Origin of the sequence: Legionella santicrucis, from assembly GCF_001468135.1 — a bacterium.
Taxonomy (GTDB): Bacteria; Pseudomonadota; Gammaproteobacteria; order Legionellales; family Legionellaceae; genus Legionella; species Legionella santicrucis.
This window is the reverse complement of the sequence record NZ_LNYU01000091.1, coordinates 225850-341192: the sequence shown is the minus strand read 5'-3', so window position 1 is coordinate 341192 and position 115343 is coordinate 225850. Positions and strand designations below refer to the sequence as shown.

Here is a 115343-nt window from a genome sequence, read left to right as displayed (position 1 = left end):
AGTAGCGCATACACCAATAATACCTATGCCTGCTACAAATAGCATTCCGGCTAATCCACCAGGAATTTTAAAGGGTCGATGATGCTCAGGTTCTGACAGACGTAATTTAATTGCAGCTATAAACATAATAAAATACATTAGCATGTACAATTGAGCCGCCAATGCTGTTAATAGCCAATAAGATCCATTCACACTAGGCATAAACAAAAATAATCCTGAGAGCACAGTAACAATGGTGGCTTGAGTATATAACATAACTGCGGGAGCTCCCTTTGCATTAGTACGTTGGAAATAATCAGGTAAGTTTCCATCCTCGGCAGCAACTAATAATCCTTTCGTAGGTGCAATAATCCAGTTGCTTACTCCCCCAAGTCCTCCTAAAACTAACATGACTGCCACTACGGGCATCATCCAAGACATATGATAACTTGAAAAAAATGCTTCAAATGCCTGCATAATTCCTGCTACTAAGTTAATGTCTTTTCCAGGTAAAACAATTGCAATAGCTAAAGAGCCAAGAATTAAGGTACTCAAAATAATTCCTACTGAATAAATTAAAACTTTGGGAAAAGCATGTTGCGGATTTTTTACATCATTCGCATGAACCGTAGCGATTTCTATACCGCAGAAGGACATAATAATTGCGGTAAGAGATACCCACATGGATTTATCTTCTAAGTGTGGCACAATACTTGGAATATCAAATTGAATCTGTAACGGATTGCCTTGAGTCATCCAAACTAAGCCTAGACCAATAATTAATGACATAGGCAATAATAAACCAGCAAGAGAACATAAATTACTAAACATGGCAGAAGATTTCATACCTCGTAGATTTAGTATCGTAGTACCCCAAAATGAACTGACAATGACAGCCCATAGAAAATAAGGATTACTCGTCAATGCTGGATTAATTAAATAGCCAATAGTTCCTGCAACAAAAGATAGGATTGTTGGATACCAAATGACATTTTCTATCCATTGTAACCAAATGGCTAAAAAGCCCATTTTTTTTCCAAATGCTTGTTTGACCCAAATATAAATTCCTCCCTGTTTTGCCCATCCTGAGGCTAATTCAGCTGAAACTAAGGCAGTAGGAATTAGAAAAAATAATGCGCCTAGAAAAAAATAAAAGATTAATTGACTACCAAATAAGGCTGTTGCAGGTAAATTACGTATGCTATCTACAGATCCAACTGTAATCATAGTCAAACTGAAAATTGTTAGTGAATGTTTTTTCTCAATCATCGCAGTCCTTCAGTGCAGTTTTTTGGGGCTTGCAGAAGCTTTATTATATAAAAAATAAGCTTAAGGAACCCTTAATAATAGGGCAACAAATAAACAAAATGTTCCTAAATTTTAATTATTATGAAACCTACATATCGAGTGTCTTGTAAAATAGCATGATTTAGTCAGAAAATCTCTGCATTTTTTCTTAACGTTATGCTAATCAATAGGGCTGCATAAAAACAGTATTTGCTAGTTTCATACCATCGCCTCTCTATGCTATAGTGAATGTTTTTTTGGGCCGTACATTATGTTTGAAACCTTAACTGAACGTTTAACCCGTACCTTTAAAAATTTACGAGGGTTAGGTCGATTAACTGAAGAGAATGTACAACACGCTTTGCGTGAAGTCAGACTTTCACTGCTTGAAGCAGATGTTGCCTTACCCGTTATTAAAGAATTTATAGAGCAAGTAAAACAAAATGCTTTAGGGCAAGAAGTTTTAACTCATTTAAATCCTGATCAAGCTTTTGTTAAAATTGTACATGACGAATTAGTGCATGTCATGGGTGATGAGCGTGCCGAGCTCAACTTTAAGACCCAACCTCCAGCTATATTTTTAATGGCAGGATTACAAGGCTCAGGTAAAACGACAAGCACTGCAAAACTAGCGCGCTATTTAAAAGAATCAGAAAATAAAAAGGTAATGGTTGTTAGTGTCGACGTTTATCGACCTGCCGCAATTCAGCAGCTTAAGGTATTGGCAGAACAAATAGGCGTTACCTTCTTCCCCGCAGAAGTTAATGAACAGCCATTAACGATTGCTCGTAAAGCTTTGGAGGCTGCCAAAAAACAATATATGGATGTATTGCTCATTGATACTGCAGGCCGTTTGCATATTGATACTGATATGATGGCCGAAATCAAAGAATTACATCAAGCAGTAAACCCAATTGAAACTCTATTTGTTGTAGACAGCATGACTGGACAAGATGCTGCGAATACTGCAAAAGCATTTCATGAGGCACTTCCATTAACAGGGGTTATCTTAACTAAAACAGATGGGGATGCTCGAGGTGGTGCCGCTCTTTCTGTAAAACAAATTACTGGGCGCCCCATTAAATTTATTGGTAGTGGTGAAAAAGTAGATGCACTAGAGCCATTTCATCCCGAGCGCGTTGCTTCAAGAATTCTTGGTATGGGTGATATTCTTACCTTAATTGAAGAAGTTGAGCGTAAAGCAGACAAGCAAGCCAGTGAAAAACTTGCTAAAAAATTAAAAAAAGGGAAGAGCTTTGATTTGGAAGATTTTAAGCAACAACTACTGCAAATGAATAATATGGGTGGTATTGCTGGAATGATGAGTAAGTTACCTGGTGTGAGTCAAATGATGCCTCAGCAAGCAATGAAGCAAGTTAGTGAAAAAGCTATGGCACAAACTATTGCTATTATTAATTCGATGACTCCAAAAGAACGGCGTATTCCTAAAATTATTGTCGGTTCTCGTAAAAAGAGAATTGCACAAGGCTCAGGAACACAGATACAGGATGTAAATAAGTTATTAAAGCAATTTGAGCAAATGCAAAAAATGATGAAAAAGTTTACTAAACCTGGTGGAATGCAAAAAATGATGCGTGGAATTGGTGGTATACCTGGATTAAAAGGAATATTACCAGACGATTTTAAATAATTCGCAAGAATTACTTCACATGACGAATTAATTTTCGTACAATACACGGCATTTTTATGCTTAGTGCGATTACTAAGTATGTGTAACCACTCTAAAATAGAGGAAAACAATGGTCGTTATACGTTTATCTAGAGGTGGCGCTAAAAAGCGTCCTTTTTATCACATGGTCGTTACTGACAGTCGCAAACGTCGCGATGGCAGTTATATTGAGCGTATTGGTTATTTTAACCCTATCGCACGTGGACAGGAGATTCGCTTGCATATTGATGCAGAAAAATTAAGCCACTGGCAAAAAGTAGGGGCAAAATTATCTGATCGAGTCAGCGCTTTGGTCAAAGAATTTAATAAAAAAGGCGAAGCTGCTTAACTAACGTGGATAATCAGAATAACTGGATAATAATTGCCAGATTTGGGCGGCCTCATGGTGTTAAAGGTTTTGTTACGGTGCACTCTTTTACGGAGCCCCGTGATAATGTTCTGAAGTATACGAATTGGCATGCCTTTATTAATAATAAATGGCAACCTATTAAATTATTATGTGCTGAAGTACAAAATAAATCTATTATTGTCCAAATAGAAGGTTATCATGAGCGTGAATTAGTAGCTCATCTTACTAATATAGAAATTGCAGTACACCAAGATCAGCTGGCAAAATTGAAGCCTGGTGAATATTACTGGCATCAACTTATAGGTATGAATGTGATTAACCAACAAGGCGAGTCTTTTGGAACGGTCACTGAAATAATCCCTACAGGTGCTAATGATGTGCTGGTTGTAGAAGGTAATAAAAGACATTTAATCCCTTACTTACCTGGCCAATTTGTATTAGATATTGATCCCAACCAGCAATTAATTACTGTTAATTGGGATATGGATTTTTAAGTGGTGCTTCATCTTGGAGTTATTAGCCTAATACCCGAGATACTTAATGCTTTGAATTATGGCATATCGGGTAGAGCAATAGAGCAAGGGTTAGTAAAAATTGATTTCTGGAATCCAAGAGATTGGTCTTCCAGACCTTATAGGCAAGTAGATGATAAACCTTATGGCGGTGGCCCTGGGATGGTTATGATGTATGAACCCTTGAGGGGTGCCATTTTGCAGGCGCGAAGCCAAATGCCAAGTCATTGTAAGACGATTTATCTAAGTCCTCAAGGCAAGGTAATTCGCCAAAATGACTTAAATCAAGTGGCAAGTGAGAAGCAACCCCTGCTTTTTATTGCGGGACGATATGAAGGAATTGATGAGCGTATTCTTCAACAGTATGTAGATGAAGAATGGTCTTTAGGAGATTTTGTTTTAAGTGGTGGAGAGTTAGCAGCCACGGTATTTGTCGATGCAATTATTCGCTTAATACCAGGCAGTCTTGGGCATCTTGGTTCAGCAGAACAAGATTCATTTATGAATGGTTTACTGGATTGCCCCCATTACACTCGACCGGCAAAGGTTGATGGATTAGATGTTCCGCCTGTTTTATTAGGTGGTAACCACAGGGATATTGAACTGTGGCGAAGAAAACAATCTCTAGGTAAAACTTGGCTTAAGCGGCCGGATTTACTTGAAAAAATACAGTTAAGTGAAGCAGACAAGCAATTGCTTGTTGAGTTTAAGTTTGAGCACGGTGAATCCTAGGAGATGAACCAATTTGAGGAGTAGTCCATGACTAATATTATTGACCAATTGAATGCTGAGCAAATGCAAGGTAAGAAAATCCCTGAGTTTAATCCAGGTGATACTGTTTTGGTTCAAGTGAAAGTAATTGAAGGTAACCGTGAACGCTTACAAGCTTTTGAAGGTGTTGTCATTGCTAAGCGTAACCGTGGTTTGAATTCTGCTTTTACTGTTCGTAAAATTTCTCATGGTGTGGGTGTTGAGCGTGTGTTTCAAACCTATAGCCCAATTGTTGATAGCATTACTGTAAAAAGACGTGGTGATGTACGTCGTGCTAAGCTTTATTACCTACGTAACTTGGCTGGACGTGCTGCGCGTATTAAAGAAAAATTAACTGGCAAAAAAGAAGGCTAGGGACTTTATTTCTTTAACTTAAAATCTTGTCAAAACTTAATGATGCTCCCCACATTGTGGGGAGCATCATTTATGTTACAGATAAAAAATTTCATGATTTTCTAAGTTCTTTCATCAATGGCAACAACATCACCATCTGTTGTTTTTGTACTGCTTGGATCCAGCGTGTAAAGCAATCGGTGAACTTTAGTATTCAGCTTTCTCATGATATATCGTATCATCAATGGGAATGCCATTCTCATAAGTTAGAAACTGCCTCAACTACTCGAGCTTAAGTAAACCATGTCTCTGATTGAGCCCCAGCCTTTACATCCAGAAATTGTTGCACTAATAGTCAAAAAATAATTTCAATCAACGGATAGCGCTTAGTTCTGGGCCACCACATGCAGTCATCAGGTTGGATAAAATATAAGCCATATGCTATCTTTTTAATTAAGATGTGCTTTTAAATGTTGGTTTGTATTTTAAGTGGGGTGCGCTATGGCTCAAGAAAAGCAAGAAGGTTATAAATTTGAGAATCCTAAATTATTTTTCACCCTTCCGTTCTCAATTGTTACGTCAGCGTTTTTGGGGACGAAAACACCGGAGGACTTTCACTGTCCACATAGGAAAGCATTACATGAGGAATGTTCAAAGGTGCAGGGGTTCGATAGTTATACGGTTCCACCAGTAAATATCACGTTGCATCATGAAAAAACACCTTTGACCAAAGAGTCATTTCAGGCTTTAAAAGATGATATGCACCATACGAAATCGTGGAAGCCAACATTTTCAGATGAGGAACGCGTTCAATTTTATAGGGAACAATCGCAACATCAGACAAAAATTAGTAAAAGCTTTTTTGATGCTGGGGAACATGAAGGAGCATTCATGCATTCTGGGTTGTCAAAGTTCTTTTCATTTAAAGCGGAGGCATATGATTTTGGGCGCCGAATGGGTCAGCAAATTGATCGTGAGATGTCAGGTAAAGAACCGCCGATAATATCTTTAAGCGGTTTATCATAGGTAATTATATAAATATAGGGGGGATGTATGATGCCTAAGGACACAATAATGGGACGTCAAGGTTCTAGTTCAGGTGTGTACACAAAGGATTGTGCGCTTCTTTCTTTAACGCCTAATGAAAAATTATTTCCGTACTTAGTCGACATTACTGAAGATATGCTTGATTTACCGAAGGAGGAAACGAAAAGACTACTTGATCGTTCTCTTCTTGAAAGCCATACTGTGCCAGTTTGTATTCCTCTTCTTACTAACCCTGATGATTTATTTTTGTTTATTAAAAATAATAGCAAGATGTTGTTTGATTTAATGTTAACTGCTTGGCCATTTAAAAACGCGCAATGGGGTTTTACTGATAAAAATAGTGAATTAATTGAAAAGCTTGTTGATATTAAATATTTCCCAATAGTGTATAAAGCGATTACGAAACCGGTTAAAAATACGTTGGATTTGTCAGTAACGTTCGCTGGCCCGACTAAGGCTTTGGTTGATTATATTATAGAAAGCTTGGCCTCAAAAAAAATGACTCGAAGTGAAGAGGAATTAAGAACTTTGCAGTTTACCCTAGCGACTGGAATCGCTATTGTCACAAATAAATTGGAAAAATCAGCCAATCAGAGTACTGAGGAATATCTTTTGGCAATAAATGATTCAAAAAACTACCTAGCTGCTCTTAAAGACAAGAAAGTAGAAACTCTTTTTAATTTTTATTTTAAGAGCAAAGATGAATATCCTCCAAACAGTAGTGATGAGTTTTTGCATGTTTGGTTTGATACAAAGACCTATTCAGGGATGTACGTGTTTCCTGAACCAGCAATCGCAAAAAAATATGCTTAAAGTTACAGTGTTTATGGGAGCGATTGGAAGAGTATATACAGATTCACCTTAATGTGAACATTAATAACAGTACAATACTTTATTTATTAAAAGTACTGGATTCATGAACAAGAAACTGACGGTTAAAATTAGCATTTTGTATAAGCGATTGTTAGATTATGTGAAACCCGTCAGGCTAATATCTTGATAAAAATACAAGTTTGTGTTGCCGCAACAAGTTATCCAAATAACGCGTAAGGAGCTACACCCGCGAGTCCTTTTATGGTATTTGTTGCGTCAATCTATCCTACTTAAAACTACCTTAACAAATGTCTGGCTTCAAAGGATAAAACTGCTATGGCAGTATACAAAAATAGTTTAAAAATCCACCTCCCTAAGTTTTAATAAACAACTAAGGGGATGAACCTTTAATGCCGTTAACTTAAGAAAAAGATAAGGTTTCGAGGAACTCTCAGCTTCGAAAGAGCGTCACCCTCCGCGAAAGCGGAGGGTCTAAAACTTGCCAAACAGTAAGCACTTTGTTTCTAGAACAATTGTGCTTTTATACCAAGACTTTTGATTGAACCCCCCTGCTTTCGCGGAGGGTGACGATGTGCCTAGAGGTAAAGATTGGCCCTTAAGTTGACGCCATCAAGTGAATCTTTACAATTTTTTGCTAGAAGTATAAGACAGCATTTTATCGATCTCAACCTATTCCAAGTTTAAATGATGTGTCTTCATCAAGAGAGTAGTGTTTTCTGAGGTATTCCATCGCTTCTGGAATAAGTTCCTCACATGGTTTTACTCGTTCCCCGCCATTAAGGTTTGCATCAAAGAAGCGACATTTTGATGCACTTTGCTTTCCAAGATATACTTGATGATATTTATCTTTTTGATTTAATTCAAATGTCATTAACATATGGTCTTTATCTTCTAAAGTTTTACTGACTTTTTCTGGGGTTAAACTTTTAAGAGAATGGTGTTCGTCTCGATGCTCGACCTTATTTTTATGAAAAGCATGATGCTCATCTTCACCTTGATTTTGGCCTCTAAAATCAATCTCTTGATTTTCTTCAATTATGGATTTCTTTAAAAATTGCTTACCATCTTGTAATTCTTGAGTTGGATCTTGTTTATTTAGTAGTAAATCTAAATAGTGATTTGTCATTGGTTGACACATCCCAACAGCTTCCCCTTTATCGTTAATGGCCTCCCCACTTTCCATTAACATATCAAATTGATTCGTAAATGGCTTGATACCTTGCAGTCTTTTAAATAATTTTTCTAGCATGTAAAACTCCATATTAAAGCGAGTGAACAAAATAATGTTGCACATAATTAATACTTAAACAGACAACACTCATTATACAGAGCTGTACAATAATAAGTCAAATTTATTTCCATTAGCACTAAAATTGCCCTTTAATGATTTTATATTAGCCTCCTTCTGAAACTATCTATAGATGCTCAATGACACAGCAGTCAAAAAAATATGCATGAGAGTGTGTTAACGTTCCCATGCATGTTATTTGATACCTTAGAAAATAGTACAGTTCATGCTATTTTGATTTTGGATTTCTTGTAAATCAATTGTTGGTAATTTTTCTTCTAGTTCTTCAGGCTGTATTAAAGAAACCAGTTTTAAATACTTGGTAGAAATTTTACCGTTATTATCTATAAGATCACTTTTTACGTTCAATTCAACTTCAGCTTTAATAATTAAAGGAGTATGCCAAACGGGATCTCTACCTTCAATACCATCCATAGAAGAACCATAGGTAAAGCTTAAATCTGAATGTCGTTTGGAAATTGTTAATGCATACTGTTGCGCCTCTTTTTCAGAGCCAAATATCTTAACCTTTTCACTTCCTTTAGGCAGTGCATTGATAACATCGTTTGTTGGATCCTCATTATAAAGATATTCAACGCTGCGTATGATGCCTCCTTTAATATTCTGCATTTCTACAATTCTGTTACTCACAACGTAAACGGGAGTTTTACCTAATCCAGCTTCCTCTAATATCTTTATTTTGATAAATTTAGGGGGTTGAGCGTGTTTGCTAATAACCCTTTTAATCGCCATTAATGCAGTTAAAGTTGCATTGTTTCTTGCAAAAATATCTTCTTTAGCTCTCATGTTAATCTCCTGTGGTTTTGCTAAAAAAAGTTTTTAAACCAAAGAAGAACGGGGATCGTCTATTTCCTTGGTTTATATAAAACCAAAAAATCACGATATACCCGTTTAATGAAAGCGATTAAACTAAACACCCGCAAGTGATGTCAGTCCTCTGACTTACTCAGAGAAGATATCATCATTATTCATCATAAAATGAGGTTTTATAATATCATAATGATAAAATAAAGTACACATTGGTTTTAATTTATCATTTATGTTGGGAGTTTACGACAAAAGTTCTCAAATGAATTTATTATTTCTTTAGGGTTTTCAAACCACGGATAGTGTCCTGCGTTAGCAATTTCCTTTATGAGTATATTATTTCTCTGATAGAGATTATTATTTTTAAAGAGTGATATAGGTGTAATATGATCATGAGATCCTGTGACAATTAGGGTTGGAATTTTCTGAGGTACCCAGGTGGCTTTGTACTTTGTAGAATCAAAAAGTTCCGACGATTGAACGTGGGCTGTATTGTTAATAGGTAGTTTTTCGAATAGAGTTTTTCCTTCATATAATGATTTTTCATTTATAAAGCAATACTTAGCACAAGCCACTAAGAGTTGCCTTAAACTTTCATCATCTGGATTTGCGGCATATTTCTCTTCCGCTTTACTAATGATTTCATCTGTATGATTTTTGCAATATTCAACAAATCTTTCTTGCCATGATGAGTCGGGCGCAGAACCTATCAATACAAGGCCATCTAAAATATGTTCAAGATCGGGTAGCGTCTGAACATACATTGCAGGAGTAGAGTGTGCTACTAGTATTACTTTTTTAAATGCTGTGGTAGCTTGAATAATTGAATGATGTAATTTTGAAATGGATTTATCTTTTAAAATATTTGAACCGTCATTGGGCAAATCTAAATGCCAAATAGTACCAGGGATCTTATCTTTCAGTAATTCAGTTAAACCTGCAATTGCCTCTGATCCAAGACCTGGGCCACCAGGAAGGAATAACCAATTTATGGTCTCTCCTCCGCTTTGATAAGATAATCTACCACCGTCCAATGTCCATAAGTACTGTTTCATAAAACTAGTTACCTTCATATAAATAATATTTCGAACTTAGGTTAGAAATTGTTGACTATTCCGCTCCTCTACGTCGTACATCATGCAAATGACTCAACATCTTGCAAAGCTGGATGTTGTGTATTAATCGTGACACATAAGCAGTGGAAACTAATTGTCAGCAGACACTAAACCGAATAGTTTTATCTTACTAAAAATAAGGAATTAATCACAATAAATAGTACGCTATGTAAGAAAAAACAGGTGAAATTAAACTTGGGGAGTTTCTGATTGTCCCGAAATCAACTCACCGATGGATTTCTTATGCAAAACCAAATTAAAAAACCCAATTCCTATTCCTGTTACCCAACGCCAAGTATTGTCTAATGTCGATGGTGGAGAAAGAACATCTAAACGCTCTTCTTCCCATTTACCAGGGTGAAGTTCACGGAGTGCATTCACATATTTGGTAGTTTCATCGGCAACTGAGGGAGTAAATTCAAGTTGCTCGTAGATATAGGTAAGAAAACGTTTTGCCAAACTTAATCGAGCAGTATAAAGCTCATCCTTTTCTCTTTTGAACCGCTCTAAGTGTAAAATATAATCTTCAAGAAGATATCTAAGTCGAGTAATTGCATGAATTTTATGAAAAACACTATTTACTTCATGTTTATCGCTATTCTCTACCCACTGAAAAAACTCGATCTGTACTCCAACTAAACTGCTTCTGTAAAGCGACGGAGCCAGTTGTTTACCAATTTGTTCTATTTGTTGATTGATTTCTCCACAAGTTACCTTGGGAGAGTGAGGTTGCAGACTCAACTTATGTTTATGAAAAACCATGCATAAAAATACAGCGACCATAATCGTTTTGAATGCATAATCTAATTTTCCTTGTAACGGCTTTAATTCTAAATCATATACCGCCTGTAAGAGTGCTAATTTCCTAGCATCTTCTTCTGAATAACCATTACTTAACCATTCAAAAATCAAAGCATTTGTTGTATCGTCCGCATCTAAAATACATTCATCATGGGTATACTTTTTTGTAATAAAATCAACCCACTCTAAAAAAAGAAGATACTTTCCCTCGCGAAGCGCTTTAAGATATTCGGAACTGGATGAGAGCATGAGTGTCCTTGACTACTTTTTTTCAATCATATCCTATAATTAAAAAACATAAACATGGAAATGGTGCACACTATGAAAAGGAAATGGTATGTGATTGTTGTTTTATCTCTTTTGCCCCTTCACTTGGCCTTAGCAGCAAATTGCGATTTGACACATTTTCGTTGGGAGTGTGATTTGCCTATTCATGTTAAACCTAAACCTGAAGCCTCCTCACTTGTATATTGTGGCAACTCTTACGGATATATAACAAAACAAGAATATGACATACTTGCACGTTATCAGCGTGCTAATGTGAATATGGTTTTAGATATTAATGGTGAATATATAGACAGCCCTTGTATCGGTGCACAAAGGTAGTAAAATAGAACAAAAAATTAATGAGAGTTTCGCATAAGAGCATGTGGTTTTACTCCTGGTCGTTCGAGATGGAGACTGGATCTAAATAGATTCTTTAGCCTAAACTCATGCTAAATTAAGAACTATTTTTTATTTGAGGGCCTAGGCATCTTAATCATATAGCCAAGCTCCCTTGATTTTTTCGCAGGGCATAAATTTTAAAGTACGACGAATATATGATCATTGAACTGGATGGTATCTCCATTGAAGTAACACGAAAAAAAATTAAAAACATGCACTTACGTATTTATCCCCCCGATGGTTTGGTTAAAGTAAGCGTACCTTTTAAATTTAGTGATCAATTAATCCGACAAACGCTGCAAACGAAAGGAACATGGATTCATACACAACGTGAACGGATTCGTAGCCGTTCAATCATTGAAAGTGATGAGTTAGAAACAGGGGTTACTGTACCTTTTCAAGGAAAACAATATTTATTCGTTATTCAGGAGCACCACGGTCCGGTACAAATTAAAATAAATGATGAACTGATGTACTGCTATATTCAACCCAATAGTTCTCATGAACAAAAACAAAAGCTTCTTGATAATTGGTATCGATATCGAATGCAACTCTTATTGCCCGACTTAATTCAGCAGTGGGAGAGTATCGTTGGTGTAAAAGTGTCTCAGTGGGGAATAAAAAAAATGAAAACGCGCTGGGGTTCATGCAATACTAAAGCAGCGCGCATATGGTTAAATCTTAATCTTATAAAAAAACCTCAAATTTGTATGGAATATGTGCTTGTACATGAGTTAGTACATCTGCTTGAGCCCAGTCATAATAAACGTTTTTATCAATTGATGAGCAAATTTATGCCAGAATGGCGCCAATATGAGTTTCTACTTGAAGGACGTGCACTTTGAGCAATTCTGAATTACTTATCCATAATCTTTGTACCCAAGGATTCCATATTATCGAAGATTTTCTTGAGCCTAATCAATGCCAATTAATTCAAGCAAAAGCTCAAGAAATGTATGGACAAGGATTATTTCGCGGAGCAAAAATTGGTCTTAATTTGGAATCTCATAAAAATAAGACTATTCGTGCTGATGAAATTTTTTGGCTGGATGAGCATGAAGAAAATTCAGCAATACAAAATTATTTAAAACGAATCCAGCAATTAGCACAACTTCTGAATCAAGAGCTCTTTTTAGGATTATACGAATTTGAAACCCATCTTGCTGCATATCAGCCTGGTTCTTATTATAAAAAACATGTTGACCAGTTTGCCACAAAAAAAAATCGAAAAATTTCCTGTGTGTATTATTTAAATAAAGACTGGTATGCTGAATTAGGTGGTGAATTAAAGCTTTACAATCAAGAGCAACAACTCATTCAAGTCATTTTACCTCAAGAAAATCGTTTCATATGTTTTAATAGTGAGTTACCCCATGAAGTATGTCTCACTCATCAACCTCGATATAGTATTGCTGGATGGTTGAAAACTCGTTCTGAGCTCATTTGTTAAGAATTCTCTTTGATCTTTTTAAGATAAAAATAAATCAATTTTGAATTTAATCAATGGGATTAAATACGAGATGCTGATACCTGGAAACAAAGTGATATATTTTATCAAGTCTGTGCTAAAATGATGCTTTTTTTAAATTTAATTATCTTAGTGTAGCTAGGATTAGGAGAACAGTTGTGAAAGCTCGTCAAGGAAAACATGATTTTTTTAATACAGTTATTAAAAATCCAGCAGAGTCTGGAATTGAGAAAAAAATCCAATTAATAAGTGATTCTATAAATGACACTCAGAGTGAAATTAATATAATCCAAGAGAATATAAATCAATCAGAACTTGGACTAAAATTGTTACAGTTGTTTGAGCAAATACAAGTTGATGAACAAGCTTTAAAATTAGCAATAGAAGAAAAGAAAGAGGGATTGCAAGCATTAGCACAAGAATCACTTAATACACATAAGAAAGAATACAAAATTCTTGAGGAGAAATGGGGTAAGATTGACAAAAAATTTAATGAATCCAAAGAGTTATTAGAAGAGTTAAATCAACAATTAAAAGAGTTGTTGCAATCCTCTGTGAGCATAAAACCATTCTAACAAGCAATAAATAAATCAGGTATCTTCTTCTTAAACAAATTGGAAAACGTGTGACTGTTGGGGTAAAGAGTAATGGATAGTTTAAATCCTTATGACTTTAGAGTTGCAATTGAAATTATAGAATAATTTCTAAAAATTAAGCTGTTCACGTAATATATTTTTTGTAATTTACAGAGAAATTTGATACAAATTTATTGAATTTTAATCGCAATCGATATTAAATGGACTTGTATGCCTCCAAGGAGAGGGAGAATTAGAATGGCAATTAGTAACGAATTTTTTAGAATATTTGGTCATTTTGTTACAAATTACAAACAAAATGGTACTCCAGCATTTTACAATTGGGCTAAAGAACATAATCACAGCATAATTAGCCATTTCTTGGAAGAAATTCTTTCTATAGTAACTTTAAATCAAGATACGCTTCATGATGCAAGTATTATTGAGAACTTGAGTATCACCATCCTTCTTTCTGCTAAAAGCAATCCCTATTTACTGAATTGTTGGATAAATTTTCTTGATGAATATAATATTGCTGCAAAACAATATGCTCCAATAGGTACTATAGAAATGAATATTGGTCCTTCTGGAGCTCCCTCTGAAAATTTGATCCGCAATCTCAAAGATGCTTTACTTGCTCAGCAAACAGCCTTTGTTTCAACTCAAAAAATACATCAAGCTGAAATAGAACAACTAAAAAAACAAATTTCAGATCTACAGCAATCAAATAATCAATTGATGTTACAAAACGATCAATTAAAGATTCTAATTGGTGATCGTAAGACAGTAGAAGAAATGCATGCACAAATAATAACCGCCCAAAAGCAATTATTATCTGTCTCTCAGTTACTGAGTACACTCTATGAGACCACAAAACAAAAGCCAGGAATTGAAATCATTACTCCCTTAACAACTCCTTCGATTACGTTGAACGCCCAAACTCCAGAAATAGAACGATTACCTCAAGCCCCTTCGCCTAAACCTATCGAAAAAGATCGGGTCATAAAAAATGAAATTAGCGTCATCATACCTGATAAAATAGAAGTGTCCGCTCAAAAAAATCAATCTCAACCAAGAATTCCCCCAGCGCCCCAAACTCCTCTTCCTCCTGAAAAACCATCAACACCTACAAAAGAGACCAAAACAGAGACAAAACAAAATTTGGCCAATCAATCATTTTTTACACCGGTAAGCAATAATGAACTCCTCAATGGGATAAATGGAGCACTGGAAAAAATGAAAAAGAGGAAAGAAGCACAAGCATCACAAATGAATGAAGAAGAAAAAAAAAAATTATCCATCCAGTGATAGTGGGCCGCCTGAATTAGTAGCTCTCTTTAAAAAATTACGAGAAATTAGAAGCGCAGTAGAAAATGATGATTCATCACCAGAGAATTCAGCCATAGAGCCAGATTGGTGACAACTCGCTTTCGAATAAATACGATTATTGTGTATAATGATATTTTTATTTTCACTTAGCCCTTATGCACGCTATAGAGATTCAACAGTTATCCAAAACTTATGCTAATGGTGTTCAAGCGTTGAAAGGCATTGATTTAACCATTAATACAGGTGATTTTTTTGCTTTGTTGGGAGCCAATGGTGCGGGAAAATCAACAACTATAGGTTTGATAACTACCTTACTCAAAAAAACATCTGGTAGTATCTTTATTTATGGTTATGACCTAGAGAAAGAGCCTGAAAAAGCCAAATCCTGTTTAGGACTTGTACCCCAGGAAATCAATCTTAATATTTTTGAAACCTGTGAACAAATTTTATTAAACCAGGCAGGTTATTATGGAATTTCCCGAAAAAATGCGCGCCCTCAAGTTGAATCATTATTGCAACAACTTGGTCTTTGGGATAAACGGTTTTCTATAGCACGCCATTTGTCTGGTGGCATGAAACGTCGACTTATGATCGCCAGGGCTTTAGTGCATCAACCTAAGGTATTGATCCTCGATGAGCCTACAGCTGGCGTAGATATAGAAATTAGGCACAGTATGTGGGAGTTTTTAACTCGCACTAATGAGGAAGGAACAACAATTATTCTTACGACCCATTACCTTGAAGAAGCAGAACAATTGTGTAAGAACATTGCCATTATCGATAAAGGAGAAATCATAAAAAATACCTCGATGAAGGCTTTATTACAAACATTGCGGCATCAAACTTTTATTTTTAATACAGAAGATCGCATTACTACTTTGCCTGATTTACATCCTTTCAAACCATCACTCATTGATAGTACTACTATAGAATTAAGAGTTGATAATCACTTAAGTTTAAATGATGCATTTGCTCTTTTCACCAAGCAAGGAATAAAGATTCATAGTATGCGCAATAAAACTAATCGCTTGGAAGAGCTTTTTTTGGATCTCATAAAAAATGGCCATTGAAAAACAACTTATTGCACTTTACACTTTGGTTAGACGCGAACTTGTTCGTATGTTTCGTATTGCATCACAAGTTTTTTTACCTCCGGTAATTACAACCACACTTTATTTTCTTATTTTCGGCAGTTTAATAGGGCCTCGTATTGGTAATATTGATGGAGTGAGCTATCCAATGTTTATTGCTCCAGGACTAATTATGATGTCAGTAATTGTTAATTCCTATGGTAATGTATCCTCTTCATTATATAGTGTTCGTTTTCAAAGAAGTATTGATGAAATGCTTGTCAGTCCTATGCATCATGGTCTTTTACTTCTAGGATATGTCTTAGGAGGAGTATTTAGAGGATTAATTGTTGCCTTTTTAGTCTTTCTTGTTGCTAGTTTTTTCTTAACCATTGAATTAAGCCATTTACCTATGACTCTGTTAGTGGTTTTATTGGTTTCTGCAATATTTGCACTGGCAGGTTTCACTAATGCTATGGTTGCCCGTAATTTTGATGACATTATGCTGATTCCAACGTTTGTTTTGACGCCACTTACCTACTTGGGGGGAGTATTTTATAGCATTACTATGTTGCCAGAACCTTGGCAAAAAATATCCTGGTTTAATCCTATCTTATACATGGTTAATGCACTGAGAAATGCAATGATAGGCCAAAGTGAAGTAAGTATTTCTTTGGCTATAGGTATTATTTTTCTTATGTTAGTTTCACTCACAATTCTCAACATGATTTTGTTAAAGAAAGGAATAGGATTACGCGAATAATCTCATTGTACTATGACTTGAGTAAATGCTCATACTTAGGTTGGAAATCTAATAAAGGATATTGATAAGTATACATAAAAATTGGGGGTGTCGGTTGAAACTCTGGAAGTTTCATCATCCACCCATGAATCAAGGTAAAAAGAAGTTGTCGGCTGTATTTGTAATCTTGTTCTGTCTCAGGTATTTCTATTGCCAAATACTTCTTCTTATTATTCCCGAACGTTTTTTGCCGTATTGCTAGTTCTTGCTTCACTAAGCCGTGATCAAATTGCCCTATAATGTCAAAAATGGGCATATTTATTTTAGGTTTTTTATTTATAGGTTGCTGTATAGGGTAGGCTGAAAGTAGAATCAATCCTTCGATTTTTAGAGCTTGCGGTTTGTCGAAATAATCTAAAGTTTGCTGTAATTGTTCTCCATAATGCAACACTATAATTTTCATGAACTTTTGCTGCCTCAACGTCATAATGACCTCAGGGAGTTGTTTCATCCAAGGTATGGAATTGCTTTTATCATCCTGAAGTAAAGTTGCCATCCATCCATTTTCTGCTAATCGGTGAGCTAAATAATCCAATAAAGCAGGGGATTGAGTGTGGCTTCCGCCATTAATAAGAAGCACGGCGCCAATCTGTTTTTTTTGAGAAAACCAACAAGGCACCTGAAAAGGCTTACCATCAATATTAATCTCAAGCATATTTGTAAAAGCAGCCGAGACCATACAACACCATAGCAACATTATCCTTATTAAGTAATTCATATCATCCTAACAGATTGCTATTGGAATAAATGTATGTGTAGCCCAGATTAGATGCAGTCGAAATCCGGGAATTTTATGCCACACCTCACGGATTATGGTTATGCCTAATCCGGTAGCTTAAATTTAATTTGAAAATATTATACCCTGTTGATCCAACATCAATCTTGCCTTTTCCGCTAGAATTTGATGTGCCAATCCAGTGGGATGTACCAAATCAAAAAATAAATAACCGGTACAAGCATCTTCTTTCATTTGCGGTTTAGCGGCGGCAGCCATTTTTAAGACTGACGTTTTAGTGATATTTTCATCAAATTGAACACAAGTATTCGTGATATTAGTAAAGCCATAGTCTTGTGGGTGGTTTATGACTTCTTCAAAAGCTTGATGCAGATCATAATAGAGCCATTCTACCTCTGGATACTCCCGCTTAAAACTATCAATTGACTGGCTTAATAAATTATTGTGCTGTTTCGCAAAGTAGGTCATCTCGTTTATAGTGTCAAATTCAATCGCAGCAGGAGTGCGACCCAAATCTGGCAAATTCACTACCAAGATATGCTTTGCACCTTTTTTCACTAAACGATGTAAACTATTTACAATGCCGAGATTAACGTCCACTAGTGTTTTTTCAACTTCAGAAGGCAACCCAAGATAATTATTGGCGCCTATCCATACCACAAAAAGGCTGTCTTCACTGGCTTTATCATTATGCGCCAATAAATAATTATTAATTTCTCTTCTTAAAGTAAATAATACATCTTCTGATCCTTCCTCCTCAGAAACACCAGCACCTCCGAAAGCATAATCTAATAAATGAGCGCCAGGATTTTCAGGAAAATAAGAAGCAATCACATGTTCAATCCAGACAGGACCATTAGTAAAGCGACCCTCATAATAGGGGGGGGATTGCGGAATTTGCCTTTTCATAAATTCATACAAATTACCATTATCAGATAAACTATCTCCAAATATAACGATATTATGAAGAGGTGTTGCCGAAATAATCCCAGAAAATAAAAAAGCACTTATAGTTGCTAACAGTCTCATGAATACCCTTAATCTTAATCCTAAAAAAGCAGTAGTCTTTAATAACTATGACTGACTCCTGCACTGATTTTGAAGAGTTTATTTGATTGTTTTAAAAACAAAAACACGGGCATTATAGTATGAAAAATCATTGATAAGCAATTTTTTTACTTCAACACTTAATATAATATTTTTAATTATTTATCATTAAGTTACATTAAATTGCTTCTTATGTGGATCGCTAAAGAAGATAAAATTATGCTTATTTGATGGACAAACTCAATAAAAATGAAGTTATTTTGATGTTAGATGATGTATCGAGCGACAATTAGAAAAACATTACTTCTAGTGAATGCAGTTGAACCTTCACACCTCTCTAAAAACACCGTTTAATTCTACGTCCCTGACGTTCTGCAGCTTGTACACAGAATTCGGGAGCACTGCATAAAACACTAGAGATACTTCATCTTGCAACATCGCTTTTGGTAAAACCGCCACTTTCATAGGAAGTGGCGTGAGTCTACTAAATCAAGCATTGCTAATTAAAGTTAATTTTAACTGACGTCCACAAACCCATGCTTTGGTTAAACCACTCATGATTTCTTTAGGCATACCTTTGGGTAAGCGTACAATAGAATGATCATCAAGGATTTTAAGACCAGTAATATGTTTACTTTGTAAACCTGCTTCATTAGCAATAGCACCAACAATATTCCCTGGTTTTACTCCGTGAACTTTACCCACATCAAGACGGAACAAATCTTGTCCTATGTCGCCAGATTTTTTACGGTTTTCTTTGGAATTTTTCTTATCCGAAGCAAAACTTTTTCTTTCGTCGAAACGAGAAAATGGACGTTCGAATTTACCATTGCGTTCGGAACGGCTTTCTTTTATTACACGTGACTCTTTAGGTAAGGCTTGTTCTTTTTGCCATGGCATATCTTTATGCAATAATAAGGCAAGTGCAGCAGCAACATCGACTGCGGAAGCATTATTTTCTTTGATGTATTCTTCAATAATTCGTTTATATGAAATTAAGTGTTCATGTTCTAAGCGCGCAGTAATATTCGCCATGAAACGTTGTTGACGTGTCACATGGATCATATGGTCTGTGGGTACAGCTACTTTAGTAATACGCTGACGGGTATGTCGCTCGATACTTGTAATGAGTCGACCTTCCTTAGGTGTTACAAAGAGTACAGCAACCCCAGAGCGCCCAGCTCTTCCTGTCCTTCCAATACGATGAACATAAGTTTCATTATCATGGGGTAAGTCATAATTAATCACGTGAGTGACGCGGTCTACATCTAAACCACGTGCAGCAACATCTGTAGCAACTAAGATATCAATTGCTCCTTGTTTAAATTGAGCAATAATTCGTTCACGTAACGCTTGCGTAATGTCACCATGTATGGCCATAGCGCGCAGTCCTTGTTGCTGCAATATTTCGGCTACTTCTTCGGTACTACTTTTAGTTCGTACAAATACAATAACGCCTTGATACTCCTCTACAGCCAATATCCGTAATAATGTATCAGGCTTTTGATGTCCTGATGCAAATAAGAAGCGTTGTTCAATACTTTTGACAGTGGCAGTTTCTGCTCGTATTTCAATCGATACTGGATTATGTAAATAAGTATTAGCAATTTGTCGTATACGATAAGGCATAGTTGCAGAAAATAAACCTATTTGTTTTTTTTCGGGTAATTTAGACATGATGGTTTCAATATCTTCAATAAATCCCATACGCAACATTTCATCTGCTTCATCAAGAATAAAAGTACGTAAATTATCTAAAAGCAAAGTTCCTTTATCGAGATGATCTAAAATACGTCCTGGAGTCCCAACTACTATTTGAGCTCCGGCTCGTAATTGCTTCAATTGACGACCATATTCTTGGCCACCACATAAAACTGCAACTGTGATGCTGCGTTGATTAGCACTTAATAATTCGAACTGCTCTGCAACTTGAATCGCTAATTCACGTGTAGGTGCTAAAATTAAAGCTTGAGTGCCATGCACAGACGAGGATAAATTTTGCAAAATTGGTAATGCAAATGCAGCAGTTTTACCTGTTCCTGTTTGCGCTAGAGCAATCGCATCCCGCCCTTCTAACAGTAAAGGAATGGTTTGTGCTTGAATTGGTGAAGGAGTAGTAAACTTCATATCCTCTAATGCGCTATTTAAGGCATCAGAAAAATTAAAGGCAGCGAAGCTGGTGATTTCTTGAGACATAAAAATCCTGATTGAGTAAAACGTAGCCTAAAAAGGCAAGGTGATATAAAATTTGAACATTATAATAACAAAATAAACAGGAAAAAGCACTATATTTTTAGCTAATGACGTTATCTGGGCAACAATGTAGCGACATTTAGAGAAAGATTTTTTATGAAATTCTCAGATTTTTGTTATCCAGAGTTAAAACATTCACTTCAAACAAGAGGTGTTTACAATTCGTCCGGACAGTGCCAGCAGAAGAATTGTAAACACCTAGATTTTCATAATAATGTTGTTTTATAGTTACTAAGATTGCCCTAATGCTGCAGAGACATGGGCCATTTCATTTTTAGCTGCAGTGTTTTTCTGACATGGATAGTTTTTGCTTGCCCCTAGCCATGCTACCTGTGATACGGTCATCGAGTCTTTATCACTTTGTTGACTTGACATTTCTTTATAAGTTTGCTGCAGTAGTTGACACAGTGTGGTTGCATTAAGCTGCACGTTTGTAGGGAGACAAAAAATAGGATTACCTTGGTTTTTAGCAATTTCATTTGCTTGAAGCATTGTTTCTGCAATGCTTTCACAGGTTATGGTCAGAACATGTCGTGCTGAACGAGCCCAAGCTTGAGCTTTTGGATCCGCTTTAATTTCCATCTGTGGAATATTATCGGCTACATTCATGTAATTTTTTATGGTATCTGCATGGAGGCAGTGACAAAGAAATATAAGACTGATGAGTAATATACGCATAATAAATCCTTAAATTTAAATGCCATGGGGTTTAATTAATCCTAGTTTAAAAGCAATTAATAAAAATATAAATAAACTAATAGAAATACTTATTCTAATGGTCAATGCTCTGACTGTGCGTTTAGAGTTTCCAGAATCACGAATGAGGAAAATAAGTCCACTTGCTAATGAACCAGCGATAATAATCATGGCCAAGATGATGATAATTTTAGTGATCATTTGTTATACTCCTGAAAATTGCCGTCAGATTATGGCCAACATTTAAACAATTGATGAACCATGCCTAGTTTAACCTGTTTTAAATTTCGTTTCACCCCAAGCTGGCTGATGCTTATTCTCGCCATTTTATTTTTTTCGTTGTTTGTTCGTCTTGGCTTTTGGCAAATTCAACGTGCAGATGAAAAAAGAAAAATGATTGTGGCACAAAAAACACAAGAACTGCAAAAACCTCTTTTTTGGACTAAAAGTCAAAAACAACCCTTACAATACGAGCGTATTATACTTAAAGGGAATTATTTGCCGCAGATATTTTTATTAGATAATCAACATTATCAACACCAATTTGGTTATAATGTATTGTCGCCTTTAGAACTTCCAGATGGTTCAATCATTATGATTGATAGAGGCTGGGTTCCTGGGGAATTAAGCCGCCAAGTTTTTCCTAACATTATAATTCCTAATGAATTTGTGACATTACAGGGCTCTGTATATTTTCCAAGTAAAAATCAATGGATTTTAGGACCTTCTTTAGAAAAGAAGGGAAATAAAGTGGTTATCCTTGAACGTTTGGATACACAATTGATAAGCCAAGTTTTGCAAAAAGCGGTCTCTCCGTTTATTATTCGCCTCGACAAACAAGATGCAAATGGATTTGTGCGTGAATGGGCGACTGTATCTATGCCTCCACAGCGGCATTTAGCCTATGCTTTGCAGTGGTTTGTTATGGCGTTGGTTGTCCTGATTATATTTGTAGCATTAAATCTGAAGAAAAAAAATGAAAAAACAAATTTCTAAGTATTATGTTTTATTATTGCTCGTTCTCATATTTGCAACTCCCGGAATAGCCGCTTTGATGTTTTATAAACATCCTTCCTGGCTAGGCACTGCAAAAATTAATAAAGGAACTTTACTGAGTCCGCCTGTAGCATTGAATTCTTTCAAAGACACAGCAAAGTGGAGTATCATTTTTTGGAATCCAAGTGTTTGTGATAAAACATGCATGCAACAACTAGAGGTTTTAGCTAAGATACGTTTGGCTTTGGGGCGTAAATTATATCAGGTTGATCAGTGGTTGATTCTTAGTAATAAATCCCCTGTCTTGTCTCAGGAACAACAATCTTTGTTAAGAGAAATAGATTTTAAGGTGACGAAATTACCCGCAGCCGAAATTCATGCCAAAGGAGCATTATTTTCCAAGGCAAAGATTTTTTTAGCAGATCCCAATAATTATTTGATTCTCAGTTATTCACCACAGGCTAATCCTGATGATGTATATAAGGATTTAAAGTTGTTGCTCAATACAACGGAAAATAAAGGTGATAAATCTAATGCAAAATAAACTATTACGCTACGTAGTAACCTGCGCCGTACTTTTATCTTTATGTGTAGTAATGTTAGGTGCTTATACCCGACTCACGGATGCAGGTTTAGGTTGCCCAGATTGGCCAGGTTGCTACGGACAGATGGTTCTTTCCAGTGCTAAGGAAAAATTGCAGGCTGCGCAAACCCAATACCCACAAATTCCTATTGAGACTAGAAAAGCATGGACTGAAATGGCTCATCGTTATGTTGCGGGTACATTAGCGTTATTGATTTTTTTTATTGGTTTTTATGTTTTACGTAAACGTTCTAAAGGTAGTCATTTACCTTGGCACTTGCCTGTTGCTTTATTAATTTTAGTTATTTTTCAAGCTGTTTTGGGCATGTGGACTGTAACTTTAAAACTCTTACCCGTTGTAGTTATGGGGCATCTTTTGGGGGGGATGTTAATCGTTGCTTGCTTATGTAGATTTCGCCTTCAAATCAGCACATTAAGTGGTCAAGATTTACCGCAATGGCGTCCTTGGATACGTTTAGGAGTCATCATCGTTTTGATACAAATTGCTTTAGGTGGTTGGGTTAGTGCTAATTATGCAGGAATTTCATGTATTGGTTTTCCAACATGTAATGGGGCTTGGTGGCCTGATTTGCATTTTGCACAGGGATTTAATTTATTTTCTCCAGTAGGGGCGAATTATCAAGGTGGATTACTTGAACATGATGTGCGAGCGACCATCCAATTTATTCACCGCTTAGGTGCAATGATAACTGCTGTTTATGTGATGATACTTTCCTTTTTTATTCTATTGAAAAGTCGCTTTGATTATCTTAAAACAGCAGCTGTAGTCATGTTTTTATTGGTATTAATCCAGTTTACTTTAGGAATTCTCAATGTGATTTATTTACTTCCAATTACGGTAGCCGTAGCTCATAATGGAATTGCGGCTTTATTGTTAGCAGTGGTATTTAGCACATTGCACTTTACACGTAAGGGGCAAAATGATGCGTGTTGATCATACAGTGCAACCTACATCGGTAGTTTGGCGTAATTATATTGAGCTATGTAAGCCTAGAGTTGTATTATTGATGCTCTTGACCGTAGTGGTTGGTATGTATCTTGCCACACCAGGATGGGTAAATTTATTTCTGTTGAGCGCTTCTTTGCTAGGCATCGGGCTATGTGCGGGCAGTGCTGCGGCAATTAATCATCTTGTTGATAAACGAATCGATGCCATTATGGCCAGAACAAAAAAAAGGCCTGTAGCAAGTGGCCAGGTTTCAGTGCGTCAGGCTGTATGGTTTGCTTTAATTATGGGGACAATTGGGTTAACTGTTTTAGTGGTTTTTGTAAATGGATTAACTGCATTACTCACTTTTATTACTTTGATTGGATATGCTGGTATTTATACGGGCTATTTAAAGCGGGCAACGCCACAAAACATAGTGATAGGTGGATTAGCTGGTGCCGCTCCGCCATTATTAGGTTGGACTTCCGTGACAAATCAATTGGATCCACAAGCGTTGTTATTGGTGTTAATTATCTTTATTTGGACACCGCCTCATTTCTGGGCTTTAGCAATTTATCGTTATGAAGAGTATCAACATGCGCAAATTCCTATGCTGCCTGTAACTCATGGTATCCAATTTACTAAATTGAATATTTATTTATATACCATTTTATTAGTGGTAGTGAGCGTGTTACCTTTTGTTATTGGGATGAGTGGCTTATTTTATCTGATAGGTGCTTTAGTCCTTGGTGCGCGTTTTTTATTCTGGGCGTACCAATTATATCATACGGATAAGCCAGTTATTGCGATGCAAACATTTAGATTTTCAATAGTTTATTTGATGTTGCTGTTTGTCTTTTTATTGATTGATCATTACTTATAAGAAATGTGTATGAAATAAGTTTTATTATAGGATGTTGAATTTTTATTAGCGACTTATTTCATTTTATGTTCCTTTAAGGGGGAAAAATGAGTTTAAAAATTAAGGGTGTTACTTTTACTGTAGTTATTTTGTTGGCTCTTGCAGGGTTATTTTCGGGTATATTTGTAGGACAACATATTCATTTTAAAAAGAAAATTGATATTAGTAAATTCAATGGTACTTATCTTGAGCACCCCAGACCAGTCAATAAATTCAGTCTGACAGGAATTGATAACAATACTTTTGACAATAATAGCTTACAAGGTAAATGGACTTTAATATTTTTTGGTTTCACTAATTGTGGCTATGTTTGCCCAACAACTATGGCTGAGTTAGCTAAGATGTATCGTATCCTTGATGAAAAAGGCGTCAAGAATTTACCAAGGGTAGTTATGATATCGATTGATCCAGAACGTGATAATCAACAGAAATTAGGCAATTACGTGACCTCTTTTCATCCTAATTTTTATGGTGCACGAGGTGATGAAGAATCGATTAAATCGATGACTCGAGAAATGGGTATTGCTTATACAAAAGTGATTGAAGCGAACAATGATTCTAAAAATTATGATATGCAGCATAGCGGGGCATTGATGCTATTTAACCCTCAAGGCGAACTTAATGCATTTTTTACCACACCACATCATGCTGATCTTTTAGCAAGAGATTATCAATTATTGGTATCTTAATTAAGAATTTTTAAATGTAAATTTTTAATTAAATTCCGATGTGATTTTAGATTTTTTAGACTAGGCTTTATTTATATGAATCTTTTATAAAACAAGGTTTTTGACTTATTAAGAACTTTTAAAATAAAAAGAATAAGAAATAGTTAAGGAATGCGTGTTTCATGAAAATTGCGATATTGGCTACGAACCCACATTTGTATTCTCACAAGCGTCTTAAAGCTGAGGGTGAAGCTGCTGGCCATGAGATAAAATTTATAAACCCGTTATATTGTTATATGAACGTTGCTGCTTCCTGTCCGAAAGTTCATTACAGAGGTGGGGAACCTTTACCTCATTTTGATGCTGTAATTCCAAGAATTGGTGCCTCCAATACTTATTATGGTACGGCAGTGTTGCGCCATATGGAAACCATGGGCATGTATACTTTAAATGAGTCAATTGCCATTTCACGTTCTCGAGATAAACTTCGTTCACTCCAATTATTGGCTCGTAAGGGAATTCCTATGCCACTAACTAGCTTTGCGCAGTCTCCTGATGATACCGAAGATTTAGTTCGAATGGTTGGCGGAGCACCTTTAGTAATCAAATTGTTAGAGGGAACTCAAGGGAAAGGAGTAATTTTAGCGGACAGCCATCAATCCGCAGTGAGTATTATTAATGCTTTTAAAGAAATGCGTGCCAATATTTTAGTGCAAGAATTTATTGAAGAGTCGCGTGGAGTTGATATTCGTTGTTTTGTTGTTGGCGAGAAGGTTGTTGCGGCTGTAAAGCGACAAGCAAAGGAGGGTGAGTTTCGAGCAAATGTGCATCAAGGAGGTACTGCGGTTAAAGTAAAATTATCCCCACAAGAAAGAACTATTGCTATTAGCGCTGCAAAAACTATGGGATTAAAGGTGGCGGGTGTTGATTTAATTCGTTCTAATCATGGTCCTTTAGTTTTAGAAATTAATTCATCACCAGGTCTTGAAGGTGTCGAAAAGGCTACGGGAATTAATATTGCTGGGAAAATTATTGAGTATGTCAAAAAACACGCAAAACCAATCAGTGCAAACGATCGATTCCATGGTTAAGTAAAATCACAAGCGTAATCTTATCTAACTTGAGCTAGTTCATCATGAAATGTATTGATTAAACTGGCTCAATCACCATTATTCCTATGATTTGCATTAATAATAAAATTCTGTTCAATTTGTATTATCAAATTATTTGATATCCAATATAAATACAATCAATTTGATTTTAGATCTCATTGTATGTAAATTCTACATACTGATTCTTAAAGAATCCAATAAATCATTCAAACAATAAGCAAGCTTATTGCTGATACGCTGGGGTCTAATATGAAAGATGAGACAATAATAAAGGATGAAGCAAGAAATTATTTAGTGGAACTATATGCAATATTCAAAAATTCACCTCTAAGAACAGAGAACTTTCAGCAACAGTTTAAAGCAGTTACTGCTCTGAGGGATGAATACAAACTCACACAAGATCCTAAGTTTATTGAAGCAGGATACCCTATAGCTAAAGAATTTCAATTAGCGCTAATTGACTTAATGATCGACGACTGTAGCATGATGGTGGAAGGTGAAGAGAAAGACAAGCAAGCTGTAAAGAATATGAAAGTTAAGGAAAACTCGTTTTTAAAAAATATCTTTGATAAAGTTGAAGAATCAGTAGCTATTTTTTCCAAAAGTATTAATAACTCCTCTTCAGAATCAAGTTTTAAAGAAAATGTTATGACATTTAATGCAGAACTTGCAAAAGAAAGAAAAATACTTGAAGAAAAGGAACCTAACCAAGCAATTGAATTAGCTAAATTTAAGAATTATATTGATAGGTATAAAGAAATATTAGAAAAAAAACTGGGTAATTTTCCTATTCCAAAAGCACCAATTTCTGTTCCAGATCCTTCTCAACTTGTAAAAGTTCCAACATCTACTCCAAGTAAACACAAAAGAAAAATAGTACCAAAAATAGAAGTGATAGATGGGGAATCAATATACTCTGAGCTAAAAACACAAGCCGAGAATTTAGCTCTTGAAATCGATACCTATCATAGCAAAATTAAGGACAAATTAGTTGCGTATAATGCAAGCATCACTGATTTAGAGAAGCAATTCAAAGAAGATCCTCTGATGATAAAAGAGCAAATTATTTTGCCTATAGGTATGGAGCAAGCTGAACTACTCAATTTAGTAAATTTAAGGAAAGAAACGATTGAAGAAACAGCATTTCTACTAAATGCCAGATCTCAGCCAAAAAATGCGCCTCATGATAAGGAGGCTAAGAGGAAATATGATGAACGTTGTAGTGAACTTGAAGAAAAATACGTCAGAGAATATAAATCGCTGACTAACGCTAAGTTGTATGAACTATTAATAGTACAACGAACAAAATATCTCTCCCAGCTAAAAAATCTGGATCATAAAATTGAAATAGTTCCACTTAAATTGAAGTTAGCTGATTTGTCGGAGCAATGTGTTGTTCAGGTAGAGGCAATTAACATTCTGAGTGACCTGTTTAAAGATAAAATGAATGCTCTGGTAAATGATGAACCTCAGATAAAGGAATTGTTGAGCCAATATGATTCGTTATTAAAACAAAAAGATGTGATTTTTGGTGAAATGGAGCAAATGAAAGCAAAATTAAATCATCAAGATGCTCTTTTTGAGTCCAAAGATACTTCAGAAATACTTCGAATTAGTCAGTGGATTGAACGTACTCAAGAAGTAAATGCTTTAGATCAAATAATCAAGACATTAACTTCATTGTTTACTAATGAATTTGCGCCTGCTATGGAAAAAGCAAAAAAAGATAGAGAGGCGTATTCTTCTTTAGCAGTGCTTTCGATCAAAGAAAAGATTAATCTACTTAAGACTTTGGAAGAGAAATGCCAAGAGCCAGTATTGAATAAATATGTGGTCATTGATAAGGACAGGATAACCACATCATTAATCAATGCTGATAAGGTAATCGAGAAATTACCAAAATTAACTCGGGAAGAGATGGAAACAAATGTATTAAATATTTTGCAAGAACTTGACGAACTTATAACACCATTAACTAAGCAAATAGACAAGATAGACTTTCTTCGGGCAGAGGTAAGTAATTTGCGATCCCAACTAGCCACATTAGCGGAACAACGTCAAGTTCCAAATGATCCTCTTGTCGAAATATACAATAATAACTGCGATGATCTTGATAAGATTAATAATTTAGTAATTGATCAAGAGCGGAACTATAATATTGATAATTTAAAATCGATTTCTCAATGTATTTTCAAAGTTAAAAATGAGCAAGAACGTTTACGGCAGAATTATATTCGAAGAAGTAGGACAGCTGAGATCCAATATCTTAATTATTTAATAGAGGCAGTGCGAAGTATTCAATCGAATGATAAGCAACCCGAATGGCCCACATTGTTGGTTAATGAATTAAATGACACTAAATCGCGTTATTTAACATCTAAAATTGATCTAAATGAGTTTAAAGATGAATCTGCAAAGGCATTATCAACTCATATTACTGAAAAAAATATAACAGCGTTGACAAGCAATAATGAAAATAAAACCTCAGTTGGGAATTTCTTTCGCGCCGCGGTAGAATTCATTATTGCAATTTGGCACTCGATAACACAACAAGAAAAACCTCTTTATAGACCGAAGTTTTTTGCTTCAAATGGAGAGAAAGAATTCGCATGCAAGATACAAGGTACTTATCAACTTTTAATGAATCTGCAACAGGAGCAAGAAGAACAGTTCTCAATTCAACCGCAACACTTAATTAGCGCTCAAGCATAGTGTTCATTCTATATAGGGAGATGAGTTAGTGGCATAACACGCCAGTGGCCTCCTCCCTCATTTGTAGATTAATGAGAAGATTCATCACTTCTGCCTACTAACCAATCAGCACTTACCTCAAATTCTTGGGCTAGTGCATTGAGTAAGTCCTCATCAGGATTGGTTGCTCCATTAAGTAAAGCTTCTGCTTTAAATTTAGGAATTTTCACTAATTTTGACAATACCTCAATTCGCTCTGTACTTGATTCTGGTACACCAATATTATCTAGCTCTTTATTCAGTCTTTCTGAAAATCTCTTATTAAGCATCAGATTCTCCTAATAATAATTTAGGGTTTAGGTAAATTTAATTGTTTACATCTCTGCATCATTTACGCCTAACCATGAGATAGCAATCGGAAGTAAGTAATTACCTTAATATTTCATATAGCATAAAAATCAATTTTTGCAATAGAGTCTGTTGACAATTAGTTTTCATATGTCTGTGCATGGAGATGTACGCATCCATTGTTGCAAGAATTTAATTACATTCACTACTTTTGTATCTCGCCTACAAAGAAAAAACGTAAAAGAGCAGGCTAACTTGTCAACAAAACCTAGTGCTTTAACGATTCAGTTCTTAAAAATTAACAATATAACTATAAGCTTTTTTAGGGATAATCAGGATTTAAGTTGATCTGTACTATCTTTCAATTTAGTATTTAACCCTCAAAATATGATCGAGGGTAGGATAAAACATGATCGAAGAAGTCGCTGCGAAGTATCCTTGTGATTTAATTCTTTTGGGTGCCTTAGGAGACTTGTCTTGCCGGAAATTGATCCCTGCATTATATCAACTTGAAAGTGCCAACTTACTCCATCCTAATACTCGCATCATTAGCTGTGCTCGTGAAACATTAACACTCACAGAATATCTTGGGTTCGTAAAGACAAAGACTCAAACTTTTATGGGTAAAAATCTAGATGAAAAGGTTTGGTCGCGTTTTGTTGAAAAAATGGTTTACTGCCAACTTGATTTAACACGTCTTGAAGATTATGCAAGATTAGTTGATCTTGTTCTTCCTGAAGAGCGAATAACAATTTCCTATTTGGCGATTCCCCCCTCTTTGTATGCCCAAGCATGCCAAGGACTTTCAAGTATTGGTTTAACCAGACAACCGTCGCGTATTGTCTTGGAAAAACCAATTGGCCATAATTTACCGTCATCCATTGCAATTAATAATGAAGTTGCTCATTTCTTTGCTGAAAACCAAATTTATCGAATTGATCATTATTTGGGTAAAGAAACAGTATTAAATCTTTTGGTACTTCGCTTTGCTAATGCTATTTTTTCTTCAAATTGGGATAACCAGTCTATTGATAAAGTAGAAATTACTGTTGCAGAAGAAGTAGGAGTGGAGGGGCGTTGGGGGTACTATGATAAATCAGGCCAAGTAAGAGATATGCTGCAAAATCATTTATTACAAATACTTTCTCTTTTGGCAATGGAACCTCCAATGAGCTTATCAGCAGAATGTATTCGTAGTGAAAAACTCAAAGTATTAAAATCATTACGTTCTATTAGTGATCTTCAAGTACATGAACATACGATACGTGCCCAATATGTAGGAAATGTGATTAATGGTCAGAATATATTGGGTTATTTGGATGAAGAAGGAGCATATCGAGGCTCCACTACAGAAACATTTGTCGCAATTAAAGCCTATATCGATAATTGGCGCTGGTCTGGGGTTCCTTTTTATTTGCTGACAGGTAAACGATTATCCAAAAAACAAAGTGAGGTAGTTATTTACTTTAAGCCACAACCCTACAATGTTTTTAAACAATTAAAACAAAATTTATCTCCTAATCAGCTTATTATACGGTTGCAACCCGATGAAGGTGTAGAGTTGCGCATGATGAATAAAATTCCAGGTTTGAGTGATTGCATGCAATTGCGCGACAGTAAGTTGAATTTAAATTTTAACCATTTGTCTAACTCTCAAAGAATTGCAGATGCTTATGAGCGATTATTACTTGAGGTTATGTTGGGTAATCAATACTTATTTGTTAGCCGCGAAGAAGTAGAGCAAGCTTGGAAATGGATCGACGATATTAAACTAGCTTGGGAAAAACAAGATACGCCACTTTATACTTATCCTTCTGGAACGTGGGGCCCCTTGGAAGTAATTCGTTTATACAACGGCAAAGCACATGTGTGGGGTGAGCAAAATGCAGTTACATAGTTTTAGTGAGGCACATTTATTAACCGAAGATTTGGCGGAACAATTAAAGTATATTCTTTGTAATGCGATTGCCAAACGCGGTCATGCCTATATGGTGGTTTCGGGAGGAAAAACACCTATTGATTTATTCAAAACTCTAGCAAAAATTGATCTTCCTTGGAGTAAAGTAACTCTAACTTTAGCTGATGAGCGTTGTGTTCCACCAGATAACGCGGATCGAAATGAACGCTTGGTTCGACATTATTTGTTGCAACATGAAGCAGCGACAGCCCATTTTTTAAGCTTGTATCATGAAGGATATTCTGTAGAAGAAACAGCAAATATGATTGCCTCTTTACCTACTTTTGATGCAGTAGTTTTAGGTATGGGTGAAGATGGACATACAGCGTCCTTGTTTCCTTGTGCTCACGAGCTTTCTTTGGGACTAGATGATAATGCTGCTGCAGTATTGCAAATTACTCCTAAAAATGCGTCACATCAACGAGTGAGTTTATCGAAACGAAGATTATTAAATAGTCGCGTGATTTTTTTTCATTTAGTTGGCCATAAAAAACTGGCAGTATTGCATCAAGCAATGGCGCAACATGATCCTACAGTTATGCCTGTTAGTGCTTTTTTAAATAATCTTGATGCGAATGTTCAGGTGATGTATGCACCTTAAGGAAAGAGAATGCATCCTGTTGTAGCTGAAGTTACAGAGCGTATTCGCAAACGAAGTTTGCGCAGTAGGGCTTCTTATTTAAACAGTATGGAGCAAGCACGAAGTAAAGGACCTCAACGTGGTTTACTTCATTGTGGAAATTTAGCACATGGTTTTGCGGCTTGTCCGAAACAGGAGAAGACAAACCTAAGTGGCATGACTAAAGCGAATATCGCCATTGTTTCTGCATATAACGATATGCTTTCTGCTCATCAGCCTTATCTCATTTACCCCTCTTTAATTAAAGAGGCTGTTTCTGCTGCGGGGGGTGTAGCTCAATTTGCAGCAGGTGTGCCAGCAATGTGCGATGGAATTACTCAAGGTCAGCCAGGAATGGAGTTGAGTTTATTAAGTCGTGACGTGATTGCTATGTCTGCATCAATTGGTTTATCCCATAATATGTTTGATGGCGGTTTAATGTTAGGGATCTGCGATAAAATTGTCCCTGGTTTATTAATGGCCGCTTTAAGTTTTGGACATTTACCTTTTATTTTTATTCCAGCGGGCCCTATGTCTTCAGGAATATCAAATCAGAAAAAAGCACATATTCGACAGTTATATGCTGAAGGAAAAGTTGATAAAAGTGCTTTACTTGAAGTTGAGGCTGCTTCCTATCATTCTCCAGGTACTTGTACTTTTTATGGCACGGCTAATTCCAACCAATTAATTATAGAGGTTATGGGATTGCAACTTCCAGGATCATCATTTATCCACCCAGGCACATTGTTACGTGACGCATTAACTAAATTTGCAGCACAACAGGTTTTGTCTTTAACTGATTTAAGCAAACATTATATGCCTATAGGCCAGATGATGGATGTAAAAAATATTGTTAATGGCATTGTAGCTTTGCTGGCTTCCGGTGGTTCCACAAATCACACCATGCATCTCATAGCCATTGCTTCTATGGCGGGTTATTTAGTGAATTGGGATGATTTTGCTGAGTTATCCGCGGTGATTCCTTTGATTGCCAAGATTTATCCCAATGGTTATGCTGATATCAATCATTTTCAGCAGGCTGGTGGTATGGCGTATTTTATCCATACTCTTTTAGAGGCCCAGCTATTACATGAAGATGTTCATACGGTTATAGGCTACGGTCTACAACAATATACCAAACAACCTTTATTGGATAATGAACAATTGGTATGGGTGCCAGGTCCTTCAATTTCAAAGGATGAACAAATACTCACTTCCGCAAAAATTCCTTTTAAGACCCACGGGGGATTGCAAGTATTAAGTGGAAATATAGGTCGTGCAATTATTAAAACTTCAGGCCTTGCTGTTGAGCGAACTAGGATTAAAGCCCCAGCAGTAGTTTGTTCGAGCCAGGAAGAATTTAATCAACTTTTCGAAAAAGGAGCATTAGAACAAGATTGTATTGTTGTGGTACGTTACCAAGGGCCGAAGGCATGTGGTATGCCGGAGTTACATCAGTTAACACCCAAACTTGGGGTACTAATGGATAAAGGATATCAAGTTGCATTGGTGACTGATGGACGTATGTCAGGCGCATCCGGTAAAGTTCCTGCAGCAATTCATGTTACTCCTGAGGCTATAGACAATGAAGTTCTTTCCCGGATTGAAACTGGGGATATCATTGTGATTGATGCAGAAGAAGGTATATTGCAATTATTGATTACTGAAGAAGAGCTGAGGCGAAGAAATAAAGTGCTACACAATGATTATGGACTTTATCAGGGTAGTGGTCGTGAACTATTTGCTAGTTTAAGATCCCAATTTTCAGGAGCTGAGCAAGGAGCTTGTAGTTTGTTTCGAGGGAAAGAGTCTTGTTATGAGTTTTGAGTCTTTACAGTCATATGCTATTGTTGCGGATATAGGTGGAACTTTTGCACGTTTTGCTTGTGTCCATTTAGAAAACTTAACTATAGAAAACGTTGAAATTTATACATGCGCTACGTTTAACAGCCTAGAATCCGTATTATTAACTTATCAAGAGCAATATAAGTTACAAGAGATAAAGCAGGTAGTTATTGCTATTGCTTGTCCGGTATTTGACGATATGATCTGTATGACTAATACCCCATGGCGGTTCTCTATTAATGCATTAAAACAAAAATTGAACCTAAATGAGCTTAGAGTTTTAAATGATTTTAATGCTATAGCAATGAGTTTACCTGTTTTATCTGATCAGCAAGTTTTTCAAATAGGAAGAGGGGATGCGGACAAAGACGGAGTAAAAGTAGTTGTAGGGGCAGGGACAGGATTAGGGGTGGCTTATTTAATATCTAACGAGCAAGGTTACTCTGCCCATGCTGGTGAAGGGGGGCATGTCAGTTGGGGGGCAAAAACGGATCAAGAATGGTTTATTTATCGTTATCTAAAGAAACGATATGCTCATATATCTTATGAGCGCTTATTATCTGGCCATGGCTTGGAAAATTTATATCAAGCATTAGCTGCTTTAAATCAAAAAAAGGATGCCCCCATCCCCGCAGCGCAAATTATTACTATGGCTTTAGCAAATCAATGTGCTATTGCCCAGGCTGCAGTAACACAATTTTTGGCAATTTTAGGTTCTTATGCAGGAGATTTAGCTCTAACATTTGCGGCGTTTGGCGGCATTTATATAGCGGGTGGTATCGTGCCACGTTTTATTTCACTGCTTCATCATAGTGACTTTAGAGCTCGTTTTGAAGAAAAAGGTCGCTTTAGCGAATTTAATACACAAATTCCGACCTTTATTATTACTGCTGAACAACCAGGAATATTGGGAGCTGCGGTTTATTTAAAACAATCGTTGACTAGAAGTAGAGAAGCAGAATACGGAATGACATAAATCTGGGTTTCGCTTCATTTTGACTACAGTGGACTACAAGGAGAAGTTCATGACATTTCCTAATTGGATGGTACAACCGGAAGCCGTATTTTGTACCTCACCTGTAATTCCAGTTCTTGTTATTAAAGAACTAGACCATGCAGTACCTTTGGCGACAGCATTATTTGCAGGGGGTATTCACATACTTGAAATAACATTAAGAACATCAGTAGCTTTAGATGCTGTAAAATTACTTACAAAAACCTTTCCGGAGGCTTTAATTGGTGTAGGTACCATAATGACGCCAGAACAATTAAATCAGGCAACGGATATAGGAGCGAAATTTGCATTAAGTCCGGGAAAAACCCAAGCTTTATTAGAGGCTGGTTGTGATTCCCATATACCTTTAATTCCAGGTATATCTAGTGTTTCTGAATTAATGGAAGGATTAACTTTAGGATACACGCATTTTAAATTTTTCCCTGCAGTTCCTGCCGGAGGAATCAATATGCTGCGGGCAATTCATGGACCTTTTCCTCAAGCAAAGTTTTGCCCAACAGGAGGTATTAACGAAACAAATTTTGCTGATTATTTGATGCTTCCTAACGTTTCTTGTGTAGGAGGCTCTTGGATTGTCCCTGAAGAAGCAATTAAAAAGGAAAATTGGTCACTTATTACTGACTTATGTTTTTCTGTACGTCAGAGTATAAGAGGATGGGATTAAGGATTAGGGTTCAAGGAGTTAAGTATGACATGGGTTGTTGCAGTTATTGGTTCAGTTGCTGGTTTTTTATTTGGATATGATGAGGGAATTATTGCTGGCTCTTTAGAGTTAGTCAAAAATCATTTTGACCTGTCTGCAGGACATATAGGTGTGATGGCATCTGCACTACCTTTTGGCGCTTTATTAGGATCTATGTTGATTGGTGCAATTACGGCATCAAAAGGAGTCAAATATTTTGGGCGTCGGACTTTATTGTCTCTTTCGGGAGTTTTATTCTTTTTGGGTGCATTAGGAGCAGGATTTGCTGATTCTATCACAGTACTTATTTTTTCTCGTTTAATTCTTGGTTTGGCAATAGGGGTCGCATCAGTGATGGCCCCTTTGTATCTCGCAGAAACAGCGACTTATGAAACAAGAGGAGCTGTAGTTGCTATTTATCAATTAGCGATGACTGTAGGAATTGTATGCTCCTATTCAGTGAATTATTTGTTCCTTGAAAATCATGATTGGCGTGCGATGTTTGCTTCAAGCGCATTCCCAGCTTTGGTTTTGAGTCTAGGCATTTTACTGATGCCAGAATCACCGAGATGGCTGTGTAGCGTAGGTCGACGTGATGCTGCGTCCAAAGCTTTAAAGAAGTTACGTAAAAGCCACTCTATTGAACATGAGTTAATTGATATTGAAGCAACTTTAGCGAATGAACCCAAAAAGGGAAGCTGGTTGTTATTATTTAGAAATCCATTATTGCCCGTATTATTGCTGGGAACGACTTTGTTTTGTTTACAACAATTGAGTGGGATTAATGTAATTATTTATTTTGCTCCCGAAATTTTTAAAAATTTGGGTTTAAATAGTACTACAGGTCAAATACTAGCGACTATCGGGATTGGTATGGTCAACTTGTTGGTGACAGTTATTGCGATACTTAGTGTGGATAAAATAGGTCGTCGTAAACTGTTGTTATTTGGTTTTTCCGGAATGTTCATTAGTCTATTGGCCTTGTGTGTGTTCTCATTAAATCAAGTTGTATGGCTTCCATATCTGGCCGTTGCGTGTTTAATTCTTTATATTTTTTCTTTTGCAGTAAGTGTAGGACCAATACCCCATATTGCTATGGCTGAAATTTTTCCTTTACATGTGCGTGGCGCTGGAATGGGTTTGTCTGCTATGAGTAACTGGGCTTTTAATACAGTGGTTATTTTTAGTTTCCCACTTTTAGAAAAGATGATGGGCATTGAGTATACTTTTGCCCTATATGCGGTGATTTGTCTTTTAGGATTAATCTATTCTTATTTTTACATGCCAGAGACAAAAAATATCAGTTTAGAGCAGATTGAAAATTATATAGTATCAGGTAAGCCATTACGTCAATTGGGACGAGAAGTAGCTGTTGATGAAATTGGCAAAACAAGATCGACTTATATTCCTTCGACCTAGACGAAGAAAAGCTGATTTTTATTCTTTTGTAGCCTGGATTACGGCTTTGTCTAATCCGGGTTTGCTAAAAAATCAAATCAGTGTAGCAACTGTCTTGAAATAAAATTCAAAACGGTTGCTACGCTTGCTGTGATGTGCAAATTAGCTCATATCCTCGTTGTTTTAAAAATGAACTGCCTTTTAATGAAAATTTATCTTGCATTTAAGGACAGTATCTATGAGTACTATTCTTTTGTAGCCCGGATTAGGTAAAGTTGTAATTTGGGGTGTGGCTAAAATACAGACTACAAGTTTATCCATACAACACCAACCCTTACGAGAGATGATGAATTTGCTCCATATAGACTGTGTTTCCAGCTAGAACATTTGGAGAACGATGAATACATAGGGAATGCATCCACAGATGCTTTAACTTAAATCTCCACCTTGCTGTACGTGGTGGAGAGATAGGTTGAGGAGTTTATTGAATTAAACTCCAAGTTTATTGATTAATTTATCTCTATAATCGAGAGCGTGTAAAACAGCTACATAACTCCAGGTAAGTGATGATGCTCCTTGTTGAACCCCGGTATTTAAGTTAATTTGTTCACTTAACTCCATATCTGGTGCATATTTTTTTATGAGTTTTAAGTAATTATCACCTGCTTGAATGTATTCTATTATTTGAGATTGATTTTCTTCTATCATCGATAAGTTATTAGCGAGGGTATAATAATATTCAGCCATTGTTGCCGTTAAAATAAACCAGGGATTCCCTACACTGTTTGTTTGATATCCGTCATAAGTATCTCCAGGATAACGGCCAAATAAAATAGCACTGGGATGATTATTGTTAATGGGAAACATTAAATTGAATTGTTCATGTAAGGCTTGAACTGTATTTTGAACATAGAGGCTGTTAGGTGAGAAGGCCCCATTTTTTTGTGGGTTAAATAAAACGCCAAGAATTACCGCAGAGTCAAGTTCTAATGTTTTTTGAGGGCCTGGATGAGGTAAAAGCGTTGCTTGAATGATTTGATGATTCTTATTTAAGTGTTGACTAAGACGAGAATTTATTTGTTGTGCTTGGTATTCATAATAGACTGCAGCACCATTATCATTGAGGTGTCGAGCAAGAGTTGCTCCTTCAAGAAGCGCTTTTTGTTGTGCCATCGCCGTAAAAAAATGATTTCCATAGACTTCTTCCCAAAGATCATAATTGGGATCTGACCAATGATGTGCTATGTATTCTAAATCCATTTTAATCGCACCCATGGTATGGGGATCCATAGTGTTATTATATAAACGGGTTTTAACATATTCTGCTTCATGATTGTCTAGTAACTGTTGCGCAAAATGAATCAATACTGAGGCTCTTAAAGCGGGACCATCATTTTGAGGTCTTCCCCATTGTTCATTAAAAGGGTAACCATTAATATAAAATTTAGGCTCTCCTAATATATCGTATCCAGGATTTGGATTATTTTGATGTTGAAGTATTTGCGTCCAATCTACATAATGAAATAAACGCTCTTTATACCCGTATGCATGAGTTGACTCGTACCATGTTTCAATTAAATTCATGGCAATTGCAGAATCTCTTACCCAATCGTAATAATAATTAGGATTTTGTTTTGAAGGTGAGGCAACTATTGCACCGTTAGACTGAATGTTAGAGAAAAAATGTTGCTTTAACTTTTGTACTTCTTCTAGACTAAATACAGAGCTCATTGCTTGAGAAACAAAAAAAAATAACATTAAAAAACAGATCCTTTTCAACATAATCTCCTATATATAAGAAAAACTTTTTCATAGTACATTAAATTATTAAAGGAAAGTAGGCAATTTTTAAAAGAGACTTATATGCGCTTGAATAGTACAAAAAATAGCTTTCTTTGCTTGATTAGGAGTACAAGTTTTTATCAAGCTAACCTATTTAATTTCTTCATTTCTCGCAGTGAGCTTGGCAATGCTTTGCGAAATCATAAAATAAACGGTAGGAAGCACAAATAGAGTAAATAATGTACCAATGCATAAGCCGCCTATGAGTACAATACCTATGGCATGTCTTGCTTCTGATCCCGCGTCATGTGAAAGTACTAAGGGAATGGCGCCAAATACCATAGCGCCAGTGGTCATAAGAATAGGGCGCAACCTTAACGCACATGATTTTTTAATTGCATCTGCTAGGGCGAAACCTTCTTTTTGTAATTGATTGGCAAATTCTACAATCAAAATACCATGTTTACTGATTAAACCGACTAAAGTAACTAAACCAACCTGCGTGTAAATATTTAGCGATTGGCCTAGAAGGTATGCAAATAATAAAGCTCCAAAACAAGCTAGAGGTACGGTGAACAGAATAATGACTGGATAAATAAAATTCTCAAATTGCGCGGCTAAAATGGCATAAATAAAAAGTAATGATAAAGCGAATAACATGACCATCGTCTGTGATGATTCATTGTACGCTTTAGCAGCACCTGACCAACTCAGTTTATATTGGCTGGAAAGATTCTCCTTTGCTAATTTTAAAAGCTTATCCATTCCTTTTTTAAAGGACTGTTTTTCAGGTAATTGAGCATATAAAGTTGTGGAACGCATTTGATTCACATGCTCTAATGCGGTGGGTTGGGCGCGTCTTTTCATTTGAGCTACTGAACCTAATGAAATACGCTTTCCTGAAGGAGTAGTCAGATATAACTCATCTAAAGTCCAAGGTTTAGATGAACCTTCTAATAAGAGATTATAAGAGATACCATCTTTTTGAAATGATAAGGATTTATCACCACTGAAAAATACTTCTATGGTTTTAGCAACTTGGGTAGGAGTTAAATCTAATTGAGCTAAGGCATTTTTATCTATATTTATAGAATATCCCATAGAGTCTAGCCTTAAATCATAACGAGTAGAGGCAAACTCTTTATTTTGGTCCAGAGCTTTTTTAAAATGTTCTGTTGCTTCAAATAATTTCCGAAAATTTTCAGTAGTAGAGATGACTAACTCGAGTTCAGAATTATTACGAGTATCATCGACTCCAGGCAATCCTGAATCCCAGCTCCAGACTGAGGCATCTATGGAGGGTAATTGTTCTACCTTAGGTTTTAATGTATGAATAATTTGCTCAGCGGAGCGGTTTCTTTGCTGATGTGATTTTAAAGGCATTACAATACTACTGCCCCAATCACCTAAAAAAGTTAATGTATTTTGGGCTTCGGGAATTTTACCTATGGATTGCTGTACCCGTTTGGTGTTTCGCTCCATAGTATCTAAGTTATCTCCAGATATAGGAGGGGCATAGACGCCTATTAATCCCCGATCTTCTTTAGGGGCTGTTTCACCAGGCATTATTTTATAAAATAATAAGCTGGAGCTAAGTGAAAGCATCAGTATAAAAAGAATAGTTTTTTTTCGATAAATGATTATGTTGAGTAATTTGTAGTAATGCTGGGATAAATGGCTAAGAGCGCTATCGATTATTGGCCATAACTGTTTCGTATTTTTATGGAGGAATGTTGCACACATTAAGGGGGATAATGTCAATGCCACTACGCCTGAGATAAAAACACTTCCTGCTAAGGCAACTGCAAATTCAATAAACAATTGACCAAGCATGCCCTCAATAAAGCCTATAGGTGCATAAACACTAGTTAATGTGAGTGTCATTGCAATAATGGCGAAACCTATTTGTTTTGCCCCTTGCGATGCAGCATCCATTGGTGAGAAACCCTCCTCAATATGACGCCAAATATTTTCAAGAACAATAATTGCATCATCAACAACCAGTCCTACAGCTAACACCATGGCAAGGAGGGTCATTTGATTAATACTAAAACCAGCAATTTTCAGAAATAACAAAGAACCGCATAATGAAATTGGGATAGCAATCAATGGAATTATGGTAGCACGTACATTTCGTAAAAAAATGAAAATAATTGCTAAAACTAAAAAAATAGACTCCAGAATGGTAGATTGAATGTTTTTAAGGGAAGCCTGGATGAATTCGGATTGATCAATAATAATATTGACTTTTAGGTCATCAGGTAAGTTTTTTTCCAAAGCCCTCAATTCTTTACGTACACTTTGCGATACATCAATAGGATTTGCATCATTAGAGCGATTAATAGCAAGCACTAAGCCAGAATGGCCATTAACTTTAACACGAAATTGATTCTTATCCGTTGTTAATTGAACTTGAGCGAGTGATTTAAGAAAAATAGGGTGATGGTTTTGTGTCTTAATCACTAAATTTTCGTAATCTTCCGGAGTTTTCAACTCAAAATCGAGCGTAGTAGGAATTTTATTTTGATAATTCCCCGCAGGTAAAGACAAGCGATTATTAGCAATTGCCTGAGCCACTTCATCAACATTAATACCAAATGCATGCAATTTTCTTTGATCAAGCTTAACCGTATAAGTAAAAGGTTGTCCCCATACCTCCACCGATGAGACGCCTTTAAGGCTGCGAAAAACATTTTTTAAATTGAGGTTTGCATAATGAGTCAGTTCGCCAAAATTTAAAGAAGAGGATTCTAAAGCTATTCCTATAAACGGTAAGCCATCTGATTGTTTTTGACGTTCGATTACTGGTGTTTTTACAGTCGCAGGAAGTTGAGCCTGGGCTAGCCGTGCTGCCTCATGAGTGGCATTAAGTGCTTTTTCCATAGGCATTCCTGGACGAAATTTTAGCGTAATGTAAGAGTTTCCTGTGTTAGAACGAGAGGTTATTGATTCCAACCCTTCAACCCCGGCAAGTTGCTCCTCTAATGGATTGGTTACTATAGATTCAACTAATTCAGGGCTGGCATTAGGATAGTTAGTACTGATGGTAATTACTGGAAAGCTGATATTAGGATATTCTCTAAGGGGTAAAGAATGAAAGCAAAGCATTCCTAGCAGAAGAATCATGCAATTAAGAATGATTGCAATAACTGGATGTTTGAGGAAATAACTTGTAAATTTCATAGTAGGGTGTTTAGCCTTTGTAAATTGAGACATCCATTCCTGGATACAATCGTCCCGGACTTTTACTTATTATTTGGTCTCCAGATTTTAAACCTGAAATAATTTCTACTTTTTCTTTTTCCTGTAATCCCGTTTTGACAGCAACAAGCTCTATTTTATTATTAATTACTTTATATACGTGTGTTTTACCTTTCTTTAAAAATAAGGCTTGTGTAGGAATAACTAATACATCTATTTTTTTACTCACCACGAGCTGCGCGGTCACATTAGTTCCTACTAAACAATGAGGGCATTGTATTTCTGCATCTGCAGGGCACATGTGAGTTTCATCATCTATCATTTTCTGTACATGGCTTAAATGATAAAGTTGATTCAATATATAAATGGGTTGGTTTTCTTCAATTGAATTATTATGAGTACATGGGATATCTATTTCAACGATTAAAGAATTTGGATCGTAAATGGTTACTACTGGCGCACCTTCAGTTACTTGAGCACCTTCTTTGATTTTAAATGCACCAATTACTCCGTTAAATGGAGCATAAAAACGCATATTTTTTAGCTCAATTTTAGTTTTGGCTTTTTCCTTTTGTGAATCAATCCAAACCCTTTTTTTCTCCTCTACTTCTCGGGCACTAACAAATCCCGTTTTCTGTAAGCTTTTGAGTCGTTGATACTGAATGTTTTCTAATTGTTCGGTTTCTTTGGAAAGTTGATAACTTTTTTCAATATCTGGATTAGTAATTTTTGCAATTAAGTCACCTTTTTGAACAGTTTGACCGGAGGTTATGAGTGTATCAAGCATTCCAGAGCCTTTGGCAATCAGGATGGTAGCGTGTTTGGGACGAATAGTTCCTATAAGTTTTATTGTTTTTTCAATAGTAGCTGGAGACACAGTGGTGATTTCAACTATTTTAAGAGATGGAGGATGTGGTTTTGGTTTAGGATAGTAGAATAGAAAGTAAACACCTAAGAGGAGTACGACACTTAATAACCCAATAATTTTAAGTTTTGAAGACATGCTGTTAAGAATTAATCGTGGATTCACAAGATGCTCCTATGCTGGAATTAGGCTGCATGTGCGTTATTTCAACAATAGCGTTTACCCACAGTGGATCAGTATTCATGGATGGAATGACAATGAACTCTTCACCGCCCAGTGCTAGCCATTGTTGTTTGGCTCTGATTCCTATTTCTTCTAAAGTTTCCAAACAATCGGCCACAAAAGATGGGCAAACGACAATGAGTTTTTTAATACCTTTAGCACTTAGTTTAACAAGAGTTTCATCAGTATAAGGTTTTATCCAAGGGGTTTTTCCTAGCCTTGATTGAAATGCAGTGCTGTAATTTTCGATAGATAGTGCTAATTCTTTGGCTAATAATTGACTGCTATGATAACAATGTGCTCTATAACATTCTTGAATTTGTTTCTTAGAAGTAGAGCATGGTTTGATACAAATCGACTTACAACTGTTTTTAGTGATTTGTCGTTCAGGAATTCCATGGTAGCTAAAGAGAATATGGGCCTGCTCATCAAAATACGGTTTAATAATTTTTGCTTGCGCTTTGATGTATGCTGGATGCTGGAAAAAATCGCGAATAATTGTAATTGAGGGAATTAGATCCCAGGAAGTGATGATCTGAAGGACTTCTGTAATTGCTGAACCACTAGCTGCCGAGGAGTATTGCGGGTATAAAGGCAAAATTGTAATGGATTCACAGTCTTTTAATTGATTTAATGCGCCCCTAATAGAGGGCTCTCCGTAGCGCATTCCTAGGGCAACTTTACTGTCTGGCCCAACAAAATTTTGTACTTGTACCATTAAATTTTGACTATGAAATAATAAGGGCGAGCCTTGCTCGGTCCAAATCGATTGATAAGCAAGGGCGGAGCGTTTTGAGCGAAACGGTAAGATAAAACCGTAAACTAACACATAACGGAGCAAAGTAGGTATATCGATAACACGTTTATCCGTGAGGAACTCACATAAATAATTCCTGACAGATGATATATCTGTATTTTTGGGAGTCCCAAGATTGATAAGTAATAAACCACGCTTCACAATTTATCTGGCTTTAAAATGAATTAAAGTGATCATACATGAAGACGATTTCTAATGCATTAATGTGTAGGCTTTAAATAAATTGTAATGGACGCAGCACCATAGGATACTGCGTTAACTTAATTAAGCCATTTCAACTTCAGCGTTTTCATTAAGCACAGTCACATTAGCCGCATGCAGACCTTTATCACCTTGTTCTACATCATAGTTGACTGTTTGTCCGGGAGCTAATGTTTTATAGCCTGTACCATGAATTGATGAAAAATGAACAAAAATATCATCACCCCCATTTTCTGGGATAATAAAGCCCCAACCCTTGGCATTATTAAACCACTTCACCTCACCTCTAGCCATGTTTTCTCCTTAACTAAAGCTCTATTACTATAGAGACTCTGTAGTTTCTCAATTGCCCTGGTTCTTATTAGAGCTCTTGCATAAACTGTATCATTTGCTTGATTACGTCTATACGTAAACATTAACTCGGTATAAATTCTCTTTATCCTTGCAACAGCAATGTCTTGTTCTAAAGCAATATCTACAGGTTAGGCAAGAGCCCCATTATTAGCTGAGCAATTGCATTCGTCCATAAATGACAATTGAACCTATTTTTTATAGGTTGTTTTAACATAACGAAAATAAACTGACTACTCAATAGTATTTTTTATAAAAATATTTAATTATCTTAATAATTTCTTAAGTTGTTTATGTTAATTTATAGTTATAGATGTGATAAGAGGAGTTCAGATGAGTAAAAACAGCACTTCTACAATGTTAGGAAAACTAGCTGTTGGACAAAACGAATCTTGTTCTGAGACGGTTTTGGGACAAAAGTCAGAAGAAGTGGGAGAGACTTTTGCTGTACCTCAATTAAAACCATCTAAGAAGCCTAAAATGGAAGAGGTTCTTACTAATATTTTAGGAGCCGCTTTTTCTAAAGGCTATTCTCCGATGGATAAAAACTAATTTTTAATTCTATTACGCAGTCATCCGTATAAAATTATAAAGCCCTTTCTAATGTACTGGAAAGGGCAATAATCTTAATATCAAAATAGCCATCAATAGCTCAAGCTGTTGCAAAATTAAATTTTTTTCAGATTGCATGTACTGCAGTAGATCTAATATATTACTGAAATAGAGGTGCGAATCCCTTTTTTTAGGTATATACTTTTTTTAAAGGATAACAATTTTTTTGAGGCATTAAGTATGGCAGGGGGCTTTGCTGAAACAGCACATTGGAGAGATTCTGCACGGAGTGCTCGTTTTTTTATAGTTGATGCGCGTGCGGCGTTTCCTCTATTTTTATTTCTAATGCATATCAGAATATGGACAGGTATATTTGTTTTGGTTTCTGCGGTATTGTTTGGTATTATTGAACATTATGGTTTCACTGTGCCCGTTTTTTTACGATGGATAAGAAGCTTCTTAGCAGGTTCTCTCAAATCTTCACAACCTTGGTGGCGATAGTTAGGTATGGAAAGGGATATTAGTAAATGTATGGCAGTAATTGCCGCAAGTTTAAATGCTAAATTTTATCTTAATGATCGATTTGTAAGTTTTGAAGAGGTTTTTGCAGATACAGGGTTATTACCTGCCATTGCGAAGCGAGCCGATCAACTATGTTCTTTATGCCTGGGTTATGGTTTAGGAGCTACATTTGATGAAGCAGAAGGAGCCTTATTGGGTTTGAGGGTTGTTTTTGATGAAGTGACACCAAATGTTTTACGTTTGTTGTGTATGACTGATGTAGTGAATGAGTTAATTCAAGGTGGGCCGAGTCGTGATTATACGCCGTTGGATGAATTAATGTACGATTAGGCATTTTTTGATATGTATATTTTTTACGTTTATTGTAAAGAAATCGAAAGAAATCGTAGTTTTAAATTTATTTGTAATTTATTTTGTTATTCTTGTGGCAAATAAGATTTATGTGTTGGGGGGTAGTAGGATGGCATATGCGAAAGGTTTTTTTAGCGCGTCTACAGCGAATACAACTAATAATGAGAAGGCTACTACCGAAGATGCCGCATATTTAGCGAGTACTCTTGAAGCGTTAGAAAAACGAGTCACTCAAATAATGAAAGTGAAAATGCAAACTCAAAATACTGCAGAAGCAGCTGATTGTGAGAGTGCAATTCAACAATTAGAAAGGTGTCGCCAAGACGTAGTATCTAATGCTGAGATAAGTCATTCGCCACGTCCATGATAGGCTAGAGCGGTTTTTATCATTTCATTTCATTTTTCGTAGCAAAAATTAATTTCTTACGATTTTCTCTTTTTAAAACAATAAATAATAATTTGCTGTTATAATTTTACAATGGTTCATAAGTTATAGGTTATGTTTGATGTATGAAAGATATACTCAATGATGAGCAAAATAAAGCCATTCTTGAAGCATTAGATGAGGCAATTAAAAATGGACCTTGGGATAAATCTAATTTTCTACGGGCCATTGGTAAGAATTTAAATGAAATTCGTGATGATTTTGCAAAGAAAGCTAATGCGCGTAGTAGAGAACAAGTTAAAACAGATATTTATTTAGCAAGTCGGCTTGCTTTAAGAAGCAATCAGCAAGAGATTTTTATTTCTTTATATTCTGCGGATGGTTCCAATCTTCAATCTTGGGAAAGGATTATCGTTAATTTACCGCGTCAAATGGTTTCTAGGCCAATATATGCAGAAGAAGAACAAGTGAAAGCACTGTTAAAAACTAAAGAAAATAAGCAAAATGAAGCTTATGTAGCCATTTATATTAATTCTACGGATATTATTCCCCTTCATCCTGATAAAGCGCTTGTTGATAAGCTAGGTAATACTCTATTAACCCTCAAAGACAAAACGTTACATCTTGAAAATGTGAGTCGCTTTGTTCATGTAAGTGGTGTTTACCAACTGACACGTGGTCGTTTGATTAAAGAGCAATAATATTGCTCTAATGTTTCATTTTTTAGTCCATTAAGTAGATAATCCTTTGTCAATCTCTCGCAAAATTAGCCTAGAGAGGTATATACTTAAAATAAGTGAACTTTTCAAAGTAACAATTAATGGCACAACAAGGTGGTCAACAACAAGGTTCTGATAATTCCATGGCTCCAATTTGGATCATGGTGCTCGTGTTTATAACTGGGTATATAATTTGGAAAACAGGGCATAAATATATTGTAATTTTTGTTTTCCAAGTAAATATCTTACAAGCAAAGTTGGTCAATCTATTTGTTCATAATGAGCAGTTATCCAATCTAATTTATCTGATGCAAACAGTAGACCCTAATGCTGTGGATTGGGGACAATTAATGGCCACGACGCAGGAAGTTGGCGATTTCATGCGTTACCCGGTGGTTGTTGTGCTTCTTACTTTAGCTGTTGTTCTTTACCGTTCTAATATTACTTTAAAATTTCGAAAAGTTTATAATATGAAAAAACTATGTGAGCAAGAACAGTTCAATTGGCCTGCAATTATGCCTATTGTTAAAGAGGATTTAGTAAGCCAAGATGTTAATAAAGGTCCTTGGGCTATGGCTATGACTCCAATGGAATTTGCTCGTAAATACAATTTACTAAAAAAAGAAGATGCTTTATTAGATAACCCCGTACCTGGGCAAGAAATGACAGCAGGTATTCGTAGAGGGGATGCAAAACGTGTCTTTACGCTGCAGTTGGGTCCGTATTGGGATGGTTTTGAGCATTGCTCGCCACAGGCGTATGCATTAGCGGCTGTTTTTATTGCCAGAATAAATCGAGATAGAGATGCTGCTAATAATATTTTAGCAACTATAGACAGAACTTATGTTACTGGTAAGCCTGATTTTTTTGTTGCAAGACCAGTAATCGAGAAATATAAAAATACAGAATTAGTGCAGGAAGTTACTACAAAACATGCCTATACTTTAAGTGTAATAGCTTCATTACTTGAGAAAGCTCGACTAGATGGAGTAGTGCCGGCTTCAGAGTTTTTGTGGTTAAAGCCTATAGATAGACGTTTATGGTATATGCTTAATTGTGTCGGTAGACAAACTCCTTACGCAGAAGTTGCGGGGGCCTTTGCTCATTGGAAAGCAGAAAAAGAAATGGGGCGACGTTCTTTGGTGCCGATGATAGATGAAGCAATAAAAGCATTGGAAGTCGCTATAAAAGAAGTTAAGTTAACACCTCGTCAAATGGAGGAACTAGAGCCATGATGCGCGGTATTGAATCACGTCATGAATTAGACCCTACCCAGTTACTCAGGGACACACGTACTTTGGTACAACGATTAGCAGATTTTTTTGGTGATCCTACAAATATTTCAATTGTACTTTTTACCCTATCGGCGATGTCGTATTACTTTTCGGAAGCAGCAACCTTTTTGATGCTTGTTGGGGGGGCTTGTTTTCTTTTCAGTTATACGCGCAAGCAAGGATTACCATTTCGTCTTCCCCAGGTTTCTCGCGTAAAAGATTACAACGATATGAAGCCTGGTATTAACCAACCGAATATAGCACGTGGGATAACTTTTTTTGGTAATGACCGTAAAACAGGCCATGAATTATGGTTTGCTAACGATGATATGCGTACACATGCATTAATTTTTGGCTCTACAGGTAGTGGTAAAACAGAATGTTTGGTTTCTATTGCTTTTAATGCTTTGGTGCAAGCCAGTGGTTTTATTTATGTAGATGGTAAAGGTGATAACTCCCTTTATGCTAAAGTTTTTTCTATGGTCAGAAGTATGGGGCGTGAAGATGACTTACTTTTGATTAATTTCATGACCGGTGCGCGAGATATTATCGGTCCACAAGAAAAAAGACTTTCTAATACGTTCAATCCTTTTTCACAAGGCTCTTCCAGTATGCTGACCCAACTTGTAGTAAGTTTGATGGGAGATTCCAAAGGAGGCGGGGATGGGGATATGTGGAAGGGTCGTGCGATTGCCTTCGTTGAAGCTTTGATGCGTCTTCTAGTTTATATGCGTGATGAGGGGGCAATACTTCTTGATGCAGATACTATTCGTAACTATTTTGATTTAGTTCGATTAGAAACCATAGTCGTTGATAAAATTTTCCCGCGCGATAATCAGGAAAGTGTGAACATTGAGTCTATTCCAAAATTAGTTACAGACCCTTTACGTAACTATCTAGGTACTTTGCCAGGTTATAATAAGGAGAAAAAAGGAAAGCAAGTGTCACAAGTTCTGGAGCAACATGGTTTCATCACAATGCAGCTGGTAAGAGCGTTTTCATCCTTGGCAGATACCTATGGTCATATTGTCCGTACTAACCTAGCAGAAGTGGATTTTAAAGATGTAGTATTGAATCGAAGAATTTTAGTTGTGCTATTGCCTGCATTGGAAAAATCTCCTGATGAGTTATCCAACTTAGGTAAAATTATTGTTTCCTCATTAAAGGCAATGATGGCAGCAGGTTTGGGAGAGGATGTTGAGGGGGATTATCGAGATGTAATTTTAAGAAAGCCAACAAATGCTCCAACCCCTTATATGTGTATTCTAGACGAGTATGGGTATTATGCGGTTCAAGGTTTTGCGGTTGTGCCTGCACAAGCGCGCTCACTTGGATTTTCAGCGATTTTCGCAGGACAAGATTTGCCCGCTTTTCAAAAAGCATCTAAAGAAGAGGCTGCGTCAATTGGTGCAAACACAAACATTAAAATATGTATGAAATTGGAAGACCCTACAGAAACATGGGATTTCTTTACAAAGACGGCTGGTGAGGCTTATGTAACTAAAGTAGATTCATTCCAAGCGAAAGATTCGAGCATGGCGAATACTTATATGGATAGCAAAAGTTCCTCATTTGAAAAGAGAGCTCGTGTTGACCTATTAGATCTTAAAGAACAAACAGAGGGTGAGTCACATATATTCTTCAAGTCAAAAATTGTGCGGGCTCGAATGTTTTATGCGAATCCCAAACCAGTTAAGCAATTAAAAATAAATCAATTTTTAAAAGTAGAGGCTCCACCCGATGACTACTTAATGAAATTACAAAAACAATTGGTTTCTTTCCAAGAAATTTTGGATAGTGGCGATTTGTCAATCGATAAGTCTGTGGAAAATGAGGAAATAACGCTTATTAGTAAGTTATTACGAGAGTCCGTTATAGAAGAGCCAATAGAACGTGGTGTAGCGGCTTTAATTGCATTCCATAGCTATAATGAGCCAGAGCCTGTTGAAGACTTGGTTGAAGAAGAAATTGAGGGGATATTAACTATCTTTAGTCCTTTGCGAGTAAATCCAAATGACCCACCAATTTTGGTAAGTGATAAGACGGTATTTTCTGAAGCCTTATTACCTATTAACGAAACACGTAATCAGATGATGAATATTGAGCGTTTAGCAGGAGCTAAAGATAAATATGCTGGTACAGTTTCTAATGAGCTGATTAAGGATTTTCAATTAGCAACCAGTTACCCACCTGAAGAAAGAGACTTTATTGCCCCAGATGAATTAACTGATATAGTTAAAGCATTAACTGAAAAAATTGTGAGCGATCGTCAAAAAGCAAATCAAAATGCTGAAGAATCGACTTAAGGCTCCATATTGTGTGCGAATTCAATTTTAGCCATGTCTTCCATGGCTAAGCTTTTTTTACCTTTACTGCAAAAGATAATTCTTTGTGGTGTTTTAAATCACGCATACGTTGGGTTTGGTACCCAACACTCATTTCTACCTTAGATTTTGAAAATTTCTGTTTTTTTGCATCTCTTTTATCTTATGGATATGAATGAAAAAGTTTTGAAATGAAGGGAGAGTTGTTTTTTTTTGAAAAAAAACGAACCTGAGTGCTTTGTTTTTTTTCAAAAAAAGGTAAAGCAATAAATAAATTTTTAAAAAAATAGATATTTTCTTGAATTCATTGTAACGTAATGATTTATAGACTTTTCTAAAAGATGTAAAAAGCAATAGAACTACAGTTAGAATCTATGGTTATTATTTTGAATATAAGGATAACGAGTGAGAGTGGTACGTATTAATCTAATTCGGGCTGTTGGATTGGCTGCCTTATTAATGGGAACTTCCTGTAGTCGTGATTATTGGGCTCTTGATAAAGAAGACCCTAAGTACCCGTGTAAAGTTTTAGGGGCTTGTGATGCTACCATTATGAAGCTCGCAAAAAATTTAAATAGGAAAGGGGTAAAAGTAATCACTATAGGCCAAGATTACATGATTAGTATTCCCGCAAGTTATTTATTTGAACCAGAAACTCCACACTTAAAATGGAAGTCATACGCTTTGTTAAATGAAATAGCTGTATTCCTGAAGCAGTTTCGCAAAATAGCAATTAATGTAGCGAGTTATAGCAGTAAATATATATCACCACAAAGAGAGCACGCATTAACCTTAGCTCGTTCACGGGTGGTTAGCGAATATCTTTGGTCACAAGGCGTAGATAGCCGTTTTATATTTACACAAGGGCTCGGGAGTGATAAACCTATAATTGCATATACACAAGGTGGTGATAGCTCGGTAAATGCGCGAGTAGAAATTACCTTTAGACGTGCTGTAGCATAGGGGATGCGATGAGTCGTGAAACCTGGAGTTTGATAAAGAAAAGTAAAAGGTTTGATGTTAATGTATATAGGCGAGGTATAGTTGCATTGATTTTTTCTTTAATATTGAGTTGCATTTTTTGTTTATCGTTGTTTTATATGTATTTAACGGAGCCCGAACGGGATTTTTATGCAACAAGTGGAGTGGTACCACCTATTAAATTAAATCCAATGCTATCTCCTAATTATTCAGCACAAGCATTACTTCCTCCTGATCCTACATCGGATGGTGAGGATAAGTTAATACCAGAATAAGCTATACACGAGGATATTATGGCCCAAGATGCCTTGACAACTGTTGCATTAAGAAACACCTTTTATAAGGATAGTCAACGTAAGGTAGTCCTTGCGTTGTTAATTGCTCTTCTAGTAAATGTAATACTGGCCTTTATGCTGGTATATATGATTACTCATCCACCGGCCCCTAAATATTTTGCTACAAGCATTAATGGTCGGATTACACCACTTTTTCCTTTAAATGAACCTAACCAATCAGACTCTGCAGTTTTGCAATGGGCGAATCAGGCTGCAATCGCAGCATTTACATATAATTTCGTTAATTATAGGGATGAGTTACAAGCCTCTTCTGGTTTTTTTACTCCTGAAGGTTGGGATCAATTTCTTAATGCATTGCAACAATCAAATAACCTAGATGCAGTGAAAGCGAAAAAACTGATTGTGTCTGCCGTAGCAACGCGAGCACCTATTATTTTGCAAAAAGGGGTATTAAATGGAAATTATTCTTGGCGTGTCCAAATGCCTATATTAGTAACCTATCAAAGTGCTAGTGAATTTACGCAACAAAATAATGTGGTGACTATGTTAATTACACGTGTTTCTACTTTAAATTCGCCTAGAGGAATTGGTATATCACAATTTGTAGTTGGGCCTGCCGCTGGTGGGGTATCTTAATGAGCAAGTTGAATTGGTTTGTAAAATTTTGTTTTCTTTGTGGAACTTACTCCATGATTGGTTCATCTTTTGCGCAGGATGACAGTGCGCAACAAGCATTACAGCAGTTACGTTTGTTGCAGCAACGTTTGTCACAAAATCAACCAGCAGGACAAAATCAGGCGGCACAAGCAGGACAAAATTCTGCGGTAACAGCAAATGCGCCTGCTCAAAATCCAAATGATAATATTCCTATTCCATTAGCGAATGATATTTATAAGCCTCCCAAGCCACAACCAAGTAAGGGACCTCAACCTCAGACTGCTGCGGATCAACAGATAGTGACCCAAAATGATGAAGAGGTAATCAATAATAAAGCTTTTAGAGATATGACAAAAAATTTGTATCCACTGAACACGGAACAAGTCGTACAATTAAAGCAAATGAATGATACTATGGAATATGCTAAGGCCTCACCCGCAGGAACACCGCCAAAGCCTACAGCAACTTCCCAATTTGTTAACTTATCTCCAGGTTCTACTCCACCCGTGATTCGCTTGGCACAAGGATTTGTTTCTTCGTTAGTATTTCTTGATTCATCAGGAGCTCCTTGGCCAATTGGCGCATATGATTTAGGCGATCCTAATGCTTTTAATATTGTATGGGATAAAACCAGCAATACGCTTATGATTCAAGCAATGAAAGCATATAATTATGGCAATTTAGCGGTTCGATTACGAGGCTTAAATACCCCTGTGATGCTTACCTTGATACCCGGGCAAAAAGCGGTAGATTATCGAGTTGATTTACGTGTACAAGGCTATGGGCCCAATGCTAAAACAATGCCTTTAGAGACGGGAATTCCTCCTTCAGCGAGCGAATTGCTTCTTCATGTTTTAGACGGCGTGCCACCTCCCGCAAGCAAACGTTTGGTTATTACAGGAGGAGATGCACGTGCTTGGTTAGCCAATGACAGAATGTATGTTAGAACCAATCTTACTATATTGTCACCGGGCTGGTTAGCAAGTATGACTAGCGCAGATGGGACGCATGCATATGAAATGCAAAAATCTCCGGTATTGTTAGTTTCCTGGCATGGGAAGGTCATGCAGCTCAAGGTAGAAGGGTTATAAATGGCTGGAAAAAAAGAAAATTTAAAGTCGCTTTTTTCGAATACGCGTACTCGGGTTATTATTATTTTTACATTATCCTTATTAATTTTAGCTGTAGTGATAGGATACATAAAATTAAGAGGAGCTGGTTCTGGGCCATCAGCTACAGCAACTCTTAGCCATGCTCCAGGAGCTATTCAATCAATTCCTGGTGTTCTTAATCCTACAGCACAATATGCTCGCTTGCAGGAAGAGCAAAATGTCAACCAGGCACAAAAAGCAGAGAAAACTGGTGGGAGTGCTATTCCAACAATCATTAGAACACAAGCCTTGGGTGAAGGTGTCGGAGTTATTGGTTCACAAGGCGGACAAGCAGGTGTTGGTTTTGTTACTTTAGCCAGAGAAAATGAGGAAGGATCTCAAAAAAGTCTTTGGTTGCAAGCACTACAAAATGGAGGGTGCTCTAAAGCCGCTGTGTCGCAGGTTGTAAGTCAAGGGGCTCAATTAAGTGATTTAAAGGCAGCATGCAGTTGCGCACAGCTAAAAGATAATGGTTACGGTTTAAAAGATCTAGGTCAAGTTTGTCCCTGTAAAGAATTGAAAGCGGCAGGATACAATGCAAGACAACTTAAAGATGCTGGCTATAGTGCTAGTCGATTAAAGGATTGTGGTTTTAATGCTTGTGAATTACGCAATGCAGGATTTACAGCCCAAGAACTTAAAGATGCGGGTTTTTCTGATGATGAACTTAAAGGAGCAGGGTATTCTCCAGAAGAAATCGCTAAAGCCAGCGGTTTACCTAACGGAGTGAGTGCTGCTGATGTTCTAAAAGCAGGATGTAGCGTTGATGCTTTAACTAAATTGCGTAAGTCAGGTGTTACTGCTTCCGCTATTCGACGTATTAGCGGATGTAGTGCGGCACAATTAAAAGCAGCCGGTTTTACTGCTAAAGAATTACGTGATGCGGGATTTAGTGCAGCAGATTTAAGAAGAGCAGGTTATTCACCTGAAGAACTAAAGGCTGCAGGGTACTCTGCTAGAGATTTATTAAATGCAGGATTTACCCCTGAGGATCTTGCAAACTTAGGTTATTCTCCAGCAGACATTAAAGCAGCAGAAACAGAACTGCCTCCTGGAATTACCCCTGACGATATTAAAAAAGCTGGATGTGATGTCGATTCATTAAAAAAAGAAAGGGCAGCAGGAGTTAGTGCCGCGCTTATTAAGCAATATGCAGGTTGTAGTGCTGCAGCCCTAAAGGCAGCAGGTTTTACTGCCAATGATTTAAAGAATGCTGGTTTTAGTCCCAAAAATTTAAAAGATGCTGGATTTAGTGCGGCAGACTTGAAAGCGGCGGGACTTAGCGCTGCAGATTTAAAAGAGGCAGGATTTAGTGCCCAAGATCTAAAAAATGCAGGGTTTAATCCAGCAGACTTAAGAGCAGCAGGATTTAGTGCAAGAGATCTAAAAAACGCAGGTTTTACTCCTGATGCACTACAGGCTGCAGGTTATTCTCCTGCAGATATTAATGCAGCACAGGGTCTGTTACCCCCAGGAATTACGCCTGATGATATAAAGAAAGCGGGATGTAACGTTGATGCATTAAAAAAAGAAAGGGCAGCAGGAGTTAGTGCGGCGCTTATTAGACAATATGCGGGATGCAGCGCAGCACAATTAAAAGCAGCGGGATTTAGCGCAGCTGATTTAAAAGATGCAGGATTTAGTGCAGCTGATTTAAAAGCAGCAGGATTTAGTGCGGCTGATTTAAAAGCAGCAGGATTTAGTGCGGCTGATTTAAAAGCAGCAGGGTTTAGTGCGGCTGATTTAAAAGCAGCAGGGTTTACTGCTGCAGATTTAAAAAATGCAGGATTTAGCATTGGTGATCTAAAAGCTTTAGGTTTTACTCCATCTGATTTAAAAAATGCAGGATTTAGTGCCAGAGATCTTAAAAATGCGGGCTTTACTCCTGCAGAATTAAAGGCAGCAGGATACACTGCCAGAGATCTATTAAATTCTGGTTTTACACCCCAAGAGCTTACTAATGCCGGTTATTCTCCAGCAGATATTAATGCCGCACAAGGACAATTACCAGCAGGAATTACACCTGATGATATAAAGAAAGCGGGGTGTGATGTAGATGCTTTAAGAAGAGAAAAAGCAGCTGGGTTTAGTGCCGAACTCATTACACGATACGCGGGATGTAGCGCAGCACAGTTAAAAGCAGCCGGATTTACTGCCGCAGATTTAAAAAATGCCGGATTTAGTGCGACGGATTTAAAAAATGCCGGATTTAGTGCTGCAGACCTAAAAAATGCGGGGTTTAGTGCCGCAGATTTAAAAAATGCAGGATTTAGTGTTAAGGATCTGAAAAATGCTGGCTTTACTCCCTCAGTGCTGAAGGCGGCAGGGTATACTGCCAGGGATTTATTAAATGCTGGTTTTACACCGCAAAATCTTGCTAGTGCAGGCTACTCTCCAGCAGATATCAATGCAGCACAGGGACCATTAGCAGCAGGATTTACTCCTGATGCGATAAAGAATGCTGGCTGTGATGTTGCTGCACTAAAAAGAGAGCGGGCAGCCGGAGTGAGTGCCGCACTTATTAGACAAAATGCCGGATGCAGCGCAGAACAATTAAAAGCAGCAGGGTTTAGTGCTGCAGATTTAAAAAATGCAGGGTTTAGTGCTGAGGATCTAAGAGGTGCGGGATTTACCGCCGCTGAATTAAAAAATGCAGGATTTAGTGCTGCTGATTTAAAGAATGCTGGATTTACTGCATCAGATTTAAAAAATGCAGGATTTAGTGCCAAGGATCTAAAGGATGTAGGATTTACTGCGTCAGATTTAAAAAATGCCGGTTTTGGCGCTCAATCCTTGCTTGATGCAGGATTTACGCCCTCGCAACTACTTACAGGTGGATACACTAATAAGGATTTAGCAAATGCAGGACTCACCCCAGCAGATACAATTGCAGCTGGACGGGTCGCAGATTGCAGTGTTGAATCTTTGAAAAGAGCAAGAGCAGCTGGTGTTAGTGCTTTGGCAATTAAGAAGACTTTAGGATGTTCGGCAAAAGCATTAAAGGATGCTGGTTATACAGCTAAAGAGCTTAAAGATGCAGGTTTTACTGCAGCTGAATTAAGGAATGCTGGATTTAGTGCAAAAGATTTAAAAGATGCAGGTTTTAGTGCTAAAGAACTAAAGGATGCAGGTTTTAGCGCTGCGGACTTAAAAAATGCAGGTTTTAGTGCTAAAGAATTAAAAGATGCGGGTTTTAGCGCTGCGGACTTAAAAAATGCAGGATTTAGTGCTAAAGAATTAAAAGATGCAGGTTTTAGTGCTAAAGAATTGAAGGATGCAGGTTTTAGCGCTGCTCAATTGAAAGCTGCGGGTTTTAGCGCTAAAGAGCTAAAAGACGCAGGTTATAGTGCTAAAGAGTTAAAGGATGCAGGTTATAGTGCTACTGAATTAAAAGATGCAGGTTTTAGTGCTAAGGATTTAAAAGATGCAGGATTTAGTGCAACACAGCTAAGAGCTGCGGGTTTTGGAGCAAAAGATTTGGTTGATGCTGGATATAGTGCTGACGATTTAAAAAATGCGGGATTAAGTGCTTCTCAAATACAAAGCGCTGGATTTAATGCTTCATCAGAAGTGGCTGGTTTGGGTAATCCAAATATGCAACAAGGAGCATTTAATCTTAATGGCATACCCGCTGTAGGGCAAGCTGCAGCCACCACAACGCCAGGTGGTGCTAGTAATAACAGTAATCAGCAGCTACAAGCAATATTAAATAAACAGAATCAGCAGGCTGCGGAACAAAAATACCAACAAAAAATTGCACAAAAAAGTAATGACATGTTAAACGCGGCAAATGCATTGTTAAACGATTGGAAAGGTGTGCCTGCGCAAGCTTATAGTGAAGGAAATACAGGAGAAAAAGCTGTAGCGGTTGCAGCAGCAGGTTCTGTTGCGACAGGAGGCACTACCACTCAATCTACAACAACTGTAATATCAAATAATGATGTCAATATGATTAAGACTGGTGATGTACTTTTTGCTGTGATTGATACTTCAGTCAATAGTGATGAGCCAGGACCTATTCTTGCTACCATTATTTCGGGAAGACTTAAAGGTACTAAGTTAATTGGTAGCTTTAATTTGCCTTCAAACGCTAACAAAATGATTATTACATTTAATACAATGTCAATTCCAGGCGCCCCAAAAACAATTTCAATTTCTGCCTATGCAATTGATCCCAATACGGCAAGGACTGCTCTTTCAAGTAAAACCAATAATCATTATCTATTACGTTATGGTTCCTTATTTGCTTCCTCATTTTTAGAGGGATTTGGAAATGCATTCCAGTCCGCGAATACAACAGTAACTATTGGTGGTACAGGTGCCGGTAATAATGTGACCATTGCGAATGGTGTTGGTCGCTCTACCTTGGAAAATGCGGTAATTGCGTTGGCTGATGTTGGTAAGACATGGGGACAACAAGCCCAGGTATTATTTAATACACCTCCAACCGTCGAGGTTTATTCAGGAACTCCTGTAGGTGTTTTATTTACTCAAGATGTAAAATCTATTTAATGGCGGGTAAAAATGGCAGATAATGATCAAAATGATGAGTATAAATTCGCTGAATTAGATTCTTTAGAAAATGAATCTATTGAGAATCCTGAATACAGTCCCAAAAGCACTGCTCCTATGGGGCAAGGCGGAGGGGAGCCAAGAAAAAACATTAAGCGCAATGCCTTAATAGCGATAGGTGTTGTTGTATTTATTATGTTAATGTATAAGTTTATTGGTGGGATCTTTTTTGGAAAATCGACTAAAGTTCCTACTGATGAAAATATAACTCCTACTCCTGTAGCTGAAGTCACTCCATCTCCTCAGCCACAGCCGCTTCCTCAAACGGAAATTCCGCAAGAACCAATACAACAGCCTCAAGTACAACCAGTCCTCCAACAACCAGTTGTTGAGGTGGGCAAAGAGTTAAAACAAAAAGTAGCCTCCATTGAAGTGACACAACAAACAGTTCAATCAGAGGTTAGTTCAGTGAATCAACAAGTGGGTAATGTTAACAATAATGTTAATGCTCTAAGCGCGCAAATCACTAAACTTAATCAAGTAATCAGTGATTTAAGCAATCAAGTAGCAAAACAATCTGAAGAAATTAACGTGTTGATGGAACGTACAAAACCTAAATTAATCAAGAGGATAATTCATGTTCAACCATCAGCACCTCAAATAATTTATTATATTAATGCAGTAATTCCTGGTCGAGCTTGGCTAATTGGCGCAAATGGTTCTACACTTACAGTAAGAGAAGGATCAAAAATCGAAGGATATGGGGTAGTGAAACTAATCGATTCTTTACAGGGTCGCGTGTTAACGAGCTCAGGTCGAGTAATTAGGTTTAGTCAAGACGATAGTTGAGGTTTAGTATGGCTGATACATGTACAGGCGGAACAGCAGCGTGTTGGTTATCAAGTGAAATAAACATTCTGGTGAATGTTGCAAATAATTTAATACCTGTAGAGCGTTTAATTACAGGTGGCGCTTATCTAATTGGTTGTGCTTTTTTATTCAAGGCAATATATAGTTTAAAGGTATATGGTGAAGCACGAACAATGATGTCGAATAATACGAGTATCAAAGAACCTGTAATTTATTTGTTCGTGGGCGCATTATTTATTTATTTTCCATCTGCATTTGAAACAATGATGCAAACGACGTTCGGTTATACAAATGTTCTTCAGTATGCACCAACAGGTGGTAGTAATCCAACGCTGGATACGCTTTTTGGTACTTCAAGTCCTGTTGGAAGATCACTTACGATTGTTATTCAAGTCATTGGCTTAGTTGCCTTTGTAAGGGGGTGGGTGTTGATTGCACGTTCTGCTTCACAGGGACAACCACCAGGAGGGACTGGAAAGGGTTTAATCCATGTTTTTGGAGGAATACTGGCAATTAATATAGTAGGTACTATTCAAATGATTAATAATACATTGTATGGTTCTTAATTGTACAAATTGTTTTTTAGTTTAATTTTAAAATTGGGGAGAAATATGGTGAAAAGTAAAGTCATGAGTAAATCAAGTTATAAATATTGGTTATCCAGTATGGTTTGTTTGGGCATATTGGCCTTAGTCAGCCAAGATGCAGCTGCAGGTGGTATGAGTGTAGGTGCCATGGCATCACAAATTACCTCATCATTTACAAACTTAACCAAATTAATCACTGCTGGTTCTTATTTAGCGGGTTTGGGATTCTCTATTGGTGCGATTATGAAATTTAAACAGCACAAAGATAACCCAACTCAAATTCCAATAGGAACACCAATCGCTCTAGTTTTTATCGCAGCTGCGTTATTGTTCCTACCTTCTATTTTAGGTGTTACCGGAACAACAATGTTTGGCTCAAGCGGTGGTACAACTGCTGGTCCTACTGGTACTGTTTATACTAGTGGCTAGAAATGACCTACTTGTATCATAATGGGATTAGTTCAAACATCCTTTCTCAAGCGAGAGAGGATGTTTAATATATAGACAGTGACTAATTGCCAGTAAAATAGTGCATTCATGTGAGCCAAGAATATGGCGGTTAATCAAGAAAAATTTAAATTAAATTTAATGGCTACGCCAGGTTCATGGCGTTTATATTCAGCCAGAAAGGTCGATGAACGATTTAGGGCTTTTGAGCAAAAAATATTTCAAAGAGATAGATATACCTGTAAATTTTGTGGATTTCAGGCGCGATTATTTCAAGAAATAGTAAATCTTGATAATAATTATACAAATAATAAATTAGACAATTTAGTTACGGCATGCTGCTTTTGTGCACAATGTTTTTTTATTGAATCAGTAGGCGTTGGTGGTTATGGTGGAGGGACTTTAGTTTACCTTCCAGAGCTTACCCAAGCTGAGTTAAACAGTTTATGCCATGTATTATTTTGTGCCATTACCAATGACACAGGGTATAAATCTAGCGCACAAAATATTTATCGAGGATTCAAATTTAGATCACAAATGGTTGAAGAAAAATTTGGTGAGGGAACAAGTGATCCTGCTATATTCGGCCAACTACTAATTGATGCCGGTATACAAGATGAAGAACGAAGATCTAAGTTATTTAAAAATATACTTCTATTGCCTTCCAGAGCGAAATTTCGCAAACAAATTGAAAAATGGGCTGCTAGTGCTTTAGAAGAAATTTCAAGTTAAATGTGAGGAACACAATGGCGCATTGGTCAGAATCTTTTTTCGAGGGAGTAGACACTTTCTTTGCCTGGCTAAGTACTTCACTTAAGCAAACAATAGAATCATATATTGATTTAGAAACAGCCGATAGCCCGACTGTATTAGTAAATCATGATGGTTCTTTATTGTCTGTTTTAAAAATTGAAGGTATATCGGCACTTGCAGGAAGTGTAGAATTTGAACATTTGATTTCGGGGTTGACTAATTCATTTCAAGCTGCTATGGGACGCCCTGGGCATGCTTTGCAGGTGTATTTTAGTCATGATAAACAGAATATAAAAAAATTAATTAATGATACTTATGAGCCAGCAGTTGCTACAGCCAAACGACTCGAACTGAATTTAACAGATTTGTTCGAAGAGCGAGTCAACTATATGTCTATGTATTGTGCCGAAGAGCGTACCTATTTTGTGCTCATTACACGACCATTTAATTTAACTTCAGAGCAATTAAAGGCGGCAAATAAAGCTAAAACGCAAATGATTAAGGATCGGAAGGCTCCTCCTTTCAAGAATACACAAACTATCTACGCAGCGATACCCGAATTACGCGATACTCACGATGCCTACGTTCGTGCCATTATGAATGATCTAGGATCTTTGAATGTTTTTGCGAAATTAATGGAAGTTCATGACGCGATACATGCGATTCGAATGACTGCTGATCCTGATTATACTGCTGATGATTGGCGAGCTAGTTTACCTGGAGACAAAGTTACAATTAGAGAAATTAATGAATTTGACGGTGATGCTTCTGACTTATTATGGCCTTCGTTAGCAAAACAAGTTTTTCCTCGCGATGCAGAAGCATTAGATCTACGCACAATTAGGGTCGGGGATAAGATTTATTCATCAACATTTATTGATTTATTTCCAAAGGATATAAGACCATTTATTCATTTATTTGCACGTATATTACCTTCACATGTTCCATGGAGAATTTCATTTCTAATTGAGAGCGAAGGACTTTCAACTATTAAACTAAAAGGGCTCCTGGCTGCAATTTTAAGTTTTAGCTCAGCACAGAATCGTTTAATTAGTGATTCAGTGAATTTATTAAAATACATACATCTTAATACTGATGAATCGATAGTTCGCTTACGAGTTGTTGCAACTACATGGGCTCCTGAAGACAGATTGGCTTTATTACGTCAAAGAAGTTCAGAGTTAGTGAAAGCGATTGAAGGATGGGGCTCCACGGATGTTTCTGAAATTTGTGGAGATCCTTTTGGAGGATTTGTTTCCAGTATGTTAGGAGCTACTCTCAACAGTACAGCAGTTCCAACAGTCGCTCCTCTGAGCTCAGTAATTTCCATGTTACCTATAACACGACCTGCTTCACCCTGGATAAAAGGAGCATTACTTTTTAGAACACCTGATGGAAAGCCTTGGCCTTTCCAGCCTGGATCAACGGAACAAACTACATGGATTGATTTGGTTTATGCACGTCCAGGTTCTGGTAAATCTGTATTATCAAATGCGATCAATCTTGCTTTATGCTTATCCGGTGGTTTATTGCGTCTGCCGCGTATCGCAATTATTGATATTGGCCCATCAAGTAGTGGACTTATTTCATTATTGAAAGAAGCATTGCCCGCTTCGAAACGACACTTGGTTGCTTATCATCGTTTAAGAATGACACCAGAATATTCTATTAATCCTTTTGATACACAGTTAGGGTGCCGGTATCCTACGGCGTTAGAACGCGCATTTTTAGTTAACTTTATTACTTTGCTAACAACACCTTTAGGTGCCGAAAAGCCTTATGATGGTATGCCTGATCTTGCAGGTATGGTGGTGGATGAATTATACAAAAGTTTAGCTGATGAATATAATCCTTCACCCTACTCTCCTGGAGTAGAGGAGTTTATTGATAGTATTTTAGAGGAAATTGGTTTTGTCCGTGATTCAAAATCAACATGGTGGGAAGTAACAGATTCACTTTATTCAGCTGGTTTTACGCATGAGGCTATGCTGGCACAAAGATATGCAATGCCTTTATTGGCTGATGCGGCATCAATTTGTAGAACTCCATCTATTGAAGATTTATATGAAAGAATTACTGCACCTACTGGTGAATCATTAATCAATGCATTTTCGAGAATGATCTCTGCGGCGGTTCGCGAATATCCTATATTGTCACGCGTCAGTAGTTTTGATATTGGAGATGCGCGAGTTGTATCATTAGACCTTGATGAAGTGGCTAAAAGTGGTGGTGATGCTGCGGACAGACAAACTGCTGTTATGTATATGTTAGCGCGTTATGTTTTAGCAAGGCATTATTACTTAACTGAGGAAAGTTTAAATAATATACCAGAACAATATAAGGAATATCATAAACAAAGAGTTCAGGAAATTCGTGAAGATCATAAACGCATTGTTTATGATGAGTTCCATCGTACTTCAAAATCTTCTGCGGTTCGTGAGCAGGTAATTATTGATATGCGCGAAGGACGGAAATGGAAAGTACAAATTGCGTTACTTTCACAGTCAGTAGATGATTTTGATCCAGTAATGATAGATTTCGCTACTTCTATTTACATTATGGATGCAGGTCCATCACAAGCGATAGAGAAAACAACGTCAATATTTGGACTTTCTGAAACAGCGAAAACAGCTTTGCGTACACGAGTACATGGCCCCAGAGAAGGAGGTGCAACCTTCTTAGCGCAATATGCGACTAAAACAGGGGTAAATGTGCAGTTACTTACTTTGACTTTAGGACCAGTAGAGTTATGGGCTTTTAGTACTACCGCTGAAGATGCTACTGTGCGGAATCATCTGTATCGTCACCTTGGTCCTGGGGAAGCTAGGCGTCTTTTGGCAGTATTATTTCCTAATGGTTCGGTTGCTCGAGAGGTGGAAAACAGATTGAATGCGATGAAAGAAAAAATTGGTTTAATTGAAGATGAAATAAAAGAAAGTGTTATCGAACAATTAATTAACGATATTCTTGATGCATATTCGAAAAATCCTGATCTTAGGAGCTTGCCATCTAAAGTCACTTAAGATTTCTTAAAGGGGCTTTATTGGTAAGCTAATAATTACCTTTAAGCCACCTTGAATATTATTAGTGAGAGTAATATCACCTTGATGCATTTGAATAATTTCTCGAGCTATGGTTAATCCAAGACCAGTACCGCCAGTACTACGTGAACGAGAGCTTTCGCCACGATAAAAAGGCAAAAAAACCTGCTCTAGATCAGATTCTGCTAATCCTGGTCCTTGGTCTGTAATTGTAATTTCTATTTTATTTTCTAAACAAGAAAGATGAATCATGGCTTTATAACCATAATGCACTGCGTTATTAATTAAATTATTAAAAGCTCGTTTAAGTAAATTAACAGTACCGTAATAAACTAATTTGGGATTTTCACTAATGAAGCTCACATCATAATTGAGTTCAATAGCGTCCTCTTTTAATGATGAAATTAAGGCTACTAGATCAAACAGCTGAGGCTTCTCTTCAACATTTATATCTCTAAAATAATCGAGTGTTTCTCGAATCATGAGTTCCATTTCATTGATATCAGCCATTATTTTGTTGTAATTAGGATCATTTGCTAAATATTCTGCTCGTAATTTTAAACGGGTAAGCGGGGTGCGTAAATCATGCGAGATTGCAGTAACTACGCGGGTACGATTCGCCAAAAGCTTATTTACCTTTTCTTGTAGATCATTAATTTTTTTAAAAATAACCCTTTGATCCTGATTGCCTGTTATGGGGATAGGTAACCAATTCTCTTGATGTTCACTATAATGAAGACTTTGAATTAAAGTATGTATTGGTTGATTTAATGTTTTAACGGCCCAGTAGTTAATGAAAAATAAGACGCCAATTAAGATAAGAAACAAGCTAATTACTGAATTTGTTTCTCTTGGGAAAGGAGAAATAACGCGAATGTTAAGCCAATTATTTTCTTTTATAAATGCAGAGAACTCTAATTTATTATTTTGTTTAATTAAATTAAAAAGTATGGAGGTTTTTAAAGTCAATAGAGCGTGTTTATTGAATAATGGTTTAGTAGATAATGTTATTTCAGCCCAAGAAGTGCTTCGGTTACGTAAAATTACAGGCCATAAAGATTGGGGGTTTTTTTGTAACAACGTTACTAACTGGACTAACGATCGAACAGCTTTGGGAGGAAGAGGAGAACGAATATTTTCATAATAATATTTTCCCAACTGCATAAAAGAAAAAATAACTAAAAGGTTACCTAGTATTAATCCGATTAACGTTTTTTTTGCTGTTCTAGTAAGTTGACTCATGCCCAATCAACCTTAGTTTTGAATTGATAACCTCCTCCACGTATTGTTAATAATAATCGTGGATTGCGTGGATCAATTTCTATTTTTTTACGTAAACGTCCAATTAGGACATCAATTGTTCTATCTTGTGAATCAAAGTTTTTGTCATAGAGTAAGTCCATTAATTGATCACGGCTTAAAATACGTCCTGGATGCTCTAAAAAAATGATTAACAACTCATATTCACGATGACTTAAAGGGATTGCAACAGAATCTTTATCAACCAAGGAATGTGTGTTGCGATCAAGAATCCAATTATCAAAATGTATTTGTTGTAATGGCGTAAGCTTTTTATGATCAATCTCAAGTTCGCCTTGAGTTCGCCTTAATTGAGCTTTGACTCGGGCTAATAACTCACGAGAACTAAAAGGTTTGGATATATAGTCATCTGCACCTAATTCTAATCCGGCAACTTTATCTGCTATGCTGTTTGCCGCGCTAAGCATAATAATAGGCATACTGTGTGTTTGACGAATCGTTTGGCATAAATGTAACCCATCGATCCCTGGTAGCATAATATCTAATATAATCAAATCAAAATTATTTTCTCTTAATAACTGTTTGATATTCAAACCATTCAAAGTCCATGTAGTACGAAAACCATTTTTAATTAAGTAGTCATTAATCAAGTGCGTAATTTCTTGATCATCATCAATAATCAGTATATGACTTTTTCTTGTGCTCATGAATCACCTGATGAGAATAGATATAGAACTTCGGTGTTACTTATAACTTTGAAGAGAATGTATTATAAACTGTATTTTCTTCACTTCATTATATACCAATAAATTCTTTGGTATTTAGCATTGTAACATTGTTGTTACAATAAACAGTTTATTTGTCATACTCCTATTACATTGTTTCATTACACTCAATATTGAAACAGACAGGAGAAAAAAATGAATATTAAGCGGTTTTTATTAATTAATAGTATGGCTTTGAGTTTATTGGGGGCTTCAATTGCATCGGCCCAACCATTGGTAAGTGGTGCTGGTACCTCCACGAATCAATCGTCGCACTATCGCCAATCCATGAACAAAATATTGACCCCACAACAACGCGCAGAGCTGGTTAAAATTAAGAAAAATTTGCGAGTTCAAATGAGTCCCTTAATTAAAGAAAAACGTGCGCTTAGTTTGCAAATAAGAGGTAAAATAGCTACTCCAAATGCAAAATGGAGCGATATATCTGGCTTGCTGGAAAAAAGAAACGCCGTGGAAATGAAAATAAGTACGTTATTGGCTAAAACTCAATTACAAACCTACCAAAAATTGGGTATTTTATTACCGATTCATCATCGTCATCATCATTGCCAGGTCCAAAATAAAAATGTGGCAAAAAAATAATAAATTACTTTATGATGGTTTCGTATTTCAAATACGAAACCAATTACTTTTGCAAATGAACCTAATTCACCATCTAATTTAAAATAGACCTACAGAGGAATGGAGGATAGATAAGTCTATTTTCTAAACAACTAATCTATCTGAACTAACGTTCTGCTTGCAAAGCTGGATCTTGTATATAAACGCAACACATATCCAGAGGAATGCAATTGTCAACAACCCATAAATAAGAAACTACCCTCACTAAAAATAAGACCATTATTAGGTAATTTAACTTGACAAAACGAATTAATTTTGGCCAGATTGGAGTATAGGAAAAAGGAGAATGGAATGAAATTAAAAATTGATAGAACCTCGTTTTTCAACTCCTCTAAATCTCATACAGCGACTATAGAGACTGAAAAGGAACTTCGTTTAATCCGGGCTGCTTGTGTTATCCAGCGATGGTGGAAGCAGTTGCATCTTAAACAAACCGCTTTAGATTCATTTCACTATGTTCATGAGCTGATGTCACTCGAACAAGCTCATCAGAATTCTTTTCCCCAATTAGAAAAATTCATTCTGGCACCTAAGACATTAAAAACAACACATCAATTATTAATGCATCTGGAACAAGCTAAGGATGTAATTTTACCTTCTCGTATGAGCCTCTCAAATGTATACCAGGCCGAACGTCAATTTCTAGCGGCTTATATGATTGTCAGTAAATCTAAGTTTCTCTTTGAAACTCCTACAGATATTGACGAACTTTTACTCTCTCGCGCCGAGGAAATGCTTAAGTCTTTTGAAGATTTATGCGCATTTATGAGTCATGTTTATTTAAAAGAAGATGCTCCCTCCATACTATCCTTGGCAGATAAAGTACTTTCTGGTTTTAATACCGGAAAAATAAAAAGTGATTATCTTTTTATGACTGGAGGGCGAGATTATTTAGAGTCTTTTCATAACAAGCAAATGGCTTATTATGAAGTATTCACTGAATGGGAGTCTAAAAATCGCTATAAACTTGCAACAATTTTAATCGCTAAATATTTAGAAATAGAATCACAAAGGTTTAGAGCACTACACAGTCTTGATCCAAGAATGCTAGAACTCTATGAAGGCTATGGTAATCAACAAGAAACCCTAAGAAAAAGGCTTCGATTGTTGCTTGGTGAAGAAGGTATTCACATGCTTTCAGAAGAGTTAAATAAGCTTCAAGATTCACTTGAGTCAAATAAATGGATAACCTCTCCTAACGATGCATTAATCCATGAGCTCGCATTAAACCCAAAATTACTACTTTCGTCTGAGGCCTGCATAATACGTCCACAAAAAGATATTAATGCAGCAATAACAGCTTTAACCCAAGAGAGCACAAATGTAGATTTGATGCTTGATGTATTAAGTGAAATACGCAATACATTATCAATGTTTACTCCTAATAACAGGCAACAATTCATTAAATTACAGCAAGCTTTTAGTAAGGAGGCGATGAAAACCCAAATTGAAGCATTGGGTTTGCAAGAGGGACTGCATGTAGTCATTACTACATTATTTGAACAAATTCAATTTCTAGAGTCGCCAGTACACTTACAAGAAACGAAGCTCTTTCTTAAAAATATGAATCAACGGATGAATGAAGCAGAGGATACCGGCATCTTGCTAAAAGAAGCTCTAGATTATCTTTATTATAAAATGTCGCAAATTAATTTGGAGCTCAATAATTTTCATATTAATCAATCACGTGGGTTAATTTCGAAAAATATTGTTGCTTTTGAGCAAAGAAAATTTCAGGAACGATTATCCAGAAAGCAATTTAATCTTCAATTTGTTTTGGGATGGATTGATAAGTTTGTTAGTGCACCACAAGATTATCGATTTGATCTATCCATTTTATGTTCACAACATCTTGGATCATATGTATCGACTGCATTATTAGTTGCAGTTTTGCAGCAACCTGAAAACATGGTGTTACACACGATTCCGGAGACTTTTTATCTGGATCGTATAAAAGTAATACATTGGCATGCCCAATATCAAAATTTAATTTATACAGCTACTGTCCTAGGCTATTTAGAAACATTCTGTCACGACTATGGTGTGATGCTTTCTTCTGAGGAATTATTGCAACAAAAAAGTAGATTAGTTCATGCCTTAGAGGCGGGAGCACTTAATTCTCCTCAAGAAAAAGCAGATGATCTTATAGCAATCATCAATCGATTGTTAATAAAAAATAAAAAGGAGTTAACAATTATTGATCAAGACACTCTCAGGGTATTAGTAGAAAAATGTTGCTTAGGTACAAATCAAGTTACCCAAATTATTAATAAACGTTTAGGAGATCAGTTGTCATTTTATTTATTGAAGGGGCATTTCCCAGAGCAAGCCGTTTCTCTAGCTAGAAGGTATGGTTTAGAAGCTGAACTCAATAAGTTAGGTAAGGAAATATTGCCGGTACTACGCCTGCATACTAAAGTTCATGGTACATTTTATCAACAACAAATGGAACAATGTTTATGGAAGCCGCTATTTACTGTACTGCGACAATCTGCAATTCCGACCACACTTCCTAGTTTATTTGCGCCTGAACTTGAGAATATTTGTAGTACCCATACCTTCATCCATAAATTTACTTTTGTGCTTAGTGGATTGGCATTAATTCAACAAGCTGTCGTTTATTCCGATATGTGGAATTTAAATCTAACGATAAAAAATACCACTTTAAAAGAGCTCGCTGTCTCATTTGGCTTAATCGACATGATAAAAAATCCAAATATTACTAAAAATGCCATTGAAAGTAGGCTAATGGAATTGATGCAACATGTTGCCAATGAATATGAACTTCCTTATGAAGCATCGGATAAGCACAAAATGGCACGTATGATGCACTTAGCAAAAGATGAAAAATCCTTGGGTTGTAAAGCGTTTCTGGATGAATTGATCAATCAGACAAAACAGTTTGTAATGGAAAATAAAGTTCCAATTAATTCGAGTAATCTGGTGGGAGAATTTAAAGAAGAAATAAGTCAAATTGGTATAAAAACAAAAGAGCTGATTCAACAAATCAAAAATGCGCAACACCCATATGAGATATCTCCAGAAGCAGCAGCTATTCCGTTGCTTCGTTCAGGAAGAGCAATTGGAGAAGAAGTGTAATACAATGAAGAAAATATCGATTACGGTGTTATTATGTTCCTTATAGTGCATCAGCACACTTTTCAATCACAATTTGTGCTACTAATTCTGCAAATAGGTTATAGCTTTGTATTCTGTGAGAAGTAGCTCGCCAAGCGAGACCGATTTGTCTATAAGGATGATCATTTTTTAGGGGAACAGCAACCAAATCGGTGTTTGCAAGGATCCGACTGTTAATCGCCAAGTTAGGCAAAAAAGTAATGCCTGGTTGGTGATTTACCATTTGGATTAAGGTATGTAAACTGGTGGCAAAAAATGAATTGATTTTTTCACTTTCTTTAAGTTGACAAGCTTGTAATGTATGTTCAGTCAGGCAATGTTCTTTTTCCAAGAGAAAGATACTGTTTTCCGGTAGCTTTGTTATTTCCGTATCAAATCCTTGATGCAACCAACTTTTGGGTAAAACAAGTTTAAAATAATCATTACATAATATTTTTGTTTGGAAGTTTGCTGTTGGATAGGGAAGAGCCAATATAACAAGATCAAGTTTTCCTTCACCCAAATAGTTTAAAACATTATCCGTTGTATCTTCTCTGATGAATAGAGATAAATCGGGATAAAGCTGCTGACATAAAACTTGCAGATCGCTTAAAATAAATGGGGCAATGGTGGGAATAACACCAAGATAAAATTTTCCCTGCATTGCTTTTCCCTGATTTTTCGCATAATCGAGTAATTCATTGTTTTGTTGAAGCATGAATCGAGCACGACGTACGATTTCTTCCCCTAAAGAAGTAAATAGAAATGTTTTATGATCTCTTTCCAATAACTGAGCGTTTAGTGTCTCTTCAAGATTTGTAATAGCAGCGCTCAAAGTGGATTGGCTAATAAAACATGCTGTAGCTGCACGACCAAAATGTTGGTGATCATATAAGGTAATCAAGTAATGGAGTTGTTTTAAACTAATTAATTTATTCATCGTTTTTTTCGATTAATTAAATCGATTTTATTCACTTTATATAATTATATACCCTATCTATAATTTAATTAACTAATAAATGAGGAGAAGTTCATGTTAACTATTGGTCAAAAAATACCGGAATTTTCTATAGTAGCTGTGAAACCTGGGTTTAATAATCATGAAGAGAATGGTGTAAGTGCTTTTGAAACTATTACTGAAAAAAGCTTTCCAGGAAAATGGAAAATAGTGTTTTTCTACCCTAAAGACTTTACTTTTGTATGTCCAACAGAAATTGTTGAGTTTGCAAAATTAAATGGTGAGTTTAATGATAGAGATGCAGTGGTATTAGGAGGAAGCACAGACAATGAGTTTGTGAAATTGGCTTGGCGTAGAGAACACAAAGATTTAAATCAACTTAATCAATATAGTTTTGCAGATGTTCAAGGAAAATTAACGGATGGTTTAGGTGTTCGTGATGAAGAAAGTGGCTGTGCATTAAGAGCAACATTTATCATTGATCCAAACAATATGATTCAGCATGTTAGCGTTAACTCACTCAATGTAGGTCGTAACCCTCAAGAAGTTTTACGTATTTTAGATGCTTTACAGACAGATGAGTTATGTCCTTGCAATCGCCCAATTGGTGGTGAAACATTATAAAACAAGATACTCCTGCCAATGAGGCAGGAGTATTTTAAAGGAGCGGATTATGTCTATTGAACAATTAAAACAGGCGATTCCTGATTTTGCTAAAGACATTCGTCTTAATTTGAGTACTTTATTTAGTAATATTGCTCAGTCTGGTTTAACTGATGCTCAATTTTATGGTGTCGCATTAGCTGTAGCCTATACCTTAAACAATAAAAGTCTGATAAACGCGATTAAAACAAATGGAGCAATCCATATTTCATCTGAATTAGAACAGGCCGTAAAAACAGCAACGGCTTTAATGGCTATGAATAATGTGTATTATCGTGCAATTCATTTGGCAGAAAATAATGAACTTTCCACTTTACCAGCTCATTTACGTATGAATGGGATGTTAAATCCAGGTGTGCCCAAAGCTGATTTTGAGTTGTTCGCTTTGGCAGTATCGGTGATTAATGGGTGCGGAATGTGCATTAGTTCTCATGTAAGACAATTATTAGAGCATGGGTTGGATAAAATTGCTGTGCAATCGGTGCTTCGTATTGCTGCTGTTTTAAATGCTTCATCATTTGTTTTAGCACAAGAAGAGTGATAATGTATTAAAGCTTAGTCAGGATGAAATATTGATATTTTGTCTTGATTACGCTTTACATTGTCTTAGCCAGAAAGTTAATTGCCTTTGCTCGGATAAGCTAAATAATAAATAATTTTCCAATGACCTTGTTGATCTCGTTGAAAAACATCCAACCCCTCATCTACAGTTCTTGAAATAACTTTTCCCTGTTTATAAATTTGTAAATACCACGTGACTCGAACACTTGCCAAGTCGTTAGAATGATAGACCTGATGAAGTTTAAAGTGGTATTTATAGTCACGGTTTTCTTGAAAAATTTTCTTAAATCCATTGCAGATCGACTCGTAGTTTTTTCTAGGAGCTCCTTGGTAATTAGCTTCTACATGAACAGAAAATAAATCACAAGAGCCTGCTAAGTCTTTACGATTAAAGGCATCAGTCCACACAGAAAAAATATGTTGAAATAGCGGCATGGCGTTGTTTTTTTCTGCAGCAAATGCATTGGGTATTATGAAACATAAATTGATAAAAAATACGATTAATCCTCGAATCATTTTTTTCTTCTTGATTAGGCATCTTGCCAGCCTTCGGGCTCTAAGGGAATGATTATCCATAAGATAATATAGGCAATAAATGCAGCGCCTCCAAGTAAGAAAAAGATAACAAAAATTATTCTCATCCATACTGGATCTACACCAAAATAAATGCCTAATCCGCCGCATATTCCAGCAATTTTTCTATCTTTACGTGAACGCCATAGTTTTTTATAAGGTGGATGATTACGCATAACTTACCTTGATGTTGGGTGTGTAAACCACTTTTTACCCTCTACAAAACGGGCAATCATCATGCAGCTTACACTGTTACATGTTACATTAAGCATTGTAGCAATCGGATCAATGATAATACTTATTGCAGCAATAATCATTAAAACTGAGGGAGGAAATCCATAAACACTTAAAATGAGTAGTTCCCCAAGCATTCCTCCACTAGGAATTGCCCCCATTACGGTGCCAACCAATAAAGAAACTCCTAATGCGGTGAGTAAAACACTAGGCTCAGAAAAATTTAAATGAAAAATGCCAAACAGAAAAGCAATTTTGAAAACACCGCCGATCACTGAACCATCTTTGTGAATAATAGTACCCAAGGGAATTACTGTTTCATAAATTTCAGGAGCAACTTTCATTTTTTTGACACCAATTAAATTGGCAGGAATGCTTGCAGCACTACTGCATGTTGCAATTGAGGTAACTGCAGGTAGAAAGATATTACGCCAAAATAATTTTATTCCTTGTGTTTTACCTGCCAAATAGGCAAAGAAGGTATTGATAAGGATAAAATATAGGAGTCCAAAAGAGTAATAAAGAATACCAACCCGAAGATAGTTCGTCATTAATTGCGGGCCTAAATCGTGAACTAAGACGGCAAAATAAGCAAAAAAACCAAGCGGAGCATAGTACATGATTAATGTAAAAACACGCATGAAAATCTCTTCTCCTGCTTGTAAAAAACCAATAAATGGTTTGTCTTTTTCATGAGTATTGGATGCGGCAAGTCCAACAAAGATTGAAAAGACGATTAAAGCAAGAATATGCTTATGAGAAAGTAAATGGCTGAATTCCGAAACCGTAAAAATTTCTGGAATCTGCTCTAAAAAACTCAGCGTGGATGTTTTTGCAGGAACAGCCAAGGGTAGAACAACATTGTGGGCAGGTGGAAAGAGATGAACGACAAAAAGAGCATAAATTGCTGCTATGATACCCGTAAATAAAAAAGTAACCGTCATATAAAAAGCAATTTTGCTTAGTTTCCCCATAGAACCAATACGTGCAATGGCAGAACTGACACTAAAGAAAATTAATGGAACAATTGCCGTAAAAATGAGATTAAGAAAAATTTCACCAAAAGGTTTTAAATAATGAGTTATTTGGCTAAAAAAACAACCGGTGAAACCCCCAAGAAGAATCGCTGAAATTAAAATCAGCGAAAAAAGGTAAGATTCAGAAACTTTTTTTGCCCCAGTCATTGGTCCAACATCCTCAAATGTGTTTTTATTTTTGATTAGGAAGTCCCTATTGTATCTCTTTGCTTATAGAACGCGCCATAGCAGGGGTTTTCCAGTTATGTAGTGATATTTGATCATAAAATGCAATCATTGAATTAATAATTTGCAGCAGGTATAATGCGGGGCGCTTATAATGTAACCCACTTGGAGGATCGTTATGCCCGCAGTTAGCCCTGTAGTTTACAATCAAGCTAATCTTTTCTCTTGGCAACAAGAGCTACCTCAAGTACAGTCACAAATATCGGAAAAATCACGCATAATCGAAGAGCAAAGACAATTTCTTAATCCACTTCAGCGACAATTGGATACCACAAACCGACTGATTTCAATCACTCAAAGCCAACTTACTAATGCAAATATCAGTAGTACCCAAGATATGTTCCACCATATGCATGACCACCACCATGATCATCACCATCATCATGGAGATGGGGTGCTGCATTATGTAGGTGATTTCGCAAGAGAATGGAATAGAAGTCAATTACAAACTGAATTAGGACGTTTACAGGTAGAACGTATCTCACTCCAAAATCAAATGCGACCTTATGAACGGGTAATCGGGGAAGTTAATGCTGAGTTGACTCAGCTTCAATCTCGGAAATCATTTTTAATCAATCACATACGTGATGCCGAATTATTTTTACGGACTTTGCATGAAAACCCTTTAGAGTTAGTGCAAACATTAGCCAATAAGCTGCAAAAAGCATTTAATGACTATGAAGATACTCATCTTACAGGCCTTTTTCCCCAAGTACGGATTAGCTTGATTGCTGCACGTTACGGGTTAGATGAATTAACTCGTTATGAAAGTGGATATAATCCTGAGGCATTGCAATTTCAGCCCACACATAGAGCTAACTATTTGCGCTTATGTGGCTTTATATGGGATATGTATTCTCGAGTAAAACAAGAAAGCCAAGATGCTGAATTTGAAAAAACGCTAGCGGAGCTTGTGGAAAGTACCCATGTGCTTCAACATGGAGACTTACCTGATCAGTGGCAAACAAATTATAGTGCAAATGCATGGTTTGATACATCTAAAAACGCCAACTTAGGGGTTTTTGCAATTCAACCTGCACAATTAGAAAATATAGAAGAACAAATTTTTAATGATGGGTTGGTTCATTTAAAACGAAACAATGTTTTATCCAATGTGCAAAGACATATTATGAATGCGGCTGAGTTAATTGAGGCTGAAGTCGCAATGAAAAAGCAAAAACAGGAACCCATAGATTACCATTTTTACGGTAGAACAGTTTGTGTTTTAACAGATGTATTCAATAATCCTAATGATATACAGGCTGCAAAACGTTTAGGCGATATTGCTGAATTTGCTTCTGGGAGTCCTTCAGTAGGCAAACAAGTTTTAGGTGGTTTACTGATTGCCTTAGGCGTATTACTTATTGGTGCAAGCGTTGCAGGTCTCGTGACGACGTTGGGTTCCAGTTCTGCATTAAGTGCTGTAGGAATAGCTTTGGGGCTGAGTTTACTGCAAACCCAAGTTGTTTTAGGGGTTACGTCTACCGTGGTTGCTGCTACAGGAATTGGATTAACCTTTTTTACAGGTCCAAATACAGTTAAATCTGGACAACGCCAAGGTTTATCTCAGGGACTTATTGATGTTAAAGAAGACATTGAGCATTCTGTTACCTACCATTAATTCATTTCTTACATGAGAACTTTTTGCCATGCCCTATACTTGAAAGGATGGCAAAAAAAATTTAGGACTTTAGTAAAAGCCTAATCTCTTTTATTTCTAGGATAATCAAGATGATGCATCAATATTTCTTTAGGCAACGAACTTCTTCTGATGTGCATGAAGCAAAAACTCAAGACTGCTGTATTCAAATCCCTTCATTGAATGATATCGAACAAATGCATGGAATGCCTGCTGGCTCTGAAGAAGATCAGTTCAATCGCTTAAAGCATATGAGCCAATTAATCTCAGAAATTCGTGACAATGATTCCGATTTATCAGTCATGGATACGGATCAAGTTAAGTTGCCTCGCTATTGGAGTCAATTATTTGCTGCAATGAATAAAGGAGATGAGCAAGCCGCATTAAGATGTTTTGCGAAAATTCCTGAAGAAGATACGATACTTAATGCGGTATTAAAAGTTCATACTCCAAAATATTTACAACACATTATTATTGATTGTATCCAAGCACGGCATACAGGACAGAAACAATTAAACTCCGATATTGTGATTACGCCTAAAACTTTAGAAGTCTTAATTAAAGATATCGCAATGACTTTAGAGCACTCGGGAAAGATTCATTTTTCTTTTGGACTACCTACGCATCATGCTTATAGTGATGAAGGCAGTGGTTTTTGTGTTTTAAATAAAACGGCTATCTTACTTAAATATGTACAAAGCCTTCATCAAGAACCACTCAAACACATTATTGTAGGCACCGATGTGAATCGAGATAATGGCTTATGTGATATTTTGATGCAATCTGCTTCAGACATGGATATATGCCATATCGATGTTTTTGATTCTCGTGTTTATCCTCAACAGGATAATTCTTTTATCAATAAATTATTCAAGAAAAAGGGCAAGGATGAGGGACAAGAAATTCATTCATGGGCGAAGGGAAGTTTTCAGTATTTTGCGGTAGATTTAAGCGCAACACTTCGTAAACCTGGAACCGTTCATCCTGCATTGGTTTTTGCTCTAGAGGAAATCGAGTCTCAAATAGAAAGCGCAAAAGAAAAGGGCCAGAAAATAGTGCTTTTTCTACCAACGGGTTGGGATTCTCATGAGGCTGAAACAGCTTATTGTGGGAAATTTGTTGATGGTAAGTTAATGAGTAAAGCAGAAGCAAAAAAAACACGTTTTAATGAAGCAGATTTAACTTATTTTTATGAGAATCTCTTTCAAATAGTTCAAGAAAATAAGGAACATATTAAACGAGTATATTGGGGTTTGGAAGGGGGGTATGATCGTTCTATGTATGAGCAACAAATCCGTTTATTGATGTCCCTTATTTTAAACAAGTTGGTACATCAGGATAATTATCAAATTGAATCTGATGATAGCTCTATGAAAATCGACTAAGGTAAATAGTAATAGGGGTTGGGTAATTTAAATACTTTTTGAGCATACCCGCCTTTTAGATCGCTGTATTGATCACCTATAGAGGCGACAATCGTATAACCTTTTTCCGTGATTGTTTTTCGTGTATGCGATTTAAATGGAATAATGGATTTAGATGAATAATCCATAGGGCGTAAATAGAGACCGGCCCATTGACTATAGCCTTCTTTAATTAAATTTTGCTCTGTAGCTTTGCGCTCTGATTCATTTCTTCCGGTGACAAAAAATACTTTGACATTATGAGCAAGGGCATCTTGATATAAAGCAAGCATAGGCTTAATGGCTGGGGCTTTTGCCGTCATTATATCTTGATGATATTGTTTACGATTCCCACCGAAATCACGTTGAATCATTGAGTTATAATTGGATAAACTAGTCTCATCAATGTCTAAAACAATAGCAAGTTTCTTGGGCAGTTTTTCTTTTTTATTTAGATTGGCTTGCTGATCGATGTATTTTTGTGCCTTATGAATAACTTGGGTTAGCTCTTTTTGATAAACCCCAGAATCATGATAATTTTTGAGCTCATTCTTTACTACAGTTAAATTAGGAGGTTCTGCAAAAGTTGGACCTGAAAATAGAATCACTGTACCTAATGTTATTGCGCTAAGTGATTGACTAACTAAATACCTCATTATCTATCCAATTTGCATTAAATTGGATGTAATTATATAAATATTTTAATTCTTGTCAAATTAAGTGGCAAGCTGATTCGAAACTTATGGTGAGCCCAAGGTTAATGCTTATATAGATAGCCTGCTCATCCTCAGTTATAATGATTCTTTATTTTGTTTAAATTGCTATTCCTATGCATCTGAAACAATTGAAATTAGCGGGTTTTAAATCTTTTGTTGATCCCACGGTAGTACATTTTCCAAGTCAATTAGTAGCGGTTGTTGGTCCGAATGGTTGTGGGAAATCAAACATCATTGATGCCGTACGTTGGGTTATGGGGGAGAGTTCTGCACGAAATTTGCGTGGTGAATCGATGATCGATGTCATTTTTAATGGTTCTTCTCATCGTAAATCTGTAGGTCAAGCCTCAGTTGAATTGGTATTTGATAACAGCCTTGGACGTTTAACCGGTCCTTTTGCCAGCTATGGTGAAATTGCAGTTAAGCGTGTAGTTACCCGTGATGGTGATTCTTCTTATTACCTAAATGGGAGTCGCTGTCGTCGTAAAGATATTACTGATATTTTTCTTGGTACTGGAGCAGGCGCTCGTGGTTATTCAATTATTGGACAGGGTACGATTTCTCAACTTATTGAAGCGAAACCTGAGGAGTTAAGGGTATTTTTTGAAGAGGCTGCTGGAGTTTCTAAGTATAAAGAACGTCGACGTGAAACTTTGCAACGTATTGCTCATACGCGTGAAAATTTGACTCGCGTAGCAGACATTCGAGATGAATTAGAGAAACAATTACAACGTTTGGAACGGCAAGCTAAAGCCGCGGAGCGTTATCTCATTCTTAAAGATGAAGAACAATTATGTCGTGCAGAAATTTTGGCACTTAAATGGCAAGATTTGGTAAGCCAACAAGAAGCAAAACAACATCAATTGCAGGACTTGGCAGTGCATTATGAGCAGCAACAAAGTGCACTCACCAACGTGAATAAAGAACGTATTATTTTAAACGAAAAAATTTATGATGTAGATGAGCAAACCCAACAAATTCAAGCTGGTTTTTACCAATTAGGCACTGAAATAGCACGTTTGGAGGAAACCATCCAGCAACAAATGCGCGAGAAGAAACGCCTGGAACAAGACCAACAGCAAATGCAAGCGGATTGGCAGGCTATTGCGGAACAATGGCAAGAGGATAAAGAAGATTTGCTTCGTTGCCAACAGAATGCTCAAAGTTTAGCAGAGAAGCTCGAACAATTAAGTGTTCAATTTAAAGAGCAAGATGCAAGTTATCAAGAAACCCAAAAACAGCAGGTACAATGGGAGCTACATTGGCAAGAAGTTCAAACGCATGCCAACAATCTGCAAAGAGAATTTCAAGTGGCACAAGTGCAAGCACAGCATTTAGAAGAAAAGTATCAGCAAACGCTTTTAAGACTAGAAAAACTTAAATTAGAACAAGAATCTATCTCAATAAACGAATTACAACAGACACAAAAAAAATTACAAGAACAACATATTAAGCTCATTGCAGATCAGGAATTTGATGAGCGTCAATTAAATCAAAGTCAAGAAAGTACAGAGCAACTACGAACTAAGTTACAAGAAATCGAACAGCAATTACATGGAGTGCAAGATGATTTTCATCGAGCCAATACGGAGCATGCTGCGTTAATAGCTGCCCAGCGTGCGGCACGACAAGGCGTGAAAAAAAATAAAAAAGGCATTCAAGAGTGGTCCGAAAAACCAAGATTAATGGATGTTTTGCAGGTTGAGAGTAAATGGCAAACTGCATGTGAGCGAGTACTCAATGAAACATTGCATGCCTATGTTTTAGAAACTTTTGATGAGCTGTGGCCGCAACGAGTAAATTGTGAACATCAGGGTGAATGCATTGTTACTTTAATAAATAGAAATACTCAGTCTGATTCTCGTCCACGCCTTATGGATAAAATACATGGAGTAATACCTGCAAATGTATCTCCATTAGAACATATTTATGCTGCTGAACATTTTGACGAAGCATTAAGCTGGTTGCCTGAATTAGAGGGATATCAATCGATTATTACTCCAGAGGGTTTTTGGTTAGGACAAGGATGGGTAAAATTTGTTAATTCTGAAGAGCAAGATGATGTAGGTTTCTTGGTACGTCAACAAAAAATTGGAGATTTGTCATTGCTGGTTCAAGAGTTACAACAGAGGATAGATGTGCTAAGAGCAGAGCGTGATCATACCCATCTACAATTACAAAAAGGTTTAAAGGATATTGAACTGCAACAGCTTAATGTCAACACCAGTAATGAAGCATTAAGGACAAATGGTTCAGCACTAAGTAATAATGAACAAGCGATTTCTCATGCAGAAAAACAAGCAATTGTTTTAACTGTTGAATGTGAAGAATTGCAATTTCTTCTGGAAGAAATTGCAGCTGAACAATGTAATATCAAAGAAAAATTGCATTCTTTAGAAGGGCAATATCGTGAATATGAGCAACGACAAGAAGAGTGTTTACACGAAAAACAAGAATGGTTAGATGGTTTAACATTAAAAAAGAAACAAGTAGAAGAGTCTCGATTGCAACTACATCAAGCAGAGTTGGAATATGATCGAGAAAAAAACAAAATACAACAGCTTGAAGATCGTATTCAGAGAGAAAAAGAACGTTTAGATATTTTGCAAGAACGTCTTGAACATATAGCGTTGCTTTGTTTACAAACTGAAGAGCCAGGGATAGAACTTAAAGACCAACTGGCGCAACAATTACAAAAGCATAGCGAGGTAGAGTCACAATTAACTTTAAGCAGAGAGCAATTGTTGCAGTTGAGAATGGAGCTTGAAGATTGTGAGAAAAATATTTTAAACTGTGATGTAGAGGTCAAACGTATTCAAGAGCTCATTGCGCAAGTTCGTATGGAGGAGCAAGCTTTAGCAGTGCGAGCAAGCTCAGTACAAGAATCATTAGATGAATCTGAGTTACAAGCGCAAGTTGTGTTAGAACAAATACCTAAGGGTATAACACAAAGTATACGCGAAGATGAGCTAATTGCTCTTGCAGAGAAAATTAAACGTTTAGGGGCAATTAATCTAGCGGCAATTGAGGAATTTGCTACTGAGCAGCAACGTAAAGTATATTTAGACGAACAATATAATGACTTAAGCGAAGCTTTGGCAACGCTGGAATCTGCCATTGATAAGATGGATAAAGAAACTCGATTGCGATTGGAAAATACTTTTGAGGAAGTAAATACTTCATTTAAGGCACTTTTCCCACGTTTGTTTGGTGGAGGAAGAGCGCAGCTTGAATTAACTTGTGATAATCTGTTGGAAGCTGGTATTGTAGTAATGGCACAACCCCCAGGAAAACGTAATAGTACGATTCATTTGTTATCTGGAGGGGAGAAGGCAATGACGGCTGTAGCATTGGTATTTGCTATTTTTCAGTTAAATCCTTCACCATTTTGTATGTTAGATGAAGTAGATGCACCTTTAGATGATGTAAATGTGGGGCGTTTTTGCACTTTGGTGAAAGAAATGTCACAATTTGTGCAATTTCTCTTTATAACACACAATAAAGTGACAATGGAGTTGGCAGATCATTTGATTGGGGTAACTATGCGTGAACCAGGGGTATCGCGCTTGGTTGCGGTTGATGTAACACAAGCTTTGGCGATGGAGTAGATGATGCAGGCAAATTGGAGCTTAATTCTTAATGTCCTGTTGTTGATTGGTGTCATTGTAGCAATTTGGCGCTTAATGAAGGCTCGAAAACAGAGCTTAAGTCCAGAACGTTACCAACCCAGTCTGGGAGTATCAGAGAAGAATACAGCTGGTGCGCAGAATTATAGTGATGACATTATTGCTGTACGTAAAGTCAATGTCACTTCTAGTTTAGGTAATGAAGTAGAAAAAGATGATGATTTGCCATTATTTAAAAAGCCTACTGAAAATGTTTCGTCTCCTCGTTTGTTGCCGGAAGATAATGAAAATGAAATCAAATTAAAAATTGACCCTAAACCAGAACCAAGAATAGAAATACAAACGACACCAAAGAATGATGTTCCTTCTACTTTAATGATACTTCTGCTTGCAAAAGAAAACAGGCAATTCGCTGGGTATGAGTTATTACAGACAGTTTTAGCAGTTGGTTTACGCTTCGGTGAAGGACATTTATTCCATCGCCATCAGTTCCCAAATGGTCAGGGACCGGTTTTGTTTAGTCTAGCCGCAGCAACAGCAACAGGGGTTTTTGACTTACAGAATATAGGTGCTTTTAGTGTACGTGGTTTATGTTTATATATGCACTCTTCAAAAAATTCAGGTATTGATAAAGAACGTTTGGCAGTTATGTTAGAAACTGCGCGACAGTTAAGTGAAGAGTTAGATGCGCATTTGCTTGACGATCGACGTAAGCCTTTAACAGAAGAGCGAATTTCTCGCTATTATCAATCATTACAAATAAATCCATCTTTTGAATCGGTGGCCGCATCATCTTGACTTATTGAAATACAAGGTTGGGCTACGTTATTTTATATAAAGCCCAACTTACAGCAACTATCTTAATATCAATGCTGGGTGTTTTTGTGCAACAATTTATACTCTTATTCCCCTTGAACTCTAAGCTCAAGTGTTAGTACACTAGAGTTTTAGCCATGCCTTATTATTATGAATCTAAATACAGTTGCTGCATTACTTGCCCAATCATGCCAGATTAATACTGAACTTACTGGTATTTGTATTGATAGTCGCGAACTCAAATCAGGTAGTTTATTTATTGCTATTCACGGGGAGCGTTTTGATGGTCATGATTTTATTAAAGAAGCTGAATCTCGCGGTGCGGTAGCTGCAATAGTGAGTCGTATAGTAGATGGAGTACATATCCCACAGTTTGTTGTTCCTGATCCAATTCAGGCGTTGGCTAAGATAGCAGCTGCACACCGACAAAATGTGCATTGTCCAGTTATTGCGCTTACTGGTTCTAATGGGAAAACTACCACAAAAGAAATGATTGCCGCTATTCTACCTTCCCCCTCGCATTCTACCAAAGGAAATCTCAATAATCATATTGGTGCCCCATTAAGTGTTTTTCAACTAAATAGTCAACATCGTTATGCTGTTTTTGAATTAGGGGCAAATCATCCAGGTGAAATTGCGCATACGGTTGCAATTGTTCATCCTGATGTTACTTTAATTAATAATATTGCTCCAGCACATGTGGAAGGTTTTGGTTCTATAGATGGTGTGGCCCGTGCTAAAGGAGAAATACATCAAGGTTTATCTTCCGCAGGAACCGCGGTAGTCAATGATGATGATGCTTATGCACATTTCTGGGATGAATTGTTGCTGGATAAAAAAGTACTTCGTTTCTCTATAGAACATCCTGCGGATATTTATGCTCAAGATGTTCAGTTGGATACTCAAGGTTGTGGACAGTTTTCTTTAATAGTTCCTAATGGGCGAGCCGATATTCATTTAAAAGTCCCTGGTTTACATAATGTTCGTAATGCATTAGCAGCAGCTGCTTGCTGTCATGCTATAGGTATCTCCGCTAAAGAGATTCAACAAGGGTTAAATCTCTTTGGTGGAATAAAAGGCCGTTTGACTGTTCTTGCTGGAAAAAATCAATCTACAGTAATTGATGATACTTATAATGCAAATTTACGCTCAGTTTTGGTTGCTTTAGAAGTATTAGCAGAGCGCCCCGGGAAAAAAATTTTTGTGTTTGGCGACATGGGCGAATTGGGAGCTTGGGCAACTCAACATCATCAAGAGGTTGGGATTGCAGCGCGTCGTTTAGGCATTGATCAGCTCCTTTGTTGTGGTTCTAATAGCAGATTGGCTGCAGAGGCATTTGGGGTTGGTGGTGAGTATTTTTCCAGCCAAGAACAGCTTGTACAAAATCTAGTTGGAAAATTATCCGCTGACACGGTGGTTTTGGTTAAAGGATCTCGTTCTAGTGCCATGGAAAAAATTGTGCATCAGCTTATATAAATTAAATGGTGATTGGATTCGTTCATCATGGGATTTCTTGTACTACTAGTCAATTTTTTGTGCGTGCAAAGGACAAGTGTTTCGAGTTATTGAGGTTGTATTAAGAGTAAATGTGCACCGTAGAAATACTTGTAACGCCAAATGAGGCAAAAGATGTTGTTATGCGAGTGGTCTATTGAATGAATTGAATTACGGGTTCAAGAATTTTTTTACAGAATGCTGAATGGATTGTATGTTTATGGTATGCTTGGCCACTTTTTGGCCCATTAACCTGTTGGGCATTATTTAATAAGAACCTATCATTGGGCGCTAACGAGAGGAACAATTTATGCTTTACTGGCTAACGCAGTTATTTCAAGGACAATATCATGCGTTACGAGTTTTTCAATACCTGACTTTTAGATCTATTTTGGCTTCTTTAACTGCTCTTATAGTAGGATTAGTATGTGGTCCTATTATGATTCGTTGGTTACGTGGCTTGCAGATAGGTCAGATGGTACGAGATGATGGACCTCAATCACATTTATCTAAAGCAGGCACTCCAACTATGGGTGGGGTGTTGATTTTATTAGCAGTTACTGTGAGTTGCTTGCTCTGGGGCGATTTGCAACAGCCCAGTTTATGGCTTGTTCTTTTAGTGACTTTAGGAAATGGGGTTGTTGGCTGGGTTGATGATTATCGCAAACTAGTATTAAAAAACAGTAAGGGCCTGCCTGCACGTTGGAAATATTTTTGGCAATCGGTAGTAGCACTAATCGCAGTAATTTATTTGTACATGCATGCAGCTTTGCCAGTACATACACAGTTAACTGTGCCTTTTTTTAAATCATTGACTATAGGTTTAGGTATATTTTTTCCTGTTCTAGGTTATTTTGTTATTGTGGGAAGTTCTAATGCGGTGAATTTGACTGATGGATTAGATGGATTAGCAATTATGCCTATAGTCATGGTTGCTGGGGCTTTAGGTATATTTGCGTACGCGTCTAGCAATGCAGTCTATGCACCTTATTTGGGCATACCCTATGTTCCCAACACTGGAGAGTTAACCATTTTTTGTTCTTCAATTGTTGGTGCAGGTCTTGGTTTTCTTTGGTATAACAGCTACCCTGCTCAAGTATTTATGGGTGATGTAGGTTCTTTAGCCTTGGGGGCTGCGCTAGGTATTGTTGCTGTAGTGATTCGGGAAGAGTTGGTTTTATTAATGATGGGTGGTTTGTTTGTTATTGAAACAATCTCTGTCATTTTACAAGTAGGATATTTCAAGTACACTCATGGTAAACGATTATTTCGAATGGCACCTTTACATCACCATTTTGAGTTAAAAGGATGGTCGGAGCCAAAAATAATTGTTAGATTTTGGATTATTACTGTAGTGTTTGTTTTATGCGGATTAGCGACTTTAAAACTTCGATAAAAAGGTGCACTCATGAATCCTCCGTTGTATTTAATTGCAGGTTTGGGTAAAACTGGTTTATCAGTAGCACGGTATTTACGTAGAAATAATAAACCATTTATTGCTTTTGATACGCGCGCCCAAGCGCCGAGTATTGCTGAGTTTACTCGAGAATTTCCAAATGTCTCTCTTTATATCCAAGATATTCCTGATGAAATAATCCACCAACTCTCAGATATTATTGCCAGTCCAGGGTTGTCTTTAGACACCCCTTTTTTAAAGAAGGCTATGCAGGTAGGCGTAGCTATTTATGGTGATATAGAGTGTCTGGCTCGTGAGATTCATGCCCCAGTCATAGCAATTACTGGAACTAATGGAAAATCAACGGTTACTACTTTAGTGGGAGAAATGGCTAAGGCAGCAGGATATAAAGTTGCCGTCGCTGGGAATATTGGAACACCAGTTCTTGATATGCTTGATGATGAACATCAATATGATCTTTGGGTTTTAGAGTTATCAAGTTTTCAATTGGATTTAACTTATTCATTGGAGCCGATTGCTGCTACTATTTTAAACGTGACTCCTGATCATTTAGATAGGCATCATACTATGGAGGCCTATATCCAAGCGAAGCAGCGAATCTACCATAAAGCACAAGTCGCGTTATTTAACCGTGATGATCTTGATACTGTTCCTATGGCTTCTAGCCATGATGAGGTAAGCATCAGCCCCAAATCCTGCACTAGCACCCCTTCATCTACTCTTCAAGCTCCTTCTCTCTGGGACGAGGGAGAAAATGAAAAACGCCATTTGAGAGAAGATATTAATCGGATTTCTTTTGGTAAAAATGCTCCTGAAAAAAACAATTGGGGTTTAATTCGGCAAGAGAATAAAATATACTTGGCAAAGGGCCATACTTGCTTTTTGCCCGTTGACTCTGTATTAATCAAGGGAGTGCATAATTGGTTTAATGCACTTGCCGCATGTGCTTTAGCCGATACGGCAGGTATTACACAGCAACACATTATTGAGGTATTAACTACATTTACGGGATTGCCTCATCGTTGTCAATGGGTGCGAACCCTAGATGGCGTAGATTGGATAAATGATTCAAAAGGGACAAATATTGGTGCAACAATCTCTGCAATTAATGGAATAGGAGGTTCTATGCAAGGAAAGATTGTACTTATTGCCGGTGGGCAAGGAAAAGGAGCTGATTTTAGGGAACTGGCTCAACCGATTGCTGATTTTGTAAGATCCATTATTTTAATTGGTGAAGATGCAGATAAAATAGAGGCTGCATTGGCGGATGTAGTACCAATATCACGCGCTTCCTCATTAGATAACGCTGTCGAAGTTGCTAAGTTACAGGCAAAACCAGGTGATGTAGTTTTATTATCTCCTGCATGTGCTAGTTTGGATATGTTTCGCGATTTTAATCATAGAGGCGAGGCTTTTGCTTCTTTAGTAAACGGGTTATAAGTCGATGCGACCAAGACATGTGAATCAACGGGGTAAACCTGTCAGCAAACCTATTTCGCTTTATGATAAATGGCTGATTAGTGTCGTTATTGGTTTATTGATTATTGGGCTTATGATGGTTGCCTCAAGTTCAGTCATGATTTCTACCAAATATTTTCATCAACCGTTTCATTTTTTGATTCGTCAAGTGTGTTATTTAGCTGCAGGTTTAATTGTTGCTTTAGTGATTGTTAGAACCGATAGTAGTGTTTGGGAGCGTATTAGCATGCCAATGCTGATGGTATGTTTGTTCATGTTGTTGATTGTATTGGTTCCCGGAATTGGTCGTTCAGTCAATGGTAGTAGACGATGGTTAGCATTAGGACCTATAGGAGTTCAAGTTTCTGAATTAGCCAAGCTTACTATGATTTTTTATTTGGCAGGTTATTTAGTTCGTCAGCAAAAGGCAGTGAGTAGTAGCATTTTGGGCTTTATTAAGCCTATGGTCATTTTAGGAGTGGTATCACTATTGTTACTGCTGGAGCCTGATTTTGGCGCTACTGTTGTGATTTCAGGTACCGTTATGGCTATGCTGTTTTTAGCAGGGGTAAAATTACGTTATTATATAGGTTTGATGTTAGTAGTCATGGGGGCATTAGCCTTTTTGGCAGTTTCGTCTCCTTATCGAGTTGCTCGTCTGACCGCATTTTTAGATCCTTGGGCAGACCAATATAATAGTGGCTATCAGTTGACCCAATCTTTAATTGCATTCGGACGAGGTGGCTGGTTTGGGGCTGGTTTAGGAGAAAGTATCCAAAAATTATTATATCTTCCTGAAGCACATACTGATTTCTTATTTGCTGTTTTGGCAGAAGAATTAGGTTTGGTAGGTATTTTAATGGTTATGGCTTTATATAGTATTTTAGTAATTAGAGGTTTGACCATTGCATATAATGCTTATATACAGGAGCGATTATTTGCTTCATATACAGCGTACGGATTAACCTTTTGGCTGGGTTTACAAGCGGCTATTAATATGGGGGTTAACTCGGGTTTGTTACCCACAAAAGGATTAACTTTGCCACTGATGAGTTATGGTGGTGCTAGTATGGTTATCAATTGTGTTGTAATTGCGTTATTATTGCGCATTGATCATGAGAATCGTTGGCAGGCTCTTGGGTTGAGGCCGCTATCAACCTAAATATTCCATCAGAAATAATACTCATTTGATGGTAAGTTTAGGTCAACATAAGGGGGAATTGTGAGCAATTCGGGACAATTTATATCTTCACGGATGGGTTGCGTAGAGCAAATACATTTTGTTGGGATTGGTGGTGTTGGTATGTGTGGAATTGCTGAGGTTTTACACAATCAAGGATATCGCATTACAGGCTCAGATTTAGGCGAAGGAAGCACGGTACAAAGATTAAAATCTTTGGGGGTTCCTGTTTATTTAGGGCATAAAGCAGAGCACATAAAAGGTGCTGATGTTGTAGTTCGTTCTTCAGCTGTGGAGTTTAATAATCCTGAAATAGTAGCGGCACGCGAACAAATGATTCCAGTTATTCCACGAGCAGCAATGCTTGCGGAGCTTATGCGCTTTCGACATGGTATCGCTGTAGCCGGAACTCATGGTAAAACAACAACTACAAGCTTAGTAAGTAGTGTTCTCGCTGAAGGAGGATTGGATCCAAGCTTCGTGATTGGTGGAAAACTAAACAGCTTAGGGGTTAATGCTCAACTTGGTAAGTCTCCTTATTTTGTTGTTGAGGCAGATGAAAGTGATGCATCATTTTTATTCTTGAAACCTATGATGGCAATAGTGACTAACATCGATGCAGATCATATGGACACTTATGAAAACAATTTTGAAAAATTAAGAACTACCTTTCTTGAGTTTTTGCATCATTTACCTTTTTATGGTTTGGCTGTGGTATGCATTGATGATCCTGAAGTACGCAAAATCTTACCGGCTATTGAGAGACCTACACTAACTTATGGGTTTGTAGAAGAAGCTCATTATCGTGCGGTAAATTGGACGCAAAACGAACTTATTAGTGAGTTCACGGTCATTCGCCCAAAATCTCATTCTCCATTAAAAATTCAATTTCAGTATCCTGGCCGCCATAATGTATTAAACGCTTTAGCTTCAATTGCAATTGCTACACAACTAGGTGTCGATGATACTTCTATTATTCGAGCTTTGGAAAAATTTCAGGGTGTGGGTCGTCGGTTCCAAATGTTAGGCGAGAAAAAATTTGAGAAGGGATCCGCTATTGTTGTTGATGATTACGGACATCACCCTCAAGAAATTCTATCAACCATAGATGCATTTCGTCATGTATGGCCCAACAAACGTTTAGTACATGTATTTCAACCACACCGTTATACACGAACCCAATCGTTACATGATCAATTTGTGGATGTGTTAAGTCTTGCTGACGAGTTGTTTTTATTTGACATTTACTCTGCAGGGGAGTCCGAAATTCCTGGTGTAAATAGTGAACGCCTGGCACAAAAAATAAGAAACAAGGATAAAAAGGTTACTTTGGTAGATGAACAATCTCTTAAAAAGAGTTTAGATCAATCGGTAAAAGAGGGTGATGTGATACTGATGCAAGGTGCTGGGAGTATTGGACAAATTGCGGTGAACTTGATGCAAGAATTATGAGAACAAAATGAGTGCAATAGAGAATAATTGTGATCTTACATATAAATTGCAAGGTACTTTGCTTTATAATGAATCTTTGGCGGAATATACTACCTGGCGTGTTGGTGGGCCTGCCGCCAAGCTTTATAAGCCTGCAAATATTGCTGATTTGTCGTTATTTCTTCGCCAGCTTCCTGAAACAGAACCTTTGTTGTGGTTAGGACTGGGTTCTAATTCTTTAATTCGAGATAGTGGCTTCTCAGGAACGGTTATTCTTACCCAAGGATGTTTAAAAGAAATGTCGCTTATGGGGGCTCAGACAGTTAAAGTAGATGCAGGAGTATCTTGCGCGAGCATGGCACGTTTCTGTGCCCGCAATGGCATGTCTGGTGGTGAGTTTTGGGCAGGAATTCCTGGGACTATGGGAGGGGCTTTACGGATGAATGCCGGTTGTCATGGCAGTGAAACTTGGCAATTTGTAGTAGAATTGCAAACCATGACTCGAAAAGGTGAAATAAGAGTTCGTAAACCCGAAGAGTATGAAGTTGCTTATCGCCACGTTTTAGCGCCTTCAGATGAGTGGTTTGTTTCTGCGACATTTAAGCTTAATCTCGGTAATAAAGAAACTTCTTTGCAAGTGATAAAGGATTTGTTAGCTCATCGAGCAAATACACAGCCTACAAATGAATATAACTGTGGGTCGGTGTTTAGAAATCCTCCTGGCAACTATGCAGCTCAGTTGATTGAATCTTGTGGATTGAAAGGATTCACAATAGGTGGGGCAGTAGTTTCTCAAAAGCATGCCAATTTTATTATCAATCATCAAGGTTCCGCAATCGCAGCTGATATTGAAGCATTAATTCATTTAGTACAAACTAAAGTTCGTGAGCAGACAACAATTGAGTTGATGCGCGAAGTACATATTATTGGAGATTATTAATGTCTAAGCTTCTCAACCTGGTTCTGCTTTATGGTGGAAAATCTGGAGAGCATGAAATTTCATTGATTTCAGCGGCATCTGTTTTAGCGCATTTGGATGCTAAAAAATACAATATTATTCCTGTTGCTATGGATAAAGATGGATTATTGCATCAACATCAGTATCAGGATTTACTAGCATACAAAGAAAAACTTCCTGTAGTGACTGAAAACTCAAAGCCTTTAGCAGGCTTACTTATTAATGGACGTTTATCTGTTGACGCAGATATTGTTTTTCCTATAGTACATGGACCTTTATATGAAGATGGCTGTTTACAAGGAATGCTTGAGTTATCAGGGGTTGCCTATGTTGGTTGCGATGTGCTTTCTTCTGCCATTGGAATGGACAAGGATATGGCAAGACGTATCGTTTGTATTAATGGCCTAAAATCAGCAAATTATAAGCTTCTGTCATGGCATACCTCAGCATCTGAAAGACAACGTTTTTGTCAAGAAGTTGCTACAGAATTTGGTTGGCCTTTATTTGTTAAACCTTGTGCCATGGGCTCGAGCGTAGGGATACATAAAGCAAAAAATATGGCTGAGCTAATCAATGCTGTAGAGGATGCTCTACGCTATGACGAAGAAATCTTAGTCGAAGCATTTGTGTCAGGGAGAGAGATTGAATTATCCGTTCTTGAGAGTATTGTTCCAGCAGGAAAGCCAAGAGTCAGTGTTGCGGGTGAAATTCGAGTGAATCATCCTGACGGTTTTTATTCTTACTCAGCAAAATACTTGGAGAGTGGGAAAACTGATTTAATAATACCTGCTCTTTTAAGTCAGACTTTGTATGAACAATTAAAGCAAGCAGCAGCAGATATCTTTCTTCGATTAAAATGTAAAGGAATGGCGCGTGTCGATTTTTTTGTTAATGAAAAAACGGAGACAATTTATTTTAATGAAGTAAACACATTACCAGGATTTACTTCGATTAGTATGTATCCAAAATTATGGCAGGCAAGTGGTTTATCATATCCTGATTTGCTTGATGAACTGATTCGCATTGCGATAGTACACCAGAACTGTCGTCGACATTTAGTAACCAATTACCTATGAATGTCATGGATAAAAATAGGAGTGTTGTTTTTGGGAATTTGCGTTATATTTGTTGGTTATTAGTATTAAGTTTAAGTGCAATATTTTTGACCTATCGTTTGGGTTATTATTATATGTCTGATGCAGAGCGTTTTCCAATTACTACGGTTAAAGTTTCTGCGAATTATGAACATGTAACCCATCAGGAGCTGGAAAATATATTATCAAAGTATTTGGTTAATGGTTTTTTTACTTTTCCAGTAAGAGTATTACAAGATGAATTAAATGCGATAGGTTGGGTGGATACTGCGAGTGTTGAGCGCATTTGGCCTGATACTTTAAAAATAAAACTTGTTGAAAAAAAACCAGTTGCGATTTGGAATAATGCTTTAATGACGGAGGATGGCAGATTATTTAATGAAGATGCTGTTCCTGCAGATCTAAATATTCCTCGTTTAAAGGGTCCTATATCTCAACAAGTAGACGTCTTACAAGTTTACAAAAAATTGAGTAAGATATTATCAATGTATGATGTGAAAGCCGCTGGACTAAATTTAAGAGAAAACCAATCATGGGTATTGCTTTTAGGCAATGGAATCAAGATATATTTAGGAAAGAAAGAGCTTGAAGCACGATTGCTTCGTTTTTGTAAGGCATATCCTGCGGTATTTGCTGAAAAAATAGAGCAATTGGCAAGCGTGGACCTGCGTTATCCACGTGGTATGGCGGTGCAGTGGAAACAACAAACGGAACGATAATGGCAAAAAAAATAGAAAAAAATATTATCACTGGATTGGACATCGGGACTTCAAAAGTAATTGCATTAATTGGTGAAGTAACCTCTGATGGTACAATAGAAATTATCGGAATAGGTCGTCATCCCTCTCGTGGTTTAAAACGCGGTGTTGTTGTGGATATAGAGGCTACCGTAAACTCCATACAACGTGCAGTTCAAGAGGCGGAACTCATGGCTGGATGTGAGGTGCGAACGGTTTACGCGGGTATCGCAGGAAGTCACATTCGTAGTTTGAATTCACATGGGATAGTGGCTATTCGTGATAAAGAAGTATCGCAGGCTGATGTAGAGCGAGTAATTGATGCTGCAAAAGCAGTAGCAATTCCTGCAGATCAAAAAATTCTCCATGTCTTGCCTCAAGAATTTATTATTGATCACCAAAATAGTATCCGAGAACCTATAGGAATGTCTGGAGTGCGGCTTGAGTCGCGTGTGCATATCGTTACTGGTCTAGTAAGTGCTGCGCAAAATATAGTCAAATGTGTGCGCCGATGCGGATTGGAAGTGAATGATATTATCCTTGAGCAATTGGCTTCAAGTCATGCCGTTCTTACTGAGGATGAGAAAGATCTAGGAGTGTGCCTCATTGATATTGGAGGAGGAACGACAGATATCGCTATATTTTCTGAAGGCGCAATTCAACATACCGCAGTAATTCCTATTGCAGGAGATCAAGTCACTAATGATATTGCTATGGCTTTACGTACACCGACTAAAGCAGCTGAAACCATTAAGTTGAATCATGCTTGCGCATTGTCTGAATTAGCTAATGCAAATCAAATGTTAGAAGTGACAAGTGTAAATGATAGGCCTGGGCGAAAAATTTCAGCTACGGCTCTATCTGATGTGGTTGCTGCACGATATGAAGAGCTGTTTACTTTAGTTCGCAATGAATTACGTCGCAGCGGTTTTGAGGATAGGATGGCAGCAGGTATTGTTCTTACTGGGGGTGCCGCAAATGTGCGGGGGGGTATTGAGCTCGCTGAGCTCTGTTTTGAAATGCCTGTAAGAAAAGGTTTCGCACATTCTGTATCAGGTTTGGCTGAGGCAACTGAAAACCCTTCTTTTGCTACAGGGGTAGGATTATTGTTACATGGTTATCAACAGCAGTACGAATCAAACTACAACGTACCTACAATGAATGATAGTACTCGCAGTTTCTGGGCACGTATGAAAGAATGGTTCCAAGGCAATTTTTAGATGACAAAATAGTTTTAAATTAAATCAGCAGATGTTTTCATTATGGTTATTACTGCTGTTAGATAAAGAATAAACATATGGGGGGAGCGGGGTTATGTTTGAATTAATGGAAGGCCAACATTATACCAATAATGCTGTAATTAAGGTCGTTGGTGTAGGTGGTGGCGGTGGTAATGCCGTTGAACATATGGTCGCAGAGAATATTGATGGCGTTGAATTTATTTGTGCTAACACTGATGCACAGGCACTAAAAGGTTCTAATGCAAAAATACATATTCAACTTGGTGATGAACTTACTAAAGGTTTAGGTGCCGGTGCAAATCCACAAATTGGACGAGAAGCGGCAGAAGAAGATAGAGATCTTATCCGAGAAATTTTAAGTGGTGCGGATATGGTTTTCATCACTGCAGGAATGGGAGGCGGCACTGGAACAGGTGCGGCCCCTGTTTTCGCAGAAATTGCTAAAGAATTGGGAATATTAACTGTTGCTGTAGTGACTAAACCCTTCTCCTTTGAAGGTAAACAACGTGCATTGGCTGCTGAAGAAGGAATACGTCGTCTGGCAGAACATGTTGATTCACTGATCACGATACCCAACAACAAATTACTTAGCGTTCTTGGAAAAAATATCAGTCTTCTTAATGCCTTTAAAGCAGCAAATAATGTTCTACTTGGCGCAGTAAAAGGAATATCTGATTTAATCACTCGTCCAGGTTTAATCAATGTGGACTTTGCAGACGTTCGTACTGTAATGTCGGAAATGGGTATGGCAATGATGGGTACAGGTAGTGCTGTAGGTGAGCAACGAGCACGCCAAGCTGCAGAAGCTGCTATTGCTTCTCCACTACTGGAGGATGTGAATTTCTCTGGAGCTCGTGGCATCCTTGTCAATATCACGGCAGGACTTGACATGTCAATTGGTGAATTCGAAGAGGTAGGCGATGTAGTTAAGGAGTTTATTTCCGATGATGCAACTGTTGTAGTAGGAACTGTAATTGATCCTGAAATGACTGATGAAATGCGTGTTACTGTTATTGTGACAGGTTTGGGAGATGGAAGACAACGTCATCAACAAGCACAACCACAACAATCCCATCGTGCTCGTTTACTTGAAACCACACGAAGCGATGGTTCATTAGATTACCAACAATTTGATAGACCCGCCGTGGTTCGTAAACAAGCTCAGGCAAGCATCTCTTCCACTGCAAAACAAAATAGTGATAATGTTCCTGATGTAGATTATTTAGATATCCCTGCATTTTTGCGTCGTCAAGAAGAGGTATAAATTTGAATTCCTTCTTCTGTTATATAGCGCCACCCACTAAGTTTTAGACAAGGCGCAAGTAAATGAGGCGAGGGAGTGTACATAAAGTACATGACCGAAGCCGAGAGAGCTTGCAACGATGTATAAAACTTAGTGGGTGTGGTATAGGAGAAGGAAATTTAAGTCTTTGATACAAAAATATTAGACTAAATAGTAAAATATTGATAGGATCGCGAAGTTTTGCGCGCAAAGTAAAAAAACAAAAAACTGATATCATGAGGAACAAGGTGAGCACTGAATGACAAAACAAAGAACTCCTAAAAAAGTGATCCAAGCGACAGGGGTAGGATTGCATTCTGGCGAAAAAGTGCTTTTAACCTTGAGGCCAGCACCAGTGAATACAGGTATCGTTTTTAGACGAGTGGATCTTGAACCTGTTGTTGAAATTCCAGCATCTTATGAGAATGTTGGAGATACAATGTTATGTACTACCTTACATCAGGGACCAATTAAGATTGCAACTGTGGAACATTTGCTTTCAGCCTTAGCAGGTTTAGGAATCGACAATGCTTACATTGATGTAAATGGACCTGAGCTTCCTATTATGGATGGTAGTGCTGCTCCTTTTGTTTTTTTGATTCAATCAGCGGGTATTCGTGAGCAAAATGCTCCTAAAAAGTATATTCGTATTCTTAAGCCCATTCGTGTGGAAGATAATGAAAAATTTGTTCAATTCTATCCGTACAATGGATATAAAATTACTTTTACTATAGATTTTGATCATCCGGCTTTTAATGATAAGCCACAAACAGTAAGTTTTGATTTCTCTGCAACGTCGTATGTGAAAGAAGTATGCCGTGCACGGACTTTTGGTTTTCTCTCTGATTATGAGAAATTAAGAGAATGCGATTTGGCTAAGGGTGGTAGTTTAGATAATGCCATAGTAGTTGATGATTATCGTGTTCTTAATGATGATGGGCTTCGTTTTGAATCAGAATTTGTTTCTCATAAAGTTTTAGATGCAATTGGTGATCTTTATTTGTTAGGCTCCAGTCTAATTGGTGCCTTCGAAGGTTACAAATCGGGTCATGAACTGAATAATAGATTATTGCGTGAATTAATGGTCAGAAAAGATGCTTGGGAATATACTTATTTTGATACAGAGGAGTATCTTCCTTCAATGCAAGCAGAATTTTATCCTATCGAGGCGTAATAGGGGGCCGTTACAAAGGAGAGTTCTGTCATGAGACTTAATGTCAGTCTTATTTTTGCTTTGGTATGTAGTTCATCGATTTTTGCTGCAAGTACTGAACCTCAGAAAAGCGCTGCTGAAGAAGCGCTTCATATGAATTGGTTAAACACCAATATCTCACCTGGACAAGATTTTTATTCTTATGCTAATGGTAATTGGCAAAAAAATAATCCTATTCCCCCTGATTATTCAAGTTGGGGAAGTTTTAATATTATCAGCGAGAAAGTCCAGAATATTATCCATCAAATGCTCATTAATGCAGCTAAAGATACTAAGGCGAAGTCAGGTAGTATTGAACAAAAAGTTGGAGATTTTTATTACAGTGGCATGGATGAAGAAAGTATCAATCAATTAGGTATTAAGCCTTTACAGCCCGAATTTGATCGTATCAATAATTTGAAAAACCTAACTGATTTACAAAATGAAATAGCTCATTTACATCAAATAGGTGTTGATGTCTTTTTTGATTTTGGAAGTATGCAAGATTTTAAAAATAGTAGTGAAATGATAGGGGCTTTAGTACAAGGAGGCTTAGGTTTACCCGATCGTGATTATTATTTAAAAGATAATGTTAAATTCAAACAAATTCGTGATGCATATGTGAATCACATTGCTAAGATGTTTGAATTATTAGGAGATGCCCCAGATAAAGCAGCAATTGAGGCCAACACGGTAATGAAACTAGAAACGCAAATGGCTACGGTTTCTATGTCTCAAGTAGAACAACGTGACCCTCATGCAATTTATCATATTATGGATCTAGCTCAATTAGCACAATTGACTCCAAACTTTTCTTGGCCTGCATATTTTACAGCTATGGGGCAAGATAACCTCAAGAGTGTCAATATGGCAATGCCAGTTTTTTTCAAGGATATGAGTAAACAATTAAATACTATTTCTCTGGAAGACTGGAAAACGTATTTGCGTTGGCATTTGATTGATTCTTTTGCTTCTTATTTATCAAAGCCTTTTGTGGATCAAAATTTTAAAATGGTTTCAGTTCTTACTGGAACGGAGAAAATATTACCGAGATGGAAGCGGGTTGTAGGTACAGAAAATGCTGCTTTAGGTTTTGCTATTGGTAAAATGTACGTAGATCAATATTTTTCTCCAGAAGATAAAAAGCAAGCTTTAGATATCCTTAAGAATATTCGTGCTGTTTTGAGTGAAGACATTAGTACTTTATCATGGATGACCCCAGCTACTCGCAAAGCTGCTTTGAAAAAATTGGATTTAATGGAGGAGCGAGTAGGATATCCTTCTAAATGGTGGGATTATTCTAAGTTGGAGGTTAATCGGGGACCATATGTATTAAATGTTATTAGAGCCAATGAATTTTTAACAAATCGTGATCTTAATAAAATAGGAAAGCCTATAGACAGAACTGAGTGGGCAATGACCCCCCAAACTATTAATGCATATTATGATCCCTCAATGAATAATCTGAATATTCCAGCAGGAATTCTGCAATCTCCATTTTTTTCTCCTAATGCTCCTGCAGCAGTGAATTATGGTGCGATAGGTTTTGTCATGGGGCATGAGATGACTCACGGATTTGATGATCAAGGAGCACAATTTGATGGTTATGGCAATTTAAAAAATTGGTGGACACCTAGTGACTTAGCGAAGTTCCAAGCTGCGACACAGTGTATTGTAAATCAATATTCGAATTATGTTGTCGATGATTTACATGTACAAGGGAAATTAGTTGTAGGAGAGGCTACTGCAGATTTAGGAGGTATTATCTTAGCTTATAGGGCATTCCAACATTCTAAGGAATATAAAAATGCACCTACAATTGCTGGCATGACTCCTGATCAGCAATTTTTTCTAGCAACAGCGCATGTTTGGGCAATGAATATTAGACCGCAACAATTAAGAAATCAAATCACTACCGATCCTCATCCTCCTGCCCAATATAGGGTGAATGGAAGTTTAGCTAATATCCCACAATTTCAAGAAGCCTTTCATCTATCTAATGATAGTCCTATGGCTAATAAAAATCGTTGTGTGATCTGGTAAATTATAAAGGAATGTTCTAATGTTTAAATTCAATAAATGAATTACAATCTGGTTGAATATTAACTATTTAGGTGATAATAATGACTAAAGAAGAAATGATTTGCCGTATTGTACGATATGTTACTCAAAAACCAAGTACTAAGAAAACATGTTGTGGATAATAAGATAGATTTATCAGACCTATTACTTTATCAAAATAAGACGGTTATAACGTATTTTTGTTATCACCGTCCTGAGTTTACTGTGCAAGAGGTAAATGAATTATTTACTGATTTACTCTCTTGGATGTGGTTAAACGATCAAAGAGCAAAACTTGGCAAAAAAACGTATCTTTTTGGTCCTTTACTGCTTCTTGATGAGCTGTGGCATGCTTTTATTTTACATACTCGCGATTATGTAAATTTTTCAATGTATTATTTTGGGGCCTATTTTCATCATGACATAGAGTCTGTAGGTTTTGAACATATTATAGAAGAAGATGAGTTAACTGATTATTTGCAAGATTGCTTCACTTATCTTGGTGCTGAATGGGTATCGCGTCGATTTGAAATGGCTCTTGCAGAAACAAGTGAATATGACTCTTCAGACAATGCGTCATTAGTTAACTAGTTCTTTTCCTTCATTTTTTTCAGCATAGAGCTGCATATTTTTTCGAAAATAATAGAGTTATCCCCATAATCACACAATTAAGAGAATATAATTATCAAATGTAAGCAGTATAATTAATTACTGAGAGATCTATGATAAAAAATACATGGTTTGATGTCTTTTATTCAGTTAGGCATTTAATTGGTATTTTTTGCGCTATACTCAGTTTTTTTATAATTAAATATATTGCGCTACTGCTATATATAGATCCTTATCAGCCATTAGATACTTTAACCTTCTATCAAACATTATGGCATTCAGGTAGTTTGTTTTTACAAATTGTTTTGATATTTAACATTTTTATTAAACCATTATTTGTTTATTTTTTGGTGGTTTTTTTATTTTATTACCTTAAACTGAATCGCTGAATGCAGGGTATATTCTCGAATCTATCTATTATTTTGTCTTAGAAAGAGTCATTGGCATTATTTATTGATATGATCATCGTCATGATCTGCTAAGCGTAATAATGCTTTTTGTAATGGTTCATAAGAACACTGTTGACTTTCATGAACAATAGTAGCTTTAGCTTTCTCTGATAATTCATTTTTTTGAGGTTGAGTACATTTTTCATGTTGAAAAGTTGGTGGACTGACTGTTACTTTAATGGAAGACAATTGATATAAGCGAGCCTCTTTACGCAGACGGTCACGGAGTTCTGGGAGAAGATAACGCAATTGTGTTGCCCATACAGCATTGGTAGTGGCGAGTACTAAGCACCCTTTATTAAAGCTCCCAACAGAACACTCTTCAACTAAATTTTCTGGAAGTAATTGTTTTACTTTATGAGAAAGTTCTTCGAGTTGAAAAGAGCGCTGGCAAATCTCGGCAAGTTGTTTGTTGAGGCAATGGCTGATAGAACGCATTTTAATTTGGAAATTTTTAATAAGATAAGTATAGAATAGCAAATTCATGTTAAATGGAATATCATAATTTTAGCAAAACACTCAGGACCATAGGTGGAAACTAATGTTTGAAAAGCAGAATAATAACAATCCTAATGATATTATCTTTTTTACCCGTATGCACTGGATTATATTTTTTTGGCCTGTACTTAGCTTATGTATTGCTTTGGCAATTGTTCATAATACTGATCTCGCTTTATTAGAAAAAATAGGATATGGAGCAGCTGCTTTGGCTTTACTATGGACTGGTATGACGTGGATGACTTATTATTTTTCATCCCTTACGATTAAAAAAAACCATGTCATTATTCGTACAGGAGTGATAGTTAGACAAACTATTGATATCCCATTAAGTAAGATAGAAGCAATTGATATACGGCAATCAATTTTAGGGAGTATTTTAAGTTACGGTTTGGTTTGTATCACTGGTACAGGTGGTACTCGTCGTGTTATTAACTTTTTACATCACCCACTTACTTGCAGGCGTTATATTGAACAGCTTATGGGGGAGTTGCATCGGGATTAACTCAATCTAAATAAAAGCAGTTCGATATAAAAATATTACTATTTTTATATCGAACTTGCATTGCTTTAAACCCTTGCAAGTAACTCTGCTTTTGTTTTGGAATCAACAAAAGCAGCTTCTATCGCCATCCGTGTAATTGAATTCATTGTTTCGTCATTATAATTATAGGAATTTTGTACGCGGTGATATTCTTGGTCTAGTGTCGTACTCATGAATGGCGGATCATCAGAACTAATGCTGATCTTCATTCCTGCCTCATAAAATTTAGGCAAGGGATGTTCACTCATATTTTTAAATAGACCCAGAAAGATATTGCTACTGGGACAGATTTCTAAAGTAATTCCTTTATCTTTTACCCGTGCCATCGTGTTTGGTGCATAGATTGCATTAACTCCATGCCCTATACGTTGAATAGGGAGATATTCCATTGCTTCATCCATGCCACTAGCAGAAGCAAATTCACCAGCATGTACGGTGCATAGTAATCCAGCATCAGCTGCAATTTGATACGCTTTAGTAAACAATTTGGGTGGAAACTGTGCTTCATCACCACCTAAACCAAAACCAGTAACACAGGGAAATTTATCTTTATGGGTTTGTTGTGCAACACGCTCTACAGCCTCTACACCAAAATGACGAACTGCAGTAACGATGATACGCCCTACAATATTGAATTGTTCTTTGGCATCATCAATTGCTTGTTGAATTGCTGTTAAGTGCTCCGCAGAAGGTATTTTGCTGGAAAGTTCGGCATGATCAGGGGAATACATCATTTCGACATAGATAGCATCTTCTTGAGCGCGGGCTCTTAAGTAATCGAAGGTAATATCATAGTAGTCTTGAGGATGTTTTATTACGGCAGCTAAAGTATCATAAACTTTTAAAAAATCTAGAAAATCTTTTGATAAATAACTTTTTCCGTCAGGAGCCACAAGCCCTTCAGGTAATGTTAATTGATTTCGTTTTGCTAGTTTTACCGCTAGCTCAGGAGTAATAGTGCCTTCTAAATGAACATGTAACTCTGCTTTCTTCAAACTCATGTTTTTGCCTCTTATCTTTTGTTTAAGTGTCTTTGGCTTGCATGCAAAACTTAAATTGCTTTTTCTAGGGTAATGGTAACTTAGATAAAAAAGCTATAAAATAGCTTAATAAAATTAAAGTTAATCTGGATTTGTTATGAACTCAAATGATATAGATAAAGCTTATGTTAGTCCTTATGATAAATTTTTATTTGAATTTGATGCAACTCATTCTAAATCAGCATCACAATTAAAAGAAATTAATAAACATCAACGTATTTTTTTAATGCGTGATAATAAAGATTATAAAGATGAAAAAGGTGAAATTTGGGAAGAGTTTTAACGAAGGAATTCGTTACGCTTATGATCTTCCGGATTACGTAGTGCTTCATTCAGGCTACACCTTTCTCTTCAGTTAACGTAAGCTTCGGATAAAAATCCGCGTCCCGCTTGAACCGTTCAGGCTGAGGAGGCATTTATGCCATCTCGAAGCCTTAGCACAGAACATGAAAATTCGTGCGAAGGATTCGAACCAGCGCTATGTGCTTCTTCAGTTAAAAAGAACATTGTATTGATTTTTAGTTTTTCTTTTGCTTCTGCAGTAGAAATTAAGTGGATCTTATTTAAATTGAATAACAGTGGGCAAATGTTTTTATATTCTTTTTCTGATTTTTTAAAAGTAATCATCCTTTGATCATGGTCAACGTAATGATCCTTCTACTTTTCCATTTGATAAAAATTTAATTTATCTGCAGACCAAAAGAAGAGATAAAATTCGTGAGCAGTAGAGATGGTATAAATATTTGCCAAGAAAGGACATTCTTTTTTAACCCCTTCTTTTAGTTCGAATGAAATCCGGGAATCCAAGCCCGAATAGAGTTAGTTTCCGGGCTACATCTTATTATTTACCCCAAAAATGCATGCAATAATTTATAAGATAGAATAGTTAAAATGGATGCTGCGGGTAAGGTCAATATCCAAGACATAAAAATATTACGAATCACAATTAGATTTAATGCACCAATACCTCGAGCTAATCCTACTCCAAGCACCGCGCCAACTAAGGTTTGCGTTGCGGAAACAGGAATACCAGTACTTGTCGCTACTACAACGGTTGTTGCTGCAGAAAGAGTGGCTGCAAACGCGCGGCTGGGAGTGAGGGCAGTGATTGCACTGCCTACTGTCTCAATTACTTTTCTTCCATACATGAGAAGTCCGGTTACAACACCCACGCATCCTAATAATATAATCCAAGCGGGATAATTATTGGCATTAAAAACCTGCGGTGAACTCATCACTAAGCTATGAATTATTGATAGGGGACCCACAGCCAATGCAACATCATTTGAACCATGAGCAAAAGCCATAGCGCAGGCCGTCATCGCCATAAGCACCGCAAAATATTTTTCGACTTGTATAAAACGTTCTCTACGTCTTATGCGAGGATGCTCGGGAATTCGCTTGATAATAATCATGCCAATAGCGGTAATGATGATACTGGTTGCCAAGGTAACCGCTAGATTTTGTTTAAAATTAAGGTGAATGTGAAAATGATTTAATCCCTTAAATACGGTAATAAATGACAAAATAGAACCAATAAGAAAAAGATAAATGGGAATATATAATTTAGCTTTAGTGAGAGGATTACTTTTGACAAAGATAGTTTGTTGAATACTCGTAAATAATATAAACGCAGTAATACCTGAAATCATTGGTGAAGTAATCCAGCTTATAGCAATACGGCTGACTTGGTTCCAATGAATTGCTTGAGGTCCCAAGACCATGGTACCAAAACCAACCATCGAGCCTACTAAGGCATTAGTGATAGAAACAGGAACTCCAAGATAGCTTGCGAGATTCATCCAGATAGTACAGGCTAATAAAACGCCAAGCATGCCTTCAATAAGAATTAATGGTTCTCCAGATAATTGGCTGGAGTTTATAATTCCATCGCGCATCGTTTCTGTAACCCCTGTTCCACCTAAAAAAGCACCGGCAAATTCAAAAATTATAGCGATCAGCATGGCTTGTCTGACGGTGACTGCTTTAGAGCCCATAGTAGTACTCATGACGTTCGCTAGGTCATTAGCACCCACCCCCCAAGTCATTAGAAAACATAAAATAACTGCAGCAAGAAGATATATGATTGAATAATCCATAGAGTTTGACTACCGGGCTATTAAAATTTGGAGACGACTGCCTACATGTTGAGCATCGTCCGCTAAGTCATCAATCCACTGGACCAATTTGTATAGGAATATTGTATCAATGGCCGATAAATCTTTTTCAATTTCAAAAATACGATGCCTTACTTCTGCGAGCCGTGCATCGCTATCATGTTCAATTTCATAGAGTTTTAAAATCATTTCTTCAACGATTTTAACCTCGGAACCTCTGAAACCTGTTTCTAATAATTCATCGAGTTCATTGATTGCTTTACACGCTTGTTTGGATGCATCAAGACAGCGGCTTAAAAAAGGCATGAAAACAGGGACTAAAGGTTCCGGGATAGTCATTTTTCTGCTGGTGATTAAAATCGCGATATCTTCTGTCTTATTGGCGATGAGATCTTGGGCACTGAGAAGCTCGAGTAGATCGGTTCGTGAAACAGGTAGGAAAAGTCCAGTAGGTAAATGAAGACGTAAATCACGCTTAATTAAATCAGCTTCTTTTTCAAAATCAAGAATTTTTTCTTTAATTTTATTCGCTGTTGTCCAATCCTTTTTTAAAACGGCTTCAAAAAAAGGGTAGAGTTGTTTTGCGCATTGGTGTACTTTACGCATGTGTTGTTCTATAGGTCTTATTGGTGAAGGACCAAACATATTAAATATGCTGCTCATAGTATCGAGTCTCTTAAGCAAATTTTTGTGAAGTATACCCAAACTTTCCCAGGAACAAAACTGTTGAACTTAAGTTCAAAGGCTTTTTTTCTAAACATGCGCTCTCTGATGTTAAGCTCACTTTTTAAAAATCATGAATTAAAAGTAATCAAATCTGTTTATAGTATATACTTAAAGTAAGAGACATATAAGTAAAAATTACTTTTTCGGGAGGGTCCATGGCAATTATAAGCTCCTTGGCTAATCACTTGCTGATTGCTATGCCGTCTCTCAATGATCCTAATTTTGAAAGAACAGTGATCTATATTTGTGAGCATCATGAACAGGGTTCAGTGGGTCTCATTATTAATCGCCCTATGCAGTTTCCTTTGGCTATAGTTTTTGAACAATTACATATTGAACCTATACATTCAGAACAAAGCCATCTACCGTTAATGTTTGGTGGTCCGGTGCAGCCAGAAAGAGGTTTTGTCATTCATAAACAATTAGGTACTTGGCGATCCAGTTTATTTCTGCAAGAAGAAGTGACGGTAACGACATCAAATGATATTATTCGAGCCATTGCTGAAGACAAGGGTCCCAAAGAAGTTTTAATTACCTTAGGTTATGCTGGATGGGTAGAACATCAATTAGAAAAAGAAATCCTAGAGAATACTTGGTTGGTTTGTCCTTATCGCTCAGAGATTCTGTATGAAATACCCTTTGAAGATCGTTGGGAATATGCAGGCTCAACTTTAGGAGTCAAAATGAATCAACTTAGTTCGAATATTGGCCATGCCTAGTTCTGTTTATTTAGGTTTTGATTTTGGTTATAAACGTATTGGAGTTGCTGTAGGTCAACAACTTACATGCAGTGCTTCACCTTTAGCAACACTTAGTGCACGTGCAGGCGTTCCTGATTGGAATGCTGTTGCCAAGGTTATTGCTCAGTGGACACCTCATGCGTTAGTTGTTGGTATTCCAACATGTATTGATGGCAGTGAACTATACACAACTGCCCCAGCACGTCGATTTGCTCAAGAATTACATAAGCGTTTTGTTCTCCCTGTTCATTTGGTTGATGAGCGACTCTCAACGATTGCGGCTAGAGAGCAATTGTTTGCGCAAGGTGGATATCGTAAAATCAAGCAATCAGAGGTGGATAGCGTAGCTGCTTGTGTTATACTTGAGCAATGGTTGCAACATCCGGAATAACTTTCTAGAGTGTATCCTAATAAGATTAGATATAGGTAACGTTGAAAATTATTTGTGTTCGTTTAATCTTATGATGATGCATTCTAAAGAATAGATTAGGGTTTTATGAATCATTTTCTAGAAATTAGTCAATTATCACGACAACAAATTGAATCCATTCTGCAACGTTCAATTTATTTTAAACATAATAGTAATTATCCTTGTTATGATACAAATACGGTTGCTCATTTATTTTATGAAAACAGCACGCGAACTCGGGTGAGTTTTGAGTTGGCTGCGAATCGTTTATCAATGCCTGTCGTTAACTTGGATCTTCAAAGTTCTTCTGAAACTAAAGGAGAAGTCATTGAGGATACTGTACGTACTCTTGCCGCGATGGGGATTCAATTTTTTGTGATTCGTCATGAGCAAGAAGGATTACAACAAAATTTAGCAGATAAAATCGGTAATTCAATTCATATCATTAATGCGGGTGATGGTACGCATGCGCATCCAAGCCAAGCTTTGCTTGATATGATGACAATCATTGAACAAAAACCGCGTTTAGATCGATTAAAAATAGCTATTTTAGGGAATATTAAACATTCACGAGTAGCAAATTCATTCCAATGTATTTGCGCACAATTGGGTGTTGGCGAGCTTGTTTTAGTTGCCCCTGAGCTTTGGCAACCAAGAACATTGCATTATGGTCGAGTGACGCATAGTTTGCGTGATGGCTTGACTGATGCAGATGTAGTGATTTGTTTACGTGTACAGCGTGAACGTTTATTGGAGTCAGATCATTTGGATTTGGAGTCTTTTAGGCGAGATTTCGCGTTAACAAAAGAGCGGTTGGATTATGCAAAACCTGATGTAATGGTGATGCATCCTGGCCCAATAAATCGAGGTATAGAAATAGACAGTGAGGTAGCTGATGGTGCAAGTTCTTTTATTTTGCGACAGGTTACTAATGGAGTGTTCGTTCGGATGGCGATTTTTGATGCTCTGACTGCATAGTTCAATCATATGCATTCACAGGATGTAATTTTTTAATTAGGAAGATATGGATGATGAGCTATCGTTATCAACAAGTATGTTTTAGCATAGCCTTACTAAGTATTTACAGCATATTGCTGTATTTTATTTTAACCCATCATCAAAAATTAGATTTTTCTTCTTTTTATTCAACAGCCCATGCATTATTACAAGGAGGAAACCCCTATACAGCTTTAACTGCCTCTTATATACCGATAAATAATCAATTATCCGCTAATTTAAATCCACCTATAGTTTTGTGGCTTTTTAAACCATTAACTTACCTTAGTTATTCTACTGCTTTATTAGTTTGGTCTGTTATTTCTTTAATTTTGGGATTTGTCGGTGCAGTCATTGTTTTTCGTTATGCTTTTTCTAAGGTATTTTTGCAGAACAATTATTTAAATATATTCCTGCTTTATTTTGCATTTTTTGCCACCCTGTTGAATGTTACTACTTTGCAATTAGGGACTGTATTATTTTTTTTCATTATGGTTGGGTATTATTTTTATTTGCATCATCGTGATTATCTTGCGGGAATTTTCTGGGGCATGATTATTGCGATGAAACTTTTTCCTGCATTGCTATTTTTTTATGTTTTAAAACAAGAACGATTTAAGGTGTTTGGTGTGATGATTATTACTCTAGTAATCGCATGGTTAATTCCCATGTTGGTTCATGGTGTAACAATTTATAAACAATATTACGCGATGATGTCTTGGGTTTTTTGGTATGGTTCTGGTTGGAATGCTTCGATTTATGGTTTTATTTGTCGTTTATTGTACTATTCTGGAAGTGAAAATCATTTATTGTTCATCAAGATGCTTTATTTGTTTTGTTTTTGCATCATAATGATTTGGTACTTAAAAACACTTGGTCCAAACGAACATGATCCAGTAAATCATCAGCCTTTTTGCCTTACTTTGGCAATGATGTTGTTTTTGAGCCCATTTGGCTGGGTTTATTATTTTTCTCTATTAATTTTACCACTAATTTTAACTTGGTTTGTTGCCTTAAATGAAAAAGATACCAAAATGATGTTTTTTTGGTTTTTATGCCTTTTTCTAGTTAATTTCCCTATGGATTATGTAAAATTTCAAGATATGCCTAATTTTTGGGGGCGGATAGGTTTTTTTTCGAGCTATTTTTACGGATTATTATTATTAATTTATCTTTTAGGAAAAAGAGAAAAAATCTATGGCAATAATGAAATCCAGGTGAATGTAGCAAAGAATCATTTTATGCCAGTAATTATTATAATCTTGGCGTTTGGATTGTCTATCCCTACGATTTGTTTTGTCATGCGTCTCTTAAAGCTGGATTTATATTTAGTGACAGGATAAAGACACAACAGCGTCGATGAGCTCTGATAAGAAATCACGTCTAAGCTGTGTGCTTATCAGTTCATTTAATATGTAAATTATGCTTAAACGATATGGCTTGTTGTAAATGATGGAGATATACCTGGGAGCTGCCATCTATATCTGCTATCGTTCGCGCTACTTTAAGTAAACGATGATACCCTCGTGCAGACAGTTTAAGCCGCATCATAGATTGACTTAAGAAATGTTGTTCTTCAACTCCTACGCTACAAACTTCTTCGCACTCTCTTGCATTTAAAAAGGCATTAAGGCAATTTTGTCGCTGCAGTTGAATTGCTCTTGTTTTGATTACTTTATTTCTAATTAATTCACTTTGTTTATACGGATTAGTATTGGAGGCAACTAATTCTTCCTGGGATAGTGCTTGTACAGAAATATGTATGTCAATTCTATCCAACAGAGGTGCTGAGATCTTGGCATGGTAACGTTTAATGCGATCTGGAGTACATAAGCAGTTCGCATGAGGATTACCCCATTGACCACATGGGCAAGGATTCATTGCTGCGATGAGCTGAAATTGAGCCGGAAATTCCATTTGAACTGCAGCTCGGGAAATACATATTGAACCTGACTCTAGTGGTTGTCTCAAGGTTTCTAAAACTTGTCGATTGAATTCAGGTAATTCATCTAGAAATAAGACTCCTTGATGTGCTAAAGAAATTTCTCCTGGTTTAGGTGGATTTCCGCCACCAACTAAAGATACGGTTGACGCTGTATGATGAGGAGCACGAAAAGGAGGAGAACGCCATTCACGAAAATCAGGCAACTTACCCCGTAGAGAATTTATAGCTACACATTCAAGCGCCTCTGTTTCAGATAATTGTGGTAATAAAGTAATAAATCGTTTTGCTAACATCGTCTTACCACTTCCAGGAGCACCACTAAGTAGAATATTGTGTCCACCACAAGCAGCGATTTCCATCGCTTTTTTTGCATGCAACTGTCCTTTAATATCAGACCAATCGAATCCGTACTGTATCGTGCAAGATTCTGGCTTTGGAGGGAGGGACGACAAAGGAGTTTTTTGACAAAGGTAGCTGCATATTTCGCGCAAGTTATTAGCGCTATAGATATTTTGATATCCGGTTAAAGAAGCCTCATGGGCATTGGCGCTGGCAATAATGAGTAAATTTTTGTCTTTATGCACCGCAAGGATCGCTGGAATAATAGAAGAAATACCTCTAAGTTCTCCATTTAATGCGAGTTCAGCGATGAACTCATGATTACTTAATTGATCTTGGGGGATTTGATGGGAAGCGGCAAGAATACCAAGAGCTATAGGTAAATCGAAACCGCTTCCTGTTTTAGGTAAATCAGCAGGCCCAAGATTCACAGTAATTTTACGACAAGGGAATTCGAATTGGCTATTAACGATTGCAGAGCGGACTCTATCCTTACTTTCTTTTACGGCAGTTTCGGCGAGGCCCACTATGGTAAAGCCAGGCAACCCGTTTGATAAATGGACTTCTACCGATACGGGATGTGCTAACATACCTATGGTGCTACGGGCTTTAGTAAATGCAAGATTCATCTTATTTCCTATAGATGTTGGACAAGTCAAACGACAATTTCCTGTTGTCGTTGTAATTTAACGTGAGCTTTGGATAAAGAATCTATTTAGATCCAGTTCCAGCCCGAATAGTTCGTAGTAAAACCATGTGCGTTAATTTAAGTGGCACTTATTTTTTTTCTTTATTGAGTTGAGTCATTAAAATATCAACTTGTTTTTGAAGCTGCTCTAATTTATCTCGTGTTCGCGCTAGGACTTTAGTTTGTACATCAAATTCTTCGCGGGTAATAAGATCCATATGAGCAAATGCAGATTGCAAAACTTCTTTAAATTTTTGTTGAATGTCTTTTTCAATATTTTGTAGACTGGAAGGAAGTGCAGCAAAGAGTTTTTTTGCTAAATCATCAAATTGTTTGGGGTCGAACATGATTACTCCTTGGTTTTTGCAATGAGTCTAACAAAAGTATAATACCTTGTCTCTCCTAAAATAGATGTTTTTTGATGAGACATGATATATCACGGCGGAATATATTATGAAAATGATTATGGCAATAATTAAGCCTTTTAAACTCGATGATGTCCATGAAGCGTTAATGGAAATTGGGGTACCAGGAATAACTATTTCTGAAACTCGCGGATTTGGAAGACAAAAGGGACATACAGAATTATATCGTGGAGCAGAATATGTTGTTGATTTTCTTCCCAAAATTAAAATTGAATTAGCTTTACCTGATAATATGGTAGAGGCTGCAATTGAAGCCATTTGCAAATCTGCTTATACCGGCAAGATTGGTGATGGAAAAATTTTTGTATATGAATTACAACAAGTGGTACGTGTACGCACTGGAGAAATAAATGCAGATGCTTTAACTTAAAAAACTCAGTTTGCTCTAAAGATTAACTTTATCCCCCATGCCAATAAATAGCACGCTGGGTAATTACTGCATTGAGTGGAATGTCCCAAGGTTCAGGCACAATATAATCGACCCGTTGAAATTGGTATGCCACACCAAATAAGGGACAATGCTCATCGTTTTTAAAAGTACGGTCATAGTAGCCTGCGCCCATTCCTATACGGATGCAGCGGACATCAAACGCAACTATAGGAACTAAGGCCAAATTTAATTCTTCTAGAGGAATGGCTAAAGCGTGATTGACATCGGGTTCATTAATTCCATAGCGATTTTTTTTGAAAGGAGTATCGGGTGTTGCAGGTAAAAAAGACAGGGTTAAATTATCTTCATTAATGACAGGAAAATAACAGAGCTTACCTTGTAAAGAAGCGCTTTTCCATAACTCATCTAAATCAATTTCTCCGTGAGCTGCAAAATAAAATGCAATTCGTTGGGCATCCTGATACTGTTCCAAAGAGCGAATTCGAGTGCAGATTTGATTTGAAGCGGTAAGACGATACGAAGCTGTGAGCTTAGAACGTATTTGTTTCATCGTATCTCTTAAAGCTTTTTTAACTGAATTTGTCATACAGGTATTAGAGTATTGTTTTTCTTAAGTTTTATTTAATATAAGTTCGATAGAAAAGTTAGGCTATTTTTATATCAAATTTACTTTAAATTATCGTTTTTTTGTGGCAAAACTTCAAGGTCTTGAAATATTCTTAGAAATTTGTCACTCTCAAATATCGAATGGTTGTTAAAGTTTTTTAAAAAGGCTAGGCAAAAATATAAAAATAAGGTATATAGCCGTCCTAGTTTTTATAATCCGACATTTGGATATAATGTAGCTTGCGGTAGAGTTCATTGAGAGAAGGGTATGAGCGATTTGTTTGAAGAAGATGAAGATAATGTTGTAGAGGTTGGTGAGGATTTCGATTTAGATAATGATTTAGATATAGATGCAGAGGTTATGGAAACGGTTCCTCATGGTTTGGATGCGCGTAGGCGTTTGGAAAATATGTTAGATGAAAAACGTTTACGTGATGAATTGGATGATTTTGGAGACTATTAATTCAATTGAAGATAAATAGTCAATATAACAAGCAAATTCTTTTTTAAGTACGTCAATGATACGCACACGGGTACTCTCAGACGGAGGGGAAAACAACCTTGCCTTTCCAACAGATGATCGCATCTTTTTGGGTGAGGGCTTATTCGAAACTCTTAAAGTAGAGAGTGGTAAGCCGTGTTTTGCTTATTTACACTGGCAACGATTAAGTGAATCTGCTCAAAAGCTGGGTATGCCATTTGATCTCACTTTTGAACATTGGTTAGAGCATCTGCTTCATAAAATTAAAAGTGATAATTTATACCATGGAGGTATAAAAGCAATTTTAAGTGGTGGATCAGCGCCCCGAGGATTGGCTGTACGTGGACAAATTAGTCAGTTGGTGCTACAAACTTTCAATTATACTGTGGAAACTCATCCCCTGAGACTAGTTAGTGTTCCTTGGTTACGAGATGCTGCTAATCCTGTATTTCAAGTGAAATCAGTCAATTATCTAGAGGCGATACTTGCTCGTCGTCACGCAATTGCTTTAGGTGCAGATGATGCTTTGTTTTTTAATTTGCAGCACCATGTTACTGAGACTACATGCGCTAATTTATTTATAATTCAGAAACAATGTTTGCTGACGCCTCCCGTAACAGATGGGGTACTTCCTGGTATTACTCGTGCAAGAATTTTCAAACTATCCAAACAACTCAATATTGATTGTATTGAGGTCTCTTTGACAAAATCAATGTTAATAGAGGCTGATGTGGTTTTTCTGGTTAATTCTTTACAGGGGATTCGTTCAGCTTGTTCTTTGGATGATATGACTTTTGCAACTGATCATCCTTTTCTTAATCAATTAACCTCTTCTTTGAGTGTTGGAAGCACAATCTAGAATTTAAAAATTTGATGATATAACATCAATTTTCATTATATGCGTCGCAATTTTGAAAAAATAATGGGTTAGGGATAACCAGAAACGAATTTTTACATGAGAAATAAAAACATGGAACATGTTACGTGGAAGGAAAGGCAACAACAACGAGTCCGTCATTGGATAAGAGCAATTTTAGCCTATTGGTTTAAAGTGGAATTGCGAGGAAATTATCAACCTGAATCTAACTCAGTTATTATTGCCAATAGAACTTCAAAAATTGATTTGCTTTTACTCGCTGTTTTTTTACCGGAACGTTTAACTGTTGCTTTATCGCCATGTACTTCAAGTAAATTTTGGTGGAACCTGATGCATCTTTTTGCAGACATCATTGCAATTGATGCAACAAATGCTTTTGCCGCTAGAGCTTTAATAAAAGCAATACGGGAAGGAAAGCGTTGTGTTATTTTCCCACAGGGAGTTGAATCGGACGAAGAGAGCTTAAAGGTTTTTGATAGTCCTGGCCTGGTATTGCAAAAAGCAGGTGCATCAGTTATTCCGATTCGCATTGATGGAGCCCAATATAGTATTTTTTCTCTGAGTAAGGACAAACATCTTATACGTTTGTTCCCTAAAATTATTTTGCATGTGTTGCCTTCCTTATCCTATGTAGAAGAGAAGCATAATTCTATTGATAGAAATACAATGAGTATTCGTTTATTTCGTTTGATTAGTGAGCTCACATTTGCAAATAGTTTCCAGCCAATGCCTTTATTCAAAGCACTAATTCATGGGGTAGCATTAGGCGCTAAGAATGGAGCAAAAATTGAGGATGCTAATCGTGCACCCATAACATTTAAGCAATTTCTGTCTCGTTGCTTTATTTTGGGGAGGCAGATTAAAAATCAGACACAAGTAGGAGAGCATGTAGGGATAATGTTGCCTACGACAATAGCAGGTATGGTCACTTTTTTTGCGCTACACGCATATCGACGTATTCCTGCCATGCTTAACTTTAGTTTAGGTTTTTATAATTTATTGTCTACGTGTAAGGTCGCACAAATAAGAACGATCTATACGGCAAGACAATTCATTGCTACAGCAAAGCTAGAGGATTTAGTAGAAAACTTACAGAAAGAAGGAATAATTATTTATTTTCTAGAGGATTTTAAATCCTCTATTAAACTAAGTCACAAACTTTCAGGGTTACTTAAGGGTAAATTTCCTTCCTGGGCTTATCAATTAATTGGTAAAACAGTTTCACCAGCGGAACCTGGTGTGATTTTATTTACCTCGGGTTCGGAGGGGGTTTCTAAGGGAGTAGTTTTATCTCATGCTAATTTATTGGCTAATTGCTGTCAGCTAACATCAAGAGTTGATTTTTCTTATAGAGATAAATTCTTTGACGGTTTGCCTATTTTTCATTGTTTTGGTCTGACTGCAGGCGCTATTCTTCCATTAATACAAGGAATTAGCTGCTTTTTTTACCCGTCACCTTTGCATTATAAAATAATTCCAGGATTAGTTTATCAAACTGGGGCTACCATTATGTTAAGTACGGATACTTTTTTAACAGGTTATTCTCGAGCAGCAGAAAGACATGATTTTAATAGTGTGCGTTATATTTTTGCGGGGGCTGAGAAAGTTAAACCAGAGACAATGCATCATTGGATAGATACTTTTGGGGTAAAAATTTATGAAGGATATGGTGCAACAGAAGCCGCGCCAGTGATTTCTATGAATTGTCCTTTAGCTTCTAAGCCTGACAGCGTAGGGATGTTACTCCCATCTATGGAAAGTAAAATTCAGTCGGTAGATGGAATTGCTCAAGGAGGGCGATTAATAGTACGTGGCCCCAATATTATGATGGGTTACCTTTCTTCAGAGACGCCAGGAGTAATTCTTATTTCAGAAAGTGGTTGGCATGACACTGGTGATATTGTAACTATGGATGAAGAACGGTTTATTACAATAGCTGGTAGAGCGAAACGTTTTGCTAAAATTGCTGGTGAAATGATTTCCCTTACTGCAGTCGAAAGTGTTGCTGCATCAATTTGGCCCGAATTATTGCATGCAGCGGTAAGTAAAAAGTCTCAAAGAAAAGGGGAACAGATTTTATTATTTAGCGAAGCAGAGAAAGCAGATAAAACTGCTTTTATCAGAAAAATTAAAGAATTAAGCTATTCTGAGTTGTTAATTCCGCAACAGATTTTTCCAGGAAGCAAGATCCCTGTTTTGCCTTCAGGAAAAATAGATTACATAACAATTGAAAAAAAGTTGGAAGAAGAAATCATTTAAAAAGCAATAAACTTGCTAATACTTCAGCTCATAGCATATCTGCAATAGCCCCTGCTTTCGCACTGTCTTTGATCACCTCCCTGAATACCTATGGCTTGTCCGAGAGGCCTAGTGTTTTAGCGCAGTGCTCCTAGATTCTGTGGAATATAGGCTCAGGGACGTTGCTTAAATGAGATCAGTAAAAGACTTACCAAAAGTTCTGTTATTAATTAAGTAATATCGTATGCTTTGTCCTCTCCCCATAAAAAGCCTGGGGCGAGAGAGGTAATAATTTACTAAATATTTTTTCTTATCAAAGTGGGTCGTTGATAGCGATCCAATGCCTTGCTAATAATGTTACCTACTTGTTCTTCCGATAATGACATCAACATCTTTCCCACATCAATATCAGCTATCTGATTTGCTATCGATAGCGCTAGCGGTCTAGGAGGCGTGGTAATGCGATTTTCTTTCTTCTTCTGATTCCAGATGAGCATCCATGTCAGCACTTCCTTTTTCTTATTATCGGGCACGCATTCAAAGTTAAAATTTTCTTTAATTTCATTGATGATGAAATGGAGCACATGTTCTTTTTCTTCGTTTGTTTTCATCGCTTGCATTTCTAGCAGTAATAATCGTAGGTTGGTTTGTGCAAGTGAAGTACTCATCAAATTAATCCCCATAATATCTGCACCTTTCAATATAAGAAAAAGTCCCAGTTTCATGTTGCTTTCTTGAAATGTTACTAAAGCATACTCCAGTGCACTCCGCCCCAGGTTATCTTGGGTGTTTAGATTAAATCCGTTTTTCAACATAAAATCTATTAAGCCCAGTGGTGTTTTGCCTGTTCTGCAAAGGTCAATTAAGCAAGTATATCCATATCTGGATTGATTATTGACTATTGCTCCTTTCTCTATCATGAGTTTGAGTAAATCTATCGTCCGCTCGTTGGGATAGCATCCCTCCATTGCCCAACCTTCTTTGATGCATAATAAATCCAAGCAAGATTCTTGCTGCGAATTTTTTATATTTGGGTCAATTCCTTGCTTTAATAGGGACATTGCCATTTCATACTGCTTTGGCTGATGCTTAAAATTTTCAAATATATAGCTTAAAATATTCTTTTTTGCATTTTCACTAAGAAACAATTTCTGTTTCGAGTTATCTATCGTTTGATAGAACGATCTGATTTTGAGATCCTTTCATTTCCATTCAGGAGCATATTATCAAAAATATCTTTTGCTTTTTGTTTATCTTCCAAGATGCAAAAAATCCAAATATTTTGTATTTATAATGAACATGATAGCTGGTTGACCTTGCTACA

107 protein-coding genes (1 of these 107 running past the window's edge) are annotated in these 115343 nt (G+C 36.9%); 75 read left to right on the top strand and 32 right to left on the bottom strand.

Features of this window, described 5'->3' with window-relative positions:
* Nucleotides 1-1248 carry the 5' portion of an APC family permease gene (locus Lsan_RS19240; RefSeq protein ID WP_058515721.1) on the bottom strand. It extends 159 nt beyond the left edge of the window, so 1248 of the gene's 1407 nt are visible here — the first part of the coding sequence; the start codon lies at nucleotides 1246-1248; the stop codon falls past the left edge of the window.
* Nucleotides 1249-1537: 289 nt separating this feature from the next.
* Here Lsan_RS19240 and ffh point away from each other — a divergent pair, with 289 nt between their 5' ends.
* From ffh to Lsan_RS19205, 7 genes are all read left to right on the top strand, one after another.
* Nucleotides 1538-2917 (top strand): signal recognition particle protein, encoded by a 1380-nt coding sequence (gene ffh, locus Lsan_RS19235; RefSeq protein WP_058515720.1) that lies wholly within the window; start codon nucleotides 1538-1540, stop codon nucleotides 2915-2917.
* Between the two features lie 109 nt (nucleotides 2918-3026).
* Nucleotides 3027-3284, top strand: a complete 258-nt coding sequence (gene rpsP, locus Lsan_RS19230) for a 30S ribosomal protein S16 (RefSeq protein ID WP_058464795.1) — start codon at nucleotides 3027-3029, stop codon at nucleotides 3282-3284.
* Between the two features lie 5 nt (nucleotides 3285-3289).
* Nucleotides 3290-3799, top strand: coding sequence for a ribosome maturation factor RimM (gene rimM, locus Lsan_RS19225; RefSeq protein WP_058515719.1), 510 nt, complete (start codon nucleotides 3290-3292; stop codon nucleotides 3797-3799).
* Entirely contained in the window at nucleotides 3800-4549 is a 750-nt protein-coding gene (gene trmD / locus Lsan_RS19220; RefSeq protein ID WP_058515718.1) for a tRNA (guanosine(37)-N1)-methyltransferase TrmD, read from the top strand. It abuts the gene before it with no gap.
* 27 nt (nucleotides 4550-4576) lie between these two features.
* Nucleotides 4577-4942 (top strand): 50S ribosomal protein L19, encoded by a 366-nt coding sequence (rplS, locus tag Lsan_RS19215; protein ID WP_058515717.1) that lies wholly within the window; start codon nucleotides 4577-4579, stop codon nucleotides 4940-4942.
* A gap of 480 nt (nucleotides 4943-5422) precedes the next feature.
* Nucleotides 5423-5947, top strand: a complete 525-nt coding sequence (locus Lsan_RS19210; protein ID WP_058515716.1) for a hypothetical protein — start codon at nucleotides 5423-5425, stop codon at nucleotides 5945-5947.
* 27 nt (nucleotides 5948-5974) lie between these two features.
* Entirely contained in the window at nucleotides 5975-6781 is an 807-nt protein-coding gene (locus tag Lsan_RS19205) for a hypothetical protein (protein ID WP_058515715.1), read from the top strand.
* A gap of 685 nt (nucleotides 6782-7466) precedes the next feature.
* On the opposite strand, the gene Lsan_RS19200 is transcribed toward Lsan_RS19205, so the two are convergent.
* From Lsan_RS19200 to Lsan_RS19185, 4 genes are all read right to left on the bottom strand, one after another.
* Nucleotides 7467-8051 (bottom strand): hypothetical protein, encoded by a 585-nt coding sequence (locus Lsan_RS19200; RefSeq protein ID WP_058515714.1) that lies wholly within the window; start codon nucleotides 8049-8051, stop codon nucleotides 7467-7469.
* A gap of 246 nt (nucleotides 8052-8297) precedes the next feature.
* A complete protein-coding gene (locus tag Lsan_RS19195) occupies nucleotides 8298-8897 on the bottom strand; it encodes a hypothetical protein (protein WP_058515713.1) in 600 nt (199 codons plus the stop codon).
* 251 nt (nucleotides 8898-9148) lie between these two features.
* Entirely contained in the window at nucleotides 9149-9973 is an 825-nt protein-coding gene (locus tag Lsan_RS19190; protein ID WP_058515712.1) for an alpha/beta fold hydrolase, read from the bottom strand.
* 249 nt (nucleotides 9974-10222) lie between these two features.
* Nucleotides 10223-11083: a helical bundle domain-containing protein gene (locus Lsan_RS19185; RefSeq protein ID WP_058515711.1), complete on the bottom strand. Its 861-nt coding sequence runs from the start codon at nucleotides 11081-11083 to the stop codon at nucleotides 10223-10225.
* Between the two features lie 72 nt (nucleotides 11084-11155).
* On the opposite strand from Lsan_RS19185, the gene Lsan_RS19180 reads away from it, so the two are divergent.
* The 7 genes from Lsan_RS19180 to Lsan_RS19145 all read left to right on the top strand — a co-directional run bounded on the left by Lsan_RS19180 (nucleotide 11156) and on the right by Lsan_RS19145 (nucleotide 16705).
* The gene (locus Lsan_RS19180; protein WP_058515710.1) at nucleotides 11156-11440 is read left to right on the top strand and encodes a hypothetical protein; all 285 of its coding nucleotides are present in this window, start codon (nucleotides 11156-11158) and stop codon (nucleotides 11438-11440) included.
* Between the two features lie 215 nt (nucleotides 11441-11655).
* Nucleotides 11656-12345: a M48 family metallopeptidase gene (locus Lsan_RS19175; RefSeq protein WP_058515709.1), complete on the top strand. Its 690-nt coding sequence runs from the start codon at nucleotides 11656-11658 to the stop codon at nucleotides 12343-12345.
* Complete coding sequence (locus Lsan_RS19170; protein WP_058515708.1) at nucleotides 12342-12950, top strand: 2OG-Fe(II) oxygenase; 609 nt, start codon at nucleotides 12342-12344, stop codon at nucleotides 12948-12950. The genes Lsan_RS19175 and Lsan_RS19170 overlap by 4 nt, the downstream gene beginning before the upstream one ends.
* 176 nt (nucleotides 12951-13126) lie before the next feature.
* Complete coding sequence (locus Lsan_RS23240) at nucleotides 13127-13543, top strand: hypothetical protein (protein ID WP_237762215.1); 417 nt, start codon at nucleotides 13127-13129, stop codon at nucleotides 13541-13543.
* 258 nt (nucleotides 13544-13801) lie between these two features.
* Nucleotides 13802-14851 carry an MreC domain-containing protein gene (locus tag Lsan_RS23235; RefSeq protein ID WP_237762214.1) on the top strand — a complete coding sequence of 350 codons (1050 nt, stop codon included), beginning with the start codon at nucleotides 13802-13804 and terminating at the stop codon, nucleotides 14849-14851.
* A gap of 176 nt (nucleotides 14852-15027) precedes the next feature.
* Entirely contained in the window at nucleotides 15028-15942 is a 915-nt protein-coding gene (locus Lsan_RS19150) for an ABC transporter ATP-binding protein (protein ID WP_058515707.1), read from the top strand.
* On the top strand, nucleotides 15932-16705 hold the full coding sequence (locus tag Lsan_RS19145; RefSeq protein WP_058515706.1) for an ABC transporter permease: 774 nt from the start codon (nucleotides 15932-15934) through the stop codon (nucleotides 16703-16705). Before Lsan_RS19150 ends, Lsan_RS19145 begins: the two co-directional genes overlap by 11 nt.
* A 10-nt stretch (nucleotides 16706-16715) precedes the next feature.
* Here the strand turns inward: Lsan_RS19145 and Lsan_RS19140 are convergent, their stop codons facing one another.
* The 5 genes from Lsan_RS19140 to Lsan_RS19120 form a co-directional block, all read right to left on the bottom strand.
* A complete protein-coding gene (locus tag Lsan_RS19140; protein WP_237762213.1) occupies nucleotides 16716-17441 on the bottom strand; it encodes an alpha/beta hydrolase in 726 nt (241 codons plus the stop codon).
* A gap of 144 nt (nucleotides 17442-17585) precedes the next feature.
* Complete coding sequence (gene plaA / locus Lsan_RS19135) at nucleotides 17586-18509, bottom strand: GDSL family lysophospholipase PlaA (RefSeq protein WP_058515704.1); 924 nt, start codon at nucleotides 18507-18509, stop codon at nucleotides 17586-17588.
* A 507-nt stretch (nucleotides 18510-19016) separates the two neighbouring features.
* Nucleotides 19017-20723: a DEAD/DEAH box helicase gene (locus tag Lsan_RS19130; protein WP_058515703.1), complete on the bottom strand. Its 1707-nt coding sequence runs from the start codon at nucleotides 20721-20723 to the stop codon at nucleotides 19017-19019.
* A gap of 288 nt (nucleotides 20724-21011) precedes the next feature.
* Nucleotides 21012-21458 carry a hypothetical protein gene (locus tag Lsan_RS19125; RefSeq protein ID WP_058515702.1) on the bottom strand — a complete coding sequence of 149 codons (447 nt, stop codon included), beginning with the start codon at nucleotides 21456-21458 and terminating at the stop codon, nucleotides 21012-21014.
* Nucleotides 21459-21473: 15 nt separating this feature from the next.
* Entirely contained in the window at nucleotides 21474-21677 is a 204-nt protein-coding gene (locus Lsan_RS19120) for a twin transmembrane helix small protein (RefSeq protein ID WP_058465198.1), read from the bottom strand.
* Nucleotides 21678-21737: 60 nt separating this feature from the next.
* On the opposite strand from Lsan_RS19120, the gene Lsan_RS19115 reads away from it, so the two are divergent.
* From Lsan_RS19115 to Lsan_RS19085, 7 genes are all read left to right on the top strand, one after another.
* A complete protein-coding gene (locus Lsan_RS19115; RefSeq protein WP_058515701.1) occupies nucleotides 21738-22472 on the top strand; it encodes an SURF1 family protein in 735 nt (244 codons plus the stop codon).
* Nucleotides 22453-23016 (top strand): hypothetical protein, encoded by a 564-nt coding sequence (locus Lsan_RS19110; RefSeq protein WP_058515700.1) that lies wholly within the window; start codon nucleotides 22453-22455, stop codon nucleotides 23014-23016. Before Lsan_RS19115 ends, Lsan_RS19110 begins: the two co-directional genes overlap by 20 nt.
* Nucleotides 23006-24010, top strand: coding sequence for a COX15/CtaA family protein (locus Lsan_RS19105; protein ID WP_193392757.1), 1005 nt, complete (start codon nucleotides 23006-23008; stop codon nucleotides 24008-24010). The genes Lsan_RS19110 and Lsan_RS19105 overlap by 11 nt, the downstream gene beginning before the upstream one ends.
* On the top strand, nucleotides 24000-24887 hold the full coding sequence (gene cyoE, locus Lsan_RS19100) for a heme o synthase (RefSeq protein ID WP_058515698.1): 888 nt from the start codon (nucleotides 24000-24002) through the stop codon (nucleotides 24885-24887). Before Lsan_RS19105 ends, cyoE begins: the two co-directional genes overlap by 11 nt.
* An 86-nt stretch (nucleotides 24888-24973) precedes the next feature.
* Nucleotides 24974-25615 (top strand): SCO family protein, encoded by a 642-nt coding sequence (locus tag Lsan_RS19095; protein WP_058515697.1) that lies wholly within the window; start codon nucleotides 24974-24976, stop codon nucleotides 25613-25615.
* Nucleotides 25616-25776: 161 nt separating this feature from the next.
* Nucleotides 25777-26685 carry a 30S ribosomal protein S6--L-glutamate ligase gene (rimK, locus tag Lsan_RS19090; protein WP_058515696.1) on the top strand — a complete coding sequence of 303 codons (909 nt, stop codon included), beginning with the start codon at nucleotides 25777-25779 and terminating at the stop codon, nucleotides 26683-26685.
* A gap of 270 nt (nucleotides 26686-26955) precedes the next feature.
* Nucleotides 26956-29418, top strand: a complete 2463-nt coding sequence (locus Lsan_RS19085; protein WP_058515695.1) for a coiled-coil domain-containing protein — start codon at nucleotides 26956-26958, stop codon at nucleotides 29416-29418.
* A gap of 68 nt (nucleotides 29419-29486) precedes the next feature.
* Here Lsan_RS19085 and Lsan_RS19080 read toward each other — a convergent pair whose 3' ends face one another.
* Nucleotides 29487-29726, bottom strand: coding sequence for a hypothetical protein (locus Lsan_RS19080; RefSeq protein ID WP_058515694.1), 240 nt, complete (start codon nucleotides 29724-29726; stop codon nucleotides 29487-29489).
* 428 nt (nucleotides 29727-30154) lie between these two features.
* On the opposite strand from Lsan_RS19080, the gene zwf reads away from it, so the two are divergent.
* Genes zwf through Lsan_RS19050 form a run of 6 tightly spaced genes read left to right on the top strand, consistent with a single transcriptional unit; the run spans nucleotide 30155 to nucleotide 37282 of the window.
* On the top strand, nucleotides 30155-31642 hold the full coding sequence (gene zwf / locus Lsan_RS19075; protein WP_058515693.1) for a glucose-6-phosphate dehydrogenase: 1488 nt from the start codon (nucleotides 30155-30157) through the stop codon (nucleotides 31640-31642).
* On the top strand, nucleotides 31629-32303 hold the full coding sequence (gene pgl, locus Lsan_RS19070; RefSeq protein WP_058515692.1) for a 6-phosphogluconolactonase: 675 nt from the start codon (nucleotides 31629-31631) through the stop codon (nucleotides 32301-32303). The genes zwf and pgl overlap by 14 nt, the downstream gene beginning before the upstream one ends.
* A gap of 9 nt (nucleotides 32304-32312) precedes the next feature.
* The gene (gene edd, locus Lsan_RS19065) at nucleotides 32313-34148 is read left to right on the top strand and encodes a phosphogluconate dehydratase (RefSeq protein ID WP_058515691.1); all 1836 of its coding nucleotides are present in this window, start codon (nucleotides 32313-32315) and stop codon (nucleotides 34146-34148) included.
* Complete coding sequence (locus tag Lsan_RS19060) at nucleotides 34138-35142, top strand: glucokinase (protein WP_058515690.1); 1005 nt, start codon at nucleotides 34138-34140, stop codon at nucleotides 35140-35142. Before edd ends, Lsan_RS19060 begins: the two co-directional genes overlap by 11 nt.
* 49 nt (nucleotides 35143-35191) lie before the next feature.
* Entirely contained in the window at nucleotides 35192-35845 is a 654-nt protein-coding gene (locus tag Lsan_RS19055) for a bifunctional 4-hydroxy-2-oxoglutarate aldolase/2-dehydro-3-deoxy-phosphogluconate aldolase (RefSeq protein ID WP_058515689.1), read from the top strand.
* 24 nt (nucleotides 35846-35869) lie between these two features.
* Nucleotides 35870-37282, top strand: coding sequence for a sugar porter family MFS transporter (locus tag Lsan_RS19050; protein WP_058515688.1), 1413 nt, complete (start codon nucleotides 35870-35872; stop codon nucleotides 37280-37282).
* 468 nt (nucleotides 37283-37750) lie between these two features.
* On the opposite strand, the gene Lsan_RS19045 is transcribed toward Lsan_RS19050, so the two are convergent.
* From Lsan_RS19045 to Lsan_RS19025, 5 genes are all read right to left on the bottom strand, one after another.
* A complete protein-coding gene (locus Lsan_RS19045) occupies nucleotides 37751-39043 on the bottom strand; it encodes a glycoside hydrolase family 15 protein (RefSeq protein ID WP_058515687.1) in 1293 nt (430 codons plus the stop codon).
* A gap of 150 nt (nucleotides 39044-39193) precedes the next feature.
* A complete protein-coding gene (locus Lsan_RS19040; protein WP_058516084.1) occupies nucleotides 39194-42226 on the bottom strand; it encodes an efflux RND transporter permease subunit in 3033 nt (1010 codons plus the stop codon).
* Between the two features lie 10 nt (nucleotides 42227-42236).
* The gene (locus Lsan_RS19035) at nucleotides 42237-43274 is read right to left on the bottom strand and encodes an efflux RND transporter periplasmic adaptor subunit (protein WP_058515686.1); all 1038 of its coding nucleotides are present in this window, start codon (nucleotides 43272-43274) and stop codon (nucleotides 42237-42239) included.
* A complete protein-coding gene (hemH, locus tag Lsan_RS19030; protein ID WP_058515685.1) occupies nucleotides 43252-44289 on the bottom strand; it encodes a ferrochelatase in 1038 nt (345 codons plus the stop codon). The genes Lsan_RS19035 and hemH overlap by 23 nt, the downstream gene beginning before the upstream one ends.
* A gap of 123 nt (nucleotides 44290-44412) precedes the next feature.
* Nucleotides 44413-44643 (bottom strand): cold-shock protein, encoded by a 231-nt coding sequence (locus Lsan_RS19025; protein ID WP_058515684.1) that lies wholly within the window; start codon nucleotides 44641-44643, stop codon nucleotides 44413-44415.
* 390 nt (nucleotides 44644-45033) lie between these two features.
* Between Lsan_RS19025 and Lsan_RS19020 the strand changes: the two genes are divergently transcribed.
* From Lsan_RS19020 to Lsan_RS18940, 17 genes are all read left to right on the top strand, one after another.
* Nucleotides 45034-45252 carry a hypothetical protein gene (locus Lsan_RS19020; protein ID WP_058515683.1) on the top strand — a complete coding sequence of 73 codons (219 nt, stop codon included), beginning with the start codon at nucleotides 45034-45036 and terminating at the stop codon, nucleotides 45250-45252.
* A gap of 240 nt (nucleotides 45253-45492) precedes the next feature.
* Nucleotides 45493-45753, top strand: coding sequence for an IcmT/TraK family protein (gene icmT / locus Lsan_RS19015; RefSeq protein WP_003635115.1), 261 nt, complete (start codon nucleotides 45493-45495; stop codon nucleotides 45751-45753).
* Nucleotides 45754-45759: 6 nt separating this feature from the next.
* A complete protein-coding gene (locus Lsan_RS19010) occupies nucleotides 45760-46104 on the top strand; it encodes a type IV secretion IcmS family protein (RefSeq protein WP_012979368.1) in 345 nt (114 codons plus the stop codon).
* A 130-nt stretch (nucleotides 46105-46234) separates the two neighbouring features.
* Complete coding sequence (locus Lsan_RS19005; RefSeq protein ID WP_058515682.1) at nucleotides 46235-46492, top strand: hypothetical protein; 258 nt, start codon at nucleotides 46235-46237, stop codon at nucleotides 46490-46492.
* Nucleotides 46493-46635: 143 nt separating this feature from the next.
* The gene (gene icmQ / locus Lsan_RS19000; RefSeq protein WP_058515681.1) at nucleotides 46636-47211 is read left to right on the top strand and encodes a Dot/Icm secretion system protein IcmQ; all 576 of its coding nucleotides are present in this window, start codon (nucleotides 46636-46638) and stop codon (nucleotides 47209-47211) included.
* A 119-nt stretch (nucleotides 47212-47330) separates the two neighbouring features.
* Nucleotides 47331-48464, top strand: coding sequence for a type IVB secretion system coupling complex protein DotM/IcmP (icmP, locus tag Lsan_RS18995; protein ID WP_058515680.1), 1134 nt, complete (start codon nucleotides 47331-47333; stop codon nucleotides 48462-48464).
* Nucleotides 48461-50809 carry a TraM recognition domain-containing protein gene (locus tag Lsan_RS18990; protein WP_058515679.1) on the top strand — a complete coding sequence of 783 codons (2349 nt, stop codon included), beginning with the start codon at nucleotides 48461-48463 and terminating at the stop codon, nucleotides 50807-50809. The genes icmP and Lsan_RS18990 overlap by 4 nt, the downstream gene beginning before the upstream one ends.
* A gap of 423 nt (nucleotides 50810-51232) precedes the next feature.
* Nucleotides 51233-51790, top strand: a complete 558-nt coding sequence (icmN, locus tag Lsan_RS18985) for a type IVB secretion system protein IcmN/DotK (protein WP_058515678.1) — start codon at nucleotides 51233-51235, stop codon at nucleotides 51788-51790.
* A gap of 8 nt (nucleotides 51791-51798) precedes the next feature.
* The gene (gene icmM, locus Lsan_RS18980) at nucleotides 51799-52083 is read left to right on the top strand and encodes a type IVB secretion system protein IcmM/DotJ (protein ID WP_058515677.1); all 285 of its coding nucleotides are present in this window, start codon (nucleotides 51799-51801) and stop codon (nucleotides 52081-52083) included.
* 18 nt (nucleotides 52084-52101) lie between these two features.
* Entirely contained in the window at nucleotides 52102-52740 is a 639-nt protein-coding gene (locus Lsan_RS18975; protein ID WP_058515676.1) for a type IVB secretion system apparatus protein IcmL/DotI, read from the top strand.
* Nucleotides 52740-53852, top strand: a complete 1113-nt coding sequence (locus Lsan_RS18970) for a DotH/IcmK family type IV secretion protein (RefSeq protein WP_058515675.1) — start codon at nucleotides 52740-52742, stop codon at nucleotides 53850-53852. Before Lsan_RS18975 ends, Lsan_RS18970 begins: the two co-directional genes overlap by 1 nt.
* Nucleotides 53853-58424, top strand: coding sequence for a type IVB secretion system protein DotG/IcmE (gene dotG / locus Lsan_RS18965; RefSeq protein ID WP_058515674.1), 4572 nt, complete (start codon nucleotides 53853-53855; stop codon nucleotides 58422-58424). It begins immediately after the preceding gene.
* A gap of 12 nt (nucleotides 58425-58436) precedes the next feature.
* A complete protein-coding gene (gene icmG / locus Lsan_RS18960) occupies nucleotides 58437-59273 on the top strand; it encodes a type IVB secretion system protein IcmG/DotF (protein ID WP_058515673.1) in 837 nt (278 codons plus the stop codon).
* 8 nt (nucleotides 59274-59281) lie between these two features.
* Entirely contained in the window at nucleotides 59282-59860 is a 579-nt protein-coding gene (locus Lsan_RS18955; RefSeq protein WP_058515672.1) for a hypothetical protein, read from the top strand.
* A gap of 45 nt (nucleotides 59861-59905) precedes the next feature.
* Nucleotides 59906-60310 carry a hypothetical protein gene (locus Lsan_RS18950; RefSeq protein WP_058515671.1) on the top strand — a complete coding sequence of 135 codons (405 nt, stop codon included), beginning with the start codon at nucleotides 59906-59908 and terminating at the stop codon, nucleotides 60308-60310.
* Between the two features lie 123 nt (nucleotides 60311-60433).
* Entirely contained in the window at nucleotides 60434-61060 is a 627-nt protein-coding gene (icmJ, locus tag Lsan_RS18945) for a type IVB secretion system protein IcmJDotN (RefSeq protein WP_058515670.1), read from the top strand.
* Nucleotides 61061-61074: 14 nt separating this feature from the next.
* Complete coding sequence (locus tag Lsan_RS18940; RefSeq protein WP_058515669.1) at nucleotides 61075-64104, top strand: type IV secretion protein IcmB; 3030 nt, start codon at nucleotides 61075-61077, stop codon at nucleotides 64102-64104.
* Between the two features lie 6 nt (nucleotides 64105-64110).
* On the opposite strand, the gene Lsan_RS18935 is transcribed toward Lsan_RS18940, so the two are convergent.
* Both Lsan_RS18935 and Lsan_RS18930 read right to left on the bottom strand, forming a co-directional pair.
* Nucleotides 64111-65364 carry a sensor histidine kinase gene (locus tag Lsan_RS18935; protein ID WP_058515668.1) on the bottom strand — a complete coding sequence of 418 codons (1254 nt, stop codon included), beginning with the start codon at nucleotides 65362-65364 and terminating at the stop codon, nucleotides 64111-64113.
* Nucleotides 65361-66089, bottom strand: coding sequence for a response regulator transcription factor (locus Lsan_RS18930; RefSeq protein WP_058515667.1), 729 nt, complete (start codon nucleotides 66087-66089; stop codon nucleotides 65361-65363). Before Lsan_RS18930 ends, Lsan_RS18935 begins: the two co-directional genes overlap by 4 nt.
* Nucleotides 66090-66302: 213 nt before the next feature.
* On the opposite strand from Lsan_RS18930, the gene Lsan_RS18925 reads away from it, so the two are divergent.
* Together Lsan_RS18925 and Lsan_RS22405 are read left to right on the top strand one after the other, a co-directional pair.
* Nucleotides 66303-66749 carry a hypothetical protein gene (locus Lsan_RS18925; RefSeq protein ID WP_058515666.1) on the top strand — a complete coding sequence of 149 codons (447 nt, stop codon included), beginning with the start codon at nucleotides 66303-66305 and terminating at the stop codon, nucleotides 66747-66749.
* A gap of 330 nt (nucleotides 66750-67079) precedes the next feature.
* Nucleotides 67080-69887, top strand: coding sequence for a TCP11-related protein (locus tag Lsan_RS22405; protein ID WP_162265627.1), 2808 nt, complete (start codon nucleotides 67080-67082; stop codon nucleotides 69885-69887).
* Between the two features lie 40 nt (nucleotides 69888-69927).
* Here Lsan_RS22405 and Lsan_RS18905 read toward each other — a convergent pair whose 3' ends face one another.
* Entirely contained in the window at nucleotides 69928-70845 is a 918-nt protein-coding gene (locus Lsan_RS18905) for a hydrogen peroxide-inducible genes activator (RefSeq protein ID WP_058515664.1), read from the bottom strand.
* A 93-nt stretch (nucleotides 70846-70938) separates the two neighbouring features.
* Between Lsan_RS18905 and Lsan_RS18900 the strand changes: the two genes are divergently transcribed.
* Both Lsan_RS18900 and Lsan_RS18895 read left to right on the top strand, forming a co-directional pair.
* Nucleotides 70939-71487: a peroxiredoxin gene (locus Lsan_RS18900; RefSeq protein WP_058515663.1), complete on the top strand. Its 549-nt coding sequence runs from the start codon at nucleotides 70939-70941 to the stop codon at nucleotides 71485-71487.
* Between the two features lie 49 nt (nucleotides 71488-71536).
* Nucleotides 71537-72067, top strand: coding sequence for a carboxymuconolactone decarboxylase family protein (locus tag Lsan_RS18895; protein WP_058515662.1), 531 nt, complete (start codon nucleotides 71537-71539; stop codon nucleotides 72065-72067).
* A 77-nt stretch (nucleotides 72068-72144) separates the two neighbouring features.
* Here Lsan_RS18895 and Lsan_RS18890 read toward each other — a convergent pair whose 3' ends face one another.
* The 3 genes from Lsan_RS18890 to Lsan_RS18880 are packed head-to-tail and all read right to left on the bottom strand — an operon-like array spanning nucleotide 72145 to nucleotide 74078.
* Nucleotides 72145-72603 (bottom strand): YybH family protein, encoded by a 459-nt coding sequence (locus Lsan_RS18890; protein WP_058515661.1) that lies wholly within the window; start codon nucleotides 72601-72603, stop codon nucleotides 72145-72147.
* Nucleotides 72604-72617: 14 nt separating this feature from the next.
* Nucleotides 72618-72836: a PspC domain-containing protein gene (locus Lsan_RS18885; RefSeq protein WP_058499833.1), complete on the bottom strand. Its 219-nt coding sequence runs from the start codon at nucleotides 72834-72836 to the stop codon at nucleotides 72618-72620.
* Nucleotides 72837-72839: 3 nt separating this feature from the next.
* Nucleotides 72840-74078, bottom strand: a complete 1239-nt coding sequence (locus Lsan_RS18880; protein ID WP_058515660.1) for a dicarboxylate/amino acid:cation symporter — start codon at nucleotides 74076-74078, stop codon at nucleotides 72840-72842.
* 196 nt (nucleotides 74079-74274) lie between these two features.
* On the opposite strand from Lsan_RS18880, the gene Lsan_RS18875 reads away from it, so the two are divergent.
* Both Lsan_RS18875 and Lsan_RS18870 read left to right on the top strand, forming a co-directional pair.
* Nucleotides 74275-75777 carry a hypothetical protein gene (locus tag Lsan_RS18875; RefSeq protein ID WP_058515659.1) on the top strand — a complete coding sequence of 501 codons (1503 nt, stop codon included), beginning with the start codon at nucleotides 74275-74277 and terminating at the stop codon, nucleotides 75775-75777.
* A 110-nt stretch (nucleotides 75778-75887) separates the two neighbouring features.
* A complete protein-coding gene (locus Lsan_RS18870) occupies nucleotides 75888-77180 on the top strand; it encodes an arginase family protein (protein WP_058515658.1) in 1293 nt (430 codons plus the stop codon).
* Here Lsan_RS18870 and Lsan_RS18865 read toward each other — a convergent pair.
* Complete coding sequence (locus tag Lsan_RS18865) at nucleotides 77177-77854, bottom strand: HAD family acid phosphatase (RefSeq protein WP_058515657.1); 678 nt, start codon at nucleotides 77852-77854, stop codon at nucleotides 77177-77179. The genes Lsan_RS18870 and Lsan_RS18865 overlap by 4 nt on opposite strands.
* A gap of 173 nt (nucleotides 77855-78027) precedes the next feature.
* Here Lsan_RS18865 and smc point away from each other — a divergent pair, with 173 nt between their 5' ends.
* The 15 genes from smc to Lsan_RS18790 all read left to right on the top strand — a co-directional run bounded on the left by smc (nucleotide 78028) and on the right by Lsan_RS18790 (nucleotide 98492).
* Nucleotides 78028-81522 carry a chromosome segregation protein SMC gene (gene smc, locus Lsan_RS18860; RefSeq protein WP_058515656.1) on the top strand — a complete coding sequence of 1165 codons (3495 nt, stop codon included), beginning with the start codon at nucleotides 78028-78030 and terminating at the stop codon, nucleotides 81520-81522.
* Between the two features lie 3 nt (nucleotides 81523-81525).
* Nucleotides 81526-82338, top strand: coding sequence for a cell division protein ZipA C-terminal FtsZ-binding domain-containing protein (locus Lsan_RS18855; protein ID WP_058515655.1), 813 nt, complete (start codon nucleotides 81526-81528; stop codon nucleotides 82336-82338).
* A 168-nt stretch (nucleotides 82339-82506) separates the two neighbouring features.
* Entirely contained in the window at nucleotides 82507-83832 is a 1326-nt protein-coding gene (locus Lsan_RS18850) for a UDP-N-acetylmuramoyl-tripeptide--D-alanyl-D-alanine ligase (protein ID WP_058515654.1), read from the top strand.
* 328 nt (nucleotides 83833-84160) lie between these two features.
* Nucleotides 84161-85246: a phospho-N-acetylmuramoyl-pentapeptide-transferase gene (mraY, locus tag Lsan_RS18845; RefSeq protein ID WP_058515653.1), complete on the top strand. Its 1086-nt coding sequence runs from the start codon at nucleotides 84161-84163 to the stop codon at nucleotides 85244-85246.
* A gap of 12 nt (nucleotides 85247-85258) precedes the next feature.
* Nucleotides 85259-86707 (top strand): UDP-N-acetylmuramoyl-L-alanine--D-glutamate ligase, encoded by a 1449-nt coding sequence (gene murD, locus Lsan_RS18840; protein ID WP_058515652.1) that lies wholly within the window; start codon nucleotides 85259-85261, stop codon nucleotides 86705-86707.
* A gap of 4 nt (nucleotides 86708-86711) precedes the next feature.
* Nucleotides 86712-87887 carry a putative lipid II flippase FtsW gene (gene ftsW, locus Lsan_RS18835; RefSeq protein WP_058515651.1) on the top strand — a complete coding sequence of 392 codons (1176 nt, stop codon included), beginning with the start codon at nucleotides 86712-86714 and terminating at the stop codon, nucleotides 87885-87887.
* 60 nt (nucleotides 87888-87947) lie between these two features.
* Nucleotides 87948-89357, top strand: coding sequence for a UDP-N-acetylmuramate--L-alanine ligase (gene murC / locus Lsan_RS18830; protein ID WP_058515650.1), 1410 nt, complete (start codon nucleotides 87948-87950; stop codon nucleotides 89355-89357).
* Nucleotides 89358-89364: 7 nt separating this feature from the next.
* On the top strand, nucleotides 89365-90276 hold the full coding sequence (gene murB / locus Lsan_RS18825; protein ID WP_058515649.1) for a UDP-N-acetylmuramate dehydrogenase: 912 nt from the start codon (nucleotides 89365-89367) through the stop codon (nucleotides 90274-90276).
* Entirely contained in the window at nucleotides 90276-91370 is a 1095-nt protein-coding gene (locus Lsan_RS18820) for a D-alanine--D-alanine ligase family protein (protein WP_058515648.1), read from the top strand. The genes murB and Lsan_RS18820 overlap by 1 nt, the downstream gene beginning before the upstream one ends.
* Before the next feature lie 5 nt (nucleotides 91371-91375).
* On the top strand, nucleotides 91376-92107 hold the full coding sequence (locus tag Lsan_RS18815; RefSeq protein ID WP_058515647.1) for a cell division protein FtsQ/DivIB: 732 nt from the start codon (nucleotides 91376-91378) through the stop codon (nucleotides 92105-92107).
* Nucleotides 92107-93345, top strand: coding sequence for a cell division protein FtsA (gene ftsA / locus Lsan_RS18810; RefSeq protein WP_058515646.1), 1239 nt, complete (start codon nucleotides 92107-92109; stop codon nucleotides 93343-93345). Before Lsan_RS18815 ends, ftsA begins: the two co-directional genes overlap by 1 nt.
* A 94-nt stretch (nucleotides 93346-93439) precedes the next feature.
* Nucleotides 93440-94630, top strand: a complete 1191-nt coding sequence (ftsZ, locus tag Lsan_RS18805) for a cell division protein FtsZ (protein WP_058515645.1) — start codon at nucleotides 93440-93442, stop codon at nucleotides 94628-94630.
* 277 nt (nucleotides 94631-94907) lie between these two features.
* Entirely contained in the window at nucleotides 94908-95822 is a 915-nt protein-coding gene (lpxC, locus tag Lsan_RS18800) for a UDP-3-O-acyl-N-acetylglucosamine deacetylase (RefSeq protein ID WP_058515644.1), read from the top strand.
* Nucleotides 95823-95852: 30 nt separating this feature from the next.
* Nucleotides 95853-97883: a M13 family metallopeptidase gene (locus Lsan_RS18795; protein ID WP_058515643.1), complete on the top strand. Its 2031-nt coding sequence runs from the start codon at nucleotides 95853-95855 to the stop codon at nucleotides 97881-97883.
* Nucleotides 97884-98036: 153 nt separating this feature from the next.
* The gene (locus Lsan_RS18790) at nucleotides 98037-98492 is read left to right on the top strand and encodes a glycine-rich domain-containing protein (RefSeq protein ID WP_083505204.1); all 456 of its coding nucleotides are present in this window, start codon (nucleotides 98037-98039) and stop codon (nucleotides 98490-98492) included.
* Nucleotides 98493-98956: 464 nt separating this feature from the next.
* Here Lsan_RS18790 and Lsan_RS18780 read toward each other — a convergent pair whose 3' ends face one another.
* Entirely contained in the window at nucleotides 98957-99397 is a 441-nt protein-coding gene (locus Lsan_RS18780; protein WP_058516083.1) for a DUF721 domain-containing protein, read from the bottom strand.
* Between the two features lie 103 nt (nucleotides 99398-99500).
* Here Lsan_RS18780 and Lsan_RS18775 point away from each other — a divergent pair, with 103 nt between their 5' ends.
* Nucleotides 99501-99962, top strand: coding sequence for a PH domain-containing protein (locus Lsan_RS18775; protein WP_058515640.1), 462 nt, complete (start codon nucleotides 99501-99503; stop codon nucleotides 99960-99962).
* Nucleotides 99963-100027: 65 nt separating this feature from the next.
* Here Lsan_RS18775 and Lsan_RS18770 read toward each other — a convergent pair whose 3' ends face one another.
* Entirely contained in the window at nucleotides 100028-101002 is a 975-nt protein-coding gene (locus Lsan_RS18770) for an adenosine deaminase (RefSeq protein WP_058515639.1), read from the bottom strand.
* Nucleotides 101003-101138: 136 nt separating this feature from the next.
* Here Lsan_RS18770 and Lsan_RS18765 point away from each other — a divergent pair, with 136 nt between their 5' ends.
* Nucleotides 101139-101324 carry a CBU_0585 family protein gene (locus tag Lsan_RS18765; protein WP_058515638.1) on the top strand — a complete coding sequence of 62 codons (186 nt, stop codon included), beginning with the start codon at nucleotides 101139-101141 and terminating at the stop codon, nucleotides 101322-101324.
* 116 nt (nucleotides 101325-101440) lie between these two features.
* Here the strand turns inward: Lsan_RS18765 and Lsan_RS18760 are convergent, their stop codons facing one another.
* From Lsan_RS18760 to Lsan_RS18750, 3 genes are all read right to left on the bottom strand, one after another.
* The gene (locus Lsan_RS18760) at nucleotides 101441-101668 is read right to left on the bottom strand and encodes a hypothetical protein (RefSeq protein WP_058515637.1); all 228 of its coding nucleotides are present in this window, start codon (nucleotides 101666-101668) and stop codon (nucleotides 101441-101443) included.
* Nucleotides 101669-101886: 218 nt separating this feature from the next.
* Nucleotides 101887-103140 carry an inorganic phosphate transporter gene (locus Lsan_RS18755; RefSeq protein WP_058515636.1) on the bottom strand — a complete coding sequence of 418 codons (1254 nt, stop codon included), beginning with the start codon at nucleotides 103138-103140 and terminating at the stop codon, nucleotides 101887-101889.
* A 9-nt stretch (nucleotides 103141-103149) separates the two neighbouring features.
* Complete coding sequence (locus tag Lsan_RS18750) at nucleotides 103150-103821, bottom strand: TIGR00153 family protein (RefSeq protein ID WP_058515635.1); 672 nt, start codon at nucleotides 103819-103821, stop codon at nucleotides 103150-103152.
* Between the two features lie 218 nt (nucleotides 103822-104039).
* On the opposite strand from Lsan_RS18750, the gene Lsan_RS18745 reads away from it, so the two are divergent.
* From Lsan_RS18745 to Lsan_RS18730, 4 genes are all read left to right on the top strand, one after another.
* Nucleotides 104040-104603, top strand: a complete 564-nt coding sequence (locus Lsan_RS18745) for a YqgE/AlgH family protein (RefSeq protein WP_058465128.1) — start codon at nucleotides 104040-104042, stop codon at nucleotides 104601-104603.
* Nucleotides 104596-105015, top strand: a complete 420-nt coding sequence (gene ruvX, locus Lsan_RS18740) for a Holliday junction resolvase RuvX (protein WP_058515634.1) — start codon at nucleotides 104596-104598, stop codon at nucleotides 105013-105015. Before Lsan_RS18745 ends, ruvX begins: the two co-directional genes overlap by 8 nt.
* A gap of 105 nt (nucleotides 105016-105120) precedes the next feature.
* The gene (locus tag Lsan_RS18735; RefSeq protein ID WP_058515633.1) at nucleotides 105121-106011 is read left to right on the top strand and encodes an aspartate carbamoyltransferase catalytic subunit; all 891 of its coding nucleotides are present in this window, start codon (nucleotides 105121-105123) and stop codon (nucleotides 106009-106011) included.
* A 50-nt stretch (nucleotides 106012-106061) separates the two neighbouring features.
* Nucleotides 106062-107372 (top strand): glycosyltransferase family 87 protein, encoded by a 1311-nt coding sequence (locus tag Lsan_RS18730; RefSeq protein WP_058515632.1) that lies wholly within the window; start codon nucleotides 106062-106064, stop codon nucleotides 107370-107372.
* Between the two features lie 61 nt (nucleotides 107373-107433).
* On the opposite strand, the gene Lsan_RS18725 is transcribed toward Lsan_RS18730, so the two are convergent.
* Nucleotides 107434-108942 carry a YifB family Mg chelatase-like AAA ATPase gene (locus Lsan_RS18725; RefSeq protein WP_058515631.1) on the bottom strand — a complete coding sequence of 503 codons (1509 nt, stop codon included), beginning with the start codon at nucleotides 108940-108942 and terminating at the stop codon, nucleotides 107434-107436.
* Between the two features lie 148 nt (nucleotides 108943-109090).
* A complete protein-coding gene (gene ubiK, locus Lsan_RS18720) occupies nucleotides 109091-109348 on the bottom strand; it encodes a ubiquinone biosynthesis accessory factor UbiK (protein ID WP_058515630.1) in 258 nt (85 codons plus the stop codon).
* A gap of 106 nt (nucleotides 109349-109454) precedes the next feature.
* Between ubiK and Lsan_RS18715 the strand changes: the two genes are divergently transcribed.
* Nucleotides 109455-109796, top strand: coding sequence for a P-II family nitrogen regulator (locus tag Lsan_RS18715; protein WP_058499866.1), 342 nt, complete (start codon nucleotides 109455-109457; stop codon nucleotides 109794-109796).
* A gap of 28 nt (nucleotides 109797-109824) precedes the next feature.
* On the opposite strand, the gene Lsan_RS18710 is transcribed toward Lsan_RS18715, so the two are convergent.
* Nucleotides 109825-110403, bottom strand: a complete 579-nt coding sequence (locus tag Lsan_RS18710) for a 5-formyltetrahydrofolate cyclo-ligase (RefSeq protein ID WP_058515629.1) — start codon at nucleotides 110401-110403, stop codon at nucleotides 109825-109827.
* Nucleotides 110404-110691: 288 nt separating this feature from the next.
* On the opposite strand from Lsan_RS18710, the gene Lsan_RS18705 reads away from it, so the two are divergent.
* The 3 genes from Lsan_RS18705 to Lsan_RS18695 all read left to right on the top strand — a co-directional run bounded on the left by Lsan_RS18705 (nucleotide 110692) and on the right by Lsan_RS18695 (nucleotide 114040).
* Nucleotides 110692-110886 (top strand): PA3496 family putative envelope integrity protein, encoded by a 195-nt coding sequence (locus tag Lsan_RS18705; RefSeq protein WP_058515628.1) that lies wholly within the window; start codon nucleotides 110692-110694, stop codon nucleotides 110884-110886.
* Nucleotides 110887-110941: 55 nt separating this feature from the next.
* Entirely contained in the window at nucleotides 110942-111763 is an 822-nt protein-coding gene (locus Lsan_RS18700) for an aminotransferase class IV (RefSeq protein ID WP_058515627.1), read from the top strand.
* 96 nt (nucleotides 111764-111859) lie between these two features.
* The gene (locus Lsan_RS18695) at nucleotides 111860-114040 is read left to right on the top strand and encodes an AMP-binding protein (protein ID WP_237762211.1); all 2181 of its coding nucleotides are present in this window, start codon (nucleotides 111860-111862) and stop codon (nucleotides 114038-114040) included.
* 275 nt (nucleotides 114041-114315) lie between these two features.
* Here Lsan_RS18695 and Lsan_RS22730 read toward each other — a convergent pair whose 3' ends face one another.
* Complete coding sequence (locus tag Lsan_RS22730) at nucleotides 114316-115086, bottom strand: ankyrin repeat domain-containing protein (protein WP_193392756.1); 771 nt, start codon at nucleotides 115084-115086, stop codon at nucleotides 114316-114318.
* Nucleotides 115087-115343 lie beyond the last annotated feature (257 nt).

What these genes read in the sequence shown, in the direction of transcription:
- ffh (WP_058515720.1), top strand. Translation starts at nt 1,538, where the DNA reads ATGTTTGAAACCTTAACTGAACGTTTAACCCGTACCTTTAAAAATTTA.
- rpsP (WP_058464795.1), top strand. Translation starts at nt 3,027, where the DNA reads ATGGTCGTTATACGTTTATCTAGAGGTGGCGCTAAAAAGCGTCCTTTT.
- rplS (WP_058515717.1), top strand. Translation starts at nt 4,577, where the DNA reads ATGACTAATATTATTGACCAATTGAATGCTGAGCAAATGCAAGGTAAG.
- Lsan_RS19210 (WP_058515716.1), top strand. Translation starts at nt 5,423, where the DNA reads ATGGCTCAAGAAAAGCAAGAAGGTTATAAATTTGAGAATCCTAAATTA.
- Lsan_RS19205 (WP_058515715.1), top strand. Translation starts at nt 5,975, where the DNA reads ATGATGCCTAAGGACACAATAATGGGACGTCAAGGTTCTAGTTCAGGT.
- Lsan_RS19200 (WP_058515714.1), bottom strand. Translation starts at nt 8,051, where the DNA reads ATGCTAGAAAAATTATTTAAAAGACTGCAAGGTATCAAGCCATTTACG.
- Lsan_RS19195 (WP_058515713.1), bottom strand. Translation starts at nt 8,897, where the DNA reads ATGAGAGCTAAAGAAGATATTTTTGCAAGAAACAATGCAACTTTAACT.
- Lsan_RS19190 (WP_058515712.1), bottom strand. Translation starts at nt 9,973, where the DNA reads ATGAAACAGTACTTATGGACATTGGACGGTGGTAGATTATCTTATCAA.
- Lsan_RS19185 (WP_058515711.1), bottom strand. Translation starts at nt 11,083, where the DNA reads ATGCTCTCATCCAGTTCCGAATATCTTAAAGCGCTTCGCGAGGGAAAG.
- Lsan_RS19180 (WP_058515710.1), top strand. Translation starts at nt 11,156, where the DNA reads ATGAAAAGGAAATGGTATGTGATTGTTGTTTTATCTCTTTTGCCCCTT.
- Lsan_RS19175 (WP_058515709.1), top strand. Translation starts at nt 11,656, where the DNA reads ATGATCATTGAACTGGATGGTATCTCCATTGAAGTAACACGAAAAAAA.
- Lsan_RS23235 (WP_237762214.1), top strand. Translation starts at nt 13,802, where the DNA reads ATGGCAATTAGTAACGAATTTTTTAGAATATTTGGTCATTTTGTTACA.
- Lsan_RS19150 (WP_058515707.1), top strand. Translation starts at nt 15,028, where the DNA reads ATGCACGCTATAGAGATTCAACAGTTATCCAAAACTTATGCTAATGGT.
- Lsan_RS19145 (WP_058515706.1), top strand. Translation starts at nt 15,932, where the DNA reads ATGGCCATTGAAAAACAACTTATTGCACTTTACACTTTGGTTAGACGC.
- Lsan_RS19140 (WP_237762213.1), bottom strand. Translation starts at nt 17,441, where the DNA reads ATGTTGCTATGGTGTTGTATGGTCTCGGCTGCTTTTACAAATATGCTT.
- plaA (WP_058515704.1), bottom strand. Translation starts at nt 18,509, where the DNA reads ATGAGACTGTTAGCAACTATAAGTGCTTTTTTATTTTCTGGGATTATT.
- Lsan_RS19130 (WP_058515703.1), bottom strand. Translation starts at nt 20,723, where the DNA reads ATGTCTCAAGAAATCACCAGCTTCGCTGCCTTTAATTTTTCTGATGCC.
- Lsan_RS19125 (WP_058515702.1), bottom strand. Translation starts at nt 21,458, where the DNA reads ATGCGTATATTACTCATCAGTCTTATATTTCTTTGTCACTGCCTCCAT.
- Lsan_RS19120 (WP_058465198.1), bottom strand. Translation starts at nt 21,677, where the DNA reads ATGATCACTAAAATTATCATCATCTTGGCCATGATTATTATCGCTGGT.
- Lsan_RS19115 (WP_058515701.1), top strand. Translation starts at nt 21,738, where the DNA reads ATGCCTAGTTTAACCTGTTTTAAATTTCGTTTCACCCCAAGCTGGCTG.
- Lsan_RS19110 (WP_058515700.1), top strand. Translation starts at nt 22,453, where the DNA reads ATGAAAAAACAAATTTCTAAGTATTATGTTTTATTATTGCTCGTTCTC.
- Lsan_RS19105 (WP_193392757.1), top strand. Translation starts at nt 23,006, where the DNA reads ATGCAAAATAAACTATTACGCTACGTAGTAACCTGCGCCGTACTTTTA.
- cyoE (WP_058515698.1), top strand. Translation starts at nt 24,000, where the DNA reads ATGCGTGTTGATCATACAGTGCAACCTACATCGGTAGTTTGGCGTAAT.
- Lsan_RS19095 (WP_058515697.1), top strand. Translation starts at nt 24,974, where the DNA reads ATGAGTTTAAAAATTAAGGGTGTTACTTTTACTGTAGTTATTTTGTTG.
- rimK (WP_058515696.1), top strand. Translation starts at nt 25,777, where the DNA reads ATGAAAATTGCGATATTGGCTACGAACCCACATTTGTATTCTCACAAG.
- Lsan_RS19085 (WP_058515695.1), top strand. Translation starts at nt 26,956, where the DNA reads ATGAAAGATGAGACAATAATAAAGGATGAAGCAAGAAATTATTTAGTG.
- Lsan_RS19080 (WP_058515694.1), bottom strand. Translation starts at nt 29,726, where the DNA reads ATGCTTAATAAGAGATTTTCAGAAAGACTGAATAAAGAGCTAGATAAT.
- zwf (WP_058515693.1), top strand. Translation starts at nt 30,155, where the DNA reads ATGATCGAAGAAGTCGCTGCGAAGTATCCTTGTGATTTAATTCTTTTG.
- pgl (WP_058515692.1), top strand. Translation starts at nt 31,629, where the DNA reads ATGCAGTTACATAGTTTTAGTGAGGCACATTTATTAACCGAAGATTTG.
- edd (WP_058515691.1), top strand. Translation starts at nt 32,313, where the DNA reads ATGCATCCTGTTGTAGCTGAAGTTACAGAGCGTATTCGCAAACGAAGT.
- Lsan_RS19060 (WP_058515690.1), top strand. Translation starts at nt 34,138, where the DNA reads ATGAGTTTTGAGTCTTTACAGTCATATGCTATTGTTGCGGATATAGGT.
- Lsan_RS19055 (WP_058515689.1), top strand. Translation starts at nt 35,192, where the DNA reads ATGACATTTCCTAATTGGATGGTACAACCGGAAGCCGTATTTTGTACC.
- Lsan_RS19050 (WP_058515688.1), top strand. Translation starts at nt 35,870, where the DNA reads ATGACATGGGTTGTTGCAGTTATTGGTTCAGTTGCTGGTTTTTTATTT.
- Lsan_RS19045 (WP_058515687.1), bottom strand. Translation starts at nt 39,043, where the DNA reads ATGTTGAAAAGGATCTGTTTTTTAATGTTATTTTTTTTTGTTTCTCAA.
- Lsan_RS19040 (WP_058516084.1), bottom strand. Translation starts at nt 42,226, where the DNA reads ATGAAATTTACAAGTTATTTCCTCAAACATCCAGTTATTGCAATCATT.
- Lsan_RS19025 (WP_058515684.1), bottom strand. Translation starts at nt 44,643, where the DNA reads ATGGCTAGAGGTGAGGTGAAGTGGTTTAATAATGCCAAGGGTTGGGGC.
- Lsan_RS19020 (WP_058515683.1), top strand. Translation starts at nt 45,034, where the DNA reads ATGAGTAAAAACAGCACTTCTACAATGTTAGGAAAACTAGCTGTTGGA.
- icmT (WP_003635115.1), top strand. Translation starts at nt 45,493, where the DNA reads ATGGCAGGGGGCTTTGCTGAAACAGCACATTGGAGAGATTCTGCACGG.
- Lsan_RS19010 (WP_012979368.1), top strand. Translation starts at nt 45,760, where the DNA reads ATGGAAAGGGATATTAGTAAATGTATGGCAGTAATTGCCGCAAGTTTA.
- Lsan_RS19005 (WP_058515682.1), top strand. Translation starts at nt 46,235, where the DNA reads ATGGCATATGCGAAAGGTTTTTTTAGCGCGTCTACAGCGAATACAACT.
- icmQ (WP_058515681.1), top strand. Translation starts at nt 46,636, where the DNA reads ATGAAAGATATACTCAATGATGAGCAAAATAAAGCCATTCTTGAAGCA.
- icmP (WP_058515680.1), top strand. Translation starts at nt 47,331, where the DNA reads ATGGCACAACAAGGTGGTCAACAACAAGGTTCTGATAATTCCATGGCT.
- Lsan_RS18990 (WP_058515679.1), top strand. Translation starts at nt 48,461, where the DNA reads ATGATGCGCGGTATTGAATCACGTCATGAATTAGACCCTACCCAGTTA.
- icmM (WP_058515677.1), top strand. Translation starts at nt 51,799, where the DNA reads ATGAGTCGTGAAACCTGGAGTTTGATAAAGAAAAGTAAAAGGTTTGAT.
- Lsan_RS18975 (WP_058515676.1), top strand. Translation starts at nt 52,102, where the DNA reads ATGGCCCAAGATGCCTTGACAACTGTTGCATTAAGAAACACCTTTTAT.
- Lsan_RS18970 (WP_058515675.1), top strand. Translation starts at nt 52,740, where the DNA reads ATGAGCAAGTTGAATTGGTTTGTAAAATTTTGTTTTCTTTGTGGAACT.
- dotG (WP_058515674.1), top strand. Translation starts at nt 53,853, where the DNA reads ATGGCTGGAAAAAAAGAAAATTTAAAGTCGCTTTTTTCGAATACGCGT.
- icmG (WP_058515673.1), top strand. Translation starts at nt 58,437, where the DNA reads ATGGCAGATAATGATCAAAATGATGAGTATAAATTCGCTGAATTAGAT.
- Lsan_RS18955 (WP_058515672.1), top strand. Translation starts at nt 59,282, where the DNA reads ATGGCTGATACATGTACAGGCGGAACAGCAGCGTGTTGGTTATCAAGT.
- Lsan_RS18950 (WP_058515671.1), top strand. Translation starts at nt 59,906, where the DNA reads ATGGTGAAAAGTAAAGTCATGAGTAAATCAAGTTATAAATATTGGTTA.
- icmJ (WP_058515670.1), top strand. Translation starts at nt 60,434, where the DNA reads ATGGCGGTTAATCAAGAAAAATTTAAATTAAATTTAATGGCTACGCCA.
- Lsan_RS18940 (WP_058515669.1), top strand. Translation starts at nt 61,075, where the DNA reads ATGGCGCATTGGTCAGAATCTTTTTTCGAGGGAGTAGACACTTTCTTT.
- Lsan_RS18935 (WP_058515668.1), bottom strand. Translation starts at nt 65,364, where the DNA reads ATGAGTCAACTTACTAGAACAGCAAAAAAAACGTTAATCGGATTAATA.
- Lsan_RS18930 (WP_058515667.1), bottom strand. Translation starts at nt 66,089, where the DNA reads ATGAGCACAAGAAAAAGTCATATACTGATTATTGATGATGATCAAGAA.
- Lsan_RS18925 (WP_058515666.1), top strand. Translation starts at nt 66,303, where the DNA reads ATGAATATTAAGCGGTTTTTATTAATTAATAGTATGGCTTTGAGTTTA.
- Lsan_RS22405 (WP_162265627.1), top strand. Translation starts at nt 67,080, where the DNA reads ATGAAATTAAAAATTGATAGAACCTCGTTTTTCAACTCCTCTAAATCT.
- Lsan_RS18905 (WP_058515664.1), bottom strand. Translation starts at nt 70,845, where the DNA reads ATGAATAAATTAATTAGTTTAAAACAACTCCATTACTTGATTACCTTA.
- Lsan_RS18900 (WP_058515663.1), top strand. Translation starts at nt 70,939, where the DNA reads ATGTTAACTATTGGTCAAAAAATACCGGAATTTTCTATAGTAGCTGTG.
- Lsan_RS18895 (WP_058515662.1), top strand. Translation starts at nt 71,537, where the DNA reads ATGTCTATTGAACAATTAAAACAGGCGATTCCTGATTTTGCTAAAGAC.
- Lsan_RS18890 (WP_058515661.1), bottom strand. Translation starts at nt 72,603, where the DNA reads ATGATTCGAGGATTAATCGTATTTTTTATCAATTTATGTTTCATAATA.
- Lsan_RS18885 (WP_058499833.1), bottom strand. Translation starts at nt 72,836, where the DNA reads ATGCGTAATCATCCACCTTATAAAAAACTATGGCGTTCACGTAAAGAT.
- Lsan_RS18880 (WP_058515660.1), bottom strand. Translation starts at nt 74,078, where the DNA reads ATGACTGGGGCAAAAAAAGTTTCTGAATCTTACCTTTTTTCGCTGATT.
- Lsan_RS18875 (WP_058515659.1), top strand. Translation starts at nt 74,275, where the DNA reads ATGCCCGCAGTTAGCCCTGTAGTTTACAATCAAGCTAATCTTTTCTCT.
- Lsan_RS18870 (WP_058515658.1), top strand. Translation starts at nt 75,888, where the DNA reads ATGATGCATCAATATTTCTTTAGGCAACGAACTTCTTCTGATGTGCAT.
- Lsan_RS18865 (WP_058515657.1), bottom strand. Translation starts at nt 77,854, where the DNA reads ATGAGGTATTTAGTTAGTCAATCACTTAGCGCAATAACATTAGGTACA.
- smc (WP_058515656.1), top strand. Translation starts at nt 78,028, where the DNA reads ATGCATCTGAAACAATTGAAATTAGCGGGTTTTAAATCTTTTGTTGAT.
- Lsan_RS18855 (WP_058515655.1), top strand. Translation starts at nt 81,526, where the DNA reads ATGCAGGCAAATTGGAGCTTAATTCTTAATGTCCTGTTGTTGATTGGT.
- Lsan_RS18850 (WP_058515654.1), top strand. Translation starts at nt 82,507, where the DNA reads ATGAATCTAAATACAGTTGCTGCATTACTTGCCCAATCATGCCAGATT.
- mraY (WP_058515653.1), top strand. Translation starts at nt 84,161, where the DNA reads ATGCTTTACTGGCTAACGCAGTTATTTCAAGGACAATATCATGCGTTA.
- murD (WP_058515652.1), top strand. Translation starts at nt 85,259, where the DNA reads ATGAATCCTCCGTTGTATTTAATTGCAGGTTTGGGTAAAACTGGTTTA.
- ftsW (WP_058515651.1), top strand. Translation starts at nt 86,712, where the DNA reads ATGCGACCAAGACATGTGAATCAACGGGGTAAACCTGTCAGCAAACCT.
- murB (WP_058515649.1), top strand. Translation starts at nt 89,365, where the DNA reads ATGAGTGCAATAGAGAATAATTGTGATCTTACATATAAATTGCAAGGT.
- Lsan_RS18820 (WP_058515648.1), top strand. Translation starts at nt 90,276, where the DNA reads ATGTCTAAGCTTCTCAACCTGGTTCTGCTTTATGGTGGAAAATCTGGA.
- Lsan_RS18815 (WP_058515647.1), top strand. Translation starts at nt 91,376, where the DNA reads ATGGATAAAAATAGGAGTGTTGTTTTTGGGAATTTGCGTTATATTTGT.
- ftsA (WP_058515646.1), top strand. Translation starts at nt 92,107, where the DNA reads ATGGCAAAAAAAATAGAAAAAAATATTATCACTGGATTGGACATCGGG.
- ftsZ (WP_058515645.1), top strand. Translation starts at nt 93,440, where the DNA reads ATGTTTGAATTAATGGAAGGCCAACATTATACCAATAATGCTGTAATT.
- lpxC (WP_058515644.1), top strand. Translation starts at nt 94,908, where the DNA reads ATGACAAAACAAAGAACTCCTAAAAAAGTGATCCAAGCGACAGGGGTA.
- Lsan_RS18795 (WP_058515643.1), top strand. Translation starts at nt 95,853, where the DNA reads ATGAGACTTAATGTCAGTCTTATTTTTGCTTTGGTATGTAGTTCATCG.
- Lsan_RS18780 (WP_058516083.1), bottom strand. Translation starts at nt 99,397, where the DNA reads ATGCGTTCTATCAGCCATTGCCTCAACAAACAACTTGCCGAGATTTGC.
- Lsan_RS18775 (WP_058515640.1), top strand. Translation starts at nt 99,501, where the DNA reads ATGTTTGAAAAGCAGAATAATAACAATCCTAATGATATTATCTTTTTT.
- Lsan_RS18770 (WP_058515639.1), bottom strand. Translation starts at nt 101,002, where the DNA reads ATGAGTTTGAAGAAAGCAGAGTTACATGTTCATTTAGAAGGCACTATT.
- Lsan_RS18765 (WP_058515638.1), top strand. Translation starts at nt 101,139, where the DNA reads ATGAACTCAAATGATATAGATAAAGCTTATGTTAGTCCTTATGATAAA.
- Lsan_RS18760 (WP_058515637.1), bottom strand. Translation starts at nt 101,668, where the DNA reads ATGATTACTTTTAAAAAATCAGAAAAAGAATATAAAAACATTTGCCCA.
- Lsan_RS18755 (WP_058515636.1), bottom strand. Translation starts at nt 103,140, where the DNA reads ATGGATTATTCAATCATATATCTTCTTGCTGCAGTTATTTTATGTTTT.
- Lsan_RS18750 (WP_058515635.1), bottom strand. Translation starts at nt 103,821, where the DNA reads ATGAGCAGCATATTTAATATGTTTGGTCCTTCACCAATAAGACCTATA.
- Lsan_RS18745 (WP_058465128.1), top strand. Translation starts at nt 104,040, where the DNA reads ATGGCAATTATAAGCTCCTTGGCTAATCACTTGCTGATTGCTATGCCG.
- ruvX (WP_058515634.1), top strand. Translation starts at nt 104,596, where the DNA reads ATGCCTAGTTCTGTTTATTTAGGTTTTGATTTTGGTTATAAACGTATT.
- Lsan_RS18735 (WP_058515633.1), top strand. Translation starts at nt 105,121, where the DNA reads ATGAATCATTTTCTAGAAATTAGTCAATTATCACGACAACAAATTGAA.
- Lsan_RS18730 (WP_058515632.1), top strand. Translation starts at nt 106,062, where the DNA reads ATGATGAGCTATCGTTATCAACAAGTATGTTTTAGCATAGCCTTACTA.
- Lsan_RS18725 (WP_058515631.1), bottom strand. Translation starts at nt 108,942, where the DNA reads ATGAATCTTGCATTTACTAAAGCCCGTAGCACCATAGGTATGTTAGCA.
- ubiK (WP_058515630.1), bottom strand. Translation starts at nt 109,348, where the DNA reads ATGTTCGACCCCAAACAATTTGATGATTTAGCAAAAAAACTCTTTGCT.
- Lsan_RS18715 (WP_058499866.1), top strand. Translation starts at nt 109,455, where the DNA reads ATGAAAATGATTATGGCAATAATTAAGCCTTTTAAACTCGATGATGTC.
- Lsan_RS18710 (WP_058515629.1), bottom strand. Translation starts at nt 110,403, where the DNA reads ATGACAAATTCAGTTAAAAAAGCTTTAAGAGATACGATGAAACAAATA.
- Lsan_RS18705 (WP_058515628.1), top strand. Translation starts at nt 110,692, where the DNA reads ATGAGCGATTTGTTTGAAGAAGATGAAGATAATGTTGTAGAGGTTGGT.
- Lsan_RS18700 (WP_058515627.1), top strand. Translation starts at nt 110,942, where the DNA reads ATGATACGCACACGGGTACTCTCAGACGGAGGGGAAAACAACCTTGCC.
- Lsan_RS18695 (WP_237762211.1), top strand. Translation starts at nt 111,860, where the DNA reads ATGAGAAATAAAAACATGGAACATGTTACGTGGAAGGAAAGGCAACAA.
- Lsan_RS22730 (WP_193392756.1), bottom strand. Translation starts at nt 115,086, where the DNA reads ATGGCAATGTCCCTATTAAAGCAAGGAATTGACCCAAATATAAAAAAT.